Origin of the sequence: Lelliottia nimipressuralis (assembly GCF_041464075.1) — a bacterium.
GTDB classification, from domain to species: Bacteria; Pseudomonadota; Gammaproteobacteria; order Enterobacterales; family Enterobacteriaceae; genus Enterobacter; species Enterobacter nimipressuralis.
Map to the genome: position 1 here is coordinate 3,606,626 of NZ_CP167172.1, position 115,343 is coordinate 3,721,968.

Below are 115,343 nucleotides of genomic sequence, written 5' to 3' on the forward strand. Positions count from 1 at the left end.
CGGAAACGGCACTGGCCCAGCACGCCGGGGCAGAAACGGGGTGCGGAGTGAAGGTAGACAGCTATTTGCAAACCAGCCAGCCCGATATTTTCGCCCTGGGTGACTGTGCGGAAATCAATGGCCAGGTCCTGCCGTTCCTGCAGCCGATTCAGATAAGCGCAATGTATCTGGCAAAAAACCTGCTGGGGAGTAGCGCACCACTGAAACTGCCGGCGATGCTGGTGAAGGTCAAAACACCTGAACTGCCGCTGCACCTCGCGGGCGAAACGCAGCGACAGGATTTACACTGGCACATGGCCATTGAACCACAGGGAATGGTCGCAAAAGGCGTTGATGGCGACGGTGAACTGCGCGCCTTTGTGGTCAGCGAAGATCGGATGAAGGAGGCTTTCTCCCTGCTGAAGTCGTTACCCGTTTAACCCTCACACCTCTGCCACGCTTACTTAACCTTAGGATTTTATTATCCGCAGCCCCGATGTCCCGGGGCTTTTTTTTGCGCATTCTATTCACAAGGTAAATACATAATAGATAAATCATCGCCATCAATCCCTATTTCATTATTTATATGAATATATAAATCAGAGTAAATAGATATATTTGCGATAAATATCCATTCACCCTGAGATATATAATTATTTTATAATTGATAAATAAATCATCAGGCGTAATTTAATTTAAACAGAGATGAAAAAGCAATTTTTGCTTAGATTATTTTTTTAAATAATGCTCGGAACCGTCATAGCCCCCCAGCGCGTCATAGCCGCGCCAGCGGTAGTTCAGCATTGACAGACACCAACAGACAATAAACAAACCAATAACAATAAAACCGGCGTTACCGAGATTATTATTAACACTACCCACCAGGCTCCAGACGCCCCCACTTAATTCAAATTTATCCTTTATTAGCCCGAGGGCTTCCAGCCCGCCAATAAAGAGCGCGACGACAACCGACGTGCCGGTAATGGTCATATTGTAATAAAGTTTGCGCTGCGGTTTATTGAATGCCCAGCCGTACGCGCCGATCATCAATAAATTATCCAGCGTATCCACTAACGCCATACCGCTGGCAAACAGCGCCGGGAAAATCATGATCGACCACACCGACATTCCGTTCGAGGCGCTGGCGGCAGAAATGCCCAGCACGCCAATTTCAGTGGCGGTATCAAATCCCAGGCCAAACAGAAAACCGACCAGGTACATCTGCCAGCTTTTGCTCACCAGACGGAACGTGGCGCCAAACAGCCAGCTCATGATCCCGCCCGACACCGGCGCGTCCCCCTCGCCGCCCGTCGTATGACCGTTTTTCAGCGCCTGAAAGCTGCGCCAGACGCCGAGCAAAATCACCGTGTTGATCAGCGCCATCGCCAGTAAAAAGGTCGCGGAAACGGCGGTGCCAATGAGACTACCGGTCTCATGAAACCACGCCATGTTCTTTTGAAACGCCGTCGCCGTGGCGGCAATGGCGACGGAGGCCAGCACCACAATGGTCGAATGGCCCAGCGAAAACCACGCCCCCACGCCAGACGGGCGTTTGCCCTGCTGCATCAGCTTGCGGGTGACCGTATCGATCGCGGCGATATGATCCGCATCGACCGCATGCCGCAGGCCGTAGCACCACGCCAGCAGGCTGGCCGCCATCAGCGTGGTACTGCCGCTAAACGTGTGCCAGGCCCAGCCCCAGGCCAGACCATTCGCGGCCAGCAGGATCATCAGAAGCGGTTCGTTGCGAATCCGTCGTTGCATGTCAGTTCCTGTGAGAAAGGGTGCGGGCGGCAGCGACGACCGCCTGTCCGAATGAAATCGCCCCGTCGCCTGCAGGCAATTTTTCAGGGAACAGAAGCGTGAATTCAGAAAGATAAAACTGCAGGCGCGCCCTGAGCAGCCGATTGTGCAGCACGCCGCCGCTGAAGCAGAGCGTCGATATCGCCAGACGTCGGGCGTGTTGAGCCAACAGTGCCGCCAGCCCTTTCGCCAGCGCATCATGGAATGCCCATGCCCGTTCGGCGGGCGTCGCCTGCCAGTCGAGCCACTGCTGCCAGAAGGTGGACAGATCTCCCACATCCAGCGTGACCGGATGCTGCACACCTGAACAGGTCGCGGCCAGTGCTTCAAGCTGACAAGCCGCTTCGCCTTCGTGATGCTGCCTGTCGGGCACGATATCCAGCGCACAAGCCACGGCGTCAAACAGCCGCCCACAGGATGAGGCCAGCGGCGCGTTGATTCCCCGCGCCACCGCCGTCGCCAGCAGTGTCCAGTTGTGCGCCAGAACGGCGCGCATTTCCGCCCGCTTTTGCCAGTCAGGAATAAACGCCAGCCCATGTGCAAGTAAATTCCGCCACGGTTCGACCGCGGCCAGATCGCCGCCGGGCAGCGCCACGGCGGGCAACCCACCGAGGTGCTCGCACGCCTGATAGTTCACCCGCAGGCACTCGCCGCCCCACAGCGCGCCGTTTTCGCCCATCCCGATGCCGTCAAGCGTCAGCGCAATCACATCGCCTGCGTTCAGCGGCCAGCCATTTTCCGCCAGACACGCCGCCGCGTGGGCGTGGTGGTGGAGTACCGTCTGTTTCGGCAGCGCCAGCGCTTCGGCCCACCGGGCAGAGCGGTAGCCCGGATGGGCATCGTACACCACAAGTTCCGGACGGAAATCATACATTTGTTGAATGACCGCCAGCGCGCCACGCCACTGATGCTCCACGCCGTCGTCACTCAGATCGCCAAAATGCTGGCTGATAACCGCCTGCCCGCCGCGCACCAGACAGAAGGTATTTTTCATCTCCGCGCCGAGGCACAGCATCGGCGGGATATCCTTAAATCCTTCAGGCAGCGGAATGGCGTCCGGCACGTAACCCCGCGCGCGGCGCAGCATTGCGCCCTGCTCGTCCAGAACCGAATCATCCATGCGTTGCAAAATGTCGCGGTTATGCAGCAGAAAACCGTCGGCGATATCGCGCAGGTCATCCAGCGCCTGAACATTGCTCAGCGCGGGGGGTTTACCGCTGAGATTCCCGGAAGTCATCACCAGCGGGCGCGCGCAGTCGTCCATCAGCAGATGTTGCAGCGGGCTGGAGGCCAGCATCACGCCGATGCAATCCAGCCCCGGCGCAATGTTCTGCGGCAGTTCCGGTAGCAGGCGCTTTGCGCTCAACACGATGGGTGCGGCGGGCGATTGCAGACGCTCCCGAAGGGGCGCAGGCAACTCGTCAATACAGGGCAGCATCACCGCTAATGGTTTGGTCGGACGACGTTTTCGCGCGCGCAGCCGCGCCACCGCCTGCGCGTTTTGCGCGTCGCAGGCCAGATGAAAACCGCCCAGCCCTTTGATTGCCACGATCCCACCGTTTTTCAGCATCTCAACGGCTGCGGATAACGCGGCATCTCGTGTCAGATGGACGCCCTCTGCACGCCATTCCAGCTGCGGCCCACAGTCCGGGCATGCCACCGGCTGGGCGTGAAAGCGCCGATCCGCCGGATTGCGGTATTCGCTCTCACACGGGGCGCAGAGCGGGAAAGCGGCCATCGCCGTATCCGGTCGGTCATAGGGCATGGCGCGAATAATGGTGAAACGCGGGCCGCAGTGGGTGCAGTTGATAAACGGATAGCGGTAGCGGCGATCGCGCGGATCGCGCATCTCAGCCAGGCAGGCCGGACAGGTCGCCGCATCCGGCACGATTTGCGTCGCCATCGCCCCGCCCGCGCTGTGGCGGATGGTGAATTCCGTCGGCATTTCCGGCCAGGTCAACGGCTGAGTTTCAATGGTATCAATGCGCGCCAGCGGCGGGCACTGCGCTAACAAACGTGCCTGAAACGCAGTCGGATCATCAACCAGACGCACCAGCACGCCTTCGCCGTCATTACAAACGTCACCGCGAAGGCCAAGCTGATTCGCCAACTGCCAGACAAAGGGGCGGAAACCCACCCCCTGCACTTTTCCGCGCACCCGCAGCTGCGCGCCGTTACAGCTCATCGCGGCTTAAAACAGCATTGATGACGATGTATCGAACGCCGCGCGACGGCGCTTCTCGGCACTCATCTGTTCAAGCTTGTTACGATCGACGCAGACCAGAGCGTGCGTCGGGCAGGCTTCGATACACGCCGGGCCGCTTTCGCGATGGTTGCATAGGTCGCATTTGTTCGCTTCGGCTTTTTCGGCACGCACACTCAGACCCGCGCCGCTGTTGCGTACCACCGGGCGCACAACCACTTCCATCGCACCATACGGACAGGCCACCACGCAGGTTTTACAGCCGATGCAACGCTGCTGCATAACCTGCACAAAGCCGTTTTCGCGGTTGATGGCACCGTTAGGGCAGACATTGGCGCAGGGGGCGTCTTCACACTGGCGGCAGATGGCCGCCGTTGAGATATTCACGCCCTTAATGACATGAATACGTGGCAGGAAAGATTCTGGGGTCAGGGAGGCGCAATCCTGCTCCGCCTGATGGGACACAACACACGCCACCTCACAGGTGCGACAGCCAATACATTTACTGGCATCGGCCATAATAAAACGGTTCATCTGCTTCTCCAGCATTAAGTTATGCGGCGAAACATACATAAAACGTGCCACATTTTAATTAACTGATTTCACTGAATTTAATCAGTACCCCTCGGTGTCATCGACACGAATGACGATGACACCTGTCGACGTCAGACGCGAACGTTGGCGATGACGGAGTCGCGCAGGATCAGCTCACCGGGGAAGGCTTGCTGATAGCTGAACTCGCCGCCATCGAGCATAAAAATCAGGCGGCTGATGGTCTCTTTGATCATCTCCGTCACCGGAATACGCACGCTGGAGAGCGATGGCACGATGTAGGGCGCGATCGCAACATCATCAAATCCCACTACCGACACTTCGCCCGGCGTGGCGATCCCGCTGTCGTGAAGCTGCTTCAGCGCACCAATGGCCATATCGTCATTGCTGGCGACCAACGCGGTGAATTGCGCTTTGCGCGCCAGCAGCGTGGTGACTCCCGCCGCCCCGCTTTCCGGAGTCCATTTCCCCTCCACCAGCAATTCGTCGCGCAGCGGGATCTGATGCTGCGCCAGCGCCGCTCTGTACCCAGAAAGACGTTCGATACCGGTGGGAGAGTCGAGCGAGCCGGTGATAAACGCGATATCCCGATGGCCCATTTCAATCAGCTGCGAGACCGCATCCTGACAGGAGGCTTTATGATCCGACCAGACGCACTGGCTGCTGTTTTTACGCAGACGACGGTTGAGCACCATGATCGGCTGCTCCTGTTTTTCGATGATCTCATCCATCTCATCAACGCTTAGAAAGCGCGGATAGATGATGATTGCGTCGCAGCGCATATCGAGCAGATACTGGATCGCCTCGCGCTCTTCATCGGCGCTGTGCTTGCCGTCCGCGAGAATCAGCTGACGCCCTTTTTCTTCCGTCATGCGTGCCGCGTGGAACAGCAGCTCGCTGAAATACACGCCGTGGTAAAGGGTGTTCGTCACTACCAGCCCCAGGGTTTGGGTACGTTTGGTCGCAAGGTTTCGCGCCAGCAGATTGGGGCGGTAACCGCTCTCTTCAATCGCCTGAAAAACCCGGTCTTTTGTCTCCTGGCTCACGTAGCCATTGCCCGAAAGCACCCGAGAAACCGTTGCCTTCGACACCCCTGCCCGCTTCGCCACTTCAAGCATCGTGGTCATCTGATTATTCCCTTTAAACCTGATGCGCCGAAGTGTACTGCACTGCACGAAAATTGTCGCAGCGCGAATCTCACGCTTTTAAACACTCAAAGTGATCGTTATCACGAATGTAAAAAATGCACGGATCACCATCTTGTTTCATACGAAGAAACTCATCATGATTTTGTGGAACCGGTTTCCTACATGTTCTCACAACTACAACAGGATCACTTCCGATGGCCAAAAATTATGCCGCGCTGGCGAAAGACATTGTCAGCGCGCTCGGCGGGAAAGATAACATCGTCGCCGTCACCCACTGTATGACGCGCCTGCGCTTTGTGTTGCAGGACGAAAGCGCCATCGACAGCGCCACGCTCAAAAGCCTCTCCGGCGTGCTCGGCGTGGTGCGCAACGATAACCAGTGTCAGGTGATCATCGGCAATACCGTTTCTCAGGCCTACCGCGAGGTGGTGAACCTGCTGCCTGCCGGGATGCGTCCTGCTGAGCCGCAAGGCCCGCAAAAACTGACGCTTCGCCGCATCGGCGCTGGCGTGCTCGACGCGCTGATCGGCACCATGTCCCCGCTGATCCCGGCGATCATCGGCGGCTCGATGGTGAAACTGCTGGCAATGATCCTGGAGATGACCGGCGCGCTGCCGAAAGGTGCCCCTACGCTCACGATTCTGACGGTGATTGGTGACGGAGCCTTCTTCTTCCTGCCGCTGATGGTGGCCGCGTCTGCCGCCGTGAAATTCAAAACCAACATGTCGCTGGCGATTGCCATCGCAGGCGTGCTGGTGCATCCAAGCTTTATTGAGCTGATGGCGAAAGCCGCCCAGGGCGAGCACGTCGAGTTCGCGTTTATCCCGGTGACGGCGGTGAAATACACCTACACGGTGATCCCGGCGCTGGTCATGACCTGGTGCCTGTCGTACATCGAACGCTGGGTGGACAAGATCACGCCAGCGGTAACTAAAAACTTCCTGAAACCGATGCTGATCGTGCTGATTGCCGCCCCGCTGGCGATTGTGCTGATTGGGCCGCTGGGTATTTGGATTGGTAGCGCGATTTCGTCGCTGGTCTACACCATTCACGGCTATCTGGGCTGGCTGTCCGTGGCCATTATGGGCGCACTCTGGCCGCTGCTGGTAATGACCGGTATGCACCGCGTCTTTACGCCAACGATTATTCAGACTATCGCCGAAACCGGCAAAGAAGGGATGGTGATGCCGTCGGAAATCGGCGCGAACCTCTCTCTTGGCGGTTCTTCCCTGGCGGTAGCCTGGAAAACCAAAAACCCGGAACTGCGCCAGACGGCGCTCGCCGCAGCGGCGTCCGCCATCATGGCGGGAATTTCTGAACCGGCACTTTACGGCGTGGCGATTCGCCTGAAACGCCCGTTAATTGCGAGCCTGATCAGCGGCTTTATCTGCGGCGCGATCGCCGGTATGGCGGGGCTTGCCAGCCACTCAATGGCGGCACCGGGCCTGTTCACCAGCGTACAGTTCTTCGATCCGGCCAATCCGATGACCATCGTCTGGGTGTTTGGCGTGATGGCCCTGGCCGTGGTGCTTTCGTTTGTTCTGACGCTGATCCTCGGCTTTGAGGATATTCCAGTGGAAGACGAGGCCGAGAAAGCACGCGCCCTGCAAACCGCACCGGTTCCGGCACAAGAAGCACGAGCATAAATGAATAACGAGGTAAAAATGTCTGTTTTTCCAGAAGGATTTTTATGGGGCGGCGCACTGGCCGCCAACCAGAGTGAAGGTGCTTACCGTGAAGGCGGTAAAGGGCTGACCACCGTCGATATGATCCCCCACGGCGCAAACCGCATGGCGGTGAAAGTCGGTAAGGAAAAACGTTTCTCGCTGCGCGACGACGAGTTTTACCCGAGCCACGAGGCGATTGATTTTTACCATCGCTACAAAGAAGACATCGCACTGATGGCGGAGATGGGTTTTACGGTATTCCGCACCTCGATTGCCTGGAGCCGCCTCTACCCGAACGGTGACGAACCGCGGCCGAATCAGGCCGGTATCGCCTTTTACCGCGCGGTGTTTGAAGAGTGCAAAAAGTACAATATCGAGCCGCTGGTGACCCTGTGCCACTTCGATGTGCCAATGCATCTGGTCACCGAATACGGCTCCTGGCGCAACCGCAAAATGGTCGATTTCTTCGCCCGCTACGCGCGCACCTGCTTTGAAGAGTTCAATGGTCTGGTGAAATACTGGCTGACCTTCAACGAGATCAACATCATGCTGCACAGCCCGTTCTCGGGCGCGGGACTGGTCTTTGAAGAGGGTGAAAACGAAGATCAGGTGAAATACCAGGCCGCACATCACGAGCTGGTGGCAAGCGCACTGGCGACCAAAATCGCCCATGAAGTGAACCCGGAAAACCAGGTCGGCTGTATGCTGGCAGGCGGCAGTTTCTACCCGTACTCCTGCAAGCCAGAAGACGTGTGGACGGCACTGGAAAAAGATCGCGAAAACCTGTTCTTTATAGACGTTCAGGCGCGCGGCACCTATCCGGGTTACTCGGCGCGCGTGTTCCGCGATAAAGGGGTGACGATTGTTAAAGACCCGGCCGACGACCAGCTCCTTAAACATACCGTCGATTTTGTGTCGTTCAGTTATTACGCGTCACGCTGCGCCTCTGTGGAGATGAACGCCAATAACACCAGCGCGGCAAACATCGTCAAATCCCTGCGCAACCCGCACATTGAGGTGAGCGAATGGGGCTGGGGCATTGACCCGCTGGGTCTGCGCATCACCATGAACATGATGTATGACCGCTACCAGAAACCGCTGTTCCTGGTGGAAAACGGCCTCGGGGCGAAAGACGAGATCGACGCCAGCGGCGAGATTAACGACGACTACCGCATCAGCTATCTGCGCGAGCATATCCGCGCAATGGGCGATGCGATTGAAGACGGCGTGCCGCTAATGGGTTACACCACCTGGGGCTGTATCGATCTGGTGGCAGCTTCCACGGGCGAGATGAGCAAGCGCTACGGGTTTGTGTATGTCGATCGTGACGATGCAGGCAACGGCACGCTGGATCGTAAACGCAAGAAATCGTTCTGGTGGTATAAGAAGGTGATTGCGAGCAACGGGGCGGATTTGGCGTAACGGAGTTCTGCCCGGTGGTACGTCGCGCACCGGGCATTCACTTCTCAGAGTCGTGCAAAACCCCCGTCCCCTGCCCATCCTGCAAGCCGGGAATAGACCGTTTCTACCGCCGCTTTTATCGCGGGAGTCATCGGATAATAAAAGCCGACAATATCCGGCTGAATGCCCAAAAACAGCACCTCGCCCACGTCGTCTTTAATCTGATCGACCAGATAGTTGAGCGGCATATTGTGGGTGGTCATCATGAACATCTCAGCAATATCGTCCGGATCGATGAGGCGGATTTCGCCCGGGTTTAGCCCCATATCGGTGGCATCGACAATCAGCAGCCGGTCCGGGCGCAGCTCGCGAAGGGCAACCACGTCATTTTCCGGCGCGCTGCCGCCGTCGATCACCTGCCAGTTACCCTGCGGATTTGCGAAGCACATTTCCGCCAGCAGCGGGCCTGCGCCGTCGTCGCCCATCATGCTGTTGCCCACACACAGTAAAACGTCAGTCACGTAATCTCCTCACCATCAGGTAGATGGCGCTCTCCTGATGAATATCGTGCAGCATACTGAGCACCGTTTTGCTCCACGCCTGCTGCTCAGGGGTTTGCACTGCGAGCGCCGCATCGAAGGCATTCGCCAGCATGGCGATGTGATTGCTGTCGATGACGATCTCGCCATACTTCGGTACACCTTCCATTTTGCGTCGTGCGGTGCTGCCCGCCTCCAGCGTGCCGATCCACGCCAGATAGTCCTGCCACGGACAGCTCAGCGCCGCCTCTAAACAGTCGATCACCCCGAGATGGTGGCCAATCGCCAGGCTGTAATAGACCACCTGCTGGGCCGCATCCGGCGTCGCGTCGTTCTCATCGATAAATTTACGGCTCAGCTGACTGAACACCACCTTTTCACTCATCGGATACGCGCCTCATCCACCACCTGGTCCAGGTTTGCCACGATCTCGTTCAGACGCGGATCTTTCTCCGCCTCCAGCCAGCGCGCCACCTGATGCTCGCCCTGGCTCAACAGACGCAGATAGTCATCAGCAATCTGGCGGCCATAGCGATACCCGGCGAGGCGTCGCGCCGTGCGATCGACCTTCACGCGCAGAGGCTGCACCATATCCGGGTGCAAAATCTGCGCGGGCTGATTGTCGATCTCACCCGGGGCGCGGGCGTGAATTTTCTGCTCCAGCAGACCCAGCGCCATCGCAAAACCGTACAACGTCGCCGCGGGCGTCGGCGGGCAGCCAGGGATATACACATCCACCGGCACGATTTTGTCGGTGCCACCCCACACGCAGTAGAGATCGTGGAAGATCCCGCCGCTGTTGCCGCATGCGCCATAGGAGATACAAATTTTTGGATCCGGCGCCGATTGCCAGGCGCGCAGCGCCGGAGATCGCATCGCGCGCGTCACCGCGCCGGTAAACAGCAGAATGTCCGCATGGCGCGGGGATGGCACCACTTTGATACCAAAACGTTCGGCATCAAACAGCGGCGACAGGGTGGCGAAGATTTCGATTTCGCAGCCGTTGCAGCCGCCGCAGTCCACGCGGTAGACGTAGGCGGAACGTTTGATGTTTTTCAGCAGGGAGGCTTTCATGCTCGCGATGGATTCGTCCACCGTCATCGGCACCGGAATGCCGTTATCGTCGCGCGGGCCGAGTAAATTATTCATCAGCTGGCTTCTCTCATGTGGCGGGTGATATCAATGCGGTCGGACGGCAGCAGGCATTTCTGACGCTTGCATTCCGGGCAGGTTTCAAACCCTTCCCGGTGCATTTCGGCGCGCGCATCACCGTTGTGTTTCAGCAACGCAATGGCGTAGTCGATCTCTTTTTGCACGGCAAACGGATGGTGGCAAACGCGGCAGTGGCACAGGTCAAAACGCGACTGCTGGAGGAAATCCTCTTTTTTCCACACCGCCAGCTCGTACTCCTGCGACAGCTTAATCGCCGCCGTCGGGCAGACCTCTTCACAGCGGCCACAAAAAATGCAGCGTCCGAGGTTGAACTGCCAGGCCAGCTGATTCGTCGCCAGATCCGTCTCCACCGTCAGGGCATTCGACGGGCAGGCGTTAACGCACGCCGCGCAGCCGATGCACTGCTGCGGGTTGTGCTCTGGTTTGCCGCGAAAGTTTTTATCGACCGGCATCGGCTCAAGCGGATAACGGCTGGTGACCGTACCGGTTTTGATCACTTTTTTGATAAAGGTAAACATGACGGTTCCTTATTTCAGCGGCGAGTTCTTGCGCTCGATGCTGTAGCGTTCAAGCTCTTTGTACGGCACCACCTGGCTTTTCTTCTTGCGCACATCCACCACCGTCATGCGGTCGGTACAGGAGTAGCAAGGATCGAGGCTGCCGATGATCAGCGGCGCATCAGAGACCGTATTGCCGCGCAGCATGTAGCGCAGGGTCGGCCAGTTGGCGTAGGTCGCCGCACGGCAGCGCCAGCGGTAGAGCTTCTGGTTGTCGCCGGTCATGCTCCAGTGGATATCATCCCCGCGTGGCGCCTCGGCGAACCCGAGCGCAAAACGGTTCGGGATATAGGTAAAGCCTTCCACCGCCAGCGGACCGCCGGGCAGATTATCCAGACCAAAATCGATCATATTCAGGGCGGTAAAGACTTCGTTGATACGCACTTTCAGACGCGAGATAACGTCGCAGCCCTGCTCGCTGTGTACGGTCATCGGCAACAGACCGTAACCGACAAACGGGTGATCGGCGCGGGTATCGCGAGCGTGACCGCTGGCGCGCACCATTGGGCCGACGTTGCTGAAATCGCGGGCGATCTGCGGATCGAGACGGCCCACGCCGACGGTGCGCTGCTCGATATTCGGCGTGCTCAGAAGCATATCCACCAGATCCTGCACATCGCGGCGCATCTGCTGTGCCAGCAGGCGGGTCTGGATCATGTCGTCTTTCAGCAGATCGCGGCGAATCCCACCGATCAGGTTCAGACCGTAGGTTTTACGCGCCCCGGTGAGGATTTCCGCCATCTTCATCGACGCTTCACGCACGCGGAAGAACTGCATAAATCCGGAATCAAAGCCGACGAAGTGACAGGCGAGGCCGAGGTTCAGCAGGTGCGAGTGCAAGCGCTCGACCTCCAGCAGAATGGCGCGGATCATCTGCGCCCGCTCAGGCACCACAATGCCCATGCCGTTTTCCACCGAGGTGGTATAAGCGGTGCTGTGGGCAAAGCCGCAGATGCCACACACGCGATCCGACAGGAAGGTGACTTCGTTGTAACCCATACGGGTTTCCGCCAATTTTTCCATGCCGCGATGGACGTAGAACAGGCGGTAATCGGCGTCGATAATGTTTTCGCCATCGACAAACAGGCGGAAGTGGCCCGGTTCATCGGAGGTGACGTGCAGCGGGCCAATCGGCACCACGTTGTTCTTTTTGCTGCCGAGTTCGTTGATGAACTCGTAGGTTTCGCTGTCGGTCGTCGGCGCCGGACGCTGGCGATAATCCATGCTGTCTTTGCGCAGCGGATAGAGTTCATCCGGCCAGTCGTCGGGCAGCACCAGACGGCGCTCATCCGGCAGGCCAACCGCCACCAGGCCGTACATGTCGCGTACTTCGCGCTCGCCCCAGACGGCGGCAGGCACGCGCGGCGTGACGGACGGGTATTCCGGTTTATTCGGATCAACTTCGACGCGTACCGTGAGCCAGCACTTCACGCCCTGCTCCATCGACAGCACGTAGTAAACCGCGTAGTTGCCGCACAGCTGACGCTCATCGTTGCCGAACAGTACCGACAGCCAGCCGCCCTGCTGGTAATAGAGAAACTCCACCACTTCCGGCAGGTAGTTCACCTTGATGGTGACAGTGATCTGGTCTTTGGTCTGCCAGCTCTCCTCCAGCACCACGCCGGGAAACGCCTGATGCAGTGCGGCAAGATACTGTTGACCTACTTTTTCTTCAGACATGCTAAGACTCTCTGTAATCACGCCACCAGCAAGGAGACGAAGGCTAAAAATGCGAACCCAAAACCGGCCCAGGTGACGCGCGACGTGGCGTTGAAACGCAGTCGCGCCATGCTGTTTTCAAACAGCGCGATAATCAGCACCCCCGCCACCAGCTTGAGCACGGCGATAACCACTGCCAGCAGAAAACCCGCCGCCGAGAAGTGTGTCATCTGCCCCCACGGGAAGAAGACGCCGACAAACATTTGCAGGACCACCAGCTGTTTGAGGCTGATGCCCCACTTCAGCACCGCAAAGCCGTAGCCGCTGTACTCCGTGAGCGGTCCTTCCTGCAGCTCCTGCTCCGCTTCCGCGAGGTCAAAGGGCAGTTTTCCCATCTCAATAAAGGTGGCGAAGGCACAGGCGCAGAGCGCCAGCAGCAGCGGAACGGTGCGGGTAACCGGCCAGTGATAAACCGTGTCAGTGATAAAGCTGATATGGGTGGAACCCGCGACCTGCGCGGCTACCCACAGGCCCAGCAGCAGGATCGGTTCCACCAGCACGCCGAGCATCGCTTCACGGCTGGCGCCGATACCTGTAAACGGACTGCCCGTATCCAGCCCTGCAATCGCAAAGAAAAAGCGCGCGATAGCGAAGAGATAGATCAGGGTGATCAGATCGCCGAGCACCGGCAGCGGCGACGCGACGGTCACCACCGGCAGCGCGGTGGCGATGGTCAGCATCACGCCGACCATCACGAACGGCGTCAGGCGGAACACCCAGCCGGACGCATCCGGGGCGATGCTCTGACGACCCATCAGTTTGATGAGATCGCGGTACTCCTGAAGCACGCCTGGACCGCGACGATTGTGCATCCGGGCGCGGGCCACGCGGGTAATGCCCGAAAGCAGTGGCGCAACGGCGAATAACACCAGCGCCTGAAGTAATGCCAGTAACAGACTCATGTCAGGCTCCTCGTGAAATCACAATCACCACCAGCACCGCCAGCTCGATCACGGCGAGACGACGGAACAGCGTCGGTGCAGCCGCGCTTTGCCAGCCGGGGATCACCTTCACCGGGTTCAGCGCGTGGCGCAGTTTCAGGACAAAGGCGAAGTTCTCTTTCACCGGCATCGCAAAACCGTGGGCGGTGATAACCATCGATTGTTCGTGCTCGTACCCGCACGCCCATGCCGTACCGCGTGAGCGCGCAGGCAGACGGTCGCGTTTGAAGAACATCATCAGCACCAGCGGCAACAGCGGCGCAGCGATCAGCAGCAGGGCAATCATCGGCTGGGAAACGGCGGTGTGCGCGGTCGTGAGCGGTAGCGGAACCGCACTCCCCAGCAGCGGCAGCAGCCACGGCGCGGCAACCCCACCCGCGATGCAACACAGGGCCAGCAGAACCACGCTTGCGGTCATCAGCGCCGGTGCACTGCGGGCATTTTCTGCCTCCGGAGTGCGCGGTGCGCCAAGGAAGGTGACGCCGTAGACTTTCGCCATACACATCACCGCCAGCGCGCCGGTGATCGCGAGGCCGACCGCCAGCATTGGCCCGAGCAGACGGGCAATAAAGAGGTCGCTCTGACCCAGCGCAAAGAAGGACTGGTAGATCACCCACTCACCGGCAAAACCGTTGAGCGGCGGAAGTGCGGCCATCGCCATCAGCCCCACCAGCATCGGGAGCGAAATCAGCGGCATTTTTTTGCCGATACCGCCCAGCTTTTCGATATCGCGATGCCCGGTGCGGAACCAGACGCTGCCCGCCCCCAGGAATAGGGTGCTTTTAAACAGGCTATGGTTAACAAGATGGTACAGCCCGCCGATAAACCCGGCGGCGACCAGCGCCGGATGGTTCAGTGCCAGCCCCGTCACACCCGCGCCTAAGCCAAGCAGGATGATGCCGATGTTTTCCAGGGTGTGATACGCCAGCAGACGCTGGATGTTGTGCTCCATCAGGGCGTACAGCCCGCCGACAAAAGCGGTGATCATCCCGGCAATCAACAGCACCACGCCCCACCACAGCGGCGGTTGGCCACCGATAAGCGAAAGCGTGAGGATGCCAAACAGACCGACTTTCATCACCACCGTCGAGAACAGCGTCGCGGCAGGCGCTGAAGCAGTAGCATGCGCCTGCGGCACCCAGCCGTGCAGCGGAATAATTCCCGCCAGCAGACCAAAGCCGACCACGCCAGAAAGCCAGATATCGGCCCCAAACGGCAGCAACTGCGCGCGGGCGCTGAGCAGATCCAGGTCAAGCGTGCCGTAGCGCTGCCACACCAGCCAGCAGGTGAGCGCCAGCAAAAGGGTGCCGAGACGCCCCAGGAAAAACCACAGTTTGCCGGATGGGCTGCATCCCGTGAGGAACACCCCGCACAGCGCCATGATCTCCGCCATTACGACCAGCGCGGCCAGGTTGCTGGCCACCACGGTACAGACGGCGGCGGCGAGCAGCAGATTGACCAGCAGGCCGTTTGGTTTGGTCTGCGGGTGACGGTGCCAGTCAATATTAAACAGACTGACAAACAGCCCGCACAGGCCAAAGGTCACCAGCCAGATCGCATTCAGCGGCGTGAGCTGAAGAGTGTGGCGAATCAGCGGCATGACGCCTTCTGCATGGACACCCTGCGTCAACACCATGAATCCGGCTATCGCCGTGATGACACTCCCCGCTGCGCCGCCGATTCCGGCAATCCATCCGCTGAGGGTTTTGTGAAAAGAGAAGACCAGCGCCAGCACCGCCGTCGCAGCAAAGCAGGCTACGGCGCTGTTAATCAGATAGACAGCGTTCATTTCGCCCCCTCGTTTTGCGCCTGAAACAGCGACAGATCGCCAAAGTCGGTATTAATGGTCAGTTCGCGTTTGCGCTTACTGGTGCGAGCGATATCGTGGATATTGACCAGAATCAGCGCTTTGGTCGGGCAGGTGCGTACGCAGGCGGGGCCTTGTTCGTCAAAGCTGCACAGATCGCACTTCACCGCCACGGCGCGCACGCCCGGCACCCAGTCCAGCAGGGAACTGACGCGAGCCGGTGCGGGAGGCGCAGGCGGCGCTTTTGGCGAATTGGCATTCGCCGGAATATGCAGCGGGCGGCTGCCAGAAAATTCAATCGCGCCAAACGGGCAGGCGATGCCGCAAAGTTTGCAGCTTACGCACAGGCTTTCGTTCAACTGAACAGCGCCATCGATACGGTTGATGGCATTCACAGGACAGACGCCCGCACAGGGAGCATCCTCACATTGATGGCAGAGCTGCGGGGCAGACTCTTTTTCATTACGCATAACGCGCAGGCGCGGCATGGACTGCAGCCCGTGCAGGCGGTGTGTTTCGGAACACGCCGCTTCACAGGTGTGGCAGCCAATACAGACCGTCGAGTCAGCAATTACAAAACGGTTCACCGGGTAGTCCTCAGGACAGTGTCATTTTTGACGACGGACGTGCCATATCGACACATCTCGACACGCAAGCATCAGGCCGTGTGCGGTTCGCTGGTAAGCGACTGCAGATTCACCGGCAAATTGTGCTCGACCGCGGAATAGAGGCCGTTGTAAACCGGCGCGATTTTTTCCAGATAGTGTTCAAGCACCTGGTGGCGATCGCGGGTGCTAACGTGGCCGTCAACCATGCCGTCGATCATCAGCTGCGCCTGGGCAATCCGCTGTCTGTCGCCGTCTTTGGTCTCGACGTGATACTCAATGACGTGGCTGTTAAAGGCATCGGCCAGGGTGACGTAAATCGTAAAATGGCCGAACAGGATGAAGCACAAATCCTCTTGCGCCGCACAGCTCATCGCGTGGTGCAGATGGGCTTTTGACAGGGTGATGCCCTGAACCAGTGAGTTGCAGTAGAGGTGCCACTGCTCCTGTAATTGTTGATGGCGTTGCGCGATGTAATCCGCTTTTTCGCTAAGTTCCCAAATAGTCATCTCAGATATCCGGTTAATGGAGATAGCGGCTGTTAAGCAGATTTTGTGCCAGTTTTTATCTTGCTGATAATTAACGATTTAAAAATAAAACAGACTGTCAAAATGCGTGTGTCGACGTGTCATTTCGTCAGCGCCGTCATCGACACTCCCTTTCCTAAATCAGGCTGGCATCGTTATTGCATCACCGCCCCAAATCACCGAGGAGGCGTCATGCACGAAATCACCCTCTGCCAGCGAGCGCTGGAACTTATCGAACAGCAGGCGAAGCAGCACCACGCAAAACGCGTCACTGGCGTATGGCTCAAAGTCGGGGCGTTTTCCTGCGTCGAGCCAAGTGCCCTCACCTTTTGCTTTGAGCTGGTATGTCGCGACACGCTGGCAGAAGGCTGCGAGCTGCATCTCGAAGAGCAGCAGGCCGAATGCTGGTGCGAGACCTGCCAGCAGTACGTCACGTTGCTGTCATCGAAAGTGCGAAGCTGCCCGCAGTGTCAGAACATCGGGCTTCGCATCGTCGCGGACGACGGTTTGCAGATCCAGCGCCTCGAAATAGACCAGGAGTAAATCATGTGTAGTACCTGCGGTTGCGCCGAAGGCAACCTGTATATCGAAGGGGACGAGCATCGCCCCCACTCCGCGTTTCGCTCCGCGCCCTTCTCTCCCGCCCCGCGCAAAGTGGCGGCACTGACCGGCATCACTTTTGCCCCGAAGCAGTCTGACGCGGGCGATCTGCACTACGGCCACGGCGAAGCGGGCACGCATGCGCCGGGCATGAGCCAGCGCAAAATGCTGGAGGTCGAAATCAACGTGCTGGATAAGAACAACCAACTCGCCGCCTGCAACCGTGCGCGTTTCGCCGCTCGCCAGCAATTAGTGCTGAACCTGGTGTCCAGCCCCGGTTCCGGTAAAACCACGCTGCTGACGGAAACCCTGAAGCGTCTGAATCACCGCGTCTCCTGCGCGGTGATTGAAGGGGATCAGCAGACCGTTAATGACGCGGCGCGCATTCGTGAAACCGGCACCCCGGCCATTCAGGTGAATACGGGTAAAGGCTGTCATCTGGATGCGCAGATGATTGCCGACGCCGCGCCGCGTCTGCCTCTTGCCGATAACGGCATTCTGTTTATCGAAAACGTCGGCAATCTGGTCTGCCCGGCCAGTTTTGATCTCGGCGAACGGCATAAAGTGGCGGTGCTGTCGGTGACGGAGGGCGAGGACAAGCCGCTGAAATATCCGCATATGTTTGCCGCCGCCTCGCTGATGTTGCTTAACAAAGTCGACCTGCTGCCCTATCTCAATTTTGACGTAGAGAAGTGCCTGGCCTTTGCCCGGGAAGTAAACCCGGAGATTGAAATTTTGCCGGTTTCCGCCACCAAGGGCGACGGCATGGAGAGCTGGCTGGCCTGGCTGGAGAACGAACGATGTGCATAGGCGTTCCGGGACACATCCGCGATATCGACGGTAATCTGGCCAAAGTGGACGTCTGCGGCATATTGCGCGATGTCGATTTAACGCTGGTGGGCGCGGTTGACGAAAACGGTGCCTCGCGCCTCGGCCAGTGGGTTCTGGTGCACGTCGGTTTTGCCATGAGCGTGATTAACGAAGCCGAGGCCCGTGACACCCTGGCGGCGCTGCAAAATATGTTTGAAGTGGAGCCAGACGTCGGCGTCCTGCTGTTTGGCGAGGAGCGATAAATCATGCGCTACGTTGATGAATATCGCGCGCCGGAACAGGTGATGCAGCTTATCGCGCACCTTAAAACGCGCGCTGCCCGGCTGGATTACACCGCAGAGCGCCCGCTGCGCATCATGGAAGTGTGCGGCGGCCACACCCATGCGATCTTTAAATTCGGTCTCGATCAGCTCCTGCCCGATAACATCGAATTTATCCACGGCCCTGGCTGTCCGGTGTGCGTGCTGCCGATGGGCCGCATCGACAGCTGCATTGAGATTGCCCGCCAGCCGGACGTCATTTTTTGCACCTTTGGCGACGCGATGCGCGTACCGGGGAAAAACGGTTCGCTGATGCAGGCCCGCGCACACGGCGCGGATGTGCGTATCGTCTACTCGCCGATGGATGCACTTAAGCTGGCGGCAGAGAATCCGGCACGCAAAGTGGTCTTTTTCGGCCTGGGGTTTGAAACCACCATGCCCGCCACGGCCATCACCCTACAGCAAGCAAAAGCGCAGAAGCTGACCAACTTTTTCTTTTTCTGTCAGCATATTACGCTTATCCCAACCCTGCGCAGCCTGCTGGACGAACCCGACAACGGGATCGATGCGTTTCTGGCGCCGGGCCACGTCAGCATGGTGATAGGCACCGAGGCCTATGGGTTTATCGCCGCAGAGTATCATCGCCCATTAGTGGTGGCTGGATTCGAACCACTTGATCTACTACAAGGCGTGAACATGCTGGTTGAGCAGAAAATAGCAGCCCTGAGTTCGGTAGAAAATCAGTACCGCCGCGTGGTCCCCGATGCGGGCAACCGGCTGGCGCAGCAGGCCATCGCCGAAGTATTTAGCGTCGAAGGCGACAGCGAATGGCGCGGGCTGGGTTTGATCGCGCAGTCTGGCGTGCATCTGACCGCCGCGTATCAGGCATTCGACGCCGAAGCGCATTTCCGTCCGCAGCCGCAGCAGGTGTGCGACGATCCCCGAGCCCGCTGTGGGGCGGTGTTAACAGGCAAATGCAAACCGCATCAATGCCCGTTATTTGGCAACACCTGTAATCCGCAAACAGCGTTTGGCGCGCTGATGGTCTCGTCCGAAGGGGCCTGCGCCGCGTGGTATCAGTACCGCAATCAGGAGTGTGAAGCATGAAGACGGTGGAAATGGCCCACGGCAGCGGCGGCCAGGCAATGCAGCAGCTGATTGGCCAGCTGTTTATGGCGGCCTTCGATAACCCCTGGCTGGCTGAGCAGGAAGATCAGGCGCGTATCGCGCTCTCTTCCCTCACCGCGCAGGGTGACCGGCTGGCGTTTTCCACCGACAGCTACGTCATCGACCCGCTGTTTTTCCCCGGCGGTGATATCGGCAAGCTGGCGGTGTGCGGCACGGCGAATGATGTGGCGGTAAGCGGGGCAATTCCACGCTATCTCTCCTGCGGCTTTATCCTCGAAGAGGGTCTGCCGATGGAAACGTTAACCACCGTCGTCAACAGCATGGCGCAGACCGCACGCGACGCAGGTATTGCGATTGTCACCGGCGATACCAAAGTGGTGCAGCGCGGTGCGGCAGACAAACTGTTTATCAATACCGCAGGCATGGGCGCGATCCCGGCGGAGATCCACTGGGGCGCGCAGCAGCTTACCGTCGGTGATGTGCTGCTGGTGAGCGGCACGCTGGGCTGTCACGGCGCGACGATCCTGAATCTGCGTGAAGGGCTGGGGCTGGACGGCGAACTGCGCAGCGACTGCGCGGTGCTGACGCCGCTTATCCAGACTTTGCGCAACTGCGCAGGCGTAAAAGCCCTGCGCGATGCCACGCGCGGCGGCGTAAATGCAGTGGCCCACGAGTTCGCCGCCACCAGCGGCTGCGGCATTGAGCTGGTAGAAAGCCAACTGCCCGTCAAACCGGCGGTGCGCGGCCTGTGCGAACTGCTTGGCCTGGATCCGCTAAACTTTGCCAACGAAGGCAAATTGCTGATTGGCGTTGAACGCAGCGCAGCCGAAAACATACTGGCACAGCTGCGCAGCCATCCGCTGGGGCAGAACGCCGCGATCGTTGGGGAGGTGGTGGAGCGCAAAGGGGTGCGACTGACCGGCCTGTATGGCATCAAGCGCACACTGGATTTACCACACTCAGAACCGTTACCCCGAATTTGCTAGAACCGCGCGAACAGCGGTCAGCACTGTTTCTCTTTTTTTGCCAGTTTCTTTGGAAGCGATATGTCGTATACACCGATGAGCGATCTTGGACAGCAAGGGCTGTTTGATATTACGCGTACACTTTTACAGCAGCCCGACCTGGGTTCACTGAGCGATGCCCTCACACGGCTGGTCAGGCAGTCTGCCCTCGCAGACAGCGCCGCGATTGTGCTCTGGAACAGCACCAGTCATCGCGCCAGCTACTATGCTACGCGCGATAACGGCAAGCCTGTCGAATATGAAGATGAAACGGTGCTGGCGCACGGCCCGGTGCGTCGTATTCTGTCGCGCCCGGACGCCCTGCACTGCAATTTCGACGAGTTTCGCCAGGCCTGGCCACGGCTTGCCGAAAGCCCGCTGTATGCGCCGTTCGGTCATTACTGTCTGCTGCCACTGGCGGTGGATGGGCGTATCTTTGGCGGCTGTGAGTTTATCCGTAACGCCGATCAGCCGTGGAGCGAGGCGGAGTACGAGCGCCTGCATACCTTTACGCAAATTGTCAGCGTGGTGGCGGAGCAGATCCACAGCCGGGTCACGGATAATGTCGACTACGATCTGCTGAGCCGCGAGCGTGATAACTTCCGCATTCTGGTCGCGATTACCAACGCGGTGCTTTCCCGGCTGGACATGGACGAGCTGGTGAGCGAAGTCGCCAAAGAGATCCATCACTACTTCAAAATAGACGCCATCAGCATCGTACTGCGGGGTCATCGCAAGGGCAAACTGACGATTCATTCCACCCACTATCTGGATGAAACTAACCCGGCCCATGAGCAGAGCGAAGTTGACGAAGCCGGAACCTTGTCCGAACAGGTGTTTAAAAACAAAGAGATGCTGCTGCTCAATCTGAGCGAGCGCGACGAGCTGGCCCCCTACGAGCGAATGCTGTTTAACTCCTGGGGCAACCAGATCCAGACCCTGTGCCTGCTGCCGCTGATGTCCGGCAACACCATGCTCGGCGTACTGAAACTGGCTCAGTGTGAAGAGCACATCTTTACCACTACTAACTTAAAGCTGCTGCGCCAGATTGCCGAGCGCATCGCTATCGCCCTCGATAATGCGCTGGCGTATCAGGAGATTCACCGCCTGAAAGAGCGGCTGGTGGATGAGAACCTGGCCCTGACGGAACAGCTGAACAATGTCGACAGCGAATTCGGCGAGATCATTGGCCGCAGCGACGCGATGTTCAGTGTGCTCAAGCAGGTGGAGATGGTGGCCCAGAGCGACAGCACGGTGCTGATCCTCGGCGAAACCGGCACCGGTAAAGAGCTGATCGCCCGCGCGATCCACAATCTGAGCAACCGCAACAGCCGCCGGATGGTGAAAATGAACTGCGCGGCGATGCCGGCAGGACTGCTCGAGAGCGATCTGTTTGGTCACGAACGCGGGGCGTTTACGGGCGCCAGTACCCAGCGCATCGGTCGTTTTGAGCTGGCCGATAAAAGCTCGCTGTTCCTCGATGAAGTGGGCGATATGCCGCTGGAGTTGCAGCCGAAACTGCTGCGCGTGCTTCAGGAGCAGGAGTTTGAACGCCTCGGCAGCAACAAACTGATCCAGACCGACGTGCGCCTGATCGCCGCCACTAACCGCGATCTGAAAAAGATGGTTGCCGATCGCGAGTTCCGTAACGATCTCTACTATCGCCTGAACGTGTTCCCGATTTGCCTGCCTCCCCTGCGCGAACGCCCGGACGACATTCCGCTGCTAGTCAAAGCCTTTACCGCCAAAATCGCCCGCCGGATGGGGCGCAATATCGACAGTATTTCGGCGGAAACCCTGCGCACGCTCTCCGCGATGGAGTGGCCGGGCAACGTCCGTGAGCTGGAAAACGTTATTGAGCGTGCGGTGCTGTTAACGCGCGGCAACGTGCTTCAGCTCTCTCTGCCGGAGCTGATGGTTGCAGAAAATCCGCTGCCTGCGGCAGAACTTCCGCAGGAGGGTGAGGACGAATACCAGCTGATTGTCCGCATTCTTAAAGAGACCAACGGCGTAGTCGCCGGGCCGAAAGGTGCCGCGCAGCGCCTGGGGCTGAAGCGCACCACGCTGCTTTCACGCATGAAACGGCTGGGTATTGAGAAGGATATGCTGGTCTAGACGCGATATGCCGTGCCCGGCACGGCATCACGTCTTCGGACGATATTTTTCAGGCAGCTCTGGCACCGGACGGCGATCGTCAATCAGATGACGAATCGTCAAAATCGGGTGACGCCACAGCATTCGTGGCCCTGCCCAGCGCATAATCTGCTTCATCTCTTCGCGTTTTGCGGGCTGGTAACAGTGCACCGGGCACTGCTTGCAGGCGGGCTTCTCTTCACCAAACACGCATTTATCCAGACGTTTTTCCGCATAGGCTTTCAGCGCCTGATAATGCCCTGCCTCATGTGTGGCTGCCGGGCATTGCTGTTCATACAGCGCAATCATTTTCCCGATGGTCTCTTTTTCGCGGGAGAGGCGTTTTCCTGACATGTCACGTTACCGGTTAATAAAGTGCATTTATAATACATTTTTATATCCCCTGTTTCAGCCCGATTTCATCATTTGCATTTCATTTTCTGAAGGCCGCTTCCAGTTTTAAACCGACTCCCGGCGCATTTTACTGGTATTTTATACAGGCAAATCTAAAGCCATCCTGACCGCTGTTAAGGGAGTTTTTATGTCTGACATGATCATTGCTCAACCCCATCGTCATCTTAAAGTGGGCTACTACAGAAAGCGTCACGAAGATCGGAAGACCAAAATTCCGAAGCGCTACAGCGTACACCCCGCCCTCAGTCTGAAAGGCGACTGGCTGGAACAGGCAGGATTTAAAACAAATTCGCAGGTGCGGGTGAGGGTCGAACACGGGAAATTGCTCATTGAGCTGATGGATGAAGCGGCGGCGTAAACTCGCGACTTTTTACTGCGCCACGCCATTTTTTCATGCGACAATAGAGGGAATTAACGAGCTGTGGGTCGCTCAAAACGCAACAATTTCAAAGAAATGGATATCATAACTCCATGAGCACAATCGACAATTTAACCGCGCATACCCCGATGATGCAGCAGTACCTGAAACTGAAAGCTCAGCATCCGGAAATTCTGCTGTTTTATCGTATGGGCGACTTTTACGAGCTTTTCTATGACGATGCCAAACGGGCGTCGCAGCTTCTCGACATCTCTCTGACCAAACGTGGCGCGTCAGCAGGTGAACCGATCCCGATGGCCGGGATCCCGCATCATGCAGTGGAAAACTATCTGGCGAAGCTGGTGAATCAGGGTGAATCCGTTGCCATCTGTGAACAGATAGGCGATCCGGCGACCTCCAAAGGCCCCGTTGAGCGCAAGGTTGTGCGCATCGTTACGCCGGGTACCATCAGCGACGAAGCGCTGTTGCAGGAGCGTCAGGATAACCTGCTCGCCGCCATCTGGCAGGACAGCAAAGGCTACGGCTATGCCACGCTGGATATTAGCTCCGGGCGTTTTCGCCTGAGCGAACCCGCCGACCGTGAAACCATGGCGGCAGAGCTGCAGCGCACCAATCCGGCGGAACTGCTTTACGCCGAAGATTTCGCCGAGATGGCCCTGATTGAAGGGCGTCGTGGTCTGCGCCGTCGCCCACTGTGGGAGTTCGAAATTGACACGGCTCGCCAGCAGTTAAATCTACAGTTTGGCACCCGCGACCTGATTGGCTTTGGTGTAGAGAACGCCCCGCGCGGTCTCTGCGCTGCAGGCTGCCTGCTGCAGTATGTGAAAGACACGCAGCGCACCACCCTGCCGCACATTCGCTCAATTACCATGGAGCGTCAGCAGGACAGCATCATCATGGATGCCGCTACGCGCCGTAATCTGGAGATCACTCAGAATCTGGCCGGTGGGGTTGAAAACACGCTCGCGGCGGTGCTCGACAGTACCGTCACGCCGATGGGCAGCCGTATGCTTAAACGCTGGCTGCATATGCCGGTGCGCGATACGGCTGTGCTGAAAAGCCGCCAGCAGACCATTGGCGCGCTGCAGGATCGCTTTACAGAATTACAGCCCGTGCTGCGCCAGGTGGGCGATCTGGAACGTATTCTGGCCCGTCTCGCGCTGCGTACTGCGCGTCCGCGCGATCTGGCCCGTATGCGCCACGCCTTCCAGCAGTTGCCTGAACTGCGCGCGCAGCTAGCGGAAGTCGACAGCGCGCCGGTGCAAAAGCTGCGCGAAAGCATGGGTGAATTTACCGAGCTGCGCGAGCTGCTGGAGCGCGCGGTTGTGGAAGCGCCGCCGGTGCTGGTTCGCGACGGCGGTGTGATTGCCCCGGGTTACAACGAAGAGCTGGACGAATGGCGCGCCCTGGCAGACGGGGCCACTGATTATCTGGATAAGCTTGAGATCCGCGAGCGCGAACGTCTGGGCTTGGATACCCTGAAAGTCGGCTACAATGCGATTCACGGCTATTACATCCAAATCAGTCGTGGACAGAGTCACATGGCGCCGATTCACTACGTTCGTCGCCAGACGCTGAAGAACGCCGAACGCTACATCATTCCAGAGCTAAAAGAGTACGAAGACAAAGTCCTCACCTCCAAAGGCAAAGCCCTGGCATTGGAAAAGCAGCTTTATGAAGAGCTGTTCGATACCCTTCTTCCGCACCTGGCTGATATGCAGTTGAGCGCAAGCGCGCTCGCCGAGCTGGATGTGCTGGTGAACCTGGCGGAACGCGCTGATACGCTCAATTACACCTGTCCGACGTTCAGCGACAAACCGGGTATACGCATTGCCGAAGGGCGTCATCCGGTGGTTGAGCAGGTGCTCAACGAGCCGTTTATCGCCAACCCACTGAATCTCTCTGCCCAGCGTCGCATGCTGATCATCACCGGCCCGAACATGGGCGGTAAAAGTACCTATATGCGTCAGACTGCGCTTATCGCCCTGCTGGCTTATATCGGCAGCTATGTTCCGGCGCAGAGCGTGGAGATTGGTCCTATCGATCGCATCTTCACCCGCGTGGGGGCAGCGGACGATCTGGCCAGTGGCCGCTCGACCTTCATGGTCGAGATGACCGAAACCGCTAACATTCTGCACAATGCGACGGAAAACAGCCTGGTGCTGATGGATGAGATCGGCCGTGGTACCTCTACCTACGATGGTCTTTCCCTTGCATGGGCGTGCGCTGAGAGTCTGGCGAATAAGATCAAAGCCATGACCCTGTTTGCGACGCACTACTTTGAACTGACGCAACTGCCAGAAAAAATGGAGGGTGTCGCCAACGTTCATCTGGATGCGCTGGAGCACGGCGATACCATCGCTTTCATGCATACGGTGCAGGACGGAGCGGCCAGCAAGAGCTACGGCCTGGCGGTTGCCGCGCTGGCGGGCGTGCCAAAAGAGGTGATCAAACGCGCGCGTCAGAAACTCCGCGAGCTGGAAAGCCTGTCGCCGAATGCTGCTGCGACGCAGATTGACGGCTCACAGATGTCGTTGCTGACGCTGGCGGAAGAGACCTCACCGGCGCTCGAAGCGCTGGAGAATCTCGATCCAGATTCTCTGACGCCGCGTCAGGCGCTGGAGTGGATCTATCGCCTGAAGAATCTGGCGTAAATTACCTCAGGCAACATTAACCGGCTCGGGTGCGCAGATAGTCGATAAACACGCGCACCTTAGCCGAGACATGCTGCGCATCGGGATAGACCGCATAAATGCCCTGCTGCGCAAAGGTGTAGCCGGGTAAGACATGTATCAGCCGTCCCTTTTCCAGTGCATTTTTTACCAGCCATTCTGGCAGCAATGCCACGCCCGCTCCCGCGAGCGCAAAGGCCATCAGCGCCTGGGCGCTGTCGGCAAACAATCGCGCAGGACGCGTGATCTCTAACAGCGCTTTTTTTCCACAGGCATCCGTCACCTGCCAGCGTAATGGCGCAGGAAGGCGGTCATGGATCAGCCACTCGGCCTGCGCCAGTGCGTCCAGCGAATCTACCGGGTTTGTAGAGAGCCATTCAGGGGCGGCCACGGGCAAAATCGTGAAACGCGAAATCTGCGCGGCGTGATAGCGAGAGTCGGCCAGCGTTCCCAGCCGAATGGCGACGTCAAAACGCTCTGCAATCAAATCGGCATGATGCGACGACGCAACGTGGCGTATCCGTAAATCCGGATGAAGCCGACTGAACTCCGCCAGAACCGGGATAATCACCTGCGCACCGTACTCTGGCGTGGAGGTGATTCGCAGCTCACCGCTCAGCCCAACGTGGCTGGCCCTGACTTCATCCTGCAAATTCTCCGCCGCTTTTAACAGCTCGACGCCACGCTGATAAAAGAGCGCGCCCGCTTCCGTGAGGGTGATTCTACGCGTAGAGCGCAGAAGTAACGTTACGCCCAGCTCATTCTCCAGCTGGCGAATATTAAAACTGACAACGGCTTTGGTTTGCCCAAGCGTAGTGGCCGCCGCGGTAAAACTGCCGGTATCCACCACCGCCACGAAAATCATCATTCGTTGTAGATTGAGCATTGCTGAGCGCCATTACTGTCAAAATTATTTTGACAGTATATCGCCAGCGATGCCGTTTATCCCACGCTTTCTGGCAGATACATTACCGCTCCTTAACAGAGGGTAAATCATGACGTATCGCCATAAAGTCGCCATCGTTTTTCTGCTGGGCTTTTTTCTCGACCTCATCAATATGTTTATCGCCAGCGTCGCCTTCCCGGCGATGGCGGTGGAGCTAAACGCATCCGCCCCTGCGCTGGCATGGGTCAGTAATGGCTACATTGTGGGCATGACGCTGGTCATCCCTTTTAGCGCCCTTATCACGCGCAGGATCGGCGCAAAGCGCCTTTTTATTCTCTCTCTGACCCTGTTCTGTGCTGCGGCGTCCGCCGCCGGGCTGGCGGAGTCACTGAGCCATCTTATCTTCTGGCGGGTGCTTCAGGGAGCGGGCGGTGGTCTGCTGATCCCGGTTGGGCAGGCCCTGGCGTGGCAACAGTTTAAACCCCACGAGCGGGCCGGATTATCGACAGCGGTGATGCTGGTCGCCCTGCTCGCTCCCGCGAGTGCCCCGGCGCTGGGGGGAGTGCTTATTCAGTTCTTTAGCTGGCGATGGATCTTTTTTGCACCGCTGCCGCTTGCGGTCGTCACGCTGCTGCTCGCCTGCCTATGGCTCAAAAACGACACCACCCCATCAGGGCCTGCTCGTTTACTGCATTTGCCGCAGCTGTCCGACCCGCTGCTGCGCTTCGCGATGCTGATCTATTTATGCGTACCGGGGATTTTCATTGGCGTGAACGTGGTCGGCCTGTTTTATCTGCAGAGTGTGGTGAAGATGACCCCAGCGGCAACGGGTGCGCTGATGCTCCCCTGGTCGCTCGCCTCGTTTATCGCCATATCCACCACCGGCAAATATTTCAACCGTCTTGGCCCACGCCCGTTGATAATCACCGGCTGTCTGCTGCAGGCGGCGGGAATCGCGGGTTTATCAGTGGTATCAGCGACAACCCCTGAATACATCATCATCGCCCTCTTCGTACTGATGGGAGCTGGTGGCAGTCTGTGCAGCAGCACCGCACAAAGCACCGCTTTTCTTAACGTGGCCTTTGACGAGATGCCGGACGCCAGCGCGCTGTGGAATATCAATCGCCAGCTGAGTTTCCTTCTGGGGACTACGCTGCTGGCCGTGATGTTGAGCGCTCTGCAACAGATTTTCACCCCCCTTCAGGCCTGGCACGGGACATTCATTCTTGCAGGCCTCATCACGCTTGTACCGCTGTTTAGCGCGATCCGCCTGAACAACCAGCAGGTACTTATTCACCTTCATAAGGAACCATCATGAATCTGTTTAAAGATGAAATCATCAATGCGCACATTGCCATCGAAAACTGGCTCGGCAAAGGCGAAGGCGATCACGACGCGCTAATGGCGCATTTCTGCGAGGGATTTACCATGGTAACACCGACCGGGGCATGTCTGGATTATCCTGCCCTGAGCGCGTTCTTTCTGGCACAGCGCGGCAGCCGTCCGGGGCTTTCCATTTTAGTCGACAATGTGGACGTGCTGGAGGAGTGGCCGCATGGCGCAGTGCTACGTTATCGCGAAGTACAACGTCAGCCTTCAGCGCCAACGACCCTGCGATGGTCAACCGTGGTATTACGTCAACAAGGGGATAGCATGCTCTGGCGCCATCTTCACGAAACAGTCGAACGTTAGAAAAGAAAAAGGCCCGTCTCTCGACGGGCCTTTTTTGATGAAAAGGTGCTTATTCGCGGAACAGCGCTTCGATATTCAGCCCTTGTCCCTGCAGGATTTCACGCAGGCGACGCAAACCTTCTACCTGAATCTGACGAACACGTTCACGAGTCAGGCCAATCTCACGGCCAACATCTTCCAGTGTCGCAGCTTCATACCCCAGCAGACCGAAACGACGTGCCAGCACTTCACGCTGTTTGGCGTTCAGTTCGAACAGCCATTTGACGATGCTCTGTTTCATATCATCGTCTTGCGTGGTGTCTTCCGGGCCGTTGTCTTTTTCATCGGCCAGGATGTCCAGCAGCGCTTTTTCGGAATCGCCACCCAGCGGGGTGTCGACGGAGGTAATGCGCTCGTTAAGACGCAGCATACGGCTTACGTCATCAACCGGTTTATCGAGCTGCTCGGCAATCTCTTCCGCACTTGGCTCGTGGTCCAGTTTATGGGACAACTCACGTGCAGTACGCAGATAGACGTTCAACTCTTTGACGATGTGAATCGGCAGGCGGATCGTACGGGTTTGGTTCATAATCGCCCGTTCGATAGTCTGACGAATCCACCAGGTCGCGTACGTAGAGAAACGGAACCCACGTTCTGGGTCAAACTTCTCAACGGCGCGGATCAGGCCCAGGTTGCCCTCTTCAATCAGATCCAGCAGTGCCAGACCACGATTGCTGTAACGACGAGCAATTTTCACCACCAGACGCAAGTTACTTTCGATCATGCGGCGGCGTGAGGCTACATCTCCACGCAATGCGCGACGCGCGAAATAGACTTCTTCTTCGGCCGTTAACAGTGGGGAATAACCAATCTCCCCAAGGTAAAGCTGAGTCGCGTCAAGCACACGCTGTGTGGCGCCCTGCGATAACAGCTCTTCTTCAGCTAAATCGTTATCACTGGGTTCCTCTTCAACCAAGGCTTTCTCATCAAAAGACTCGGCTCCGTTCTCATCAAATTCCGCATCTTCATTTAAATCATGAACTTTCAGCGTATTCTGACTCATAAGGTGGCTCCTACCCGTGATCCCTGAACGAGACACCCTGAAGTGGTATGTCCCGTCAAATTATCGCTGCGGTAAATATTGCAGCGGGTTTACGGATTTCCCCTTGTAACGAATTTCAAAATGCAAGCGTGTAGAACTGGTGCCGGTGCTACCCATGGTAGCGATTTTTTGCCCCGCCTTGATTTCTTGTTGTTCCCGGACCAGCATTGTATCGTTATGGGCGTAGGCACTCAGGTAATCATCGTTATGTTTGATGATAATAAGATTACCGTAACCGCGCAGAGCGTTACCGGCATATACAACGCGTCCATCTGCGGTCGCGATGATTGCCTGTCCCTTACTTCCTGCGATATCGATCCCTTTGTTTCCCCCCTCGGAGGAAGAGAAGTTCTCGATAACCTTGCCATCAGTCGGCCAACGCCAGGTTGAAATTGGCGCACTGGCGGTTTGACTGCTGGCAGTCGGTACGGAAGAGCTAACCACAGGTGCCGTAACCGGTGCTGTGACGACAGTCGCAGACGGCTTATTATTCGGCAACATTTTGTTAGCACTCTGTTCACCTGAGTCTTCAGAATACGTAATTGTTGGTTGTGAAGCAACCACCGCGCTGGTATTTTGCGCAGGTTTCACACTATTGTTTTGCGCGGTGACATCCGCGGCTGAAACAGAGTTGCCTGGGGTCAGCGGCGTACCGGTCGCATTACCGACCTGCAGCGTCTGGCCGACTTCCAGGCCATACGGGGCTTGTACGTTGTTTCGCTGGGCGAGGTCACGGAAATCGTTCCCGGTGATCCACGCGATATAGAACAGCGTGTCGCCACGTTTTACGGTGTAGGTGCTGCCGCCCGTATAACTTCCTTTCGGAATGTTCCCATACTTGCGGTTATAGACTATGCGGCCATTCTCGGTCTGCACAGGTTGTTGCACTGGCTGAATCTGAGTTGGCTGCGTGATCGGCGTTTGAACAGGCTGGATCTGCGGAGTTTGCTGCGGTGCCGCAGTGCCCATTTTAGGCGGAGGCGTAATCAGCATTCCACCGGAAGTATTCCCCGAATTGCTGCTCCCGCCGACTGAGCTCACTGGCGCAGGGGGGTTATTAGAACTCGTGCAACCTGCCAGCCAAAGCGAAACCAATGACAATGCCGCGACACGGCTGATGGTGAATTTCGGGCTTCCCGCGCTCATTTATCCCCCAGGAATGTGTTAACTACCAGTGACTTAAAATTAACCGTGATGGCTCGAACCTTTTGCGCCACACCATACGCTGAATTTTTCCGAATAACCCTGGAAAATTCCGAGTATCAGGCAAGCTCTCCCTTAACAAGAGGCACAAAACGCACGGCTTCAACGGTATCGATAATAAACTCGCCGCCCCGTCGACAAACACGCTTCAGAAGCTGTTGTTCATCGCCCACCGGCAAAACGAGAATACCGCCATCATCCAGCTGCGCCAGAAGCGCGGCCGGGATCTCAAGCGGTGCTGCCGTCACGATAATGGCATCAAATGGCGCGCGGGCCTGCCAGCCCTGCCAGCCATCGCCGTGACGGGTGGAAACGTTATGTAAATCAAGCTGTTTAAGGCGACGGCGGGCGTGCCACTGCAAGCCTTTGATCCGCTCGACGGAGCAGACGTGATGGACGAGATGGGCCAGAATTGCCGTCTGATACCCTGAACCGGTGCCGATTTCCAGCACCCGGGATTCCGGCGTCAGCTCCAGCAGCTCCGTCATGCGCGCAACCATATACGGCTGTGAAATCGTCTGCCCTTGCCCGATCGGCAAAGCGACGTTTTCCCACGCTTTGTGTTCAAACGCCTCATCCACAAATTTCTCACGCGGAACCTGTGAGATTGCCTCAAGCACACGCTCGTCGGTGATGCCCTGAGTGCGTAATTGAGTCAGAAGAGCTTGTACACGTTTACTTACCATTGTGTGTTCACCCCGGCACGTTCCAGCCAGCCTGAGACCACATCTTGCGCGTTATAGGCGGTTAAATCTACGTGCAGCGGCGTAACGGACACATAGCCTGCATCCACCGCCGCAAAGTCCGTATCTGGCCCGGCGTCGCACTGCTCGCCAGGAGGACCAATCCAGTAAAGCGTATTTCCGCGCGGATCTTGCTGAGGGATCACCTGATCGGCTGGATGGCGACTGCCACAGCGCGTCACGCGAATACCTTTGATCTCGGCAAGAGGCAGATCCGGCACGTTGATATTCAGAATGCGACCGGTGCGCAGCGGCTCACGGCTGAGGGCGCGCAGGATCGAACAGGTGACGGCAGCAGCCGTATCGTAATGGGTGTAACCATTGAGCGAGACCGCCAGCGCCGGGAACCCAAGATGACGCCCCTCCATCGCTGCCGCAACCGTTCCAGAGTAGATCACGTCGTCGCCCAGATTTGGGCCAGCGTTGATACCTGAGACCACCACGTCCGGGCGCGGGCGCATCAGGGCGTTCACGCCGAGGAAAACGCAGTCCGTTGGCGTCCCCATCTGCACCGCGATATCGCCGTTTTCATAGGTAAAAGTGCGAAGGGACGACTCCAGCGTTAATGAGTTGGAGGCACCGCTGCGGTTACGATCGGGAGCAACAACCTGCACCTCGGCAAACTCGCGAAGGTGTTTAGCCAGCGTCTGAATTCCAGGCGCATGGATCCCATCATCGTTACTCAGCAATATTCGCATAGTCACCCGACGTATTGATTAGTTCCCTGACAACACTGGTGGCAAAGCTCCCTGCCGGCAGCCAGAAACGTAACTCTACGGTTACGTCATCCCACCAGTTCCAGCTTAGCTGCTGCGGATAGAGCAGCATCGCGCGGCGTGCCGCTTCAACTTTCTCCCGCACCAGCAATGATTGTAATTCTGTCGCCTCTGCAACCGCCGCCTGCTCCGCGACCAGCGCATCGCCCTGCGTTCCCCACTCTCCCGAGCCAGGCAGCGCGGCGGTAATCAGCAGCGTTTTATTGTCGACGCGTGCCTGCAGATCGGCCATTTCATCGCTTGTGGCGACGAACCAACTGCCGCGTCCCGCTAATTGTAGCGCATCGCCGACAACAACTTGATTCGCGTCCATTTTTTTCAGTCGTTCGCTCACAATCTGATTAAACAACGCACTGCGGGCTGCCGACAACCAAAAACTGCGTTTATTCCTGTCGCGAACCGGGGCATTGCTCTGCGCCCAGCGCAGCGCACCCTGCAAATTGCTGCCGCCAATCCCGAAACGCTGGGTACCGAAATAGTTCGGCACGCCCTGCTCGTTAATGGCCGTCAGACGTTTTTCGACGTCATCACGGTCTGTGACTTCACGCAGCACAAGAGTAAACGTATTGCCCTGAAGCGCCCCCAGGCGCAGCTTGCGCTTGTGGCGGGCGTACTCCAGCACTTTACAGCCTTCAAGCTCAAATTTGCTTAAATCAGGCATCGCATTGCCCGGCACGCGCGCGCACAGCCACTGTTCCGTGACCGCATGTTTGTCTTTTTGCCCCGCAAAGCTCACTTCACGGGCATGAATCTTGAGGAATTTTGCCAGCGCATCGGCCACAAAACGGGTGTTGCAGCCGTTTTTCAGAATACGCACCAGAATATGCTCGCCTTCGCCGTCCGGCTCAAAGCCGAGATCTTCCACGACCACGAAATCTTCTGGGCTGGCTTTCAGCAGGCCATTTCCCTGTGGTTTGCCGTGCAAATACGTCAGGTTAGCAAAGTCGATCATTTGGCCGCCTTCACCAGCAGCGCCACAGCCTCACAGGCGATGCCTTCGCCGCGACCGGTAAAGCCGAGCTTCTCGGTGGTGGTCGCTTTGACGTTAACGTCATCCATATGGCAGCCGAGATCTTCCGCGATAAAAACGCGCATCTGCGGAATGTGCGGCAGCATTTTTGGCGCCTGAGCGATGATCGTCACATCGACATTACCGAGGGTATAGCCCTTCGCCTGAATCCGACGCCAGGCTTCACGCAGCAGCTCGCGGCTGTCCGCGCCTTTAAACGCCGGATCGGTGTCCGGGAACAGTTTACCGATATCGCCCAGCGCCGCCGCGCCGAGCAAAGCATCGGTTAAGGCATGCAGCGCAACATCGCCATCAGAGTGTGCGAGTAAGCCCTTCTCGAAGGGAATGCGTACGCCGCCAATGATAATCGGGCCAACGCCGCCAAAGGCGTGTACGTCAAAACCGTGTCCAATTCGCATTATGCCTTCTCCTGAGGGATCGTACGGGTAAGATAAAATTCCGCGAGCTGTAAGTCTTCCGGGCGCGTCACTTTTATATTATCAGCGCGCCCCTCAATCAGCTCAGGGTGAAAACCGCAATACTCCAGCGCCGACGCTTCGTCGGTGATGGTGGCGCCTTCATCGAGCGCGCGGGTTAAACAGCTTTTGAGCAGTTCGCGGGGGAAAAACTGGGGGGTCAGCGCGTGCCATAAATCGACGCGCTCAACGGTATGGGCGATAGTTTGCACGCCAGGCTCTGCGCGCTTCATGGTGTCGCGCACGGGCGAGGCCAGAATGCCACCTGTGGCGCTGGTTTCGCTGAGCTTAAGCAGACGGGCCAGATCGTCCTGATGCAGGCAGGGGCGTGCAGCGTCGTGCACCAGCACCCACTCGGCATCACCCGCTGCGCAAAGGCCTGCAAGAACGGAGTCGGCGCGCTCTGTGCCACCATCAACGACGGTAATCTGTGGGTGATTTGCCAGCGGTAGATCGGCAAAACGGGCATCGCCCGGACTGATGGCGATCACGACGCGCGTCACCCGTGGGTGCGCCAGCAGCGCCGCGACGGAGTGTTCAAGGATCGTTTTATCGCCAATGGAAAGGTACTGCTTAGGACACTCTGTTTGCATGCGCCGACCGAAACCTGCTGCCGGTACCACAGCGCATACATCCGAAAAAGTCACTGCCATGTCGTAATCCTGGGCCTGATTATCGATTGTTTTGTGCTGAGCCCTGACTGCGTTTAGACGCATCCGGCACCAGACGATAAAAAGTTTCGCCCGGCTTAGTCATACTGAGTTCGTTGCGTGCGCGTTCCTCAATCGCCTCTTGCCCGCCATTGAGGTCGTCAATTTCGGCAAAGAGTTGATCGTTTCGCGCTTTGAGTTTTGCGTTTGTTGCCTGCTGTGCCGTGACGTCATCATTGACGCGACTGTAGTCGTGAAGACCGTTCTTACCGAACCACAGCGAATACTGTAGCCAGACCAGCAAAGCCAGCAACAGCAGTGTTAATTTACCCATCCAGCCCCCTGAAAAACGGCATCATCATCCCATAACTTTCCGTTCGACTCTACTCTGGGGTTTTAATTATGTCGCAAGTTAGCCCATCAGCCATAAAAACAGCAGGCCGAAAATGATGACCACGGTGGCAATGGTGATGATGGTGCTGTAGAACAGGCGTCCATTCAGCAGCGAGTGCAGCGCAATGCCAACCACAACCGCGACGGGCATCAGCGCGAGAAAGAAAGGCCAGGTGTAGAGGAAGAAAAACAGCGTATTGCGGCCATAGATCAGAAACGGGATGCCGAGCGCCAGCAACCACGAGACGAAGCCGACCACGGCCCCAGGAAGTGACCAGGTCGTGTCGTCATCAGTCGATACGGTGTCCGACGTGGTGATAATGTAATTCTCACTGTTACGCATAGCAGATCCTGTGACCATGACACATCTTACGGGCAGCGAGCTATCCGTTCGATACCGTCTCAGGATCTGATAATATCGCCCTGTCTGAGCAGGTCTAATAATTGGCCTACTAAATTTGTTACCAATTGTTGACCTTCCAGGTGAATCTCTGGTGATTCAGGGGCTTCGTAAACCGAGTCAATGCCGGTGAAATTACGCAGCTCACCCGCACGGGCCTTTTTATAAAGCCCTTTCGGATCGCGCGCTTCGCACACCGCAAGCGGCGTATCGACAAACACTTCGATAAACCGCTCGTGACCCACGCGCTCGCGCACCATCTGTCGCTCGGCGCGATGTGGCGAGATAAAGGCGGTTAATACCACCAGCCCTGCATCAGCCATCAGGCTCGCCACTTCCCCTACGCGGCGAATGTTCTCTTTACGATCGTCATCGCTAAATCCCAAATCGCTGCACAGGCCGTGGCGCACGTTGTCGCCATCGAGCAGATAGGTACTGACGCCCTGCTGATGCAGCGCCTCTTCCAGCGCCCCGGCCACGGTGGATTTACCGGAGCCAGACAGCCCGGTAAACCACAGCACAACCCCACGATGACCGTGGAGTTGTTCGCGCGCGGCAACGGTTACCGGATGAGGATGCCAGACGACGTTCTCATCGTGCTGCGCCATTATTTTCCTCCCAGCAAATCGCGTGCGCCCCAGTGCGGGAAGTGTTTGCGGACCAGCGCGTTCAGCTCCAGCTCAAAGGCGCTGAATTCAGAAGGCGCTGCGGTTGCCTGCTCGTGCGGCTCGCGCACCATACCGGCACCCACGGTGACGTTAGTCAGTCTGTCGATAAAGATCAGGCCGCCCGTTACCGGGTTTTGCTGATATTTGTCGAGCACCAGTGGCTCATCAAAAGTGAGATCCACCAGACCAATGCCATTCAGCGGCAATTCTGAAACCTGGTGCTGCGCCAGATTGTTGATGTCCACCTGATAGTGAATGCTATCGACGCGCGCACGGGTTTTCTTGCCCGCGATTTTGATATCATAGCTTTGGCCCGCCGTCAGCGGTTGCTCTGCCATCCACACCACGTCCAGGGACGCGCTTTGCACGGCCGGCACGCTCTCCTGCGCATCCAGCAGCAAATCACCGCGGCTAATATCAATCTCGTCCTTCAGTACCAGAGTCACCGCTTCGCCCGCACCCGCTTCCGGCAAATCGCCGTCGAAGGTGACGATACGGGCAATGGTCGATTCCACACCGGACGGCAGCGCTTTCACGCGCTGACCAACCTTCACCACGCCGGAAGCAATCGTCCCGGAGAAGCCACGGAAATCGAGGTTTGGACGGTTGACATATTGCACCGGGAAGCGCATCGGCTGGCTTTCCACGGGGCGTTGAATTTCAACGGTTTCCAGCACTTCCAGCAGCGTCGGGCCGCTGTACCACGGCATGTTAACGCTCTGGGAGGCCACGTTATCGCCCTCCAGTGCGGAGAGCGGCACAAAGCGAATATCCAGATTGCCCGGCAGCTGCGCGGCGAAAGTCAGATAGCTCTGGCGGATTTCCTCGAATTTCTCTTCGCTGAAATTCACCAGATCCATTTTGTTGACTGCCACCACCAGGTGTTTGATGCCGAGCAGCGTGGAGATAAAGCTGTGGCGACGGGTCTGATCGAGCACGCCTTTGCGCGCGTCCATCAGCAGGATCGCCAGCTCACAGGTCGAGGCGCCCGTGGCCATGTTACGGGTGTACTGCTCATGCCCTGGGGTGTCGGCGATGATGAATTTGCGCTTCTCGGTAGAGAAATAGCGGTACGCCACGTCGATGGTAATTCCCTGCTCACGTTCTGCCTGCAGGCCATCCACCAGCAGCGCCAGATCGAGTTTTTCGCCCTGGGTGCCGTGACGTTTGCTGTCATTGTGCAGGGAGGAGAGCTGGTCTTCGTAAATCTGACGCGTGTCATGCAGCAGTCGGCCAATCAGGGTGCTTTTCCCGTCATCGACGCTGCCGCAGGTCAGAAAGCGCAGCAGGCTTTTGTGCTGCTGGGCGTGCAGGTAAGCTTCCACGCCGCCTTCATCAGCAATTTGTTGTGCAATAGTGGTGTTCATGGCGGCTCCTTAGAAATAACCCTGACGTTTCTTCAGCTCCATTGAGCCTGCCTGGTCGCGGTCAATCATGCGCCCCTGTCGCTCACTGGTGGTGGAGACCAGCATCTCTTCGATGATCTCCGGCAGCGTCTGCGCGTTTGATTCCACAGCGCCCGTCAACGGCCAGCAGCCCAGCGTACGGAAGCGGACCATCTGTTTTTTGATCACTTCGCCCGGCTGCAAATCGATACGATCGTCGTCGATCATCATCAGCATCCCGTCGCGTTCAAGCACCGGACGCTCTGCCGCCAGATACAGCGGAACGATTTCGATATTTTCCAGATAGATATACTGCCAGATATCCAGCTCGGTCCAGTTGGAGAGCGGGAAGACGCGGATGCTTTCGCCTTTATTAATCTGGCCGTTGTAGTTGTGCCACAGCTCCGGGCGCTGGTTTTTCGGGTCCCAGCGGTGGAAGCGGTCGCGGAAAGAATAGATTCGCTCTTTGGCGCGGGATTTCTCTTCGTCACGGCGCGCGCCGCCGAAGGCCGCATCAAAACCGTATTTGTTCAGAGCCTGCTTCAGCCCTTCGGTTTTCATGATATCCGTGTGTTTCGCGCTGCCGTGGACGAACGGATTGATGCCCATCGCCACCCCTTCCGGGTTTTTGTGCACCAGCAGTTCGCAGCCGTAGGCTTTGGCGGTACGGTCGCGGAACTCGTACATTTCGCGGAATTTCCAGCCGGTATCCACGTGCAGTAGCGGGAACGGCAAAGTGCCCGGATAAAACGCTTTACGCGCCAGATGCAGCATGACGCTGGAATCCTTCCCGATCGAGTACATCATCACCGGGTTCGAAAATTCGGCAGCCACCTCGCGGATAATATGGATGCTTTCCGCTTCAAGTTGCCGCAGGTGGGTAAGTCGTTTTTGGTCCATAACCATTCCTTAAGCCAGATTCACCACAGAAGAGTTGAATCCCTCCTGCTGTTGGTTGTGTTGAAACCAGGCGAGCGTCTGATGCAGCTCCACCACCTCTCCCACCACAATCAGGGCGGGCATGGGGGCATTTTTCGCCAGGTTTGCAAGTTGTTGTAAGGTTCCGGTCGCGACGTGCTGGTCGACGCGTGTCCCGCGTGAAATCACTGCCACCGGCGTTGCTTTATCGCGCCCATGACGAATCAACTGTTCGCTGATGTCAGCGGCTTTCAGAGTGCCCATATAGATCGCCAGCGTCTGACGGCTTTGCGCCAGCTGGGCCCAGTCAAACGGCGCGCTGTCTGCTTTGTAGTGTCCGGTAACGAAGGTGACGCTCTGGGCATAGTCGCGGTGAGTGAGCGGGATACCGGCGTAGGCGGTGACCGCCGATGCCGCCGTGATACCCGGGACCACCTGAAACGGCACGCCCGCCTGCGCGGCTGCCTGCAACTCTTCGCCGCCGCGCCCGAAAATAAACGGGTCTCCGCCTTTGAGGCGTACCACGGATTTCCCGGCTTTCGCGGCATCAATCAGCATCTGATTGGTCTCATGCTGCGCCAGTGAGTGTTCGCCCGCGCGTTTGCCAACGCAGATCTGCTCGGCATCGCGACGGATAAGCTCACGCACCTCGTCGCTTACCAGATGATCGTAAAAGACCACGTCGGCCTGCTGAATAACCTGCAGACCGCGCAGCGTCAGCAGCCCGGCGTCACCCGGCCCGGCACCGACTAAAATAATTTCGCCCTGCTGCTGATGTGAAGCGTGAAGGGAGTCCTCCAGTTCGCGTTTGGCGGCCTGTTCGTTTCCCGCCGCCATCAGGCTGGCAAAACGCCCGCGAAAGGCTTTCTCCCAAAAACGACGGCGATCGGCGGTGGTGGTACGGTACGCTTTCAGTCGTTCACGAAAGCCCCCCGCCACTTCAGCCATACGCCCGAGGCTTACAGGTAATAACGCTTCCAGCTTTTCACGCAGCATGCGCGCCAGCACGGGCGCGTTGCCGCCGGATGAGATTGCAATCAGCAGCGGGGAACGGTCGACAATCGACGGGAAGATAAACGAGCACAAGGGCTGATCATCCACCACGTTCACCAGCCGATGACGGGCATTGGCCGCCTCAAACACCCGACGATTCAGCGCCGGATCGTCCGTCGCCGCGATGGCCAGTACCACCTGATCAAGCTGTGACTCATCGAATTCTGACCCCGTAACAATCTGCACCTGCGCGCCGGCCCGCTGTAAAAAAGCGATTTTGCGATCGGCGATTTCGCCCGTCCCGACAATCAGCACCGGACGGTCTTTCAATAAAGCAAACAGCGGCAGATAGTCCACGATGCGGTAACTCGTCTCAACAACAGGAATAGTGGGACTATAGGGGGCGGCTTAGAGTGAATGAAATTACGAATTGGAATGAGTAGTTACTCAATGGAATAACGAGTTGAGAAAGCTAATATCAAAAAGTGCTTAACCTGCGAAATAACGGGCATTTAAGAGCAAATGAAATTGTGTAAGCGCCGTCACAGTTTCATACTAGGCAGGTTAAAATTTTGTTCGATTTTTTAAGGACTCACTATGTTTTGCGCAATGCGCCACCGTATCGCTGCCCTGGCGATCGGCGTTTGCTGTATCCTCCCGGCTCAGGCAACCACTCAACCTTTGGGTGAAATCGCATCCACTCAGGCGCGCCATATTGCCACGGTATTTCCAGGACGAATGACAGGCACGCCTGCAGAGATGCTGTCGGCAGACTATCTGCGCCAGCAGTTTGCACAGATGGGCTACCAGAACGACATTCGGGCCTTCCACAGCCGCTACATTTTTACGTCGCGCAATAACAGCAAAAACTGGCACAACGTGACCGGCAGTACGGTTATCGCGGCCCACGAAGGCAAATCGGCGCAGCAAATTATTATTATGGCGCATCTCGATACCTTCGCCCCCCAGAGCGATGCGGACATTGATAATAATCTCGGCGGCCTGACCCTTCAGGGTATCGACGATAATGCGGCAGGCCTTGGCGTGATGCTGGAGCTGGCCGAACGCATGAAAGATGTTCCGACCCAGTACGGGATCCGCTTTGTCGCCACCAGCGGCGAAGAGGAAGGCAAACTCGGGGCGGAGAACCTGCTCAACCGCATGAGCGCGGCGGAAAAGAAAAATACCCTGCTGGTGATCAATCTCGATAATCTGATCGTCGGCGATAAGCTCTATTTCAACAGCGGCAAAAGCACCCCCAACTCTGTACGCAAACTGACGCGCGACCGCGCGCTGGCCATTGCCCGCAGCCACGGTATTCTGGCGGCAGTCAATCCCGGGCGCAATCCGGCTTACCCAAAAGGCACCGGCTGCTGTAGCGACGGCGAAGTATTTGATAAAGCAGGCATTCCCGTGCTGTACGTCGAGGCGACGAACTGGAACTTAGGGGACAAAAACGGCTATCAGCAGCGCGCTAAATCGAAAGCCTTCCCGGATGGCACCAGTTGGCACGATGTGAGACTGGATAACCAGCAGCACATTGATAAAGTGCTGCCTCAGCGCATTGAGCACCGCAGCCGTGACGTGGTGAAAGTGATGCTGCCGCTGGTGAAAGAGTTGACGAAAGCGGGTAAAGCGTAAACGGAAAGCGAAAGAATGGGGGCAAGTGGTCATATACTGCCCCCAAAAAAGCTGGACGGAATAGTCGAGGCATTGAAGAAAGAGTCCATGTGATGTACGGGCTTTTTGTTTCCTGCCTATCTAAAAAATCAATTCTGCAACCGTATCTTCGATTCACCTGGTTGCTGACTTTTGTGCCTCAGCAATAACTTTGATGGATTAACAGCCTTCATACACTCTCCCGAGGATGTTATGTGTGAAAAGAGTCATTTACCGCTGCTGGACGATCACAAGCCGTTACGATGAAGAGAAAGAGTTGCTGGCGCTCGAAGCACGAAAACCGCCCCTACTTAAGCCATTAAACGTGTCGAATGTTTCAGGACGTGCAGCGGACGTTTTGGGTAGATTGGTACAATAAATAGTGGGAGATTTTTTAGTATTAATGCCAAATATTATCTGTAGTGAACGGGTATATTTGAAAGCAGTATAAATAGCAGTATCACTTTATTAAGCCCATTAATGTTAAATCAGAAGTCTGTAGTATCTTAAAAGCCCTGGCTGCAATGGTCAGGGCTTTTAAGATGACTGCCCCGTTGAATTGTAAATTTCCCCAACAGATTGCTGACAAAAATAATCTTGCTTATCAAGTCATATCAGACCACTATGCGTCATCGGTTTGGCATACAGACCTTATGAAAGCAGTTTTAGTAAAGCAGTCCTCATTTCAAGCGTGTTCCTTAGATACTCTTCTGCATGAGCCTCCTCCTAAGTGCCCAATAAGTCCTCATCTGCAAGCAGGCCATGTTTGCCACCATGTGTGGCTCAAGAAAATTTAAGGAAGTAAATATGTCTAATAAAATGACTGGTTTAGTAAAATGGTTTAACTCTGAAAAAGGCTTCGGCTTCATTTCGCCAGAAGATGGTAGCAAAGATGTCTTCGTACATTTTTCTGCTATCCAGAGCAACGATTACAAAACACTAGATGAAGGGCAGAAGGTTGAGTTCTCAATTGAGAATGGTGCCAAAGGTCCTGCAGCTGCCAACGTTATCACGCTGTAATAGCTGATAATGACACGAATACTTACGACAGCGATGACGGCATCAGCCTGAGCAGATAAGTTAACGTGATAAAAAAACCCGCCTTGAGCGGGTTTTTTTATGTTTCAGGCATAAGGGGGGCGGCGGTAAAAGTGGGCTATGAGAGTGCGTCCCCGTTTAGCCGCGAGTACAGCAGGGAGTTTGGCGAGGCACCGCAACGTGATATCAGACGTCTGCGTGGAGAAATAAGTCAGTAACAATCCCCCTCAGCACCTATTTATAAGGATTCTGACGTCTCCTCTGCACGCAGTCATCCTTTACGGAATGCGTCTCGCAATAAAAAAAGCCCCTGCTCGTGACAAGCAGAGGCATATGACAGCGGACCGGTGAATCAGCCTTCGTGCAACCCGCACTCACGCTTAAGCCCAAAGAATCGCGTCTCTTCTTCCGCCATTCCTGGCTCCCATTTGCGGGTGGTGTGGGTGTCGCCCACCGACAGGTAGCCCTGATCCCACAGGGGATGGTATTTCAGCCCGTGCTGCTGCAGATACTGATAAACGGTGCGGTTATCCCAGTCGATAATCGGCAGGACTTTAAATACGCCGCGCTGGATCCCAAGTACCGGCAGACTGGCCCGGCTGCCGGACTGCTCGCGGCGCAGGCCGGCAAACCAGGTTTTCGCATTCAGCTCACTGAGCGCCCGGTTCATCGGCTCGACTTTGTTGATCTCATTGTATTTCTCAATGCCCTCAACACCTTGCTCCCACAGTTTGCCGTAGCGCGCTTCCTGCCACGCTGCGCTCTGCTCCGCGCGATAGACCTTAAGATTCAGCTGGAGTTTATCCGTCAGCTCATCAATAAACTGATAGGTTTCCGGAAACAGATAGCCGGTATCGGTGAGGATCACCGGAATGTCCGGGCGGATCTGATTCACCAGATGCAAACTCACCGCCGCCTGAATGCCAAAGCTCGACGAGAGCACATAGTCGCCCGGCAAATTTTCCAGCGCCCACGCGACACGGCCCTGCGCATCGCGTTTTTCAAGCATGGCGTTCGTTTCCGCCAGCGCCAGGATACGTTCCACTTTGGGCAGATCGTTAAGGGCGTTTAGATCGAGTCTGGACATAAGTTCCTCACTGTTTGCCTTGCCTCATGGCGCTTCGCTTATCAGGCGCGCGCCACCGGGCGATCAGGATTACTCCCAGAAATCTCGCGCTGGATCGAGCACCGGGCGAATAATGCCCGCGCGTACGGTAAAGTCGCCGAAGCCTTCACCCGCTTCGCGCTCTTTCGCCCAGCGTCCGACCAGTTCATCGATGGAATCGAGAATTTCCGGCTCGGTAATGTTTTCGCGATACATACGGGGAATGCGCGTCCCGCTGCGATTCCCGCCAAGATGGACGTTGTAGCGGCCCGGCGCTTTACCCACCAGCCCCAGCTCCGCCAGCATCGCGCGGCCACAGCCGTTCGGGCAGCCCGTCACTCGCATCACAATGTGTTCGTCGCCGATGCCGTGTTTCTCCAGCACCGCTTCCACTTTGTCGGTGAAAGAGGGCAGGAAGCGTTCGGCCTCAGCCATCGCCAGCGGACAGGTCGGGAAGGAGACGCAGGCCATAGAGTTTTCACGCTGCGGTTTAACCGCATCCATCAGCGTATGCTCGCGCGCCAGCTTCTCGATCTTCGCTTTCTGACTTTCCGGCACGCCGGCAATGATCAGGTTCTGGTTCGCGGTGATGCGGAACTCGCCTTTATGGATCTTAGCAATTTCCAGCAAACCGGTTTTCAGCGGACGGCCTGGATAATCCAGAATACGGCCATTCTCGATAAACAGCGTCAGGTGCCATTTATTGTCGATGCCTTTTACCCAGCCGATGCGATCGCCGCGACCGGTGAACTCATACGGGCGGATTGGCTCAAATTTGATCCCTGCGCGACGCTCCACTTCCGCTTTAAACGTCTCAACGCCGACGCGCTCAAGGGTGTATTTGGTCTTCGCGTTTTTACGATCCGTACGGTTGCCCCAGTCGCGCTGGGTCGTGACTACCGCTTCCGCCACCGCCAGGGTGTGCTCCAGCGGCAGATAACCAAACTCGCTCGCCGTGCGGGCGTAGGTTTTCTTGTTGCCGTGCTCAATCGACAGACCACCGCCCACCAGCAGGTTAAAGCCCACCAGTTTTCCGTTCTCGGCAATCGCCACGAAGTTCATGTCGTTGGCGTGAAGATCGATATCGTTCTGCGGCGGGATCACCACGGTCGTTTTGAATTTACGTGGCAGATAGGTCTGGCCGAGGATCGGCTCCTCGTCAGTGGTCGCGACCTTTTCCTGATCGAGCCAGATCTCTGCATAGGCACGGGTGCGCGGCAGCAGATGCTCTGAGATCTTTTTCGCCCATTCGTAAGCTTCCGCATGCAGCTCAGACTCGAACGGGTTCGAGGTGCAAAGCACGTTACGGTTCATGTCGTTGGCGGTCGCCAGCGCGTCCAGGCCCACGGAGTGCAGCATCTGGTGAACCGGCTTCACATTCTTCTTCAGAATGCCGTGGAACTGGAAGGTCTGACGGTTGGTCAGACGAATGCTGCCGTAGATCGTGTTGTCATGAGCAAATTTATCAATCGCCTGCCACTGTTGGGTGGTGATCACCCCACCCGGCAGACGACAGCGCAGCAGCATCGCGTGACGCGGCTCCAGCTTTTGCTCAGCACGTTCGGCGCGAATATCGCGGTCGTCCTGCTGGTACATGCCGTGGAAGCGGATCAGCAGGAAGTTGTCGCCGTTGAAACCGCCGGTCAGACCGTCATTTAAATCTTCGGCAATGGTGCCGCGCAGGTAGTTGCTCTCTACCTTCATGCGCTCGGCGTCCGTCAGTTTGCCTTCGACCACCAGTGGGCCAGGGTGTTTTTCGCTCATTAGTAGACATCTCGCTGATAACGGCGCTCTACGCGCAGCTCACTTAAAAATTCGTCCGCCGTTTCGGCATCCATACCACCGAATTCGGCAATCACTTCCAGCAAAGCCTGCTCGACGTCTTTCGCCATGCGATTTGCGTCGCCACAGACATAAAGGTGGGCACCGTCATTGATCCAGCGCCACAGCTCTGCGCCCTGTTCGCGCAGTTTGTCTTGTACGTATATTTTTTGTTGCTGGTCACGGGACCAGGCCAGATCGATACGGTTCAGCACGCCCTCTTTGACGTAGCGTTGCCACTCAACCTGGTAAAGGAAATCTTCGGTAAAGTGCGGATTGCCGAAGAACAGCCAGTTTTTGCCTGGGGCTTCATCTGCCGCGCGCTGCTGAAGGAAGGCGCGGAACGGGGCGATGCCGGTGCCAGGACCAATCATGATCACCGGCGTTTCCGGGTTGGCCGGGAGGCGGAAGTTGTCGTTGTGCTCGATGAACACACGCACTTCGCCCTCTTCTTCCACGCGATCGGCGAGGAAACTGGATGCCCCACCCGCGCGGGCGCGGCCTTCGATTTCATAACGTACCGCGCCGACGGTGATGTGCACTTCGCTTTCCACTTCGGCCTGTGACGAGGCGATCGAGTAGAGGCGCGGCGTCAGCGGACGCAGCAGGCCGATGAGCGCCTCTGCATCCAGCTGCGCGGGCGCGAAACGTACCATATCCACAATCGGCGTGGTCGCGGCGTACTGCTGCAGTTTGGCTTTATCGCCCACTAATGGCAGCAGGGTTTCGCTGCGCGTCAGCGTGGCGTAGTTCTCAACGATATTGGCGGTATTGACCGTCAGTTCAAAGTGCCACTGCAGCGCCTCGGAGAGCGGCAGGGATTTGCCGTCCACGGTGACAGTTTCAGTGCCTTTCAGCCACAGCAGCTCCACCAGCTCTTTGACCAGCAGCGGATCGTTCTGATACCAGACGCCGAGCGCATCGCCGGGCTGGTAGCGTAAACCGGAATCACCCAGATCGATTTCGATGTGGCGCACATCTTTTTCGGAGTCGCGGCCGGTGATTTTCTGGTTAACAGACAGGCTCGCCGTCAGCGGTTCTTCTTTGGTATAAGGGCTGGTCAGTACCTGGTTAACCGCACCCGATGCCGTTGCAACGGCCTGCGCCGGGGAGTCTTTCGGCACGCGAGCTTTCAGCACTTCCACAATGCGTGCGCGCCATTCAGCGGCGGCAGGCTGGTATTCAACGTCAGCGTCGACGCGATCCAGCAGGCGCTCAGCGCCCAGTTCCGCGAGCTTATTGTCAAAATCTTTGCCGGACTGGCAGAAGAACTCATACGAGGTATCGCCAAGGCCAAAGACGGCGAATGCGGTGCCATCGAGTTTTGGCGCTTTTTTCGAGAACAGGAATTTATGCAACGCGACCGCTTCTTCGGCCGGTTCGCCTTCGCCCTGCGTGGAGGCAACCACAACCAACAGTTTTTCTGACGCGATTTGTTTGAATTTATAATCCCCGGCGTTGACCAGGTTCACGTTCAGTTGGGCGGCCAGCAGATCGTCGCGCAGTGCTTCCGCCACGCGCCGGGCGTTGCCGGTCTGCGAGGCAGAGATAAGTGTAATCGCCGGGATTTCAACGGCGGCAGGCGCTGCGGTGACAACAGCCCCAGGTTGTTGATTGAGCATCCCCCAGAAATAGCCGGAGACCCAGGCAAGCTGAACAGGTGAAAAATCGGTGGTGGCCGCCTGGAGGCGCGCCAGTTGCTCCGGGTTCAGGGGAAGCAAATTCGAAGGTGGGGCCTGTGTTGTCATGCGTTGTTATGTTCCAGTAGCAAAGCGGAATTTATGCAAAAAGACCAAACTAGAGATAAGGTTAACGGCGGGGATAATAACAATTAAAGAAGGGATGGAAATAATAAATAACCAAAAGAACTAACCGCTTTTAGTCATGGTTCTTAACATTAAAACCGATAAAGCAAGCCACTGAATTTCTTAAATTTAATGTGCATAAGCGATGAGAAAATCTCTCATCCGGGACAAGGGCCGTTTTAGTTAATGCTAAAAAAGGGTCTTTCCGGTACTATGCGGCGGTTTTTTCCGCATTCGTATTACTGAGAGCACATGATGTCCACCACACTGTTTAAAGATTTCATCTTCGAAGCCGCCCATCGCCTGCCGCACGTTCCTGAGGGACATAAATGCGGTCGTCTGCACGGACACTCGTTCATGGTGCGTCTTGAAATTACCGGTGAAGTCGATCCGCATACTGGCTGGATCATGGACTTTTCCGAGCTGAAAGCCGCCTTCAAGCCGACCTACGATCGTCTGGATCACTACTACCTGAACGATATTCCGGGGCTTGAAAATCCAACCAGCGAAGTGCTGGCGAAATGGATCTGGGATCAGATGAAGCCGCTGGTCCCCCTGCTAAGCTCGGTGATGATCAAAGAGACCTGTACAGCGGGCTGCGTTTATCGCGGCGAATAAGACAAAAAAGCCCGGATATCCGGGCTTTTTTATATCAGGCAATATTCAGATACTTATGCGTTTGCATCGACAAACGCCAGTTGCGCGCGATACAGGTTTCGATGCATAGCCGGGTGGCGTCCTCTTTCTGACTGATTGGCTGCAGGGCGATAATGCGCTGCTTTTCATCCGTCAACGTCGCCAGCAGTTCATCCAGCGCTTCAATGTCACGCACGCGCCCTACCGGGTGTTTAATCTCATCCGCGCGCTCAAGCGCCTGAGAGAGCACGTCATATCCACCGCGCATATTCACTTTGGGCGATACGGTCACCCAGGTCGAGTGCGAGCATCTGACTTCATGGGTACCGCTGGTTTCGATCTGGCAGCTGTAGCCGTTCTTCTCCAGCAGCTCCGTGAGCGGCATTAAATCGTGGATGCAGGGTTCACCACCGGTAATCACGATGTGGCGCGCGGTCCAACCCTGACGGCCAATGATCGCCAGCAGATCTTCGGCACTCCCGGCACCCCATTTATCGCTCTCTTTGGTTTTTGCCAGAATACTAAACAGCGACACTTCCCGATCTGCGAGTTTATCCCACGTATGTTTGGTATCACACCAGGCACAGCCGACCGGGCATCCCTGTAAACGAATAAAAATAGCAGGAACGCCGGTGAAGTAACCCTCGCCTTGCAGGGTCTGGAACATCTCGTTAATCGGGTACTGCATAGTCATCTCAGTTAAGGGGATAAACGTTAAGTATCGCAGATCCCCGCCTAAGTATCATGCCCGATCGGTGCTTTACGCCTCAATCGCCGCCACAAAGCGCGCCGTAATCTGCTGAGGACGGGTGATTGCACCACCTACCACCACGGTATGCGCGCCCAGGGCCAGGCATCGTGCGGCCCGTTCTGGCGTGTCGACATTCCCTTCGGCCACCACCGGCACCGTCACTGCCGCAAGGACGTCGCGTAAAAAGGCGCAGTCATTATCCGGCAGAGACTGACCTGCCGTCTGCGCCGTGTAGCCGTGAAGGGTGGTGCCCACGCAGTCGAAGCCCAAATCCTGCGCCGTTTTGGCCTCGGCAACGGTGGCGATATCCGCCATCAGCAGCAGAGAGGGATAACGCGCACGAATCTGTGCGACGAGATCGGCCAGCGTCTCTCCGTTCGGACGCGGGCGCGCGGTGGCGTCGAGGGCGATAATTTCCGGTGTCACCGTCATCAGTTCGTCGATCTCTTTCATGGTGGCGGTGATAAACACCTCACTGTCCGGATAATCACGCTTAATGATGCCTATCACCGGTAAAGAGACACTCGCCTGAATTGCCGCGATATCCACCACGCTGTTGGCACGAATAGCGACCGCCCCACCCTGCGCCGCCGCCAGCGCCATGCGAGACATGATAAACGGGCTGTGCAGCGGTTCATTTTCCAGTGCCTGACAGGAGACGATCAATTTGCCTTTCAATACATCCAGTATCGTTTTCATTACGCTAAACTCTCTTCGACTTCGTTTTTAATGATGGTGACGTGCGGACCGTAAATCACCTGAACGCCGTTTCCGCGTACAATCACCCCGCGCGCGCCGGTCGCTTTTAGCGCCGCTTCGTTGACCTTACCGCCGTCCTTCACGGTGACGCGCAGACGTGTGGCGCAGCAGTCCACCTCTTCCAGATTTTCCCGACCGCCTAATCCTGCAATCACCGCCGCTGCGCGTTCGCTTTGTGGAAGCTCACTCTCAACCACGGCCTCTTTCTCACGGCCAGGCGTGGCGAACCGGAAACGGTTTATCAGGTAACGGAAGGTGAAGTAGTAAAGGAAGAACCACGGAACGCCGACCAGCGGGACGTACATCCAGTGGGTTTTGGCTTCGCCCTGCAGAACGCCAAACAGGATGAAATCGATAAAACCGCCCGAGAAGGTCTGCCCAATGGTGATGTGCAGAATATGGGCGATCATAAACGCCAGCCCATCAAAGAAGGCATGGATGACGTATAACACCGGCGCGACAAACAGGAATGAGAACTCAATCGGCTCGGTGATCCCGGTCAGGAAGGAGGTCAACGCCGCCGAGAGCAGCAGCCCGGCCACGCGCTTTTTGTTCTCCGGTTTAGCCGTGTGGTACATCGCCAGACAGGCACCCAGCAGGCCGAACATCATGGTAATAAAGCGCCCGGACATGAAGCGCGAGGTGCCGATATAAAACTGCTGGGTATTCGGATCGGCGAGCTGCGCAAAGAAGATGCGCTGCGTGCCTTCCACCAGTTGGCCATTGACGATTTCGCTCCCGCCCAGTGCGGTTGTCCAGAACGGCAGATAGAAGATATGGTGCAGACCAAACGGGCCGAGCATGCGCAGGATAAAACCGTACAAAAACGTGCCGAGATAACCCGTCGCGTCCACCAACCCGCCCAGACCAAATATCATTTTCTGGAAATGAGGCCACACAACCGTCATCAGCGCACCGACCACAATCGCCGCCAGCGAACTAATAATCGGCACAAAGCGAGAGCCGCCGAAGAAGCCGAGGAACTGCGGCAGAGCGATTTTATTAAAGCGATGGTGTAGCGTGCAGGTCACCAGGCCAATCACCACGCCGCCAAAGACGCCGGTTTCCAGCGTCTGGATCCCGAGCGTCATCCCCTGCCCCACCGCGCCGGGATTTTCATGGGCCAGCGTGCCGGTGAGGATCAGCAGCGCATTGATGGTGGCATTCATCACCAGGAATGCGAGCAGCGCCGCAAGCCCGGCGGTGCCTTTATCCGTTTTCGCCAGCCCGACCGCAACACCCACCGCAAACAGCACCGAGAGGTTGGCAAAGACAATCGATCCGGCGCTACTCATGATGGTAAAGATGGCCTGAAGCCAGCCGACATCCAGGAACGGATATGCCGTCAGCGTATTGGGGTTGGACAACGCCCCGCCAATTCCCAGCAGCAAGCCCGCCGCGGGCAATACCGCTATCGGCAGCATGAACGATTTACCGAACCGCTGCGCCTTTTCAAACCACGCCCCTGAAGAGGCACCACTAAACATCTGCATCATATTTTCACTTCCCCCGAGTAATGATGAAAATTTTTACCACATAAATTATATAAACCGAAAATTATCACCAAAGATCGGGAAGCGGATCATACTTTTTTAAAATGACTGGCATCTCTCCCCCGCTTTCCGCCACACTAGCCCCAGAGAAACGCATTAAGGATCTTGCATGTCAGAAAATGAAAATCTGCTGCTGAGGCTGCGCCAGAGCGTCTCGGGATACAGCCCCACTCAGCAAAAACTGGGAGAGTTCGTCTTAAACGATCCCGCGAAAGTGCTTTATCTGACGATCACCGAACTGGCGCGCGAAAGTGAAACCAGTGAGGCGAGCGTGACGCGCTTATGCCGCGCGCTGGGCTGTAAGGGATATACGGAATTCAAAATGGCGCTGGCGCTGGATGTACAGCGGATCCAGGCACCTGCCAGAAAAGGCGATGAGATCGATGAGGTGGTGGAAGAGTCGGTGCAGGCGCTGCGCGATACCGCCCAGTTGCTCGACAGAGAGGTACTGCTGAAGGCGGCGCAGGCGCTGCATCAGTCGCGTTCAGTCTACATTTATGGCGTCGCGGCCAGCGCCATTATCGGAGATTATCTGCACTACAAATTATTGCGGCTGGGGAAACCGGTGCAACTGTTCAGCGATATGCATCGGGCGTCAATGAACGCGACGACGCTCACTCAGGACGATCTGGTGGTGGCGATTTCAAGTTCTGGTTCGACGCGTGACTTACTGCATGTGGTAAAGCTGGCGCGTAAGCGTGGAGCTAAAGTGCTGGCGCTAAGCAACACGCCGCGCAGCCCGCTGGCATCGATAAGCGAAATGCTGCTGGTGGCAGCGAAACCGGAAGGGCCGCTGAGTGCCGGGGCGTTAAATGCCAAAGTGGGTGTGATGCTGCTGGTGGAACTGCTGGCAACCAGTCTGATTACCCTTGACGATCACTATGGCGATGTCAGTCAGCAGACGGCCAGTGCCACCCTCCCCTTACTGCTGTAAATCAGACATAAAAAAACCCGCCGAAGCGGGTTTTTTCTTAAGAGTGAAAGCTCAGTAGATTACTGACCTTTGATCTCTTTACGACCGTTGTACGGAGCTTTTTCGCCCAGTGCTTCTTCGATACGAATCAGCTGGTTGTATTTAGCTACGCGATCAGAACGGCTCATAGAACCTGTTTTGATCTGGCCTGCAGCGGTACCAACAGCCAGGTCAGCGATGGTAGCGTCTTCAGTTTCGCCTGAACGGTGAGAGATAACGGCAGTGTAGCCAGCGTCTTTCGCCATTTTGATCGCAGCCAGAGTTTCGGTCAGAGAACCGATCTGGTTGAATTTGATCAGGATGGAGTTAACGATGCCTTTGTCGATACCTTCTTTCAGGATCTTGGTGTTGGTTACGAACAGATCGTCACCAACCAGCTGGATTTTGTCGCCCAGAACTTTAGTCTGGTATGCGAAACCATCCCAGTCAGATTCGTCCAGACCGTCTTCGATAGAGACGATTGGGTACTGTTTGGTCAGGTCTTCCAGGAAGTGAGTGAACTCTTCGGAGGAGAATGCTTTGTTGCCTTCGCCAGCCAGAACGTATTTACCGTCTTTGTAGAATTCAGATGCTGCACAGTCCATCGCCAGGGTGATGTCGGTGCCCAGCTCGTAGCCCGCTGCTTTTACTGCTTCAGCGATAACAGCCAGAGCTTCTGCGTTAGAACCCAGGTTAGGCGCGTAGCCACCTTCGTCACCAACAGCAGTGTTCATACCTTTAGCTTTCAGAACTTTAGCCAGGTTATGGAACACTTCAGAACCCATACGAACCGCTTCTTTCAGGGATTTCGCGCCAACTGGCTGAATCATGAATTCCTGAATATCAACGTTGTTGTCCGCGTGCTCACCACCGTTGATGATGTTCATCATCGGAACTGGCATGGAGTATTTGCCTGGGGTGCCGTTCAGTTCAGCGATGTGCTCATACAGCGGCTGACCTTTAGACGCTGCAGCCGCTTTGGCGTTAGCCAGAGACACAGCCAGGATTGCGTTCGCACCGAAGTTAGATTTGTTTTCAGTACCGTCCAGGTCGATCATGATTTTATCGATGCCAGCCTGGTCTTTGGCGTCTTTGCCAAGGATTGCCTGAGCGATAGGACCGTTAACCGCGCCAACAGCTTTGGTTACGCCTTTACCCAGGAAACGGGATTTGTCGCCATCGCGCAGTTCCAGCGCTTCGCGGGAACCAGTAGAAGCACCTGACGGAGCAGCTGCCATACCGACGAAACCACCTTCCAGGTGAACTTCGGCTTCAACGGTCGGGTTACCACGGGAGTCGATGATTTCACGACCGATGACTTTAACGATTTTGGACATTAGATTTTCCTCAGTACAAGTTAAACTAAAACTCCAGACAAACAACGCGTACCGATGGTACGCGTTGCCGTTCTAACTTTTTTTACTTCGCCTGACGCTTCTGGTATTCGCTCGCGGCTTTCACAAAGCCTGCAAACAGCGGATGTCCGTCACGCGGCGTTGAAGTAAATTCCGGGTGGAATTGACAGGCGACGAACCACGGATGGTTTGGCACCTCAATGATCTCGACTAACTGATCATCCCCGGAGCGGCCCGCGATACGCAGACCCGCAGCTTCGATTTGTTTCAACAGCATATTGTTGACTTCGTAGCGGTGACGATGGCGTTCAGTGATGGTTGGCGCACCATACATTTTGCGAACCAGACTATCGTCAGACACCTGGCAAGCCTGAGCGCCAAGACGCATCGTGCCACCCAGATCGCTCTTCTCAGTACGGACTTCGACGTTGCCGTCTTCATCACGCCATTCTGTAATAAGCGCCACAACAGGGTACTTACAGTCTGGCACAAATTCCGTAGAGTTCGCGTTTTCCATCCCGACTACGTTACGAGCGAACTCGATCAACGCAACCTGCATACCCAGGCAAATGCCGAGGTAAGGAATATTGTTTTCACGCGCAAAGCGTGCGGTAGCGATCTTGCCTTCAACACCGCGGTAGCCGAAGCCGCCAGGGATCAGAATAGCATCCAGATCTTTCAGAATTTCGACACCGCGGGTTTCAACATCCTGCGAATCAATCAGCTTGATGTTAACGGTTACGCGGTTCTTCAGACCACCGTGTTTCAGCGCTTCAATCACTGACTTATAGGCATCCGGCAGTTCAATATACTTGCCGACCATACCGATAGTCACTTCGCCTGCCGGATTAGCTTCTTCGTAGATAACCTGTTCCCATTCTGACAGATTAGCTTCCGGACAGTTCAAGCTGAATCGTTTACAAATATAATCGTCCAGACCCTGTGATTTCAACAGGCCCGGGATTTTATAAATGGAATCGACGTCTTTCAGAGAAATCACAGCCTTTTCAGCGACGTTACAGAACAATGCAATTTTCGCGCGCTCGTTGGCCGGAACGGCACGATCGGAGCGGCAGATCAGGATATCAGGCTGGATACCGATAGAGAGCAATTCTTTCACGGAGTGCTGCGTCGGTTTGGTTTTCACTTCACCGGCTGCCGCCATGTATGGCACCAGCGTCAGGTGCATGAACAGCGCGTGTTCACGACCAATATCAACCGCCAGCTGACGAATCGCTTCCAGGAATGGCAGGGATTCGATATCACCCACGGTACCGCCAATTTCAACCAGCACAACGTCGTGACCTTCGCCACCTGCGATGATGCGCTCTTTGATAGCGTTGGTGATATGCGGGATAACCTGAACGGTTGCGCCTAAGTAATCGCCACGGCGTTCTTTACGCAGAACGTCAGAGTAGATACGACCCGTGGTGAAGTTGTTGCGGCGACTCATTTTAGTACGGATGAAGCGCTCGTAGTGACCTAAGTCCAAATCGGTTTCAGCGCCGTCTTCGGTAACGAACACTTCGCCGTGCTGGATTGGGCTCATGGTGCCTGGATCGACGTTGATGTACGGATCCAGTTTCATCATAGTCACATTGAGGCCACGGGCTTCAAGAATGGCCGCGAGAGAGGCTGCGGCAATGCCTTTACCCAGAGAGGATACAACCCCGCCGGTCACAAAAATATAGTTCGTTGTCATGCTGAACCTGAGAAGTTAGGTTGGAACGATGGAATAACCAAGACGGGAAAGTAGTATACCCGAACACGGCGAGCGCCACAAACTTTCATTCTCCGTCTCCTGTCTCAGGCTTTGACAAACATAGGGAGTGAGAAAATAGCCCCTTTTGGGTAAATGTTTTTGACGCAAATCAAGCGCTTGTCATTTAAAAAATCACACAAATTGCGCTTGATCGCAAAAATCCGTTAGAGATCATGTTCCTGGCGTTTTACTTCCTGCCACACCTCTTCCATCAAATCGAGGTCCACGCCGGTCATTTCCAGGCCTCGTGCCGCAACAATCCGCTCGACTTCGCGGAAGCGACGTTCGAATTTGAGGTTGGCTTTTTGCAGCGCCGTTTCGGCTTTGACGCCCAAATGGCGCGAGAGGTTGACCGTGGCAAACAGCAGATCGCCCATCTCCTCTTCAAGGCGGGCTTCATCCACCACCGCCTGCTTAGCTTCATCCATCACTTCGTCGATCTCTTCGTACACTTTGTCGAGCACCGGGCCAAGAGAGGTCCAGTCAAAGCCCACGGCGGAACAACGCTTCTGAATTTTATGCGCACGCATCAGGGACGGCAGACTTAATGGGATATCGTCCAGCGCGGAGTGTTGTGCTTTTTCAGCGCGTTCAGCGCTTTTGATCTGCTCCCAACGGACCAGCACTTCTTCGCTGTTACCAGCGGTGGCGTTGCCAAAAATATGCGGGTGGCGACGTTCGAGTTTGTCGCTAATGGCGGCACAGATATCATTAAAATCAAAGCGCCCCTCTTCCTGCGCCATCTGCGCATAAAACACCACCTGGAAAAGGAGATCACCCAGTTCACCGCGCAGATCGTCAAAATCTTCGCGCGAGATAGCGTCCAGCACTTCATAGGTTTCTTCGAGGGTGTAAGGGGCGATGGTGGCGAAGGTCTGCTCTTTGTCCCACGGACAGCCGTTTTCCGGGTCACGCAGACGTTTCATAATGCCGAGCAGGCGGTCGAGTTGGTTCATTTTTACATCCATGATAAGTAAAGATAGCCGGTTAACAGCAAAGCGTTACCCGGCCAACAAAGAGTAAATTTACCCGCCGTGCAGACGTCGAGCGTCAATCACATCCGGCACCTGATTCAGCTTGCCAAGCACGCGCCCCAGCACCTGCAGGTTGTAGATTTCGATAGTCATATCGATAGTCGCAAGCTGCTCACGGGTATCGCTGCGGCTGGCGACGCCAAGGACATTAACCTTTTCGTTGGCGAGGATGGTAGTGATATCGCGCAGCAAACCGCTGCGATCGTTGGCGGTGACACGCACCACCAGCGAGTAACCCGCGGAATAGCTTTCGCCCCACACCGCATCCACAATACGTTCTGGTGCGTGAGATTGCAGTTCTGCCAGCTGTTCGCAGTCGGAGCGGTGAATGGAGATCCCGCGCCCCTGAGTGATAAAGCCCACGATATCATCGCCAGGTATTGGCTGGCAGCAGCGAGCGATGTGGTGCATCAGATTACCGACGCCCTCCACTACCACGCGGCCATTGTCTTTGCTGCGATGCTGCGGAGTATAGGTTTTCTGCTGAAGCTGCTTCAGTGCCGCCGCATCCTGCTCTTCCGCGCTCGGTTTGTTAAACTGAGACTGCAGGAAGTTCACCATCTGGTTGAGGCGAATATCGCCCCCGCCAATGGCTGCCAGCAGCTCATCAAGCTCATTGAAGTTGTAGCGCGGCAGCAGGTGTTTTTCCGCCTCTTTGATGCTAATGCCTAAATGCTCAAGCTCATCATCGAGGATCTGGCGACCCGCCAGGATATTCTTGTCGCGATCCTGTTTACGGAACCACGCGTGAATTTTGGAGCGTCCACGGCTGGTGGTGACATACCCCAGGTTCGGGTTCAGCCAGTCGCGGCTCGGGTTTGGCTGTTTCTGGGTGATGATTTCAATCTGATCGCCCATCTGCAGCTGATAGGTAAAGGGCACGATGCGCCCGCCGATCTTCGCGCCGATGCAGCGATGCCCCACGTCGCTGTGGATGTGGTAGGCAAAATCGAGGGGAGTAGACCCGGCAGGCAGATCGACAACGTCGCCTTTTGGCGTAAAGACGTAGACCCGATCGTCGAAGACCTGGCTGCGCACTTCGTCGAGCATTTCGCCGGAGTCGGCCATCTCTTCCTGCCACGCAATCAGCTTACGCAGCCATGCAATGCGGTCTTCATGGCCAGTGCGCGTTCCGCTGGATGGGCCTTCTTTGTATTTCCAGTGCGCCGCGACGCCCAGCTCGGCGTCTTCATGCATCTGTTTGGTACGAATCTGAATCTCGACCGTTTTACCGCCCGGCCCGAGCACTACCGTATGAATCGACTGGTAACCGTTCGGTTTCGGGTTCGCCACGTAGTCGTCGAATTCATCCGGCAGATGGCGGAAGTGAGTATGCACTATCCCCAGCGCGGCGTAGCAGTCCTGCAGGCGATCGGCAACGATGCGCACTGCGCGCACGTCGAACAACTCGTCAAAAGCGAGATGTTTTTTCTGCATTTTGCGCCAGATGCTGTAGATGTGCTTCGGACGACCATAGACCTCCGCCCGCACATTCTCTTCTTTCATCGACTGGCGCAATCCGCCCACGAACTCGTCGATATAGTGTTCACGATCGATACGGCGTTCGTGCAGCAGTTTGGCAATGCGTTTGTATTCTGCCGGGTGCAGATAACGGAAGCAGTAATCTTCAAGCTCCCATTTCAGCTGGCCGATACCTAAGCGGTTCGCGAGGGGCGCGTAGATATTGGTACACTCTTTCGCTGCCAGCACGCGTTCATCTTCCGGCGCGTCTTTCACTTCACGCAGGTGTGCGATGCGCTCGGCAAGCTTAATCACCACGCAGCGGAAATCATCCACCATCGCGAGCAGCATGCGACGAACGTTATCTACCTGTTCCGAGGAGACGGAATCTGTCTGAGCGGCTTTCAGCTGACGGATGGCGGCCATATCGCGCACGCCGTGAATAAGCGCCACAACCGGTTTACCGACGCTGTCACGCAGCACGTCTTCGCTCACCACTTCGGCATCTGCCAGCGGGAAGAGCAGCGCGGCCTGCAGCGTTTCGAGATCCATGTTGAGCATGGAGAGGATTTCGACCATCTCAATGCCGCGCCACAACAGCAGTTCGGCATCGGCATGTCCCTGCGTTGTGCGCAGACAATAGGCCCAGGTTTCGGTTAAGCGTTCACACGACTGCTGGCTGGAAATCCCCAGACTTGCGATCCATTTTTGTGGGTCAAACTCACCAGCTTTATTGAGATGTGCACTTCTTACCGCAACCATCGTCCTCTCCTTTAGGGACAAGGGCCTGTCGAATTCGACAAGCCGAAATTCGTTAGTTCTGCTCGAACAACACCATTGATTCCAGATGCCCAGTGTGCGGGAACATGTCCAGCATTGCCAGACGCTGAATCTGGTAACCCGCGCCCAATAAAGCCTCGCTGTCGCGGGCGAGCGTGGCCGGGTTACAGGAAACATAGACCACCCGTTTTGGCGCGAGTTTAATTATATGCTGCATTACGCCAGGCGCACCGGCGCGAGCCGGATCGAGCAGGATTTTATCGAAACCGTGCTTTGCCCACGGCTGCCGGGTGACATCTTCTTCCAGATTTTCATGAAAAAATGTCACATTGTGCAACGCGTTGCGCTGCGCATTTTCCTGCCCTTTTGCCACCAGCGCCTCGACGCCTTCTACACCGACAACGCTGGCCGCCCGTTTTGCCAGCGGAAGGGTGAAATTCCCCATCCCGCAAAACAGATCCAGTACCCGGTCACCGGGCTGAACATCCAGCCACGCGATTGCGGTGGCGACCATCTGCTGATTTACGCCGTCGTTTACCTGAATGAAGTCGCGCGGACTGAACGTTAAGCGTAGCCCGTCCGACAGATACCAGGGAGCTTCACCTGTAACCTGCTCAAGTATCTCGCTTTGTGGCGCAAGAAAAAGCGCCAGCTCGTGAGAATGCGAAAAGCGTTCCAGTTTTTCGCGGTCTTTGGCAGAAAGTGGCGCAGTGTGACGCAGCACCATCAGCGGGCCGTTATCGGCCAGTACCAGTTCCACATGCCCCAGCGAACGCACGCCCTGTAGATCAGACAGGCAGTTGCGCAGGTCCGGAAGCAATGCTTCAAGACGGGGCACCAAAACGGGGCACTGATTTACGTCGACAATGTCACTGGCGCTGCTCTTGCGAAAACCCATCTCCAGCTTTTGCGTTTTCGGTTGATAGTTTAGGCTCAGACGAGCGCGACGGCGGTAGCCCCACGGCTCGCCGGCGATGATGTCGTTCACGTCATGCTTGATAAGGCGTGCCAGCGCGATGCTTTTGCTGCGCTGTTGCAGGGCAACGCTGGCATGCTGCTGCTGACAGCCGCCGCACACGCCAAAATGCGGGCAGCGGGGCACAGTGCGTTCCGCGCTATCATTAAGGCGACGCTTCACTTTGCCGCGAGCAAACTTGTTCTTGTCTTCCGTCAGGGTGACTTCGGCACGCTCAGTGGGTAATAATCCGGGGATAAACACCGTCTTACCATTATGACGCGCAACGCCCTGGCCGAAGGGGTCAAGGTCGGTGACATCAACAGTTATGATCTGACGCGTCGTCACGCGTCGCTTTGCAGAGTAGAATTGCGCCATTGCCGAGAATTTTCTCAAATAAACATAATGACTCTAATTGTCCCATAACGGAACTCCATGACCAACTACAGCCTGCGCGCGCGCATGATGATTTTGATCCTCGCCCCGACCGTTTTAATCGGTTTGCTGCTGAGCATCTTCTTCGTTGTGCACCGTTACAATGACTTGCAGCGTCAATTGGAAGATGCGGGAGCCAGCATCATCGAACCGTTGGCCGTCTCCAGCGAATACGTCATGAACCTGCAAAACCGTGATTCCCTCGGCCAGTTAATCAGCGTTTTGCATCGGCGGCATTCAGAAATCGTGCGCGCCATTTCGGTCTATGACGAGAATAACCGGCTGTTTGTCACGTCGAATTTTCATCTCGATCCCGGCGAGCTTAAAATCCCCGACGGTACGCCTTTCCCGCGCCATCTGAGCGTGGTGCGACGCGGCGACATTATGATCCTGCGTACGCCCATTATCTCGGAAAGCTATTCACCTGATGAATCGGCCATATCAGATGCCAAGGCCAGTAATAATATACTGGGATATGTGGCGCTGGAGTTGGATCTCAAGTCAGTGCGCCTGCAACAGTACAAAGAAATTTTCATCTCCAGCGTCATGATGCTGTTCTGTATCGGCATTGCGCTGATTTTCGGCTGGCGATTGATGCGTGACGTCACCAGCCCGATTCGCAATATGGTGAACACCGTCGACCGTATCCGTCGCGGGCAGCTCGATAGCCGCGTCGAAGGGTTTATGCTCGGCGAGCTGGATATGCTGAAAAACGGCATTAACTCAATGGCAATGTCGCTGGCGGCCTATCACGAAGAGATGCAGCACAATGTCGACCAGGCGACCTCCGATCTGCGCGAAACCTTAGAGCAGATGGAGATCCAGAACGTCGAGCTGGATCTGGCGAAGAAACGCGCCCAGGAAGCGGCGCGTATCAAATCGGAGTTCCTGGCGAATATGTCCCACGAGCTGCGTACGCCGCTGAACGGGGTGATTGGCTTCACCCGCCTGACGCTCAAATCGGAGCTTAATCCGACTCAGCGCGATCACCTGCACACCATCGAGCGTTCCGCCAATAACCTGCTGGCGATCATCAACGATGTTCTCGACTTCTCCAAGCTGGAGGCGGGCAAACTCATCCTCGAAAGTATCCCCTTCCCGCTGCGCAGCACGCTGGATGAGGTGGTCACTCTGTTGGCCCACTCCTCCCACGACAAAGGGCTTGAGCTAACGCTGAACATCAAAAACGACGTGCCGGATAACGTCATCGGCGATCCTCTGCGCCTGCAGCAGGTGATCACTAACCTGGTGGGCAACGCGATCAAGTTTACCGAGAGCGGCAACATCGATGTGCTGGTTGAGCGCCGGGCGATAAGCAATAACAAAGTGCAGATCGAGGTGCAGATACGCGATACGGGCATTGGTATTCCCGAGCGCGATCAGTCGCGACTGTTCCAGGCGTTCCGGCAGGCTGATGCCAGCATCTCTCGTCGCCACGGCGGGACAGGTCTGGGGCTGGTGATCACCCAGAAACTGGTGAAAGAAATGGGAGGCGATATCTCCTTCCACAGCCAGCCGAATCGCGGCTCGACCTTCTGGTTCCATATTAATCTCGATCTGAACCCGAACGTGGTGACGGACGGACCAATGACGGATTGCCTGCGCGGTAAGCGTCTGGCCTATATCGAACCCAACGCCGCAGCCGCGCAGAGCACGTTGGATGTGCTCAGCACCACGCCGCTGGAGGTGATTTACAGCCCGACGTTCTCGGCGCTGGCAGTCGACCATTACGATATTCTGCTGATGGGCATTCCCGTGACGTTCACCGGTGAGCTGACCATGCAGCAGGAGCGGCTGGCGAAGGCCGCATCGATGACCGATTACCTGCTCCTGGCTTTGCCGTGCCACGCGCAGCTTAACGCGGAAGAGCTGAAAAATGACGGTGCCGCCGCCTGTCTGTTAAAGCCCCTTACCGCCACGCGCCTGCTGCCTGCGCTGACGGAATATTGCCGCATTAATCATCAGGCGATCCCTGTCTCGAGTGACGATCACAAGCTGCCCATGAGCGTGATGGCGGTGGATGACAATCCGGCTAACCTGAAACTCATCGGCGTATTGCTGGAGGATCAGGTGCATCACGTTGAGCTTTGCACCAGCGGCCCGCAGGCGGTTGAACAGGCCAAACAGATGCAGTTCGATCTGATCCTGATGGATATTCAGATGCCGGGCATGGACGGCATCCGCGCCTGTGAGCTGATTCGCCAGTTGCCGCATCAGCAGCAGACGCCGGTGATCGCGGTAACCGCGCACGCCATGGCCGGGCAAAAAGAGAAACTGCTCAGCGCCGGAATGAATGATTATCTGGCTAAACCGATCGATGAAGAGAAGCTGCACAGCCTGCTGCTGCGCTATAAACCGGGCTTCGCGACCGGAGTGTCTTTAGCGACGCCAGAACCGGCAGAGTTCAGCGTAAACCCGAACGCCACCCTCGACTGGCAGCTGGCGCTGCGTCAGGCGGCCGGGAAACCCGATCTGGCACGCGAAATGCTGCAAATGCTGGTCGCGTTCCTGCCTGAAATCCGTAACAAAGTGGAAGAACAGCTGGTCGGGGAACACCCGGACGATCTCCTCGAAGCGATCCATAAACTGCACGGTAGCTGTAGCTACAGCGGGGTTCCGCGTCTGAAAAGCCTTTGTCATTTGCTGGAACAGCAGCTGCGCTCGGGCACAACGGAATCTGAGCTGGAGCCGGAGTTTCTCGAGTTGCTGGATGAGATGGATAATGTGACGCGGGAAGCGAGGAAAGTATTAGGGGGGTAGTTTTCTTATTTAGCCCCTTCTGCCCGGCCCTCTCCGTGTGAGAGAGGGCCAGGAAAAACTACGCGCTCATGCCCATTTTCAACACTGCAGCAATATTCCGCGCTGCCATCCGCACATTCTCTTCTGCATTTTTCAGCGCCTCTTCCAGCGTACAGACGGTGTAAATTACGCTGAATACCGCGTCGATACCGTGCTCATGTACCACGCCGACATCCGCCGTCAGGCTGCCCGCAATTCCAATTACCGGCTTGTTGTAACGTTTGGCGACTTTCGCCACGCCGACGGGAACTTTGCCATGGATCGTCTGGCTGTCGATGCGTCCTTCGCCGGTGATCACCAGGTCAGCATCGGCGACGTGGTTATCCAGATGCAGCGCATCGGTGACAATCTCAATGCCCTGACGCAACTCTGCGCCGCAAAACGCATAAAGCGCTGCGCCCATCCCGCCAGCCGCCCCGCCACCTTCCAGATTGAGGACGTCGATGTCCAGGTCGCGGGCGATAATTTTCGCGTAATGGGCCAGAGAATCATCGAGCCGGGCGATCATCTCCGGCGTCGCCCCTTTTTGCGGGCCAAACACCGCCGATGCCCCTTCTTTGCCCGTCAGCGGATTGGTTACGTCGCAGGCCACTTCAATGCGACAGTTAGCCAGGCGGGTATCCAGCTCGCTGATATCAATCCGCGCCAGCTTCTCAAGCTCGCCGCCGCCCATGCCAATAGGATTATCTTCGGCATCCAGTAGCTTCGCACCGAGTGCCTGCACCATTCCGGCTCCGCCGTCGTTGGTGGCGCTGCCGCCGATACCGATGATGATGTGTTTAACGCCTGCATCGAGGGCGTGGCGAATCAGTTCGCCTGTCCCCCATGAAGTGGTTTTTAACGGATTGCGTAAGGAAGGTGCCACCATCTCCAGGCCGCTCGCTGCCGCCATTTCAATGAATGCGCTCTGCTCGTCGCCGGATAACCCGTAGAACCCTTCCACGTTTTCGCCTAAGGGGCCCGTGACCCGCACCTTGATAATACCGCCCTGTGTGGCTGCGACCATCGCCTCCACCGTCCCTTCGCCGCCGTCGGCAACGGGCAGTTTGACGTAGTGCGCGTCGGGGAAAATCTCGCGAAACCCCTGCTCGATTGCCGTCGCCACCTCAAGAGCACTCAAACTCTCCTTGTACGAGTCCGGTGCGATTACTATTTTCATAAGCCATCCTTACGCCTGTTGACTGGATTGAGCATACACCCGCGCTGAAAACAAAAATGCCGACTCCCGCAGGAACCGGCATTCACACTTAGCGCACCATGCACGGTCGCTTGTTGTTAAACGTCCAGTCCGGGATGAGATACTGCATCGCCATCGCGTCGTCGCGCGCGCCCAGGCCATGCTTTTGATACAGTTCGTGCGCTTTCATCAGTTGATCCATATCCAGCTCTACGCCCAGACCCGGCGTGGTCGGCACTTGCACCATTCCGCCTTTGATTTCGAACGGCTGTTTGGTCAGGCGCTGATTGCCCTCCTGCCAGATCCAGTGAGTATCAATCGCCGTAATGTTGCCTGGCGCGGCGGCGGCCACATGGGTGAACATCGCCAGTGAAATATCAAAGTGGTTGTTGGAGTGCGAGCCCCAGGTCAGCCCAAACTCATGGCACATCTGCGCCACGCGCACGGAGCCTTGCATTGTCCAGAAGTGCGGGTCCGCCAGTGGAATATCAACCGACTGCAGCGACAGCGTATGGCCCATCTGACGCCAGTCGGTGGCGATCATATTGGTCGCCGTCGGCAGCCCAGTCGCGCGACGGAACTCGGCCATCACCTCACGTCCGGAGAAGCCCTGCTCCGCACCGCATGGATCTTCTGCATACGCCAGTACGCCTTTCAGTTGTTTGCCGATGCCGATCGCTTCATTAAGCGACCAGGCCCCGTTCGGATCCAGCGTTACGCGCGCCTGCGGGAATCGTTTCGCCAGCGCGACAATCGACTCGGCCTCTTCTTCGCCCGCCAGCACGCCGCCTTTCAGTTTGAAATCGTTAAAACCGTATTTTTCGTAAGCGGCTTCCGCCAGGTGTACCACCGCCTCCGGCGTCATGGCTTCATCGTGACGAAGGCGATACCAGTCGCATTTTTCGTCCGGCTGGCTCTGGTACGCCAAAGGCGTGAGTTTGCGATCGCCGACGAAGAACAGATAGCCGAGCATTTCGACTTCACTGCGCTGCTGGCCTTCCCCCAGCAGCGACGCCACGTTAACCCCAAGATGCTGCCCCAGCAGATCCAGCATCGCGGCTTCGATCCCCGTCACCACGTGAATGGTAGTACGCAGATCGAAGGTTTGCAGCCCACGGCCTCCCGCATCGCGGTCAGCAAAAGTAGCGCGCACGGCGTTTAAGACATTTTTGTACTCGCCCAGGGTTTTGCCTACTACCAGCGGGATCGCCTCTTCCAGGGTTTTGCGGATCTTCTCGCCGCCAGGAATTTCGCCCACGCCCGTGTGGCCAGAGTTATCTTTGATAATCACAATGTTGCGGGTAAAGAACGGAGCATGGGCGCCGCTCAGGTTCATCAGCATGCTGTCGTGGCCCGCGACGGGAACAATCTGCATGGCAGTGACGACAGGAGTAGAGAAAGTGGTCATGGTGCAATCCTTTTAATTAGTGACGACCAAACGCCGGGCGTTTGCGGTCAAATTTCCAGCCGGGAACGAGATACTGCATTGGGCCTGCGTCGTTGCGCGCGCCACCTTGCAGTGTCTTGTACAGCGCGTGGGCCTTGTGGATCTGATCCCAGTCCAGCTCCACGCCCAGCCCCGGCGCATCCGGGACGGCAATCTTGCCGTCTTTTATCTCCAGCGGATTTTTGGTCAGGCGCGCGTCGCCCTCCTGCCAGATCCAGTGCGTATCGATAGCCGTGGGTGTGCCGGGAGCAGCAGCCCCCACATGCGTAAACATCGCCAGTGAGATATCGAAATGGTTGTTCGAGTGACAGCCCCAGGTCAGGCCCCAGTCGTCGCACAGCTGCGCGACGCGCACCGCGCCGGAGAGCGTCCAGAAGTGCGGGTCTGCCAGCGGAATGTCCACGGAATTGAGCATCACCGCGTGGCCCATTTCGCGCCAGTTCGTGGCGATCATATTGGTTGCCACCGGCAGCCCTGTCGCGCGGCGAAATTCCGCCATCACTTCGCGACCGGAGAAACCCTGCTCGGCCCCGCACGGATCTTCCGCGTAAGTGAGCACGTCGTTAAGCCCTTTGCAGAGCGAAATCGCCTCGTCCAGTCGCCAGGCACCGTTAGGATCAACGGTAATTCGCGCATCCGGGAAACGTTTTTTCAGGGCACGGGCGCTGTCGATCTCCTGCTCGCCAGGCAGGACGCCGCCCTTGAGTTTGAAATCCTTAAAGCCGTAGCGATCCTGTGCCGCCTCGGCTAAGCGAACCACCGCCTCGCTGGTGAGCGCTTCCTGATGACGCAGGTGATACCAGTCATAATTGCCAGGCGTGCTGGAGAGATAGGGCAGATCGGTTTTCTTGCGATCGCCCACGTAGAACAGATACCCGAGCACAGTGACGGCATCGCGCTGTTTGCCCGGCCCCAGCAGTTCGCACACCGGCACGTTCAGCGCTTTACCGAGCAGATCGAGTAGCGCCGCTTCGAGCGCAGCCACCGCATTCACCCGTAGCTCGAACGTCCAGGCCCCTTTGCCGAAGGTATCAAAATCGGCGGCCTGATTGCCTTTGTGTACTTGCTGCACCACCTTGTTCAGTCGCGCGACCTGCTGGCCGACAACCATCGGAACGGCGTCCAGCAACGTCTGGAGAATCACCTCACCGCCAGGCGCTTCACCGACGCCGGTATTCCCGGCGTTATCCGTGAGCACCACAATATTGCGCGTAAAGTACGCGTTATGGGCACCCCCGATGTTGAGCAGCATGCTGTCGTAACCGGCCACCGGAATGACCTGCATGTCGGTAATGACTGGACTTGACTGTGTATTCATCATGCACGCCCCGCGACCGGTTTCAGCTCAACGCGTTTAATATCGCCCACCAGCACCAGATAGCTGAGAACCGCCACCAGCGCGTGGACGCCTACGTAAATCAGTGCGCCATTGAAGGAGCCGGTGGTTCCGACGATATAGCCGATGGCGATCGGGGTAACGATGCCGGAAATGTTACCGAACATGTTGAACAGACCGCCACTCAGGCCGCTGATCTCCTTCGGCGCGGTATCTGCCATCACCGCCCAGCCCAGCGCACCAATTCCTTTGCCAAAGAAGGCCATCGCCATAAAGCCAATAATCATCCATTCGGCACTCACATAGTTGCAGAACACCATCGTCATGGAGAGCAGCATGCCCAGTACAATCGGGGTTTTACGCGCGATATTCAGCGAACCGGTACGGCGCATCAGCCAGTCGGAAATCACCCCGCCCAGCACGCCACCGATAAAGCCGCACACCGCCGGAACCGAGGCCACAAAGCCCGCTTTCAGAATCGACATTCCGCGCGCCTGCACCAGATAGACCGGGAACCAGGTGATGAAAAAGTAGGTTAAGGCGTTAATGCAGTATTGCCCAAGGTAGATGCCTATCATCATCCGCGAGCCAATCAGCTGTTTGATCTGGCCCCACTTATGGCTGAACGGCACTTTGGCCTTGTCGTTTTTCTGATCCATGTTGATCAGCGCACCGCCCTCAGCGATGTACTCCAGCTCTTTCTTGTTCACGCCCGGATGTTGATTCGGTTCGTGGATCACTTTTAGCCAGACAAAGCTGATGATGATCCCCAGTCCGCCCATAAAGAAGAAGACGTGTGACCAGCCCACTTCGTGGGTCAGCCAGCCCATAATCGGTGCGAAGATGACCGTCGCGAAATACTGGGCGGAGTTAAAAATCGCCACCGCCGTGCCCCTCTCCTGCGCCGGGAACCAGGCCGCGACGATGCGGCTGTTGCCAGGGAAGGAGGGCGCTTCTGCCAGCCCGACCAGGAAACGTAAGGTAAAGAGGGCAACGATAATGCCGAAGCCGCTGAAGATATCGACGAAGCCCTGCAGCAGCGTAAACATCGACCAGATAAAGATGGACCAGAAGTAAACGCGTTTGGAACCGAAGCGGTCAAGGAGCCAGCCGCCGGGGATCTGGCCAATTACATAGGCCCAAGAAAATGCGGAGAAGACATATCCCATGCCGACCGGATCAAGCCCGATGTCTTTTGCCATTTCAGAACCGGCAATCGACAGCGTGGCGCGGTCGCCATAGTTGAAGGACGTGACGATAAACAGCATCACCACTATCCAGTAGCGAGCATTGGTGCGCTTCTCAGCGCTGCTCGCCGCTTGGCTTAATGTACTCATTGTTGCACTCCTGAATCTTGGCTTGCGCCAGGTTCATTCTGTACGACATAACCTGTAGGGTAATCAGAATGAGAGGTTAGTGTTTTGCAGTTTTGGTACGGCATTTCTGGTACGGATAAGAGCCGTTTTATGGTTTCTAACTGCTTTTTTTGGTAACTGACGGGAAAAGTATATGTAAGAGGAGGCAGCAGCCTCACCGTGCATCAACACAACATTGGCGCACGAGTTGGAGGTTGTTTGTGGCAAAAGCCCAGGGGAGTGGAAGATGGTTCACGAAAATGGGGAAGAATGTGAGCCAGATTACCTGGCGGCGCTGCGCTTGCGCAGGCCTACATTGTAGGCCGAGGGTTTGAGGCCGGGTAAGGCATAACAGCCCCCCGGCGAAGGGTTATTTGAGCAACGCGCCCCACTGCTCAACCCATGGATTAGATTCGCTTTCTGGCTCCGGGTGTTCACCGGCGTCGATCAGCAGCATCTCACCCACGCGCTGCGCGCTTTGCTCCTGTAGCAGGGCGTCAAACTGCTTGCCGCCCCCGCAGAAATGGGTGTAGCTGCTGTCACCAAGGGCGATAATGCCGTAGCGCGTATCGGGCTGATAGCCCAGCGTGTCTTTGATTGCCTGGAAGAGCGGCACAATGCTGTCTGGCAGATCGCCCTGCCCGGTTGTTGATGTCACCACCAGCACGTACTGATCTTTATATTTTTCCCAGTCGGAAAGAGTCGGATCTTCATAGACCGTCGCTTTGTGACCCTGACTTAACAGAATCGCCTCGGCCTCTTCGGCCACCAGCAGCGAGTTACCGTACATTGTGCCGACAAAAATGCCTACTTCAGCCATGCTTCACTCCCTTCATTATCGCTATTGCTGTTCATCCTGAACGTTGCTCGCCACAAACTCAACCCTTTCATTTTCGGGGAGTTGTCCCATCCAGCCAAACTGTGACAGCGCCTGCATCCAGACGTCATCCAGCCCCGCACGGATCACCAGCGGTTCGCCGGTGAAGGGGTGGGTCAGGCTGAGCTGGCTGGCGTGCAGCATCAGGCGGTTGCAGCCAAAATGCTCGGCGGCGCTGCGGTTCTGGCGCAAATCGCCGTGCTTGCTGTCGCCAATGATCGGATGACGCAGATGGGAGAGATGGCGACGCAGCTGATGCTTGCGCCCGGTATGAGGCTCAAGCTCCACCAGCCCGTAGCGCGTGGTCGGGAATTTACCCGTGGCAACGGGCATTTCGACCGTCGCCAGACCGCGATAATCGGTCACTGCAGGCTGCGGCTCTTTATCGTCACGGGCAAATTTATCGGCGATTTTATCCAGCTCTTCGACCAGCGGATAATCAAGCGTCGCTTCGTCCATCAGCCAGCCGCGCACGATGGCGTGATAACGTTTTTGAATCTGATGCTGTTCGAACTGCTGCGACAAAAGGCGTCCGGCTTCGCTGGAAAGCCCCATCAACAGGACGCCTGAGGTAGGCCTATCAAGACGGTGGACGGTAAACACGTGCTGGCCAATCTGGTCACGCACGGTTTGCATCACCACGACTTTCTCGTCGCGATCCAGCCAACTACGGTGAACTAGCCAGCCAGACGGTTTATTGACCGCGACCAGCCACTCGTCCTGGTAGAGGATCTCAATGGTCATGCCTGGCCGCCGGAAAACAGCGTGTCCAGGCGTTGTAGTTCAATCAGCACGACATCGCGCGCCGGGTGCTGCGCATCAAGCGCCATTTCATAATAGGGGCAGATGGCAAAATCGTGGGGCAGCGGATGGCCGCCATCCAGCAGCGCGTGCAGGCGCGGGATGAGCACCCACTGCAGCCATTCAAACGGCTCAAGGGTGTCCAGACAGAATGGCTGGGTACTGGCGAAGGCCTCTTGCTGCGGCGCCGTTTCCTGCCACAGCTGATGGAGGCGCATCAGAGCTTCGATAGCGTGCAACTGCGCACGAACGCTGTCGTTATGCGTCATAAAAACCTCAACTGAAAAACTGAACGGCGCGCAGCATAGCATTCCGGGGCGCAGAAATAAAAAAAGGGAGCACTGTATAAACAGTGCTCCCGGTTCGTTTCGCAGCATTCCAGCTACAATTTGTGCTCCCTGCTCGTCCGTGACAACTTTTCCAGTGGCCGTGAGGCCTGATCGTCCGTAACCGCGCATCCTGCTCACATCATCCTGATGTGAATGTTTCATCCTGAAACGTCCTGGCCTTCCTGACCCACCGGGCATCATGTCCGGTTCTCATTCTCCGTCCTGGAGGTGTCCCTTACGCATCCTGCGTGATCCTTTTGCTTCAGTCCTGAAGCCTTCCTGCCGCGCCATCCTGACGTGTCCTGTGTGAGTAACGTCATCATCCTGATGTTCGTTTCTCGTGTCGTCATCCTGTCGACGGGATATAGAATCCCCTATTACGCTTCGTCTTACAACCCACCTAATCAGGCTTACCGTTATCACGGTTGCGATGACAACGAGGCATTTACAACCTAAATATATGAAATAAATCGTTATTAAATGAATAACTGATTACGTCATGCGGTTATATGACGGCGATCTCTCACAAGCCTTGTAAGAGATCTCTCACAAAATCTGTAGCATAACGGATTACAAAACGGGGTCGAGCTGATTAAGGAATTCCGCAAGTGAGGGGGCGAGAACATCGCGTTTGCGGGTGCCGAGCGTCTCTTTGATCACTTCGCCATTCAGGTTAGCAACAGCGATCACATCCAGTTCGCTGTCGAGCGTCGCGATAAACAGCGTCGGTGCAAGCTTCAGGCGTTTTTGCGTCACCAGATGTCCAATCAAGTTCTCCTGAACTCGCTGGAAATCCTCTTCACTCCAGGTCTGTAGCAGCGTCATCGTTTCATTGCCGAAACGGGCGCGCATATCCCCGGCAAACTGTGTGGTGTAAAACGCATGAACGGCTGGTTGTACCACAATGTCCATGGCGCGCTCAACCGCATTTACATTCTGCTGTTCCGTGAAGGGCTGTGGCTGCCAGATGATTTTATCGCCGAGCGTCGTAATAATGCACGGTGACGGCACGCCGTATAACTCTTCACTTTGCGGCCATGTGTCATGCTGTTGATGCCATGCATCGCAGTAGCGCGTCGTGAACGCCGTCAGGGCATTTGCAGTCTCAATATCCACCGATTTCTCTCTTCACGTAAGACAGGATAAACTTGTGCCTATAGTTTACCTGCAAAGTGACAATGAAACATGTCTTACGAAAATCATCAGGCGTTATCAGGCTTAACGCTGGGCAAAACCACTGATTACCGCGATACCTATGACGCCACCCTGCTACAGGGCGTTCCACGCAGTCTGAACCGCGATCCGCTTGGCCTGTCCGCGGATGCACTGCCGTTTGTCGGCGGTGATATCTGGACGCTTTACGAACTCTCCTGGCTCAACGCGCGCGGTTTGCCGCAGGTCGCCGTGGGCCACGTTGAGCTGAATTACGCCAGCGTGAATCTGGTGGAGTCCAAAAGCTTTAAGCTCTATCTCAACAGCTTTAACCAGACACGTTTTGACTCCTGGGAAGAGGTGCAGCGCACGCTGGCGCGCGATCTGAGTGCCTGCGCGCAGGGTGACGTGACCGTGGCGCTGTATCGTCTGAATGAGCTGGAAGGTCAGCCGGTGGCGCATTTCCACGGCACCTGCATCGACGATCAGGAGATCGAGATTGAGAGCTACGAATTCAGCACCCATTATCTGCAAAACGCGGCGGGCGAAAAAGTCGTTGAAGAGACGCTGGTCAGCCACCTGCTGAAATCCAACTGTCTAATCACCCACCAGCCTGACTGGGGCTCAGTGCAAATTCAGTATCGCGGCCCGAAAATTGACCGTGAAAAACTGCTGCGTTATCTGGTGTCGTTCCGCCATCACAACGAGTTTCACGAGCAGTGCGTCGAGCGCATCTTCAATGATATCCAGCGCTTCTGCCAGCCGGAGAAACTGAGCGTGTACGCCCGTTACACCCGTCGCGGCGGGCTGGACATTAACCCGTGGCGCACCAATACCGACTTTGTTCCGGCCACCGGACGCCTGGTTCGTCAGTAAATTTGTGAAATATGCGGGCTGTATTCCGCGTCTAAGGTTGTGAAACGTCATAAGCCAGGGCTATTGTAATCAACAGGGAAAGAAGATCTTTATCCCGTAAGGAGCTCACTTGATTACACATATTAGCCCGCTTGGCTCAATGGATATGTTGTCGCAGCTGGAAGTGGACATGCTTAAACGCACGGCCAGCAGTGACCTGTATCAACTGTTTCGCAACTGTTCACTTGCCGTTCTGAACTCCGGAAGTCTGACAGATAATAGTAAAGAGTTGCTGTCTCGCTTTGAAAGCTTTGATATCAACGTGTTGCGCCGCGAGCGTGGCGTGAAGCTTGAAGTGATAAATCCGCCGGAAGAGGCCTTTGTCGATGGGCGGATCATTCGCTCTCTGCAGGCCAACCTTTTCGCCGTGTTGCGCGACATCCTGTTTGTTAACGGACAAATTCACAATGCCGGGCGCTTCCAGCACCTTAATCTGGAAAGCTCGGCACACATGACTAACCTGGTCTTTTCCATTCTGCGTAATGCTCGCGCTCTGCACGTTGGCGAGGCACCTAACATGGTTGTCTGCTGGGGCGGCCACTCTATTAACGAAACAGAATATCTCTACGCACGCCGCGTAGGCACCCAGCTCGGCCTGCGCGAACTGAATATCTGCACCGGTTGTGGTCCTGGTGCGATGGAAGCGCCAATGAAAGGCGCGGCGGTCGGCCACGCGCAGCAGCGCTATAAAGAAGGCCGTTTCATTGGTATGACGGAACCTTCAATAATCGCGGCTGAGCCACCGAACCCGCTGGTGAATGAGCTGATCATCATGCCGGATATCGAGAAACGTCTCGAAGCCTTCGTGCGTATCGCACACGGGATCATTATCTTCCCGGGCGGCGTCGGAACGGCGGAAGAGCTGCTTTATCTGCTGGGTATACTGATGAATCCGGCGAATAAAAATCAGGTCTTGCCGCTAATCCTCACCGGGCCAAAAGAGAGCGCCGATTACTTCCGCGTGCTGGATGAGTTTATCGTGCACACCCTGGGCGAAGCGGCGCGTAGCCACTACCGCATTATCATTGACGATGCGGCAGAAGTGGCGCGTCAGATGAAAAAGGCGATGCCGCTGGTCAAAGAGAACCGCCGTGATACGGGCGATGCGTACAGCTTTAACTGGTCGATCCGCATCGCGCCAGACCTTCAGAAGCCGTTCGAACCGTCCCACGAGAATATGGCAAACCTGAAACTGTATCCGGATCAGCCCGTTGAAGTGCTGGCCGCGGATCTACGTCGTGCGTTCTCCGGCATCGTGGCCGGTAACGTAAAAGAGGTAGGCATTCGCGCCATCGAAGAGTACGGTCCGTACAAAATCCACGGCGACAGCCAGATGATGCGCCGCATGGACGATCTGCTGCAGGGCTTTGTCGCCCAGCACCGTATGAAGCTGCCCGGCTCGGCCTATATCCCCTGTTATGAGATTTGCGCCTGAGGGTCAGTTGCTTTCACTCAATTTAAGCCGGGCACTGCCCGGCTTTTTCATTTCTTCTGATAAAACATAGGCATTACTTATCTTATTTACATTTCTGACTCGGACGCAAACGATTACCTTGATTTTCAAACCGTGATTTATCAGCCTTAATCCAAATTACCTGCAAGAAAAAACTAAAAATCGCCATCTTTACAGCGGAAGCCACGTATCTCGCTGTCCGATCTTTCACGCCGTATGTCGTTAATGGTAGCCTTCGCGCCCGTAAATCCGCTTTGACGTTTTATTAACAGTTTTTTGGTCTAAATATGCCCACTTCAAAAGTGGATTATTGCATTTGGGATCAGGATCACTGATACATTCATTACTTAAATGTATCTTTCCGCCCGCCAATAGTTACGGGCAAAAATTATAAAAAAACCGTCATTGAACGAATTTCATATTACCGTCGGGCCCTTTTTCATCGGAATTGACTAAAAAGCCTGACTAATTGCTTCCTCCAGGAGAAATAGATGGAAACCACTCAAACCAGCACCATTGCTTCGACAGAATCCCGAAGTGGATGGCGCAAAACGGACACCATGTGGATGCTGGGCCTGTACGGTACAGCAATCGGCGCAGGTGTTCTGTTCCTGCCGATCAACGCAGGCGTTGGCGGTCTGATTCCGCTGATCATCATGGCTATCATTGCCTTCCCGATGACTTACTTTGCACACCGCGGCCTGACCCGTTTCGTGCTGTCCGGTAAAAACCCAGGCGAAGACATCACTGAAGTTGTTGAAGAGCACTTCGGCGTTGGCGCAGGTAAACTGATTACCCTGCTCTACTTCTTCGCGATTTACCCGATTCTGCTGGTTTACAGCGTGGCGATTACCAACACCGTTGAAAGCTTCATGACGCACCAGCTGCACATGACGCCGCCACCGCGCGCTATTCTGTCTCTGATCCTGATCGTGGGTATGATGACCATCGTTCGTTTCGGCGAGCAGATGATCGTTAAAGCGATGAGCGTTCTGGTGTTCCCGTTCGTGATTGCCCTGATGGTGCTGGCTTTCTACCTGGTTCCACAGTGGAACGGTGCAGCGCTGGAAACCCTCTCCCTGAGCAGCGCATCGGCAACCGGTAACGGCCTGTTGATGACTCTGTGGCTGGCGATTCCGGTGATGGTCTTCTCCTTCAACCACTCCCCGATCATCTCCTCTTTCGCTGTGGCGAAACGTGAAGAGTACGGTCAGGGCGCAGAGAAGAAGTGCTCCAGCATCCTGGCTCGCGCTCACATCATGATGGTTATTACCGTAATGTTCTTCGTGTTCAGCTGCGTACTGAGCCTCTCCCCGGCGGATCTGGCAGCAGCGAAAGCACAGAACATCTCGATTCTGTCTTACCTGGCTAACCACTTTAACGCACCGCTGATTGCCTGGATGGCGCCAATCATCGCGATTATCGCTATCACCAAATCCTTCCTCGGCCACTACCTTGGCGCACGTGAAGGCTTTAACGGTATGGTGATCAAATCCCTGCGCGGTAAAGGCAAAAGCATTGAAGTTAACAAACTGAACAAAATCACTGCACTGTTCATGCTGTTGACGACCTGGGCTGTGGCGACCATGAACCCGAGCATCCTCGGCATGATCGAAACCCTGGGCGGTCCAATCATCGCGATGATTCTGTTCCTGATGCCGATGTACGCGATTCAGAAAGTCCCGGCAATGCGTAAATACAGCGGCCACATCAGCAACGTCTTCGTTGTGATTATGGGTCTGATTGCCATCTCCGCGATTTTCTTCTCTCTGTTCAGCTAATACCTCCTGCGCCGTCTTCGGACGGCGCACTCCTCCTCTGACTGATAGCAAGGGACGCATCATGATTAGCGTATTCGATATCTTCAAAATCGGTATTGGACCTTCCAGCTCTCATACTGTCGGGCCAATGAAAGCCGGTAAACAATTCACGGATGACTTGATTTCACGCGGCATTCTGCACGACGTCACACGCGTGGTTGTCGATGTTTACGGCTCCCTGTCTCTGACGGGTAAAGGCCACCATACTGACATCGCCATTATTATGGGCCTGGCGGGGAATCTGCCGGATACCGTTGATATTGACGCAATTCCTGGATTCATTCAGGACGTGAATACTCATGGCCGCCTGCTGCTGGCAAACGGTGACCATGAAGTCGAGTTCCCGGTTGATAAGTGCATGAACTTCCATGCCGACAACCTCTCCCTGCACGAGAACGGTATGCGTATTACCGCGCTGGCAGGCGAAAAGGCGATTTACAGCCAAACCTATTACTCCATCGGCGGCGGTTTTATCGTCGACGAAGACCACTTTGGTCAGGCCAGCAACTCTTCCGTTGAGGTACCTTACCCGTACAAAAATGCGGCGGATTTACAGCGTCATTGTCAGGAAAGCGGCTTGTCACTTTCTGGCCTGATGATGAAAAATGAGCTGGCGTTGCACAGCAAAGAAGAGCTGGAACAGCACTTCAAAAACGTCTGGGATGTGATGCGCGGCGGTATCGAGCGCGGCATCACCACCGAAGGCGTGCTGCCGGGCAAACTGCGCGTACCGCGTCGTGCTGCGGCGTTGCGTCGTATGTTAGTGAGCACTGATAAAACCACCACCGACCCGATGGCGGTCGTTGACTGGATCAACATGTTCGCGCTGGCTGTTAACGAAGAAAACGCCGCAGGCGGGCGTGTGGTTACCGCACCGACTAACGGCGCGTGCGGCATCGTTCCGGCAGTGCTGGCGTACTACGATAAGTTTATCCGTGAAGTGAATGCTAACTCGCTGGCGCGCTATCTGCTCGTCACCAGCGCGATTGGCTCACTGTATAAGATGAATGCCTCGATCTCTGGCGCTGAAGTGGGCTGCCAGGGCGAAGTCGGCGTGGCCTGTTCCATGGCGGCAGCGGGTCTGACGGAACTGCTGGGCGGTAGCCCAACGCAGGTCTGTATCGCGGCGGAAATCGGCATGGAGCACAACCTCGGACTGACCTGTGACCCGGTTGCTGGTCAGGTGCAGGTACCGTGCATCGAGCGTAACGCGATTGCCTCCGTTAAAGCGGTGAACGCCGCGCGTATGGCCCTGCGCCGTACCAGCGAGCCGCGCGTCTGCCTCGATAAGGTTATCGAAACCATGTACGAGACCGGCAAAGATATGAATGCCAAATACCGCGAAACCTCTCGCGGCGGGTTGGCCATGAAAATCGTGACCTGCGATTAAACCTGTGCGCCTCGCTTTTGCGAGGCGCCTTCCCAATTCCCACGCCTCTCGTAGTTTCATCCTGCTGACAGTGTTACCCTTTATTCATTAACAGAAGGGAGATTATCTGTGGCTGTTCATTTGCTTATTGTCGACGCGCTCAACCTGATTCGCCGTATTCATGCGGTGCAAGGCACACCCTGCAAGGACACTTGCCTGCATGCGCTGGAGCAGCTTATTCGCCACAGCCAGCCCACTCACGCAGTGGCCGTTTTCGACGACGAAGCGCGTAACACAGGCTGGCGGCACCAGCGTTTACCGGATTACAAAGCCGGACGCGCACCGATGCCCGACGATCTCCACGCCGAAATGCCCGCCATTCGCGCCGCCTTTGAAACCCGCGGCGTGCCGTGCTGGGGCGCGCATGGCAACGAAGCCGACGATTTGGCCGCGACGCTGGCAATAAAAGTTGCGGGCGCCGGGCATCAGGCCACCATCGTCTCCACCGACAAGGGCTACTGCCAGCTACTCTCACCGACCATTCGTATTCGCGATTACTTTCAAAAGCGCTGGCTCGACGCCCCTTTTATCGCCAGTGAATTTGGCGTCTCGCCGCAACAGCTGCCTGACTACTGGGGGCTTGCCGGGATCAGCAGCTCAAAAGTGCCGGGCGTGGCCGGGATTGGCCCTAAAAGTGCAGCACAGCTGTTAACGGATTTTCAGGATCTGGAAGGGATTTATGCCCATCTGGAGAATGTTCCCGAGAAGTGGCGCAAGAAGCTGGAAGCGCATAAAGAGATGGCGTTTATCTGCCGGGATGTGGCGCGGTTACAGACGGATTTGCAGTTAGACGGGAATTTGCAGCAGTTGCGGCTGGAGCGGTAGGTTCAGGGCAGAAAGTTGCCGGGGGCCTTGAGTGTGCCCGGTAGGCATGGCGCTACCGGGCACATAGACAGGCGTTATCGCTCGTCGCGACGTCCACCCACGGCAGCCCACCAGCGACGGACGTGTACCGTCACTTCTTCACGGTCGTGATAAAGCTGACGCGCCTGGATTTCAGCATTGATCCCCTGGGCATTCAGCTGTTCCTGGATATACGCCAGATTCTGGGAGACCTCTTCATAGCGCTTTTTCATCGGCAGCTTAAGGTTGAAGATCGTCTCGCGACACCAGCCGTTCACCAGCCAGGTTGCCATCAGCGCGGCCACTTTCGCCGGTTTCTCCACCATATCGCACACCATCCAGGTGATGTTGTTACGGGTCGGGCGATAGCGGAAACCATCTTCACGCAGCCAGGTCACCTGCCCGGTATCCATCAGGCTTTGCGCCATAGGGCCGTTATCGATAGACGAAACCCACATGTTGCGTTTGACCAGCTGATAGGTCCAGCCGCCAGGGCAAGCTCCCAGATCCACGGCATACATCCCGTTCGCCAGGCGCTCATCCCACTCATCGGCAGGAATAAAGACGTGGAACGCCTCTTCCAGTTTGAGCGTAGAACGGCTTGGCGCATCGGACGGGAATTTAAGACGCGGGATACCCATATAAAACGGCGAGTTGTTCGTCGTGTAGGAGTAACCGGTATAACAACAGCCCGGCGCAATAAAGAAGACATGCACCACCGGACGTTTTGGCGTCTCGTAGTTTGTCAGCACGCCCACCTCACGCAGCGCAGCGCGCAGCGGAACGGTGAACTTGCGGCAAAACTTCATCAGCTCTTTGCTTTCGTTGGTGTCAGCCACTTCAACACGCAGATCGCCGCCCTTCTCCACCACGCCCTGCAGCATGCCGGAGATAGGGGAAATACGATCTTCTGGCGGCAAATCGGTCAGCAGTTCGCCCGCGGCAAACATCTGACGGGCAAAAATCAACGAGCTGAACGGTAACTTGCTAACGATCTTATCCGCATCGTCAGGCTGATAGCATTCGAACACCACATAGCCCGAGTGCTCTTTGACGCGGGCAAAGCCGAAGACTTCCAGACGTGACGCTTTGTCAGTAATTTCCGCGGCGCACTCTTTCTCAAACCCCGGGCGACAATATAAAACAACCTTACTCATGAACAACGCCCCTGCGTTTCAGACGGATAGCTCCGATAAACATCAATACCCACCCGGCGAGGAAACTGACGCCGCCGACGGGTGTAACAAACGCCCAAAGGCGCAAATGTGAAAGTGCGAGGCAGTACAAACTGCCGCTGAACAGAACGGTCCCCAGTGCCAGGAAAACGCTGCTCCAGTAGAACCAAATGCTAATGCGACGCTGCATTGCCACCGCCAGCCCAAAAATAGCCAGCGTGTGAAATGCCTGATACTCAAGGCCGGTTTGAATCCAGCCCATTTCGACGACCCCTAAGGTCTTGCTCAACACATGCGCGCCGAACGCGCCCAGTGCGACAAAAATAAAGCCACTCACCGCGGCAAAAATCAGCATGAAACGGCTGGTCATGTTTCTGTCCTAAAGTTATGCGTGCCCGGCACACAAAAGAGATGATTACTCATAACGAAAGCGGAATTTTTCTTGTTCATGTGCCGCCTTCGCCAGTATCCACTGCCGGAAGGCGGCTATTTTACCCAGTTCTGCCTGACTGTCATGACAAACCAGATAAAACGCATTCTTGCTGACCAGAACATCATTAAACGGACAGACCAGGCGGCCTGCCTCAATTTCGGACTGGGCCATCACGTTGTTTGCCAACGCCACGCCCTGTCCGTGAATGGCAGCCTGTAACACCATCGCGCTGTGGCTAAAGATGGGGCCATGCTGCACATTAATATGATTAAGACCCAACTGGCGGGTATAAGTTTGCCAGTCGCGGCGAGAAGCATCATGTAAAAGTGTATGTTGCGCCAGATCGGCAGGCGTTTTCAACGCTTTGTCGCCCGTCAGCAGCAGCGGCGAGCACACCGGCAGGAGATATTCTGCGTATAATTTTTCAACACGCAAGCCCGGCCAGTTGCCGCGACCGTAAAAAATAGCGACGTCGACATCGTCCGCCAGTTTGTCTTCCTGACGGTCCACCGCCTGGATCCTGACGTCGATTCCCGGATAAGCTGAGTTAAAGCTAGAGAGTCGTGGCACCAGCCAATGAATGGCAAAACTGGGCAATAAACTGACTGTCAGCGCACCTTTAGCGCTTCGCGCCTGCAGTTTGCGCGTCGCCTCAGTGAGCTGGGAAAAAATGTCTTTGATATCCTGAAAATAGCTCTGCCCTTCTTCCGTCAGAAGCAGGGAGCGGTTGCGGCGGCGAAACAGCTTAAGCCCCAGGAAATCCTCCAGAGACTTGATTTGATGACTTACTGCGGCCTGTGTCACAAAAAGCTCATCGGCCGCGCGCGTGAAGCTCAGATGGCGTGCTGCAGCATCAAAAACGCGTAATGCATTTAGGGGTGGTAATCGCTTCGACATGGGTATTAGGCTTAGATGTTAAAGGTATTTAACACATAGGAAACAACGTTTAACCTATTAGTTTTTTTTATCTGAGCCATTATAATTTGTCCGTTGAGGAACTACCAGCAAATACCTATAGTGGCGGCACTTCCTGAGCCGGAACGAAAAGCTTTTTTTGGAATGCGTGTTCTGAAGGGCTTTTGGCTTACGGTTGTGATGTTGTGTTGTTGTGTTTGCAATTGGTCTGCAATTCAGATCACGGTAGCGAAGCTACCCTTTTTTCACTTCCTGTACATTTACCCTGTCTGTCCATAGTGATTAATGTAGCACCGCCTATTTGCGGTGCTTTTTTTTGGTCTAAAATCTGTTACTTATCCAGTTCAACCATCTCTTTCACGTCAGTGCGGTTGATCTGCTGCTTGTTCCCGTTCGCATCTTTATACGAGATCATCCCGGTCTCATTATCGGTTTTTGGCTTCCCGTCAGAGACGATAGTTCGGCCATCATTGGTATGCATCACGTAGTTGTTACCAGAACAGGCGCTCAGGGCAAAAGTAAATACACAGGCAGAAATGATTGCGGCAGTCTTGTTCATAATTTTCTCCTTTAGCAATTAATGCTATTCAATCCTAGTTTTAAAACAGGCTAAAACATTCACCTAACACTATTCAGCATAACCTGCTTCTCAAGACCTGCCAGGACAAACAGACAATTCCGATAGCGATCAACAACCTTGCCCTGCCGCCGAAATTGCGCGACGATCTCCATATTGATATGAGGAATTCCATGAACGCTTTCAGTCCTGCGCATTTTCGCGCACAGTTTCCGGCGCTGGCCGATGCCGGTGTTTATCTCGACAGTGCCGCCACAGCGCTTAAGCCGCAGGCTGTGATCGACGCGACAAATCAGTTCTACAGCCTGAGCGCCGGGAATGTGCATCGCAGCCAGTTTGCCGAAGCGCAGCGTTTGACCGCGCGCTACGAGGCCGCCCGCGATCAGGTCGCGCGACTGCTCAACGCCGAAAGCGGTAAAAATATCGTCTGGACGCGTGGCACCACCGAGGCAATCAATATGGTCGCCCAGTGCTATGCTCGCCCGCTCCTGCAACCGGGAGACGAGATTATCGTGAGCGAGGCTGAGCACCATGCCAATTTAGTGCCGTGGCTGATGGTCGCGGAACAAACGGGCGCCCGGATCGTAAAACTGCCGTTGGGCGCGGATTTACTGCCCGACGTCGGGCGTTTACCCGAACTCATCACCCCGCGCAGCCGAATTCTGGCTCTCGGGCAAATGTCGAATGTCACCGGCGGTTGCCCGGATCTGGCCCGTGCCATTGAAATGGCACACCGCCACGGCATGGTTGTGATGGTCGACGGTGCGCAAGGCGTTGTGCATTTCCCGGCTGATGTCCGCAAACTGGATATCGACTTTTACGCTTTTTCCGGTCACAAGCTTTATGGCCCAACCGGGATCGGCGCGCTGTATGGCAAACCGGAACTGCTGGCACAAATGACCCCGTGGCTGGGCGGCGGAAAGATGATCACCGAAGTGACCTTTGACGGTTTCAAAACCCAGGAGATCCCTTACCGCCTCGAAGCCGGTACGCCAAACGTGGCGGGCGTGATAGGGCTGAGCGCCGCACTGGAGTGGCTTGCGGAGACGGACGTCGAGCAAGCCGAAAGCTGGAGCCGTGGACTGGCCACACTTGCAGAAGAAGAGTTAAAAAAACGTCCCGGATTCCGCTCGTTCCGCGTTCAGGATTCCAGCCTGCTGGCGTTTGATTTTACCGGTGTTCACCACAGCGATATGGTCACTCTGCTGGCCGGATACGGTATCGCCCTGCGCGCCGGGCAGCACTGTGCACAGCCGCTGCTTGCGGCACTCGGCGTCAGTGGCACGCTGCGCGCCTCGTTTGCCCCCTACAACACGCAAAGCGACGTTCATGCCCTGGTGGCGGCCGTCGATCGCGCCCTTGAACTCCTGGTGGATTAATGACGAGCTCATCCTTAGCCGGACACCCTTTTGGCAGCGTGATCACAGAAGAGACGCTGAGACAAACGTTTCTCCCGCTCACCCAGTGGGAAGATAAATACCGACAGCTGATTTTACTGGGCAAGCAACTCCCCACACTTTCTGATGCGTTAAAAGCGCAGGCGAAAGAAATTCCAGGCTGCGAAAATCGCGTCTGGCTGGGTGTGACGACATCCGGGGAGACGCTGCATTTCTTTGGCGACAGCGAAGGGCGGATCGTGCGCGGTTTACTGGCAGTCCTGCTCACCGCCGTGGAAGGCAAAAGCGCCCGGCAATTGCTGGATGGCGATCCGTTGGCGCTGTTTGACGAGCTGGGGCTGCGCGGACAACTTAGCGCCTCACGCAGCCAGGGCCTGTCCGCACTGAGCGAAGCGGTGCTGAACGCCGCCCGTCAGGTTCAGGCCTGACGGTTGGCTTTGGCCATCATTTTCTTTAGGGCGTGAGAGACAGCGACAAAACCAAAGGTTGCGGTGACCATTGTCGCCGCGCCAAAGCCCGAGGCGCAGTCCATTCGTTTCGGCCCTTCCGCGGTGCTTTTCATGGCACAGACGGAGCCATCTGCCTGCGGATAGACCAGCGCTTCAGTTGAGAACACGCAGTCTACGCCCAGCTTACCTTTACTGTTTTTCACCACGTTAAAATCGTTTTTCAGCCTTTCACGCAGTTTTGCCGCCAGCGGATCCTGAATGGTTTTCGCCAGATCCGTCACCTGGATCTGCGTCGGATCGATTTGACCGCCCGCTCCGCCCGTGGTCACTAATGGGATCTTGTAGCGTCGGCAATAGGCAATCAGGGCCGCTTTCGGACGCACGCTGTCGATTGCGTCAATCACGTAGCTAAAGCCGGTGCCCAGGTATTGCGCCACATTATCGGCGGTGACGAAATCATCAATCACCGTGACGCGACATTCCGGGTTAATCAGGCGGATGCGATCTGCCATCACTTCTGCTTTCGCCAGGCCAACGTTATCGCGCAGGGCGTGGATCTGACGGTTGGTATTCGTGACGCAAACATCATCCATATCAATAAGGGTAATCGCGCCAATACCGGTACGCGCCAGCGCCTCGGCTGCCCAGGAGCCGACTCCGCCAATACCGACTACGCAGACGTGCGCATCCGCAAACAGTTGCAGGGCTTTTTCACCATATAAACGCGCCGTACCGCCAAAACGTTGACGCCAGGCATCGCTGATTAACGCAGACATAAGACCTCAGGATGTAAAAAGGGTGAGGTTTTATCCTCACCCTGCCCTTCTCCATCACAGGAGAAGGCGGTAAATATTACGCGCTAGATTACCACAATCAGCCGCTGAAAACGTTGCCAGCACTTGCTGCGGGTTTGAGAACCCATACGCGTCCATAATGGTTATACCAGCCCGCACGATGGCCCGCATCCGCACCAATGCCCTGATAAATATCGAAGTGCTGGCCTTTAATGGCCCCACCGACATCCAGCGCCACCATCAGGCGTAATTCATACTGACCGCTGAATTTGCCGTTGTTGTCCAGGGTCGGCACTTCTGCCAGCAGCGTGGTGCCCGGCGGAATAATAGAACGATCGGAAGCCACGGATGCACGTCCAATCAGCGGAACCGCGCTGGCCCCTTTCACCGGTGCGTAATTTTGCGGTTTAAAGAAGACGAAGGACGGGTTCTGCTCCAGCAGCTCACGCACTTCCGCTTCGCTGTGCTTTTCGCCCCACTCGCGAATAGCCTGCATCGACATATCTTCTTTCTTTACTTCCCCGCGATCGATCAGCACTTTGCCGATACTGCGGTAGGCGTGGCCATTTTTACCGGAATAGCTAAAGAAGTTAAGAGGTGAACCATCACCGAAATCTATATACCCGCTGCCCTGCACATCCATGATGAAGTTATCCATCAGCGAGTTACTGTAGGCCAGCACATACGTTTCGTTCAGCGCACCGGAATAGATCTCTGCGCGAGACGGCAGGCGGCCACGTTTTGGCGGCATGCGGTAAATAGGATACTGGAACTCGCCCTGACGGGTGTGTCGCGCCTGAACCACCGGCGTGTAGTAACCGGTGAACTGGACGTTACCGTAGTTATCGGCCCCTTCCATCTGCCAGGCATCAATGCCGTACTGGCGCATGGTGCGCGTATCCCCGCCTGCACGCAGCCAGTCCTGTACGGCGTTGTAGACGCTGTTCTGCGAGCCATACAGACGCGGTGACGCGGTGCGGATCTGGCTGACCTGCTCAGCGAAGTCACCCGCGTTGATCGGCGCACCCACGGCATCCGGCTGGTTAACTAAAGAGAAAGGCTGGGTGAATTTCCCGTCTTTATATTGCTGACCGCGATCGGTCGGTTTAGAGGAGCAGGCCGCAAGAATCGCTACCATTGCGCCCGTCATCAGATACTTCGCCCATCGTCCTTTCATTATATCTCGTCTTAAAGTTGCCCTGAGTCTCTATAAAGAAGATAACAAACCCCTCAGGCTATTGAAATCTGATAGCGCATCCTGAGGCAGGATTTGCGCATTAATCGTCCGAACAGGGCGATGTCGTTCATTTTACATACTAATTTTGGTATTTATGAGAAAAAGGGTTGCATCAAAAACCTATCCGAGTATAGTGCGCATCCACGGACGCGGGGTGGAGCAGCCTGGTAGCTCGTCGGGCTCATAACCCGAAGGTCGTCAGTTCAAATCTGGCCCCCGCAACCAATTAAAATTTGAGGCAGTAAATTTCTACAATGTTTTTGCTCAGTAGAAAGACGGACGCGGGGTGGAGCAGCCTGGTAGCTCGTCGGGCTCATAACCCGAAGGTCGTCGGTTCAAATCCGGCCCCCGCAACCAATCAAGTTTTAAGCAGTAGTACGTAAAATAGAAGAAAGACGGACGCGGGGTGGAGCAGCCCGGTAGCTCGTCGGGCTCATAACCCGAAGGTCGTCAGTTCAAATCTGGCCCCCGCAACCAATTCTTCGAAAAACATTAGACACCCTCAAGGGTGTTTTTTTGTATCTGCAGTTTGTGGATTTGCCGGGCGTGAACCCGGCTCATGCCATCTACCCTCTTCTGGCCAGCGTCGCGCCATCCGAGAAATACGCCTTAATCCCCGCCAGAATCGACTCTGCCACTTCCTGCTGGAATTTCGCGGTCTTGAGCTTACGCTCCTCTTCGACGTTACTGATAAACGCCGTTTCGACCAGAATCGACGGGATATCCGGCGCCTTCAGCACCGCAAAGCCCGCCTGCTCAACGCTGTTTTTATGCAGCTTGTTCACATTCCCGAGTTTACTTAGCACCGCTTTACCAAATTTCAGGCTGTCGGTAATGGTGAGCGACTGCACCATGTCGAACATCGTGTGATCGACATAGCGATCGCCACTCTTGCTCACCCCACCAATAAGGTCAGAGGCGTTCTGGGAATCCGCCAGCAGCCGCGCCGCGGTACTGGTCGCCCCTTTGGTCGACAGGGCAAAGACCGACGAACCGCTCGGCTGCCTGCTGGTAAAGGCATCGGCGTGAATGGAAACAAACAGGTCAGCGCGCTGTTTCTGCGCTTTCGCCACGCGCACTTTCAGCGGAATGAACACGTCTTCATTGCGCGTCATGTACGCCCGCATGTTGCCCTCTTTATCGATCAACGCCTTCAGACGGCGGCCAATCTGCAATACCACGTCTTTTTCACGCGTTCGATATTTCCCGACCGCTCCGGAGTCTTCTCCGCCGTGGCCAGGATCGAGCATGATCACAATCGGGCGATCGCGGCCCGCTTTGCCCGGCTGCGGGCCACTCTGCGCAGGAGGAACCTGCCTCTCAAGATCGCCTTTGTTGTAATCTTCCAGCAAGGCGAGGAGTGGATCCTGAATGTCCGTCGCATTAGCCGGATAGAGATCCATCACCAGACGCTCTTTAAAACCGGCCACCGGTGCCAGGGCAAACAGCTGCGGTTTAACGTTCTGCTTCAGCTCGAACACCATGCGCACGGTTTGCGGATCAAACTGGCCGACGCGGGCAGATTTAATGTAAGGATCATCGCCACGGATCTGCGCCCCCATGCCTTTCAGCACCGAGTTCAGATTCACGCCCTCGATATCTACCACCACACGCTCAGGATTGCTCAACGCAAACTGTTTGTATTTCAGTACCTGATTAGACTCTACCGTCACGCGCGTATAGGTCGAAGACGGCCAGACACGCACCGCCACCACCTGACTGACGGCGGCGAATGCAACCTGGCTGACGCTCAGCAACCACATCGCCCCGGCCCCTTGTAACAAGCGGCGGCGGCTTATTGTTGATTTGGATCCCGACATGCTTCTCCCGAGCAAGAAAACGAATTTATCTACAAAACGTCCAAATTGACCGAAAACTTTAGCGAATGATGCATAACCTGTCATCTATAAAAGGGTAAACAATCATGCAGTAAGGCACGCATCACTTAATTTTTTCTCTGGTTTGCACTGAATTTAGGGTTGCGCGCGCGGCAATAATCGAATAAAAATACAGAAAATACGAATAAACATTCACTGAGGGGGTTGTGCCGTGGTAAAGGAACGTAGAACCGAACTGGTCCAGGGATTCCGCCATTCTGTTCCCTACATCAATACCCATCGGGGAAAAACGTTTGTCATCATGCTGGGTGGCGAAGCCATTGAGCATGAGAACTTTTCCAGTATTGTCAATGACATCGGTCTGCTGCACAGCCTCGGTATTCGCCTGGTGGTCGTCTACGGCGCGCGTCCCCAGATCGACGCCAATCTGGCCGCCCACCACCACGAGCCGATTTATCACAAGCACACCCGCGTGACTGACGCCAAAACCCTGGAGCTGGTTAAGCAAGCAGCCGGGCTTTTGCAGCTCGATATCACTGCGCGTCTGTCGATGAGCCTCAACAATACACCGCTTCAGGGCGCGCATATCAACGTGGTCAGCGGCAATTTTATTATTTCCCAGCCGTTGGGCGTGGATGATGGCGTGGATTATTGCCACAGCGGGCGTATCCGTCGTATCGACGAAGAGGCGATTCATCGCCAGCTCGATAACGGCGCGATTGTGCTGATGGGGCCGGTTGCCGTCTCCGTGACGGGCGAAAGTTTTAACCTCACCTCCGAAGAGGTGGCAACGCAGCTGGCGATCAAACTCAAAGCCGAGAAGATGATCGGTTTCTGCTCCTCGCAGGGCGTGTTTAACGAACAAGGGGATATCGTTTCGGAGCTTTTCCCAAACGAAGCCCAGGCGCGCGTCGAAGCGCTGGAAGCAGAAGGCGATTACCACTCCGGCACCGTGCGTTTCCTGCGCGGGGCGGTCAAAGCCTGTCGCAGCGGCGTGCGTCGCAGCCACCTGATCAGCTATCAGGAAGACGGTGCCCTGTTGCAGGAACTGTTCTCTCGCGACGGTATTGGTACGCAGATTGTAATGGAGAGTGCGGAACAGATTCGTCGCGCCACGATCAACGATATTGGCGGGATTCTGGAGCTTATTCGGCCGTTGGAGCAGCAAGGGATTCTGGTCCGTCGCTCCCGCGAGCAGCTGGAGATGGAGATCGACAAGTTCACCATCATCCAGCGCGACAACCTGACTATCGCCTGCGCGGCGCTTTATCCCTTCCCGGAAGAGAAAATCGGTGAGATGGCCTGCGTGGCAGTGCATCCAGACTATCGCAGTTCTTCGCGCGGCGAAGTGCTGCTTGAGCGGGTCGCTGCCCAGGCACGTCAGATTGGCCTGAATAAATTATTTGTCCTGACGACCCGCAGCATTCACTGGTTCCAGGAACGCGGCTTTACACCGGTCGATATTGATTTGCTGCCGGAGAGTAAAAAAGAGATGTACAACTATCAGCGACGTTCGAAAGTGCTGATGGCGGACTTGAGTTAACCCCACAGGCCATACGCTTCCCTCTCCTAAACAGAGAGGGAGCCAAACACTCAGGCAGATTCAAACACCGCGCTTAACCCGCTTCGCCGCTCGGTACGCGTCGTCACTGCCTGCGCCAGCACACGCTCGTCGGCATACAGCGACAGCCTTTTCCGCGCGCGGGTGATGGCGGTATACACCAGCTCGCGCGTCACTACCGGCGACATTTGCGCGGGCAGAATCAGCACCGCGTGATCAAATTCCGAACCCTGCGATTTGTGCACCGTCATCGCCCACGCCGTTTCGTGTTCTGGCAGACGGCTTGGCTGCACCGATTTCACGCTGCCATCGGGCATCTGGAACCAGACGCGCAGCCCCTGGCCGCGATCGAGTGCAATGCCGATATCACCGTTAAACAGCCCAAGAGCGCTGTCGTTACGGGAGATCATCACCGGGCGCCCCTCATACCAGCGGGAGTGCAGCTGGCGGAAGATTTTCCGCTTCTGCGCTAACGCCAGCTCCAGCCGTTCATTCAGCCCGGTGACGCCAAACGGCCCTTCGCGCAGCGCGCACAAAAGCTGATACTCACCGAAGGCCGCAATCACGGCTTCGGGTGCATCCTGTTGCTGCACGCTCAGAAGGAAACGCTGATAACCCTGCAATGCATCCTCGAGCATGGCGAGATACTCTTCGCCCGTCTGGAGTGGCTTTTTCTCAATGTCGTCAAATGTGCCGTCAAATACTGTCCTGATGGCCGCACGATCGCCGCGGTTAACGGCGGCGGCGAGCTGGCCGATACCGGAATCGCTGCCAAAACGGTAGCTTTTTTGCAACAGGCACAGGCTGTCGCGCAAGGCCCCCGCCCGTTCTTCTGTGTGCCCTTCAATCGGGCAGCCGGTCAGGTGCGATAATTCCTGCGCGCGCGCGAGGGTATAGCCTGCGCTGGCATAATTGCAGATATCCCCCAGCACGGCCCCCGCCTCAACCGAGGCCAGCTGATCGCGATCGCCGAGAAAAATCACGCGGGCGTGCGGCGGTAGCGCGTCGATCAGGCGCGACATCATCGTCAAGTCGATCATCGAGGCTTCGTCGACCACCAGCACATCCAGGTGCAGCGGATTCCCTGCATGATAGCGCAGACGCTGGCTGCCAGGCTGGGCGCCAAGCAGGCGGTGCAGCGTGCTGGCCTCATTCGGGAACAGCTTGCGCTGGGCATCATTCAGCGGCAGTTTTTGCAGCGTGCCGCCCAGTGATTCCGTCAATCTTGCCGCCGCTTTGCCCGTGGGAGCAGCCAGCCGGATACGGCATTTCTGCTCGCCCGCCATCTGAATCAGCGCCGCCAGCAGTTTTGCGACAGTGGTGGTTTTCCCCGTCCCTGGCCCGCCAGAAATCACCGAAATGCGCCGCGTCAGGGCTACCGCCGCCGCCACTTTTTGCCAGTTCACCGTTTCTGAATCACCGAACAGGTCATTCAGGGTTTGAATCAGTGCAGTATCGTCATAGGGCAGCGGCTGATTGGAATCATTAAAGAAATGCGCAATCGCCAGCTCGTTGCGCCACATGCGATTGAGATAGAGTCGGTCGTGACAAAGAATTAAGGGCGTCGGGATATCACCGTGACTGACGGCGTCAGAGCGCAGTAGCACGTCTTGCCAGTCCATCGTTTCGCCGAGGAGGGCGAAACAGGCCTGCAGCGGAGCGGGCATTTTCTCATCCGGTACCAGGCGTGACAGGGGCAAGCACACATGGCCTTCACCGGCATCTTTGCTGAGGATTGCGGCGGCCAGCATAACCGCAGCATCGTTATCCGCCACCATCATGGCAAACTGCGCGTCCAGAGGGCGCAGCGCACGCTGCTCTACCGCCTCAAGTAACCGATCTTTCATAGTCATTGGGCCACCTCTTCCGTGCTCGCGGCAAACAGTCTGTCCATTTTATCAATCAACAACGGATCCGGGCGCGTGGTAAAGATCCCCGACTGCGGATCCCGGGCGTCAACGCCACGTAAAAACAGATAAATCACACCGCCGAAATGGTCTTCATAGTTGTAATCCGCGATGCGGTGGCGCAGGTAGCGGTGCAACGCCAGGGTATAAAGTTGATACTGCAAATCATAGCGGTGCGACTGCATTGCGGCGGCCATTGCCTGGCGGGTATAGGCCTCGCTGTTTTCGCCCAGCCAGTTGGATTTGTAATCCAGCAGGTAGTAGCGCCCCTCATGGCGGAACACCAAATCGATAAAGCCTTTCAGCATCCCGCTCACCTGGCGGAAATTGAGCGCCGGGCTGTTCTTCGACAACGGATCGTGCTCGCGAATAATTGTATCCAGTGCGTTCGCTGTCAGCGGCCCGGCAATCGGGAGATAGAACTCCATCTCAACCTGTTTTTCTTTTGCCGTAAGCTGGCTTAGGGAGATCCCCGAATCATTAAGCGGCGCCTCTAAAATCGCCGTGATCCACGCGGTAAGTACCGGCTGCCACTGGGCGTCGTACCCGCCTTTTTGCAGCATCTCCAGCACCCACTCCGGCGACACCGGCTGCGTAAAATCGAGCGTTTCAAACAGGCTATGCAAAAATGTCCCTGGCGACGCACCGCGCGGGAACTGATGCGGTGTCAACTCGGGTTCTGCCACTACCTCACCTACGCCCGACGCATCTACGTCGAGTTTGGGCATCAGATCCTGCGCAATGTTTTGTCCGTGCTGCTGGAGACCGGAATAGCTGGTGACTCGCCAGTCGTCCACCAGCGCACGCGTAATCTGCCGCGCGCCTAAATCGGGCACCGATGGCTCTGGCATCTGCCAGCAGGAAAGATCGGGCTGGCCGGGGATCTGCAGGGCAATATTTTCATCACATAACGCATCGAGACACTGGCGCAGCCCGGCGGCATCTTTGGGCTCACCTTTTTGAATCAGCCTCCCAAGCGCACTTTGATGGAAATCGCTCTCCCCCGCCTTCTCGCCGCGACGGCGGAACAGCGGCGCAACACCCAGGCTGCAATGCCAGACGGAGCGCGTCAGGGCGACATACAGCAGGCGTAAATCTTCCGCCAGACGCTCCGCCTCGGCAAGCTCAATACTAGAATCGGCTTTGCTGAGATCGAGCACCGGCTCAAACGACACGCGATCGTGATAGAACGCCTGATCCTGCGCACGATAGTTGGCGATAAACGGAAGACAAACCAGCGGATATTCCAGCCCTTTTGATTTGTGGATCGTCACGATTTTCACCAGATGCTTGTCGCTTTCGAGACGCATCTGCTGACTGGCCGCATTGCTGTTAGGATCGGCGATATGCTGCGACAGCCAACGCACCAGCGCATGTTCGCTCTCAAGCTGCGATCCCGCTTCCTGTAAAAGCTCGCTGATGTGCAAAATGTCGGTCAGGCGGCGTTCACCGCCTGCGGTCGCCAGCATATTTTCAGCGACATGACGCTGAGCCATCAGTTCGCGCAGCATCGCCATGACGCCGCGTTTTTGCCAGCGCTCACGATAATGCGCAAACTCCTCAACCACCGCATCCCATGCGCTTTCGTCGTTATTCAGCGCATCAATATCACGCGCGTTAAGACCGAGCATTGAGCTTGCCAGTGCACTGCGCAACGTACTCTCCCGCTCAGGCGTCAGCACGGCCTGCAACAGCCATAGCATCTCCTGCGCTTCGAGCGTTTCAAACACGCTGTCGCGATTAGAGAGGTAAACAGAAGGGATCGCGAGCAGCGTGAGGGCATCGCGCACTAGGGATGCCTCCTGACGACTGCGCACCAGCACGGTAATGTCCGAGGCGCTGACCGCTTTAGCGGTGTTACCTTTCCACAGTAGCGCTTCGCCCTGCGCACCGGCGCTGAGCCAGTCGCGGATCTGCGCCGCGCACTGCTGTGCCATCACGTTCTGATAATCACTGACACCACAGCCTTCGCCGTCCATCAGCCAAAAGTTCATTGCTGGCTGAACGTTGCCACGGAGCTCAAAGCGCAGTGCGCTGTTTTTCTCAGCCGACTTAACGGGCGAAAACGGAATTTCCTTGAACATGAAAGCCGCTTCCATACGCTCAAAAAGCGTATTTACACTCGCCACCATTCCAGGCGCGGAACGCCAGTTAGTGTCCAGCGTATAGTGCGCTTCGACCTCTCCGCGGGCTTTCATGTAGGTGAAGATATCCGCGCCGCGAAAGGCGTAGATGGCCTGTTTAGGATCGCCAATCAGTAACAGCGCCGTTTCGGGCTGTCTGCGCCAGATACGGCGGAAAATACGGTATTGCTGCGGGTCGGTATCCTGGAATTCATCGATCATTGCTACCGGGAAGCGGGCACGGATCGCCGCTGCCAGCGCGTCGCCTTTTTCACTGCCGAGTGCCGCATCCAGGCGGCTTAGCATATCGTCGAAACCCAGCTCGCCACGACGACGTTTTTCGCGCGCAATGGTTTCGCGGATCTCGGCCATCGCACGGGTGATCATCAGATCGTTAAGGGTCAGCGGCTGCGCCAGCAGCGTTTCTATCGCGACAAACAACGGATGTTCAGGGACGATACCGTCAGCTTTGGTGCGCTCCACCAGGAAGCGTTGAGAAAATTTCTCCAGCGCATCGGGCAGCTGATAGCTGCGCGTCTCTTCCTGCGCCCAGGCGCTGATTTTTTCGATCCATTTCGCCTGATTACCACGGTTAAATTTGCGGCGGTCAATGCCGGAATTTTCAAGAATAGCGTCAATATCGGCGACCGACTCGCACCATTTTTGCTTCAGGGCGGCTATCAGCGAAATAATTTTCTCGTGCCGTGCAGCCAGCGTTTCATCCGCAGGCGGCGGGGATTTTATCGCCGGCGCTTCGCCTTGCAGGTAGCGTTCGATGGCGCGTAAAAGTTCTTCCGGCCCTTTCCATAAGGCATGCACCGCTTCGGCGATATCACGCGGGAGCGGATAACAATGACGACGCCAGAAGTCCGCGCACGCCCGATGACGCAGTTCGGATTCATCCTCAATGAGTTGCTGTTCAAAAAGCATGCCCGATTCAAACGCATTCAGGCTCAGCATGCGCTGGCAAAAACCGTGAATGGTAAAGACGGCGGCTTCGTCCATTTGACGCTCGGCCAGAAGCAGCCATTGAGCGGCCTGCTGCTTATCAGCGATCTCTTCAAGAAGACGAGCGTAAAGTGGGTTATCTGTGGTCTGGCGCAGGCAGGCGATGCGCAGTTCGTGTATGTTCGCACGAATACGTCCGCGCAGCTCGGCGGTCGCCGCTTCGGTGAAGGTCACCACCAGCAGTTGTTCCACGCTGAGCGGGCGCCCAAACGCAGCATTGCCGCCCAGTCCTAACAGAAGGCGCAGGTAGAGGGCGGCAATGGTGAAGGTTTTTCCCGTTCCCGCTGAGGCTTCAATCAATCGTTCGCCCTGAAGCGGCAAACGTAAGGGATCAAGGGACTCAGCGGTATCGGTCATTCTTTCTTACTCCAGGGCATCGATTTCTGCAGTGCGCTGACGCTCTCCCAGACTTTCCAGCCCTGCGGATTCACATAATCCACTTTCCCGTTCTGGCTGCCGGAAACCTGAGACAAGCATGCCATGCCTTGCGGCTTCACCACCGCCTGGTGGAAGAAGTCAGCAACCTTTTGGGGCGTCAGCAGTTTTATCTCGGCCACTACTTTATCACGTGAATCAAAGGTCATATTACCCTGATCGAAATCTTTGCTCAGCTGCGACGCCTCTTCGCCCAAGGTTTGCGGAGCCTGCTGCACCTGCGCGATTACGGCCTGCTGAATTTGAGCAAACTCTTCCGGCGTCATTTTGCGCAGTTTCTCTTCAGCCTGCGGGAAGAAGGCCTGATAACGCTGCCAAAGATAAGCGGGCTGTTTATCGCTGCTCTGCAACAAGAAGCCCAGTCCCCACTGGCGACCCACGTTCATCGAGAACGCAAACACCGCGTAGCCAAGCTGCTCTTCGGTACGCAACTGATTGTAGAACCACGGCTGGATGATCTGCCCCAGCACCGCGCTGTAGGCGGAGCTGGCATACTCATCGTAGCCGGTCGGCACAAATACTGCGGCCAGCGCAGAGTCCGTGCTGCTCCCCGCCTTTTCAAAGATCACATTCTGCTGTTTTTCCACCAGCACATTCTGGTTACGGCACCACTCATTGCCGTTGGCACCCAGCTGTTTGCGAACATTCTGCGCGAGAGTTTTAGCCTGATCTTCACTCATGTTGCCGACAACCAGAAACTCGGGGCGCGAATGGGTTTTCAGGGCCGTCCGGTAATCCATCACCTCTTTCAGGGTGATTGACGGCAGCAACGCGCGGCGCGTTTCACGCTGGAAGTACGGAATTTGTGACAGCATCTGCACAGGCATAATCGCCTGATCAAAAGCTTTGCCTTTTTCCGCCGAATCCATCATCTGCGCATACCAGGATTTGGCCTGCTCCAGCTGTTCTTCGGTCGCCGTGTAGCTGAAATACCCCTCCAGCAGCGCCTGGAAAAGCTGCGGTAAACGCTGGGTGTAACCGTTAGCATTGACCATCAGCCCATTGTTGGCGTTGGTGGAGAAACTGATCCCACCGACAGCCGCCTGATTACTGAGCTGATCCAGGGCGATCCCCGCCAGATAGTCATTGAGCGCAAACATCACCTGGTTTTTAGCGCTGTCCATGGCCTGCGGATTGCGCAGTACCACGCTGACATCGGCTTTCGGCTCACTGGCAAAATAGCGGCTTGGGGTGTAAACCACACGTAGCGTCGGTTCGTTAACGATCAGTTCCGGATGCGGGTATTCCTTTGCAGGCTTGATAAGCGTGAAATCGTCAGGAATGTAGGGATTGAGTTCAGGCAATTTCAACGCAATCTGGCCGGACTCTTTCTGCCAGTCAGCGAAGGTTTGCGCGCTGATTTTATTCACCTGATACGGCGCATCGACAAAGTACGCGGTTTTGTTATGCGGCTCTTTCGGGCTGATATACCAGATGCGGGCGTTCTGCGGGGTCATCATCGCCAGGCGCGCTTTGATGGCATCAGCGTCATAGCGATCGGCGATGTTCACCGCATCCAGCGTATTTTCCACCGGAACGCGAATCATGGTGTCAGCCAGCCATTCAACATAGTCCATATCGCGGGTGATCGACGGGTAGCGGAAATCGAGATCCAGCACGTGAGCCAGTTCGTCAAAGTAACTTTTATCCACACCGTTATCGCGCAGCAACGACAGATAGCTGAAGATCGCCGCAACCACTTGATCGCGGTGCGCAAGGCCTTTGTCGGTCAGGGTTGCCGAGATCGCGAGAACACCGCTGTTGCCGTTGACGACAGGATCGGAATCAGCGCGGATCCCCTCTACCAGCCCCTGCTTCTGCAGCCAGTCAGAGAGCGTGCCCGGGCTGCGATTACCGATCAGATAGGTGAGGAGCTCATCCGTTTTGCTGCGAAACTGTGCGGTATTGTTATCAATACGGAACTCGACACGCAGCACTTTACGCGGCATTGCAGGCACATAGTGAATGATGATCCCTTTTTGCTCATCAGTGACCACTGGCGTGGTGATCTCCGGCTTTTCAATATTTTTATTCGGCACGCGACCATAGGTTTGTGCCGCAAGACGCGCCAGCTCCGGCAGCGGTTTGTTGCTGTAGACCACCGCTTTCATCAGATTGGCGGAATAGTATTTATCACGAAAGGCGTGTAAGGCATCGAGAACCGGGCTGCCGGGTTTATCGCTCAGGGTTTCCAGGTTACCCCCTGAAAAACGCGAGCCTGGGTGCGCCGGGTTAATTGTTTCGGCACTGACCTGCGCCATACGCATACCGTCTCGCGTGCGCGCCATGGTCAGTTCGGCATTGACGGCGTTACGCTCGCGATCGGCATACTTTTTATCCAGTAAAGGCGACGCGATGGCATCGGCGAGACGGTCAACCGCCCCTTCCAGCGCATCGTTTTCGACTTCAAGATAGAACGCAGTGCGATACGGTGCCGTGCTGGCATTGTGGCTGCCACCGTGCATTTTGAGGAATTCAGAGAGGCTATCCGGCTGCGGATATTTTTTGGAGCCCATCAGCGTCATGTGTTCAAGGTAATGGGCAAGACCAGGATGCGAATCAGGGTCTTCCAGCGAGCCGACGGGGACGACCAGCGCAGAGAGCGATTTAATCGCCTGCGGATCGGAGACCAGCAGCACAGTCATCCCGTTATCAAGACGAATAGCCTGATACTGGCGGGTGTCCTTTTCGCTCTTATGGATTTTTTCCTGAACGGGCTGCCAACCGGTATCTGCCTGAGTGAGGGGTGCCCAGAGGGCGACAAACAAAACAAACGCTTTTAACAAGGTGCTGCCTGGCATTCACTACCTCTTCATCACGGCTACATCATTAACAATTTGCGTGCTGGGCACGCCAGCATCTCTTTATGTTGGTACATCAGTCCGTGACAAGATGGGCATAATAAATGAACGCTTTCTACTGCGCAATTTTTATACAATCATCAGGACTGATTAAATTTAAACAAAGGTAACAGATAGCGTTGAGCCTCTTGCGTAATGGCGTCGAAGTACTCCGGCTCAAGGGTTCGCCATAATCGCTGATACCAGACATCATCACCCTCTCCGCGCACCATCATATTTCCTTCATACGCCTGTAAAAACTTGCTGCGCGCTTTTTGCAGCGAGGCGTCATCCGTTAACATGGCATCATTCTGCGCGTCGTAACAGGCTTTTATCCACGCCCCCCCACTTTCTGGCAGCAACAGCAGCGGCTTATTTATCCCCTGGCGATAGCCCTCGATATAGGGTTCGAGACAGGCCAGAGCCTGATCGGACGCCATTGGAGGGAAGCGCCATTCGCCGTCTTTACGGACGAATAAACGGCTTTCACCTTCGTTACCGCCCGCACAGTAGACAAGATGTTCGAGCCAGAGTTGCAAACCTTGTGACACACTGAGCATGGCAGGACGCCAGCGCAGTAGCCCGTCCGGCTGCACCTGCTGTAGCCAGCCCGTGAGCTGAATACCGTTGCAGGTCAGATCGATTTCAAGGCTTTTTCCCGGCTGACGGAATTCAATAACGCGGTCGGCCAGAGCCTGCATCTCCTGACACTGCATATCCCAGGCGATCTCTCCAAATGCACCATACGGGAGCTGGCCTGCGGCCCGATAGCGACGAAACAGCGTCTGTGCATTTTCCTCTTCAACCAGCGCATTAAGCAGCTGTTGATTCAGCTGATAGCGGCTTAATCCATTGAGGGTGAAAGGTTCTGCATCAGGGATCTCGCTCTCTTCGGAGCGGAAATTCACCTGCAACCGCTGCTGGAAAAACGCGCGTACCGGGTGCGCCCAAAACCGTTGCAACTGCTCAAAGGTGAGTGTCTCAAGCAAACGAGGCTCAAGTTCCTGAATGAAATCCGTATGGGCTTGCCCCTCTTTCCTCGCAGCGGGCAGCCATTCGCGGGCGTAGCTTTGCTGTTCGTTATCGACGTAGTTAGCCGGATCGAACGGCATGCGGGTGTGTAGACAGGTGATATGAGCTTTTACCCGCTGTTCGCTTTCGTCGCAGTTACGCGCCTCATCACCCGGCAGATAGTGGCTTTGCCCAATGTAATCGACCAGTTCCTGCACCAGCACTGACGGGAAGCGCTCGCTGTTATCCTGAATGGAATGCCCGATATAGCTGATATAGAGCTTTTGCTGGGCCGAAATCAACGCCTCGAGGAAGAGGTAACGGTCGTCGTCACGTCGGCTACGGTCACCGCGCTTCGGCTGCTGGCTCATCAGATCAAAGCCCAGCGGTGCCAGCGCGCGCGGATAGATACCATCGTTCATTCCGAGCAGGCAAACGACTTTGAACGGAATCGAACGCATTGGCATCAGGGTACAAATATTGACGGGACCGGCAAGGAAACGCTGGCTAATACGTTCCTGATCCAGGCGCTGCGTCAGTTCATCGCGAAGCAAGGAGAGCGGAATAGCCTCGCCATAATGAGATGAAATACCTTCGTCGATAATGGCCTGCCACTGCTGTTCGATAAGCGCCATCGCCGCTTCGGTATCCGTGTCGGGCAGGAAGAAATCATTCAACATTTCCCGGCACAGTGGCCGCCATTCCTCAAGCGTGCGGGACTGCATCAGCTCGCGACGCCAGCGATTTAGCTGCATTAACAGTGAAGCCAGATGGCCGACCAGTTCGGCAATCAGCCCTGAGGATTCATCGTAAGGCAGAACCTCATTCCACTCCCCCTGATGGCTCTCCATCGCATAGCCCAGCAGCATACGCGTCAGGCCGAACTGCCAGGTGTGCTGCCCCGTCGGCGGGAGTTCGAACTCCTGGACGTTATCATCGTCAATCCCCCAGCGAACGCCTGATTCATTGACCCACTGGCGCAGATAGCGCAGCCCCTCTTCGTCGATGTCGAAGCGAGCAGCCAGCACCGGAACATCCAGCAGCGCCAGTACGTCTTCCGAAATAAAGCGGCTATCGGGCAGAGCAAGCAGGCTAATAAACGCCTGCAAAGCCGGATGCGACTGGCGCGCCCGTCGGTCGGACACGGCATAAGGTAGATATCGCTCGCCGGTGGCGCTACCAAACACCGCCTGAATAAACGGGCTGTAGCTGTCGATATCCGCCACCATGACCACAATATCGCGCGGCGTCAGTTCAGGATCGTCCTGCAACATCGCCAGCAGCTTGTCATGAAGCACTTCAACTTCGCGCTGCGGGCTGTGGCACACATGTACGGTAACGCTGCGATCTTCTGGATCCAGTTTTCGCTTCTTATCGCTGCGGGCAAACTCTTCGGCAGTGATCCCCGCGATGGCGCGATTCTCAAGATCGAGAATATCCAGTTGCACGTTATGCAGCAGGCTGTCAGGAGTGATCTCCGCAAAGGCATCCACATCGCCTTCGCCGGACGAGGTGATATCGGACAGCATGTGAATGTAGTCACGCCCCAGTTTTCCCCAGGAGGCCAGCAGCGGATTCGGTAAGTTTTGAATGCCTTCTTCATCAAAGAGCTGCGCGGCATTGTCGTTGTCTTTGAAGAGCGGAATCGCGCGCTCTTCAAAGATCCGCCGCCGTTGGCGAGCAACGAGACGGGCGAGCCATTTAGGGTCCTGAATATCCCCCCAGTAATGGCGACACGGGTTGGTGAACAGAATGTGGATATCGACATGCTTGCCCAGGGCTTTTAGCGCGCTCAGGTAAACAGGTGGCAGAGCGGAAATCCCGCATATAAAGACACGCGACGGCAACCCGGCAGGCGGTTCAGAGGCCTTTTCGAGGGTTGAGATAAACCGCTCGTAAAGGTTGGCACGGTGCCACTGCGGCTGACCCAGTTTTTCGGTGTGTTCCACCAGCGCTTTCCACAGCGGGGCCTGCCAGATTTGCGCCTCAGGCAGGCCGTCAATCAGCGCACCTTTTTCCCAGGACGTCAGCCATTCCGGGCGATAGACCAGATACTGGTCATACAGATCCGCCGTCCGCGAGGCCAGCTGGAACAGTTTACGTTTGTCGGTATCATCGCTCAGGTAGTGGCGCAGCATGGCGAACGCATCGCTCGCCAGCATATCCGGCAGCAGCGACATTAGCTTCCAGCTCATGCTTTGCTTATTAAATTCGCTTTTTTTGGGGATGTCCGGCAGAACGCGGACAAACATCTCCCAGATAAAACTCGCCGGAAGCGGGAACTCGATATTTGCCGCAATACCGAATTTTTGCGCCAGGGACATTTGCAGCCACTGAGCCATACCGGTGCTTTGCACCAGCACCATTTCTGGCTCAAAGGGATCGGCAGGATGTTCACGCTCGACGATAAACTCCATCAATGCTTCCAGTACATCCAGACGATTTGAGTGGTAGACCCGTAACATAGACGCTCCCGACTACTGACTAAGCGGGCAATGCAGGCGTGTCATCTGACCCTGCCGCCCCAAAGGCGAAATTATAGTGACCGAGATGCTGACACATCCAGCCTGCATTGTCTGCCCCCTGTTTATCCGCCAGCCATCCGGTAACGTCCCCTGTGACAGCTGGGTCTGGCTCCAGGCAGAGTGCCAGAGCTGGCGATACTGATTGAATACCGTAAATCGCGCTGCCAGCGCCCGATGATAGCCAGACAGCGCAGTAATGACGATAACCAGTAGCATCATCGCTAACAAAACTTCCACCATACTAAATCCCTTTTGCCGGGCTAAGGTAGCTGACACAGTGCGCTCTCCTTCAGTGGACAAAAATCGCTCCAGCCATGGCGGGAGAACACCACTCGCCCGTCCTGGATTATCCCGCCGCGCCACAGCAGCAGCTCACCACTCCCCGCAATAAGCAGGACGCGATTGTCTTCAGTAACGCGCAGACAGACTCGCCCTTGCAGCCCTTTTTTGCACTGAATACCTGGCCCCACCGGCCAGAGCTGGCTTTTGCCCCACTCCAGCGCCGACTGGACGTTGGCCTGCTGTAAAATCAGCTGCCGCTCACGGCTCACCATCCGCGTAAAAGCATCGAGCTGCAGATTAAGGCCGGTCAGGGTCAGGCTGCCGATCACAAGGAGCAACAGGACCAGCGCAAGCGATGACATCCCCCGCTGACGTTTCACAGATTAAATCCTGTGACACGATGTGTGACCTGTATTGGCTCGGCGTGTGGACGTGCAGTGGAAACTGCCAGCTCGATACTTAACTCAGGCGCAAAGCCAGTGTGCTCAATTTTGCTCACCAGGAAGTGAGTCACTAACACACGTTCAGGTTCGGTCAGCTTCTCCCAGCCTTTTCCTTCGCAGCTTGTGGCTCCCCGCTGGGTTTCAAGTGCGCCAGCTTCCAGGCGAAACCCTGTTTGCTCCGCCTCTGTCGAGGGGGTATTCTCCCAGCGCCCATTGCTGTTGGCATCCCATTGCACAATGACACAGCGCCCTGCTCTACCCATTGTCAATGCGGGCCCCTGACAAGAGCCGTTGCAGTATCCGGCCCTTTGCAGCTGCTTGCCGATAGCCGTGGCTCTGAGCCAGACCTCTTCTTCTAGCTCCTGCTGTTGCTCTTGCTTGAGAATGGCTCGCTGTAACGCCGGCATAAAACGCGCGGTACTCAGCAGCAAAATACTGCTAATTGCCATCGCGATGAGTACCTCGGTCAGCGAGAAGCCGCGCTGGTTTTTTAACATGTTCCCTTCCCTGTGCTGTTGCACATCCTGATACGCCCGGTGTTCGACACGATAATCAGCCATTCTCCTGCGGGGCTTTTGATGCGTATCCTCCCGGGCCAGGCGGTATCCCGTAATCCATAAAACGCCAGGGATTTCGTCAGTTCAGCAATCGTGACTTCCGGCCATGGAAAATTGAGAACCAGCCCGCTCTGAGTCTGGCAGTCCGCACTTTTCGTCGTCGCAAGACACGCCTTTTCGCCGTCCTTATTCACCACGATGAGATGATCCCGGTTATAACCGTTCGCATCGTTGCGAAGCTGTACCAGGTAGTCACGTACCTGATGGGCGGTTTGCCACAGGCGTTGCTGTTGCTGCCAACTCTGCCAGCCCGACAGCCCTGTGCCGCTGAGAATGACGACAAGGGAAATTGCCACCATGGTTTCGATAAGCGTAAAGCCGCGTTGTTTTTTCATGCCCGCAGTGTGGCGGGAAGCGCCCAGAAAAACGACAGCAGAAAGTGAAGATTACGAGGCGCTTTCCTGTGAAAATCATCCGTTGCATTACGTTGCAAAAACGCTGGAAAGCAGCTCGTAAACGTGAAATCTGGGCAAAAAAAACCGGCGCTAAAGAGCACCGGTTGTGTCAGGATTTGATCTATCAGATAGCGACAGGGGCTTTGATACCAGGGTGGGGATCGTAGCCTTCAATCTCGAAATCGTCGAAGCGATAGTCAAAGATGGATTCCGGCTTACGCTTGATAACCAGCTTCGGCAGTGCGCGCGGTTCGCGAGTCAGCTGCAGGTGCGTTTGTTCCATGTGATTGCTGTACAGGTGCGTATCGCCACCGGTCCAGACAAAATCACCGACTTCAAGGTCGCACTGCTGCGCCATCATATGAACCAGTAATGCATAGCTGGCGATGTTGAACGGCAGACCGAGGAACACGTCGCAAGAGCGCTGATAGAGCTGGCAGGACAGTTTGCCGTCAGCGACATAGAACTGGAAGAAGGCGTGGCAAGGCGCCAGCGCCATTTTGTCCAGTTCGCCGACGTTCCAGGCTGAGACGATAATGCGACGTGAATCGGGATCGTTTTTCAGCTGGTTCAGCACGGTCGTAATTTGGTCAATGTGGCGACCATCTGGCGTTGGCCATGCGCGCCACTGTTTGCCGTAGACCGGGCCAAGGTTGCCGTTCTCATCTGCCCATTCGTCCCAAATCGAGACGTTGTTTTCGTGCAGATAGGCCACGTTGGTATCGCCTTGCAGGAACCAGAGCAGTTCATGAATGATCGAGCGCAAATGGCAGCGCTTGGTCGTCACCAGCGGAAAACCTTCCTGCAGGTTAAAGCGCATCTGGTGGCCAAAAATAGAGAGCGTTCCGGTGCCGGTGCGATCGTTTTTTGGCGTGCCCTCGTCGAGCACTTTTTTCATCAATTCAAGATACTGTTTCATGGTTCCTCAGGAAAGCTGTTGCTGTGGACGACGACGATACGCCCAAATCATCATTATGATACCCGCGACAATCATCGGGATGGAGAGAATCTGCCCCATGCTGATGTACTGTACCCATTCACCGGTGAATTGCTGATCCGGCTGGCGGAAGAATTCAACGATGATTCGGAACGCACCATAACCAATCAGGAACAGCCCGGAGACAGAACCCATTGGACGCGGTTTGCGGATAAAGAGATTCAGAATGATAAACAGCACCACACCCTCAAGCGCCAGCTCATACAGCTGCGACATGTGGCGCGGCAGTGAGCCGTAGGTGTCGAAGATAGACTGCCACTCTGGGTGGGAAGGCAGCAGCGCAAGGTCTTCCGCACGTGAGTTCGGGAACAGCATCGTAAAGGAGACACTCGGATCGACACGACCCCACAGTTCCCCGTTAATGAAGTTGCCGAGACGACCCGCGCCCAGACCAAACGGGATCAGTGGGGCAATAAAATCAGCCACCTGGAAGAAGTTGCGTTTGGTGCGTTTGGCGAAGATGACCATCACCAGAATCACACCTATCAGACCGCCGTGGAAGGACATGCCTCCGTCCCAGACGCGGAACAGGTAAAGCGGATCGTTCAGGAAAATCGGGAAGTTGTAGAACAGCACATAGCCGATACGCCCACCGAGGAATACCCCGAGGAACCCGGCATAGAGCAGGTTTTCAACTTCGTTTTTCGTCCATCCGCTGCCCGGACGACTGGCGCGACGACCCGCAAGCCACATGGCAAAGATGAAGCCGACCAGGTACATAAGACCGTACCAGTGAAGCGCAACGGGACCGATTGAGAAAATGACCGGATCAAATTCCGGAAAATGCAGATAACCACTGTTCATCTGTCACCACAAGATGTTGTTATTCCGCTGAAAGTGGACAGCGAAAAATAAGCGCGCGCAGGGTTAACCCACGCTCCAAAGTTGCGAATCATAGCACAAGGCAGGCGCGGAGGATGCGCCTGAGATGTAAAAGATGTGTATAGAGAATGGAGCAGAGTGTCGCTCCATTCGTATAGGGAATGGGAAAGTTTAGCGGCCACCGCGGATCAAACCGCCCATGCCGCGACGCTCCATAAAGGCCGCGACCTGGTGACGGACTTCCGTCGCCAGCTGTGCCTCAAGGCTGCGTTTTGCCAGCTCCTGAGCATCTTCGATTTCGATGTGGCGCAGCAGATATTTCACACGCGCCACCGAGCGACCGTTCATCGACAAATGACGGAAGCCAAGACCGATCAGGATCGCCACACACATGGAATCCCCTGCCATTTCACCGCACAGGCGCAGGTCGATTCCGTACAATTCGGCGTCACGCGCAATCATCGCCAGCGCACGCAGCATCGCCGGGTGCAGGCTGTCGTAAATGCTCGCGACGCGCGTATTGTTACGATCCACCGCCAGAATGTACTGGGTCAGATCGTTCGTACCGACCGAGATGAAATCTACGCGATTGGCCAGCTGTGGGAGCATAAAGACCATCGATGGGACTTCAAGCATCACGCCGAGGCGCGGTTTGGGAATCGCATAACCGATCATCTCTTCCACTTCGCGCCCAGCACGTTCGATCAAGCGACGCGCTTCGTCGACTTCATCCAGACTGGTCACCATCGGCAGAAGAATGCTGAGATTACCGGTGGCTGCGTTAGCACGCAGCATGGCGCGCACCTGCACCAGGAAAATCTCCGGCTGATCGAGCGTAATGCGGATCCCACGCCAGCCAAGGCACGGGTTTTCTTCACTGATGGGCATGTACGGCAGCTGTTTATCGGCGCCAACATCCAGCGTTCGCAGGGTGACGGGCTTGTCGTTAAACATCTGCAACATTCCCTGATATTGCGCCACCTGCTCCTCTTCGGAAGGGAAGCCGCTTTGCAACATGAACGGAATTTCAGTGCGGTACAGGCCAATGCCGTCGATGCGGCTGCCGAGCTTCTCCTCGTGCGCCGGGCTAAGGCCCGCGTTGAGCATCACCTTAACCCGCTCGCCGCTTTTCAACTGCGCGGGCAGATCGACGTCATCTTCCGCCAGGCGGCTTAATTCGTTTTCTTCACTGATTAATCGCTGATATTCCTGCAGCAGTACCGGCTCAGGATCAACCAGCAGCTCACCGCGATAACCGTCAACCACCAGGGTACGGCGTTGCAGCACCGAAGGCTGAATATCCGCGCCCATGACGGTGGGAATACCCAGCGCGCGCACCATAATGGCCGCATGGGAGTTGGCCGCGCCATCGCGCACCACGACGCCTGCCAGTCGGTCATGCGGCAGTTCGGCGAGAGTGGTAGCCGACAGTTCATCGGCGACCAGCACAAAGCGTTTTGGCCAGGCATTTTCGCCCTGAATGGTGTCGTCGAGATGGAACAGCAGACGCTGGCCCAGACTTCGCAGATCGCCCGCACGCTCTTTCAGATAACCGTCTGTCAGGGAGGCAAACTGCTCGGCGAACCGTTCGATGACCTTTTTCACCGCCCATTCCGCCACCGATCCTTTGTCTACTTCGGCGAAGAGTTCGCGGCGCAGGCGCGCATCGGACAGCAGGTGGGAATAAAGATCAAAAATCGCTGCCGTCTCTTTCTGCGCACCCGCGGCAAAACGCTTACTGTAGCGTCGGAATTCGTTGGAGGCCTCTTCCAGCGCGCCGGTCAGACGTTCGCGTTCAAGGGCAGCGTCCAGCGTGGAGGCTTCGTACACCTGCTCCATGAGCGGCAGCGTGGCGTCCATCCACCCTTCGGCGATGGCCACGCCCGGCGATGCGGGCAGCGCACGGATACGCGTCTGGCGATACTGGCCAAATAGCGCAGCTAACTGAGACTGGGAGAGGATTGCGGCCATTTGCGTGGCCAGCGTCACGAGGAATGACTCCTCGCTTTCGTCAAACTGGCGAAGCTCGCGCTGCTGCACCACCAGTATTCCAAGAAGCTGGCGGCGCTGAATGATAGGGACACCTAAAAACGCGCGAAAACGCTCTTCCTTGACGGAAGGGATATATTTAAAACTGGGGTGTTTTTGCGCATCGGCGAGGTTGATGGGTTCCGCCAGCCGTCCAACGAGGCCAACAATCCCTTCATCAAAGGCGAGCGCAACGGTGCGACCACGCGGTTTTTTCAACCCACGTGTCGCCATCAGGTAATAACAGCGTCGATCATGGTCGGCCAGATACACCGAACAGACTTCGGTTTCCATCGCAAGACAGATGTCGGTCACCAGAATGTCCAGCGCCTCGTTGAGGCGCGGAGCACTGGCAACCTTTTCGACTATTTCTCGCAAGCGGGTGAGCATGATGTGCGTTGCTTAACCTCTTTTACGTCGCCAGGCAGGTGGGCTTTGCGGTTTAGGAGGGGCCTCCTGAAACGCAATCACCACACTTGCAAACTCTTTCATCACCCTGCGGTAAACGTCGCGCTTAAAGGACACGACCTGACGAACGGGATACCAGTAGCTTACCCAACGCCAGCCATCGAACTCTGGCGTACTGCTGGTTTGCATATTGATTTCCGAGTCGTTGCTCACCAATTGCAGAAGAAACCACTTTTGTTTCTGGCCGATACAAACCGGCTTTGTGTCCCAACGCACCAAACGTTTCGGTAACTTGTAACGCAACCAGTTGCGGGTCGAAGCCAGGATGCGAACATCTTTTCGGCTTAAGCCGACTTCTTCGAACAGCTCCCGATACATCGCTTGTTCTGGGGACTCTCCTGGATTGATCCCGCCTTGCGGGAATTGCCAGGAGTGCTGACCATACCGTCTTGCCCACATAACCTGGCCCTGACGATTACAAATTACGATACCTACATTCGGGCGGTAGCCATCGTCATCAATCACCGGACTACCTCAAACTAAACCTTATATATGATCGATTGTTTCATACTCCTGAGAGGCGGTAAACCACTCTCTTACAGGGCTGCGAACGAATAACATTTGAATAACTCACAATTTTCACTCAAGTTATAAACAGATGACGGACGCAAAGGGCCATTTTATTCACTTTTTCTGTGGATATAGTTGTGAAGAAGTATGGAATTACCGCTGGACAACATTGCGGGAAGGAAATCACCCCGCAATCTCATCGAGAAATAAATATCTATATTTCATTACCTTAACGGGTAACATCTGTGAATAATACGCCATAACGTGACGATCGTCACATGAGAGATCCGCGTGCTGATGAAAGATCGAACAGCGTCGGTTTTATCCACAGATTGTGCCAATAACTTAGACACTATTTGTGTGAAAATTCGATTTTCGTCGCACGTCAAGGCTGTAAATTGAAACAGTAGTGAGGGTTATTCCCACTTATCCCACTTTTCTGTGGATAACATGGTGTAAGATCCTGTTCATTGTCAGTGACCAGTTTTGAACAACCCGATTTTACCCTTTTTATCCGGCAGTGGATTTGCCTTAAAAATGCTGATAAATCATAAGCCTGCCATATCGCCAAAGAAATAGTTAAACTCTATCCACAAGGTCTGCTTTTACGGTTCATTTTTTAATCAAAGGTTTAACGTTATGCTTCCGCTCCTTCCACTCACCTCCCCTCCGGCTACAGAAGCGCAGTTGTTGCAGCAGGCGCAACGCGTCGCGGGCTACTCGCTCGGCGAGCTGGCGGCCATGGCGGGCTTGCCGATTCCTGCGGATCTGAAACGGGATAAAGGCTGGATCGGTGTGTTGCTTGAGCGCTGGCTTGGGGCGAGCGCCGGCAGTAAACCCGAGCAGGATTTTGCCGCTCTCGGGGTGGAGCTTAAAACCATCCCCATTGATCGCCAGGGAAAACCACTGGAAACCACCTTTGTCTGCGTTGCGCCGCTCACCGGGAATACGGGTGTGACCTGGGAAATGAGCCACGTGCGCCATAAGCTCAAGCGCGTACTGTGGGTGCCCATCGAAGGCGACAGAGCTATTCCCCTTGCAGATCGCCGCGTGGGTGCGCCACTGCTGTGGAGCCCAAACGAAGAGGAAGAGCGGCAGCTTTCGCAGGACTGGGAGGAGCTAATGGATATGATCGTGCTGGGCCAGGTCGAGCGAATTACCGCGCGTCATGGCGAGGTGATGCAGTTACGCCCGAAAGCCGCTAACAGCAAGGCGTTGACCGAGGCGATTGGCGCTCAGGGAGAACCGATCCTGACGCTGCCGCGCGGCTTTTATTTAAAGAAGAACTTCACCGGTGCTCTGCTGGCTCGTCACTTTTTCGCTTAAACGCGGTTTTTAGCCGAAGTTTGAACTGAATCAAACACATTCACCTGATGTTTAAGATTTTACTGCTTCCTCCTGACGCTTTCTCAGGTTATTACTACACTATGATGTGATACGAGCCAGGTGAGGATGATAACGATGAAAAAATGGGCAGTGATAATCTCAGCGGTGGGTTTAGCGTTTGCGGTTTCAGGTTGTAGTAGTGATTATGTTATGGCGACAAAAGACGGTCGAATGATACTGACTGACGGCAAACCTGAAGTCGACGACGATACCGGCCTTGTAAGCTACAACGATCAGCAGGGCAATAAGATGCAGATCAATCGCGACGAAGTTTCGCAAATCATCGAAAGATAAACAGTTAAAGGTCAGTTGCTTACTGGCCTTTTTGATTTTTTTCTTCCCCTTTTGCTCCCCCTCTGCCATGTTTATAGTCCTTCGTCGGGGAGATTCCTGACGCCGTCAATTTACACAGTATAGGAAGCCGGCTATGCATTATCACCGTATCCCCCACAGCACTCTGGAGATCAGCCAACTGGGGTTGGGCACGATGACATTCGGTGAACAAAACAGCGAAGCCGATGCCCATGCGCAACTCGATTACGCCGTCAGCCAGGGGATCAACCTGATTGATGTGGCCGAAATGTACCCGGTGCCTCCGCGCCCGGAAACCCAGGGATTGACCGAAACCTACGTTGGCAACTGGCTGGCGAAAAACGGCAATCGCGAAAAGCTGGTGCTGGCGTCGAAAGTCAGCGGCCCGTCGCGCAATAACGACGCAGGTATTCGTCCGAATCAGATTCTGGATCGCAAAAATATCCGCGCCGCGCTGGATGCCAGCCTGAAGCGTCTGCAGACCGACTATCTCGATTTATATCAGGTTCACTGGCCTCAGCGCCCGACCAACTGCTTCGGCAAGCTGGGCTATACCTGGAGCGACAGCGCGCCGGTGGTGACCCTGCTCGAAACCCTGGAAGCTCTGACCGAGTGTCAGCGCGCCGGTAAGATCCGCTATATTGGCGTCTCGAACGAAACGGCGTTCGGGGTGATGCGCTATCTGCATCTGGCCGATAAGCACGATTTGCCGCGCATTGTGACCATTCAGAACCCTTACAGCCTGGTTAACCGCAGTTATGAAGTGGGTCTGTCGGAAGTGACACAGTATGAAGGCGTTGAGCTGCTGGCTTATTCCTGCCTCGGCTTCGGGACGTTGACCGGGAAATACCTCAACGGCGCAAAACCTGCCGGGGCACGTAATACCCTGTTCAGCCGTTTTACCCGCTACAGCGGTGAGCAAACGCAGAAAGCCGTTGCGGCGTATGTTGATATCGCGAAACGTCACGGTCTGGACCCTGCACAGATGGCATTAGCCTTTGTGCGTCGTCAGCCGTTCGTGGCCAGTACCCTGCTGGGTGCCACCACAATGGAGCAATTGAAAACGAACATCGACAGTTTCCATCTGGAGCTGAGCGAAGAGGTGCTGGCGGAGATTGAGGCGGTGCATCAGGTTTACACCTATCCGGCACCGTAACGCGTTTTGATCTGGGATGCCGGGTAAGGCGAAGTCGCCGCCCGGCAATCCGTTACCGACGACGCTGCCAGAGCCACAGCCCCGCAATCGCCAGTGCAAACAACCCGCCGAACCCGATGCCGATGCCCACGACCGGTAATCCCACTTTAACCGCCAGGGAATACAGCCCCAGCATCAGCAGCATCGCGGTGTTTTCACCGAGATTTTGCACCGCAATCGCGTTACCCGCCCCGACGGTCTGTTTACCACGTTCCTGCAGGAGTGCGTTCAGCGGTACCACAAAGAAACCACCGAGCATACCAATCAGGATCAGCAGCACGTAAGCCGGCAGCAGCGCATGTTGCAGGGAGAAAAACAGCACGCCGACACCAATCAAAATCCCCGCAGGCATACAGCGCGATACGGTTTCCAGGGTGACCAGCTTCGCTGCCACACCGGCCCCGACCACAATCCCCACCGCCACCATCGCGTTGAGATAAGTGGGCGTGGCGTTATCGGTGATACCGAGCGCCGTCGGGACCCACAATACCAGCAGGAAGCGCAGCGTCACGCCCGCGCCCCAGAACATGCTGGTGCCCAGCAGGGAGAAGCGCGTTTCGCCGTTACGCCACAGTACGCGGCAGGCATTGAAGAAACTGGCCGTCATCGGCGTAAAGCGCCAGGATTGCCCCGGACGCGCCACGGGCAGCGTCGGGATAAACAGGTTCGCCACTACTGCGCCCGCATACACCAGCGCACACACGCCCAGCGCGGCCAGCACATGCCAGTCCGCCAGCACGCCGCCGGCGACGGAGCCGAGCAAAATGGCGGCAATCGTCGAGGACTCCATCAGGCCGTTGGCTTTAACCAGTTTGTCGCCGGTGGTCAGCTCCCCCAGAATCCCGTATTTCGCCGGTGAATACGCCGCAGCGCCAATCCCCACCAGCGTGTAGCCGATAAAGGGGTTAAAGCCGAAGCAGATACTCGCCGCGCCCAGCAGTTTGAGACTGTTGGCGAACATCATCACGCGCCCTTTAGGGAAGCTGTCAGCCACCTGCCCGACAAACGGCGCAAAAATGATGTAAGCACCCACAAACACCATCTGCAGAATGGGCTGGCTCCAGTCCGGATAAAACTCGGCTTTCAACAGCGCCAGCGTGGCAAACAGCAGCGCATTGTCGCCAAAGGCAGAAAGGAACTGTGCGCTGGTCACCGCCATCATGCCCTTCGACCACAGGGAGGTGTTAGTGTGTACTGACTCACGCATTATGCTGTTCCGCCTCATCAACCATGCCTTTCAGCGCGACAAAATCGGGTTTACCGCTGCCGAGCACCGGTAACTGTTTCAGATAACGAATATCGCGCGGCACGGCCAGCTCAGGCACGCCATGCTCGCGGGCGTAGTGCAGAAGCTGCTCGCGTTTCAGCTCGCTGTCGGTGGTAAAGAGCACCAGCGCTTCGCCTTTGCTGGCGTCGCTCTTAATCGCCGTGGCATGCATTTTGTCGGCAGAGACCGCCGTCGCCAGCTGTTCTACCATCTCAAGCGAAACCATCTCCCCGGCAATTTTGGCAAAGCGTTTGGCGCGGCCTTTGATTTGCACGAAGCCCTGCTCATCAAAGCGCACAATATCGCCCGTGTCATACCAGCCGGTTTCGACCTCGCCCTGCGCGTTTTCCGCCGTCGGCGCTTCAAGCACGCCTGGGTTTTCCACGCGCAGATAGCCATTCATCACGTTTGGCCCTTTCAGCTGCAGGCGACCGCCATCTTCAATGCCCGGCACCGCTAACAGACGTGCGTCCATGCCCGGCAGAATGCGCCCGACCGTGCCAGGCTTCGCCGCCATCGGCACGTTGATCGAGACCACCGGGGCACACTCTGTCACGCCGTAACCCTCAAGAATGCGCAGACCAAACTTGTCCTGCCAGATTTGACGGGTGCTGTCCTGCAGTTTCTCTGCTCCCGCCACCACGTAGCGCACGCGGAAGAAATCATACGGATTGGCGAAACGCGCATAGTTGCCAAGAAACGTTGAGGTGCCAAACAGCACCGTACAGTTACGGTCATACACCAGTTCCGGTACAACACGGTAATGCAGCGGGCTGGGATAAAGGAACACTTCGGCGCCCGTGAACAGCGGCGTAAACAGCCCGACCGTCAGGCCAAAGGAGTGGAAAAGCGGCAGCGCCGACATAAAACGATCGTTCGCGGTGAAGTCGGCAATGGTTTTGATCTGCTCGACGTTCGCCAGAATGCTTTTATGCGAGTGAACTACCCCCTTCGGGTTGCCTTCAGAACCGGAGGTAAACAGAATAATGGCCGCATCTTCCGGCTGCTGTTTAACCTGCGCCAGACGTGGCGCCAGCAGATGAGCAAAGATCCACAGCTTATCGGTAAGGGTAACGTCAGCTTTTAAATCTTCGAGGAACACCCAGCGCACCTGCTTGAGCTGCTCCGGCAGATGCCAGAGTTTGCCTTTGTCGAGGAACTGGCGCGAAGTGAAAACGGTTTTGATCTCCGCAGCCGTTATCGCGCTGGTCAGCCCTTTCACGCCCGCCGTGTAGTTCATCATCGCCGGAATGCGTCCGCGTGACACCGCACCGAAAATCACCGCCGCGCTGATCCCGGCGTTAGGCAGCATAAGACCAATTTTTTCCCCGTGCTGGCTGTATTTTTCCAGAATACGGCCCACAAACAGGGTTTTGGTCAGCAGCTTGCGATAGGTATCGGGCGTGAAATTGATATCTTCAACGCAGTTTTTCTTCGCGCCAAAACGGTCCTGCGCGGAGAGAAGCGATTCATATAAGGTTTCGCGCGGGCGCACGGCCATGCGCGCTTCCATCATAATTTGATGGAGCATTTCGCCTGCGATCTTGCGGCGATCCCGTGCGCGCGGTGCTTCAGGCATCGGCAGCGTGGTCGGAGGCAAAATGTGGAGGGTGATTTGCGGGAACAGGCGCTGCTTCACCAGCCCTTTCAGACGACTGAAATAGGTCAGCTCTGCCCCTTCGATGCGCAGCGGCACCACGGTGGCTTTGGATTTCGCCGCGACAAACCCCGCGCCGTCGTAGATTTTCATCAGCGAGCCGGTCACGGTAAGACGCCCTTCCGGGAAAATTACCACCGGACGGCCCTGCTCGATCAGGCGCACCAGATGTTTAATCATCATCGGTTTGGTCGGATCGAGGGGAACAAAATCAATCAGCGGCGCCAGCCAGCGCATAAACCACTTCTGGCTGATGGAGCTGTAGACCGCGAAGACCGGACGGCCAGGCAGGAAAAGTGCCAGCAAAACGCCGTCGATAAAGGAGGCGTGGTTTGGGGTGATGAGCACGCGCTCGCCGCGCAATGACTGAGTGTCCCCCGTCAGGCGGACGCGAAAGAGGATACGAAACAAGGTACGGAAGAACCCAAATAGCATTTCAACTCCCTTTGCCTGTTAAATTTTAGGGTTACGCTAAATTGTGGCAGATTACACGAGAAGTGCAGGCGGGAGGAGAGGTAGCGTATTTCAGGCGAAAAAAAACCTGCGCATCCGCGCAGGCTGGTGCAAGAGATGAGTACGAAACCGTACCAAGAATTCTCACCAATCAATACCTCTGGGATCTTGATTGTGGCTGCTGGCAATCCGCTTCGCCAGCGCGAAAACGCAAGGGAATGAGCCTAAGTGCAACCAGGTGTGAAAAATATCGATTGCTGTTACATGTTGAAGTTACAGACAAAAAAAACCTGCGTATGGACGCAGGTCGGTGTAATTCGTGTTAATCAACCGGAGTCGATTTCACCTATCAATACCTCTGGGATCTCGACTTTAGCAATCTGTTCACATTCTCCACCAGCAGACAATCGCAACAGCCTGCCGCAAAGTGTAAGCAAAGGTTCGCTTTGACATTATTCTGACACGCTTCCCCGTGTAACGATTACACTGTTTTCCCATGTTCTGCGTCACGTTTGCGAGGTGCATTGCGGGCCAGCCCTTGAATGCACCTCGGTTTTCCGCAACACTATTGAGTGTGTAAACGCTTACCCCCTAAAGAAGGTATTTAATGGCGACAATTAAGGATGTGGCTCGTCTGTCGGGTGTTTCTGTGGCGACCGTTTCTCGCGTCATCAACAATTCACCGAAAGCCAGCGATGCGTCCCGTCAGGCCGTGCAAAGCGCCATGGAAACCCTGAACTATCATCCCAACGCCAACGCGCGCGCCCTTGCGCAGCAGTCGACGGAAACCGTGGGTCTGGTGGTCGGCGACGTGTCGGATCCCTTTTTCGGCGCGATGGTCAAAGCGGTTGAACAGGTGGCGTACCAGACCGGCAATTTCCTGCTGATCGGCAACGGCTACCATAACGAACAAAAAGAGCGCCAGGCCATTGAGCAGCTGATACGCCATCGCTGCGCCGCCCTGGTGGTTCACGCCAAAGTCCTCCCCGACGCCGAACTGCTGCATCTGATGAAGCAGATCCCCGGCATGGTTCTGATTAACCGCATTATCCCCGGCTATGAGAAACGCTGCGTGGCGCTGGACGATCGCTACGGCGCCTGGCTTGCCACACGCCATCTGATCCAGCAGGGTCATACGCGCATTGGTTATCTCTGTTCAAACCACCAGATTTCAGATGCCGAAGATCGTCTGCGGGGCTATTACGATGCCCTGCGCGAAAGCGGCCTTCCGTGCAACGATCGTCTGGTCACCTATGGAGAACCCGACGAGAGCGGCGGCGAGCAGGCGATGACGGAGCTGTTAGGCCGTGGGCGGAATTTCACCGCCGTGGCCTGCTATAACGACTCGATGGCCGCGGGTGCGATGGGTGTGCTGAACGATAACGGTATCGACGTACCGGCAGAAATTTCGCTGATTGGTTTCGATGATGTGCTGGTCGCGCGCTATGTGCGCCCGCGCTTAACCACCGTGCGCTATCCGATTGTGACCATGGCAACGCAGGCCGCTGAACTGGCGCTGGCGCTGGCCGAAAAACGCCCGCCGCCAGATATCACTCACCTGTTCAGCCCGACGCTGGTTCGCCGTCACTCCGTGGTTGCCCCCGCAGATCCGGTCAGCGAATAGCGATAGAGATGGACGGTTTTATTCGGGTATTCCAGCGCATCGCCGATGTACTGCCAGCCCTTTCCCGCGCGCGGCGTCATCAACGTACAGCGCCGCCAGCCACGGAAAGAGATCCTGGCGCGTCATCAAATCACAGCGCCATAATCCGACGGTGCCCAGCAGTGTTTCGCCCTCGACCGCCACAAACGTGAGCGGCAGTGCGCCCGGCGTCTGGCTGTGTTCGATGATGCTGGCAAAGAATTCACGCGGTAAACCGTCACCAAACGCCTGCCATAGCCAGTCGGTTACGCGCTGTGCATGGTGCGCAGCGGCATAAAGGGGAATGATCTTCACACCAGTTTTCCCTGGAAAAGCGGGACAGATTCAAAAAGATAGCCGTCAAAATCCGGCGCGTCTTCATCCGACAGCTCCAGCAGGCTTTTTTTGACGTTTTCCAGGTGCTGGAACATAGCCTGCCACGCCCCCATCACGTCGCGACGACGCAGGGCCGCGAGAATGGTCTGGCGATCGCCTAGCCACTTCAGGCGATATGCGCGGCTGGCGATGTGAACGTTGAACTGCTGCCACAGCGGGCTGCTGTCCATGTGGTGCCAGACGCTCTCGACAGTCGCCAGCAGCATCTGGTTTTGCGTTGCGCCCGCCAGCACCAGGTGGAACATCTTGTTGTTATCCTGGCTGTGATCGTCGGCGGCAATGGCGCGCTGCTCCTGCTCGATGATGCGACGCAGATTATCAATATCCGCGCGGGTCGCCATTTTCGCGGCAAAGGCGGCAATATTGCTTTCGAGCAGCTGGCGCGCCTGCAAAATCTCAAACGGACCGACGTCGCTATTTAAAAAGCGCTCTTCCTCGTTTTCGTGCTCTTCGGGGATGCGCATCACGTAAACGCCGGAACCCTGACGGATATCGACGGTACCCTGCAACTCCAGCATGAGTAAGGCTTCGCGCACGATGGTGCGGCTAACGCCGTACGTCTCGGCGATATTGCGCTCAGGCGGCAGACGGGACCCCACAGGATAGTGACCGTCGATGATTTGCGTGCGCAGATCATCGCCAATCTCCTGGTACTGTTTTTTTTCTGGCGGAACGACGGCCTTCTCCACGATTTCACCTGTACTGACAGTTGAGTTGACGCTCGGGCCGGGCATCCTCCCGGCCAGTTGGCGGCTATTTTACCAGAACCTGCGTCGTGATTAGCCTATTTCCATTCATCATCGACAGTCAGCGTCAGCGTGCGTTCATCGCGCAGCTTTCGGAACCACGCCGCCGACTTTTTCGCCCGGCGGGCGCGGTTATCGGCCAGATCGATTTCAATCAGGCCATAGCGGTTTTTGAACGCGTTCATCGGCGAGACGTTATCGGTGAACGCCCACAGCATGTAGCCGTGGCAGTTTGCCCCCTCTTCGCGCGCCAGCAGCGTGTAATAGAGGTGCTCGCTGATAAACGCGATACGATAATCGTCGGCAATAACCCCGTCGCTGCCCCGGAACTGCCCTTCGTTTTCCACCCCCATTCCGCTTTCCGCCACAAACCACGGGATGTTGCGATAGTCGTTTTTGATACGCATCGCCATGTCGTAGATGATTCGTGGATAAATTTCCCAGCCGCGCGAGGCGTTCATTTTGCGCCCCGGCAGCTCGAACGGTTCGTAGTAGTAGGCCGGATGGAAGGGCGTTTCCGGATGCCAGGCCCGTGACGGGGCTTTGACCCGGTGCGGATAATAAAGGTTGATCCCCAGCTCATCGACGGTGTT

100 protein-coding genes, 3 tRNA genes and 3 pseudogenes (2 of these 106 running past the window's edge) are annotated in these 115,343 nt (G+C 56.1%); 35 read left to right on the top strand and 71 right to left on the bottom strand.

Translation table 11 applies throughout. The features are described from left to right. A protein-coding gene (norW, locus tag ACB496_RS17325) for an NADH:flavorubredoxin reductase NorW (protein ID WP_371973138.1) crosses the window boundary here: on the top strand, window positions 1-419 show its 3' portion. The gene continues 715 nt to the left of window position 1, outside the view; the window shows 419 of its 1,134 coding nt (coding positions 716-1,134); the start codon falls outside the window, past its left edge; the stop codon is at window positions 417-419. 289 nt (window positions 420-708) lie between these two features. Here norW and ACB496_RS17330 read toward each other — a convergent pair whose 3' ends face one another. From ACB496_RS17330 to ACB496_RS17345, 4 genes are all read right to left on the bottom strand, one after another. Further along, on the bottom strand, window positions 709-1,743 hold the full coding sequence (locus tag ACB496_RS17330) for a HoxN/HupN/NixA family nickel/cobalt transporter (protein WP_371973139.1): 1,035 nt from the start codon (window positions 1,741-1,743) through the stop codon (window positions 709-711). A gap of 1 nt (window position 1,744) precedes the next feature. Next, on the bottom strand, window positions 1,745-3,967 hold the full coding sequence (gene hypF, locus ACB496_RS17335; RefSeq protein WP_371973140.1) for a carbamoyltransferase HypF: 2,223 nt from the start codon (window positions 3,965-3,967) through the stop codon (window positions 1,745-1,747). 6 nt (window positions 3,968-3,973) lie between these two features. Beyond that, entirely contained in the window at window positions 3,974-4,519 is a 546-nt protein-coding gene (hydN, locus tag ACB496_RS17340; RefSeq protein ID WP_129035038.1) for an electron transport protein HydN, read from the bottom strand. Window positions 4,520-4,650: 131 nt separating this feature from the next. Further along, window positions 4,651-5,664, bottom strand: a complete 1,014-nt coding sequence (locus ACB496_RS17345; RefSeq protein ID WP_102105427.1) for a LacI family DNA-binding transcriptional regulator — start codon at window positions 5,662-5,664, stop codon at window positions 4,651-4,653. Between the two features lie 215 nt (window positions 5,665-5,879). Here ACB496_RS17345 and ascF point away from each other — a divergent pair, with 215 nt between their 5' ends. Together ascF and ACB496_RS17355 are read left to right on the top strand one after the other, a co-directional pair. Continuing rightward, on the top strand, window positions 5,880-7,331 hold the full coding sequence (gene ascF, locus ACB496_RS17350) for a PTS cellobiose/arbutin/salicin transporter subunit IIBC (protein ID WP_102105428.1): 1,452 nt from the start codon (window positions 5,880-5,882) through the stop codon (window positions 7,329-7,331). A gap of 18 nt (window positions 7,332-7,349) precedes the next feature. Further along, complete coding sequence (locus tag ACB496_RS17355) at window positions 7,350-8,774, top strand: 6-phospho-beta-glucosidase (RefSeq protein WP_371973141.1); 1,425 nt, start codon at window positions 7,350-7,352, stop codon at window positions 8,772-8,774. Window positions 8,775-8,818: 44 nt separating this feature from the next. On the opposite strand, the gene hycI is transcribed toward ACB496_RS17355, so the two are convergent. The 9 genes from hycI to hycA all read right to left on the bottom strand — a co-directional run bounded on the left by hycI (window position 8,819) and on the right by hycA (window position 16,603). Further along, the gene (gene hycI, locus ACB496_RS17360; RefSeq protein ID WP_123428712.1) at window positions 8,819-9,274 is read right to left on the bottom strand and encodes a hydrogenase maturation peptidase HycI; all 456 of its coding nucleotides are present in this window, start codon (window positions 9,272-9,274) and stop codon (window positions 8,819-8,821) included. Continuing rightward, entirely contained in the window at window positions 9,267-9,677 is a 411-nt protein-coding gene (locus tag ACB496_RS17365) for a formate hydrogenlyase maturation HycH family protein (RefSeq protein WP_100779160.1), read from the bottom strand. Before ACB496_RS17365 ends, hycI begins: the two co-directional genes overlap by 8 nt. Continuing rightward, complete coding sequence (locus ACB496_RS17370; RefSeq protein ID WP_371973142.1) at window positions 9,674-10,441, bottom strand: NADH-quinone oxidoreductase subunit B family protein; 768 nt, start codon at window positions 10,439-10,441, stop codon at window positions 9,674-9,676. Before ACB496_RS17370 ends, ACB496_RS17365 begins: the two co-directional genes overlap by 4 nt. Then, entirely contained in the window at window positions 10,441-10,983 is a 543-nt protein-coding gene (locus ACB496_RS17375; protein ID WP_181826764.1) for a formate hydrogenlyase complex iron-sulfur subunit, read from the bottom strand. The genes ACB496_RS17370 and ACB496_RS17375 overlap by 1 nt, the downstream gene beginning before the upstream one ends. 9 nt (window positions 10,984-10,992) lie before the next feature. Then, on the bottom strand, window positions 10,993-12,702 hold the full coding sequence (locus ACB496_RS17380) for an NADH-quinone oxidoreductase subunit C (RefSeq protein ID WP_102105431.1): 1,710 nt from the start codon (window positions 12,700-12,702) through the stop codon (window positions 10,993-10,995). A gap of 17 nt (window positions 12,703-12,719) precedes the next feature. Further along, window positions 12,720-13,643, bottom strand: coding sequence for a respiratory chain complex I subunit 1 family protein (locus ACB496_RS17385; protein WP_319417869.1), 924 nt, complete (start codon window positions 13,641-13,643; stop codon window positions 12,720-12,722). Window position 13,644: 1 nt separating this feature from the next. Beyond that, window positions 13,645-15,471 carry a formate hydrogenlyase subunit 3 gene (gene hycC, locus ACB496_RS17390; RefSeq protein WP_371973143.1) on the bottom strand — a complete coding sequence of 609 codons (1,827 nt, stop codon included), beginning with the start codon at window positions 15,469-15,471 and terminating at the stop codon, window positions 13,645-13,647. After that, window positions 15,468-16,076, bottom strand: coding sequence for a 4Fe-4S dicluster domain-containing protein (locus ACB496_RS17395; protein WP_371973144.1), 609 nt, complete (start codon window positions 16,074-16,076; stop codon window positions 15,468-15,470). The genes hycC and ACB496_RS17395 overlap by 4 nt, the downstream gene beginning before the upstream one ends. Window positions 16,077-16,147: 71 nt before the next feature. Further along, window positions 16,148-16,603 carry a formate hydrogenlyase regulator HycA gene (gene hycA / locus ACB496_RS17400; RefSeq protein ID WP_100779153.1) on the bottom strand — a complete coding sequence of 152 codons (456 nt, stop codon included), beginning with the start codon at window positions 16,601-16,603 and terminating at the stop codon, window positions 16,148-16,150. A gap of 210 nt (window positions 16,604-16,813) precedes the next feature. Between hycA and hypA the strand changes: the two genes are divergently transcribed. From hypA to flhA, 6 genes are read left to right on the top strand one after another with little or no spacing between them, the layout of a single operon-like run. Further along, the gene (gene hypA, locus ACB496_RS17405) at window positions 16,814-17,164 is read left to right on the top strand and encodes a hydrogenase maturation nickel metallochaperone HypA (RefSeq protein ID WP_371973145.1); all 351 of its coding nucleotides are present in this window, start codon (window positions 16,814-16,816) and stop codon (window positions 17,162-17,164) included. Window positions 17,165-17,167: 3 nt separating this feature from the next. Further along, window positions 17,168-18,031, top strand: coding sequence for a hydrogenase nickel incorporation protein HypB (gene hypB / locus ACB496_RS17410; RefSeq protein WP_371973146.1), 864 nt, complete (start codon window positions 17,168-17,170; stop codon window positions 18,029-18,031). After that, window positions 18,022-18,294: a HypC/HybG/HupF family hydrogenase formation chaperone gene (locus ACB496_RS17415; protein ID WP_371973147.1), complete on the top strand. Its 273-nt coding sequence runs from the start codon at window positions 18,022-18,024 to the stop codon at window positions 18,292-18,294. Before hypB ends, ACB496_RS17415 begins: the two co-directional genes overlap by 10 nt. A gap of 3 nt (window positions 18,295-18,297) precedes the next feature. Next, window positions 18,298-19,419, top strand: a complete 1,122-nt coding sequence (hypD, locus tag ACB496_RS17420) for a hydrogenase formation protein HypD (RefSeq protein WP_371973148.1) — start codon at window positions 18,298-18,300, stop codon at window positions 19,417-19,419. Continuing rightward, on the top strand, window positions 19,416-20,426 hold the full coding sequence (gene hypE / locus ACB496_RS17425) for a hydrogenase expression/formation protein HypE (RefSeq protein WP_371973149.1): 1,011 nt from the start codon (window positions 19,416-19,418) through the stop codon (window positions 20,424-20,426). Before hypD ends, hypE begins: the two co-directional genes overlap by 4 nt. Before the next feature lie 60 nt (window positions 20,427-20,486). Continuing rightward, a complete protein-coding gene (gene flhA / locus ACB496_RS17430) occupies window positions 20,487-22,559 on the top strand; it encodes a formate hydrogenlyase transcriptional activator FlhA (protein ID WP_371973150.1) in 2,073 nt (690 codons plus the stop codon). Between the two features lie 27 nt (window positions 22,560-22,586). On the opposite strand, the gene ACB496_RS17435 is transcribed toward flhA, so the two are convergent. Beyond that, on the bottom strand, window positions 22,587-22,931 hold the full coding sequence (locus tag ACB496_RS17435) for a nitrous oxide-stimulated promoter family protein (RefSeq protein ID WP_100779146.1): 345 nt from the start codon (window positions 22,929-22,931) through the stop codon (window positions 22,587-22,589). 187 nt (window positions 22,932-23,118) lie between these two features. On the opposite strand from ACB496_RS17435, the gene ACB496_RS17440 reads away from it, so the two are divergent. Together ACB496_RS17440 and mutS are read left to right on the top strand one after the other, a co-directional pair. Continuing rightward, window positions 23,119-23,349, top strand: a complete 231-nt coding sequence (locus ACB496_RS17440; protein WP_100779145.1) for a SymE family type I addiction module toxin — start codon at window positions 23,119-23,121, stop codon at window positions 23,347-23,349. Window positions 23,350-23,462: 113 nt separating this feature from the next. Next, on the top strand, window positions 23,463-26,024 hold the full coding sequence (gene mutS / locus ACB496_RS17445) for a DNA mismatch repair protein MutS (protein WP_371973151.1): 2,562 nt from the start codon (window positions 23,463-23,465) through the stop codon (window positions 26,022-26,024). Between the two features lie 16 nt (window positions 26,025-26,040). On the opposite strand, the gene ACB496_RS17450 is transcribed toward mutS, so the two are convergent. Continuing rightward, the gene (locus ACB496_RS17450) at window positions 26,041-26,928 is read right to left on the bottom strand and encodes a LysR substrate-binding domain-containing protein (RefSeq protein WP_371973152.1); all 888 of its coding nucleotides are present in this window, start codon (window positions 26,926-26,928) and stop codon (window positions 26,041-26,043) included. Window positions 26,929-27,037: 109 nt separating this feature from the next. Between ACB496_RS17450 and ACB496_RS17455 the strand changes: the two genes are divergently transcribed. Together ACB496_RS17455 and ACB496_RS17460 are read left to right on the top strand one after the other, a co-directional pair. After that, on the top strand, window positions 27,038-28,246 hold the full coding sequence (locus tag ACB496_RS17455) for an MFS transporter (protein WP_371973153.1): 1,209 nt from the start codon (window positions 27,038-27,040) through the stop codon (window positions 28,244-28,246). Continuing rightward, window positions 28,243-28,620 (top strand): DUF4440 domain-containing protein, encoded by a 378-nt coding sequence (locus ACB496_RS17460; RefSeq protein WP_371973154.1) that lies wholly within the window; start codon window positions 28,243-28,245, stop codon window positions 28,618-28,620. The genes ACB496_RS17455 and ACB496_RS17460 overlap by 4 nt, the downstream gene beginning before the upstream one ends. Before the next feature lie 49 nt (window positions 28,621-28,669). On the opposite strand, the gene rpoS is transcribed toward ACB496_RS17460, so the two are convergent. From rpoS to cysG, 13 genes are all read right to left on the bottom strand, one after another. Then, entirely contained in the window at window positions 28,670-29,662 is a 993-nt protein-coding gene (gene rpoS, locus ACB496_RS17465; protein WP_095283101.1) for an RNA polymerase sigma factor RpoS, read from the bottom strand. 60 nt (window positions 29,663-29,722) lie between these two features. Continuing rightward, on the bottom strand, window positions 29,723-30,847 hold the full coding sequence (gene nlpD / locus ACB496_RS17470; RefSeq protein WP_100779140.1) for a murein hydrolase activator NlpD: 1,125 nt from the start codon (window positions 30,845-30,847) through the stop codon (window positions 29,723-29,725). A gap of 116 nt (window positions 30,848-30,963) precedes the next feature. Next, the gene (locus ACB496_RS17475; protein ID WP_100779139.1) at window positions 30,964-31,590 is read right to left on the bottom strand and encodes a protein-L-isoaspartate(D-aspartate) O-methyltransferase; all 627 of its coding nucleotides are present in this window, start codon (window positions 31,588-31,590) and stop codon (window positions 30,964-30,966) included. Continuing rightward, complete coding sequence (gene surE / locus ACB496_RS17480; RefSeq protein WP_100779138.1) at window positions 31,584-32,345, bottom strand: 5'/3'-nucleotidase SurE; 762 nt, start codon at window positions 32,343-32,345, stop codon at window positions 31,584-31,586. The genes ACB496_RS17475 and surE overlap by 7 nt, the downstream gene beginning before the upstream one ends. Next, the gene (gene truD / locus ACB496_RS17485; protein ID WP_371973155.1) at window positions 32,326-33,375 is read right to left on the bottom strand and encodes a tRNA pseudouridine(13) synthase TruD; all 1,050 of its coding nucleotides are present in this window, start codon (window positions 33,373-33,375) and stop codon (window positions 32,326-32,328) included. The genes surE and truD overlap by 20 nt, the downstream gene beginning before the upstream one ends. Then, window positions 33,372-33,851: a 2-C-methyl-D-erythritol 2,4-cyclodiphosphate synthase gene (ispF, locus tag ACB496_RS17490; protein WP_017457714.1), complete on the bottom strand. Its 480-nt coding sequence runs from the start codon at window positions 33,849-33,851 to the stop codon at window positions 33,372-33,374. The genes truD and ispF overlap by 4 nt, the downstream gene beginning before the upstream one ends. Next, window positions 33,851-34,561: a 2-C-methyl-D-erythritol 4-phosphate cytidylyltransferase gene (gene ispD, locus ACB496_RS17495; protein ID WP_312070198.1), complete on the bottom strand. Its 711-nt coding sequence runs from the start codon at window positions 34,559-34,561 to the stop codon at window positions 33,851-33,853. Before ispD ends, ispF begins: the two co-directional genes overlap by 1 nt. A gap of 19 nt (window positions 34,562-34,580) precedes the next feature. After that, window positions 34,581-34,892: a cell division protein FtsB gene (gene ftsB, locus ACB496_RS17500; RefSeq protein ID WP_100779135.1), complete on the bottom strand. Its 312-nt coding sequence runs from the start codon at window positions 34,890-34,892 to the stop codon at window positions 34,581-34,583. A gap of 78 nt (window positions 34,893-34,970) precedes the next feature. Then, window positions 34,971-35,294 carry a DUF3561 family protein gene (locus tag ACB496_RS17505; RefSeq protein ID WP_100779134.1) on the bottom strand — a complete coding sequence of 108 codons (324 nt, stop codon included), beginning with the start codon at window positions 35,292-35,294 and terminating at the stop codon, window positions 34,971-34,973. Window positions 35,295-35,353: 59 nt separating this feature from the next. Further along, entirely contained in the window at window positions 35,354-35,959 is a 606-nt protein-coding gene (cysC, locus tag ACB496_RS17510; protein ID WP_100779133.1) for an adenylyl-sulfate kinase, read from the bottom strand. Further along, window positions 35,959-37,386, bottom strand: a complete 1,428-nt coding sequence (gene cysN / locus ACB496_RS17515) for a sulfate adenylyltransferase subunit CysN (RefSeq protein WP_100779132.1) — start codon at window positions 37,384-37,386, stop codon at window positions 35,959-35,961. Before cysN ends, cysC begins: the two co-directional genes overlap by 1 nt. Before the next feature lie 9 nt (window positions 37,387-37,395). Continuing rightward, window positions 37,396-38,304 carry a sulfate adenylyltransferase subunit CysD gene (gene cysD / locus ACB496_RS17520; RefSeq protein ID WP_095283121.1) on the bottom strand — a complete coding sequence of 303 codons (909 nt, stop codon included), beginning with the start codon at window positions 38,302-38,304 and terminating at the stop codon, window positions 37,396-37,398. Between the two features lie 9 nt (window positions 38,305-38,313). Continuing rightward, window positions 38,314-39,672, bottom strand: coding sequence for a siroheme synthase CysG (cysG, locus tag ACB496_RS17525; protein ID WP_371973156.1), 1,359 nt, complete (start codon window positions 39,670-39,672; stop codon window positions 38,314-38,316). Between the two features lie 240 nt (window positions 39,673-39,912). Between cysG and ACB496_RS17530 the strand changes: the two genes are divergently transcribed. The 3 genes and pseudogenes from ACB496_RS17530 to ACB496_RS17540 all read left to right on the top strand — a co-directional run. After that, on the top strand, window positions 39,913-40,956 hold the full coding sequence (locus ACB496_RS17530) for an aminopeptidase (RefSeq protein ID WP_100779130.1): 1,044 nt from the start codon (window positions 39,913-39,915) through the stop codon (window positions 40,954-40,956). 825 nt (window positions 40,957-41,781) lie between these two features. After that, window positions 41,782-41,994, top strand: coding sequence for a cold shock protein CspG (gene cspG / locus ACB496_RS17535; protein ID WP_100779129.1), 213 nt, complete (start codon window positions 41,782-41,784; stop codon window positions 41,992-41,994). 119 nt (window positions 41,995-42,113) lie between these two features. Further along, window positions 42,114-42,230, top strand: a pseudogene (locus ACB496_RS17540) (AraC family transcriptional regulator); the annotation flags it as partial. A 134-nt stretch (window positions 42,231-42,364) separates the two neighbouring features. Here ACB496_RS17540 and cysH read toward each other — a convergent pair. The 3 genes from cysH to cysJ all read right to left on the bottom strand — a co-directional run bounded on the left by cysH (window position 42,365) and on the right by cysJ (window position 46,686). Continuing rightward, window positions 42,365-43,099, bottom strand: coding sequence for a phosphoadenosine phosphosulfate reductase (gene cysH / locus ACB496_RS17545; protein WP_100779128.1), 735 nt, complete (start codon window positions 43,097-43,099; stop codon window positions 42,365-42,367). Between the two features lie 69 nt (window positions 43,100-43,168). After that, complete coding sequence (cysI, locus tag ACB496_RS17550; protein WP_123428672.1) at window positions 43,169-44,881, bottom strand: assimilatory sulfite reductase (NADPH) hemoprotein subunit; 1,713 nt, start codon at window positions 44,879-44,881, stop codon at window positions 43,169-43,171. Continuing rightward, window positions 44,881-46,686 carry an NADPH-dependent assimilatory sulfite reductase flavoprotein subunit gene (gene cysJ, locus ACB496_RS17555; protein WP_194512079.1) on the bottom strand — a complete coding sequence of 602 codons (1,806 nt, stop codon included), beginning with the start codon at window positions 46,684-46,686 and terminating at the stop codon, window positions 44,881-44,883. Before cysJ ends, cysI begins: the two co-directional genes overlap by 1 nt. Window positions 46,687-46,995: 309 nt before the next feature. Between cysJ and queD the strand changes: the two genes are divergently transcribed. Beyond that, a complete protein-coding gene (gene queD / locus ACB496_RS17560; protein ID WP_181826777.1) occupies window positions 46,996-47,361 on the top strand; it encodes a 6-carboxytetrahydropterin synthase QueD in 366 nt (121 codons plus the stop codon). Window positions 47,362-47,395: 34 nt separating this feature from the next. Here queD and queE read toward each other — a convergent pair whose 3' ends face one another. The 3 genes from queE to ACB496_RS17575 all read right to left on the bottom strand — a co-directional run bounded on the left by queE (window position 47,396) and on the right by ACB496_RS17575 (window position 50,385). Continuing rightward, complete coding sequence (queE, locus tag ACB496_RS17565; RefSeq protein ID WP_102105451.1) at window positions 47,396-48,067, bottom strand: 7-carboxy-7-deazaguanine synthase QueE; 672 nt, start codon at window positions 48,065-48,067, stop codon at window positions 47,396-47,398. 72 nt (window positions 48,068-48,139) lie between these two features. Further along, window positions 48,140-48,829, bottom strand: coding sequence for an N-acetylmannosamine-6-phosphate 2-epimerase (locus tag ACB496_RS17570; protein ID WP_102105452.1), 690 nt, complete (start codon window positions 48,827-48,829; stop codon window positions 48,140-48,142). Then, the gene (locus tag ACB496_RS17575; protein ID WP_371973157.1) at window positions 48,829-50,385 is read right to left on the bottom strand and encodes a PTS transporter subunit EIIC; all 1,557 of its coding nucleotides are present in this window, start codon (window positions 50,383-50,385) and stop codon (window positions 48,829-48,831) included. The genes ACB496_RS17570 and ACB496_RS17575 overlap by 1 nt, the downstream gene beginning before the upstream one ends. 166 nt (window positions 50,386-50,551) lie before the next feature. On the opposite strand from ACB496_RS17575, the gene ACB496_RS17580 reads away from it, so the two are divergent. Beyond that, window positions 50,552-51,376, top strand: coding sequence for a MurR/RpiR family transcriptional regulator (locus ACB496_RS17580; protein ID WP_107702933.1), 825 nt, complete (start codon window positions 50,552-50,554; stop codon window positions 51,374-51,376). Window positions 51,377-51,435: 59 nt separating this feature from the next. Here ACB496_RS17580 and eno read toward each other — a convergent pair whose 3' ends face one another. The 5 genes from eno to rlmD form a co-directional block, all read right to left on the bottom strand. Then, entirely contained in the window at window positions 51,436-52,731 is a 1,296-nt protein-coding gene (gene eno / locus ACB496_RS17585) for a phosphopyruvate hydratase (RefSeq protein ID WP_100779120.1), read from the bottom strand. An 82-nt stretch (window positions 52,732-52,813) separates the two neighbouring features. Then, window positions 52,814-54,451 (bottom strand): glutamine hydrolyzing CTP synthase, encoded by a 1,638-nt coding sequence (gene pyrG, locus ACB496_RS17590; RefSeq protein ID WP_095283160.1) that lies wholly within the window; start codon window positions 54,449-54,451, stop codon window positions 52,814-52,816. 224 nt (window positions 54,452-54,675) lie between these two features. Then, entirely contained in the window at window positions 54,676-55,467 is a 792-nt protein-coding gene (gene mazG / locus ACB496_RS17595; protein ID WP_371973158.1) for a nucleoside triphosphate pyrophosphohydrolase, read from the bottom strand. Window positions 55,468-55,536: 69 nt separating this feature from the next. Next, a complete protein-coding gene (gene relA, locus ACB496_RS17600; protein WP_102104651.1) occupies window positions 55,537-57,768 on the bottom strand; it encodes a GTP diphosphokinase in 2,232 nt (743 codons plus the stop codon). 52 nt (window positions 57,769-57,820) lie between these two features. Next, on the bottom strand, window positions 57,821-59,119 hold the full coding sequence (rlmD, locus tag ACB496_RS17605) for a 23S rRNA (uracil(1939)-C(5))-methyltransferase RlmD (protein WP_371973159.1): 1,299 nt from the start codon (window positions 59,117-59,119) through the stop codon (window positions 57,821-57,823). A 57-nt stretch (window positions 59,120-59,176) separates the two neighbouring features. On the opposite strand from rlmD, the gene barA reads away from it, so the two are divergent. Further along, window positions 59,177-61,936: a two-component sensor histidine kinase BarA gene (gene barA, locus ACB496_RS17610; protein ID WP_371973160.1), complete on the top strand. Its 2,760-nt coding sequence runs from the start codon at window positions 59,177-59,179 to the stop codon at window positions 61,934-61,936. A gap of 58 nt (window positions 61,937-61,994) precedes the next feature. Here the strand turns inward: barA and ACB496_RS17615 are convergent, their stop codons facing one another. The 8 genes from ACB496_RS17615 to syd all read right to left on the bottom strand — a co-directional run bounded on the left by ACB496_RS17615 (window position 61,995) and on the right by syd (window position 70,413). Further along, a complete protein-coding gene (locus tag ACB496_RS17615) occupies window positions 61,995-63,134 on the bottom strand; it encodes a glycerate kinase (RefSeq protein ID WP_371973161.1) in 1,140 nt (379 codons plus the stop codon). Window positions 63,135-63,222: 88 nt separating this feature from the next. Continuing rightward, on the bottom strand, window positions 63,223-64,560 hold the full coding sequence (gene gudD, locus ACB496_RS17620) for a glucarate dehydratase (protein ID WP_371973162.1): 1,338 nt from the start codon (window positions 64,558-64,560) through the stop codon (window positions 63,223-63,225). A 16-nt stretch (window positions 64,561-64,576) separates the two neighbouring features. After that, the gene (locus ACB496_RS17625) at window positions 64,577-65,917 is read right to left on the bottom strand and encodes an enolase C-terminal domain-like protein (RefSeq protein WP_371975255.1); all 1,341 of its coding nucleotides are present in this window, start codon (window positions 65,915-65,917) and stop codon (window positions 64,577-64,579) included. Beyond that, window positions 65,917-67,272, bottom strand: a complete 1,356-nt coding sequence (gene gudP / locus ACB496_RS17630) for a galactarate/glucarate/glycerate transporter GudP (RefSeq protein ID WP_371973163.1) — start codon at window positions 67,270-67,272, stop codon at window positions 65,917-65,919. Before gudP ends, ACB496_RS17625 begins: the two co-directional genes overlap by 1 nt. 388 nt (window positions 67,273-67,660) lie before the next feature. Then, on the bottom strand, window positions 67,661-68,110 hold the full coding sequence (locus tag ACB496_RS17635; RefSeq protein WP_100779111.1) for a flavodoxin: 450 nt from the start codon (window positions 68,108-68,110) through the stop codon (window positions 67,661-67,663). 21 nt (window positions 68,111-68,131) lie between these two features. Beyond that, complete coding sequence (truC, locus tag ACB496_RS17640; RefSeq protein ID WP_231275102.1) at window positions 68,132-68,911, bottom strand: tRNA pseudouridine(65) synthase TruC; 780 nt, start codon at window positions 68,909-68,911, stop codon at window positions 68,132-68,134. Next, on the bottom strand, window positions 68,908-69,237 hold the full coding sequence (locus ACB496_RS17645) for a YqcC family protein (protein WP_102104849.1): 330 nt from the start codon (window positions 69,235-69,237) through the stop codon (window positions 68,908-68,910). The genes truC and ACB496_RS17645 overlap by 4 nt, the downstream gene beginning before the upstream one ends. Before the next feature lie 630 nt (window positions 69,238-69,867). After that, entirely contained in the window at window positions 69,868-70,413 is a 546-nt protein-coding gene (syd, locus tag ACB496_RS17650; RefSeq protein WP_371973164.1) for a SecY-interacting protein, read from the bottom strand. A 69-nt stretch (window positions 70,414-70,482) separates the two neighbouring features. On the opposite strand from syd, the gene queF reads away from it, so the two are divergent. The 5 genes from queF to xni all read left to right on the top strand — a co-directional run bounded on the left by queF (window position 70,483) and on the right by xni (window position 76,891). Continuing rightward, window positions 70,483-71,325 carry an NADPH-dependent 7-cyano-7-deazaguanine reductase QueF gene (queF, locus tag ACB496_RS17655; RefSeq protein ID WP_371973165.1) on the top strand — a complete coding sequence of 281 codons (843 nt, stop codon included), beginning with the start codon at window positions 70,483-70,485 and terminating at the stop codon, window positions 71,323-71,325. Window positions 71,326-71,434: 109 nt separating this feature from the next. Next, the gene (ppnN, locus tag ACB496_RS17660; protein WP_100779107.1) at window positions 71,435-72,799 is read left to right on the top strand and encodes a nucleotide 5'-monophosphate nucleosidase PpnN; all 1,365 of its coding nucleotides are present in this window, start codon (window positions 71,435-71,437) and stop codon (window positions 72,797-72,799) included. 509 nt (window positions 72,800-73,308) lie between these two features. Beyond that, window positions 73,309-74,598, top strand: a complete 1,290-nt coding sequence (locus tag ACB496_RS17665; protein ID WP_100779106.1) for an HAAAP family serine/threonine permease — start codon at window positions 73,309-73,311, stop codon at window positions 74,596-74,598. Window positions 74,599-74,659: 61 nt separating this feature from the next. Then, entirely contained in the window at window positions 74,660-76,027 is a 1,368-nt protein-coding gene (locus ACB496_RS17670; RefSeq protein WP_102104661.1) for an L-serine ammonia-lyase, read from the top strand. 108 nt (window positions 76,028-76,135) lie between these two features. Then, a complete protein-coding gene (gene xni, locus ACB496_RS17675) occupies window positions 76,136-76,891 on the top strand; it encodes a flap endonuclease Xni (RefSeq protein WP_102104662.1) in 756 nt (251 codons plus the stop codon). 74 nt (window positions 76,892-76,965) lie between these two features. On the opposite strand, the gene rlmM is transcribed toward xni, so the two are convergent. The 4 genes from rlmM to ACB496_RS17695 form a co-directional block, all read right to left on the bottom strand. Further along, window positions 76,966-78,066, bottom strand: a complete 1,101-nt coding sequence (rlmM, locus tag ACB496_RS17680) for a 23S rRNA (cytidine(2498)-2'-O)-methyltransferase RlmM (RefSeq protein WP_371973166.1) — start codon at window positions 78,064-78,066, stop codon at window positions 76,966-76,968. Further along, window positions 78,059-78,454: a DUF423 domain-containing protein gene (locus ACB496_RS17685; RefSeq protein ID WP_100779102.1), complete on the bottom strand. Its 396-nt coding sequence runs from the start codon at window positions 78,452-78,454 to the stop codon at window positions 78,059-78,061. Before ACB496_RS17685 ends, rlmM begins: the two co-directional genes overlap by 8 nt. Before the next feature lie 45 nt (window positions 78,455-78,499). Continuing rightward, window positions 78,500-79,414: a glycine cleavage system transcriptional regulator GcvA gene (gene gcvA / locus ACB496_RS17690; protein WP_095283191.1), complete on the bottom strand. Its 915-nt coding sequence runs from the start codon at window positions 79,412-79,414 to the stop codon at window positions 78,500-78,502. Between the two features lie 349 nt (window positions 79,415-79,763). Next, window positions 79,764-79,991: a YgdI/YgdR family lipoprotein gene (locus tag ACB496_RS17695; protein WP_100779101.1), complete on the bottom strand. Its 228-nt coding sequence runs from the start codon at window positions 79,989-79,991 to the stop codon at window positions 79,764-79,766. 191 nt (window positions 79,992-80,182) lie between these two features. Here ACB496_RS17695 and csdA point away from each other — a divergent pair, with 191 nt between their 5' ends. Continuing rightward, complete coding sequence (gene csdA / locus ACB496_RS17700) at window positions 80,183-81,388, top strand: cysteine desulfurase CsdA (RefSeq protein WP_371973167.1); 1,206 nt, start codon at window positions 80,183-80,185, stop codon at window positions 81,386-81,388. Beyond that, window positions 81,388-81,834, top strand: coding sequence for a cysteine desulfurase sulfur acceptor subunit CsdE (csdE, locus tag ACB496_RS17705; protein ID WP_123428644.1), 447 nt, complete (start codon window positions 81,388-81,390; stop codon window positions 81,832-81,834). The genes csdA and csdE overlap by 1 nt, the downstream gene beginning before the upstream one ends. Here the strand turns inward: csdE and tcdA are convergent. Continuing rightward, window positions 81,825-82,631 (bottom strand): tRNA cyclic N6-threonylcarbamoyladenosine(37) synthase TcdA, encoded by an 807-nt coding sequence (gene tcdA, locus ACB496_RS17710; RefSeq protein WP_123428642.1) that lies wholly within the window; start codon window positions 82,629-82,631, stop codon window positions 81,825-81,827. The two genes, csdE and tcdA, sit on opposite strands and share 10 nt — an antisense overlap. Before the next feature lie 97 nt (window positions 82,632-82,728). After that, on the bottom strand, window positions 82,729-83,826 hold the full coding sequence (mltA, locus tag ACB496_RS17715) for a murein transglycosylase A (RefSeq protein WP_100779097.1): 1,098 nt from the start codon (window positions 83,824-83,826) through the stop codon (window positions 82,729-82,731). 208 nt (window positions 83,827-84,034) lie between these two features. Between mltA and ACB496_RS17720 the strand changes: the two genes are divergently transcribed. From ACB496_RS17720 to ACB496_RS17730, 3 genes are all read left to right on the top strand, one after another. Next, window positions 84,035-84,111 (top strand) — tRNA-Met (locus ACB496_RS17720). 55 nt (window positions 84,112-84,166) lie between these two features. Continuing rightward, window positions 84,167-84,243: transfer RNA gene (locus tag ACB496_RS17725), tRNA-Met, on the top strand. 43 nt (window positions 84,244-84,286) lie between these two features. Further along, a tRNA-Met gene (locus ACB496_RS17730) sits at window positions 84,287-84,363 on the top strand. Between the two features lie 89 nt (window positions 84,364-84,452). Here ACB496_RS17730 and amiC read toward each other — a convergent pair. Next, complete coding sequence (amiC, locus tag ACB496_RS17735; protein ID WP_100779096.1) at window positions 84,453-85,706, bottom strand: N-acetylmuramoyl-L-alanine amidase AmiC; 1,254 nt, start codon at window positions 85,704-85,706, stop codon at window positions 84,453-84,455. 229 nt (window positions 85,707-85,935) lie between these two features. Between amiC and argA the strand changes: the two genes are divergently transcribed. Continuing rightward, window positions 85,936-87,267, top strand: a complete 1,332-nt coding sequence (argA, locus tag ACB496_RS17740) for an amino-acid N-acetyltransferase (protein WP_100779095.1) — start codon at window positions 85,936-85,938, stop codon at window positions 87,265-87,267. 50 nt (window positions 87,268-87,317) lie between these two features. Here argA and recD read toward each other — a convergent pair whose 3' ends face one another. The 12 genes from recD to rppH all read right to left on the bottom strand — a co-directional run bounded on the left by recD (window position 87,318) and on the right by rppH (window position 105,651). After that, window positions 87,318-89,138 (bottom strand): exodeoxyribonuclease V subunit alpha, encoded by a 1,821-nt coding sequence (gene recD / locus ACB496_RS17745; protein WP_371973168.1) that lies wholly within the window; start codon window positions 89,136-89,138, stop codon window positions 87,318-87,320. Then, a complete protein-coding gene (recB, locus tag ACB496_RS17750) occupies window positions 89,135-92,680 on the bottom strand; it encodes an exodeoxyribonuclease V subunit beta (RefSeq protein WP_371973169.1) in 3,546 nt (1,181 codons plus the stop codon). The genes recD and recB overlap by 4 nt, the downstream gene beginning before the upstream one ends. Further along, complete coding sequence (ptrA, locus tag ACB496_RS17755) at window positions 92,677-95,559, bottom strand: pitrilysin (protein ID WP_248859093.1); 2,883 nt, start codon at window positions 95,557-95,559, stop codon at window positions 92,677-92,679. Before ptrA ends, recB begins: the two co-directional genes overlap by 4 nt. Window positions 95,560-95,699: 140 nt before the next feature. Further along, entirely contained in the window at window positions 95,700-99,074 is a 3,375-nt protein-coding gene (gene recC, locus ACB496_RS17760; RefSeq protein ID WP_371973170.1) for an exodeoxyribonuclease V subunit gamma, read from the bottom strand. Window positions 99,075-99,086: 12 nt separating this feature from the next. Further along, the gene (locus ACB496_RS17765) at window positions 99,087-99,410 is read right to left on the bottom strand and encodes a prepilin-type N-terminal cleavage/methylation domain-containing protein (protein ID WP_248859095.1); all 324 of its coding nucleotides are present in this window, start codon (window positions 99,408-99,410) and stop codon (window positions 99,087-99,089) included. Beyond that, a complete protein-coding gene (locus ACB496_RS17770) occupies window positions 99,395-99,796 on the bottom strand; it encodes a DUF2509 family protein (RefSeq protein WP_102104670.1) in 402 nt (133 codons plus the stop codon). Before ACB496_RS17770 ends, ACB496_RS17765 begins: the two co-directional genes overlap by 16 nt. Continuing rightward, entirely contained in the window at window positions 99,793-100,356 is a 564-nt protein-coding gene (locus ACB496_RS17775) for a prepilin peptidase-dependent protein (protein WP_129035077.1), read from the bottom strand. The genes ACB496_RS17770 and ACB496_RS17775 overlap by 4 nt, the downstream gene beginning before the upstream one ends. Next, on the bottom strand, window positions 100,350-100,811 hold the full coding sequence (locus ACB496_RS17780) for a prepilin peptidase-dependent protein (RefSeq protein WP_371973171.1): 462 nt from the start codon (window positions 100,809-100,811) through the stop codon (window positions 100,350-100,352). The genes ACB496_RS17775 and ACB496_RS17780 overlap by 7 nt, the downstream gene beginning before the upstream one ends. 184 nt (window positions 100,812-100,995) lie before the next feature. Next, complete coding sequence (gene thyA / locus ACB496_RS17785) at window positions 100,996-101,790, bottom strand: thymidylate synthase (protein ID WP_095283207.1); 795 nt, start codon at window positions 101,788-101,790, stop codon at window positions 100,996-100,998. Between the two features lie 6 nt (window positions 101,791-101,796). Beyond that, on the bottom strand, window positions 101,797-102,672 hold the full coding sequence (gene lgt, locus ACB496_RS17790; protein ID WP_100779085.1) for a prolipoprotein diacylglyceryl transferase: 876 nt from the start codon (window positions 102,670-102,672) through the stop codon (window positions 101,797-101,799). 189 nt (window positions 102,673-102,861) lie between these two features. Further along, on the bottom strand, window positions 102,862-105,108 hold the full coding sequence (gene ptsP, locus ACB496_RS17795; protein ID WP_100779084.1) for a phosphoenolpyruvate--protein phosphotransferase: 2,247 nt from the start codon (window positions 105,106-105,108) through the stop codon (window positions 102,862-102,864). Between the two features lie 12 nt (window positions 105,109-105,120). Then, complete coding sequence (gene rppH / locus ACB496_RS17800) at window positions 105,121-105,651, bottom strand: RNA pyrophosphohydrolase (RefSeq protein ID WP_100779083.1); 531 nt, start codon at window positions 105,649-105,651, stop codon at window positions 105,121-105,123. 454 nt (window positions 105,652-106,105) lie between these two features. Here rppH and ACB496_RS17805 point away from each other — a divergent pair. From ACB496_RS17805 to ACB496_RS17820, 4 genes and pseudogenes are all read left to right on the top strand, one after another. Then, window positions 106,106-106,183: pseudogene (locus tag ACB496_RS17805) on the top strand (hypothetical protein); the annotation flags it as partial. A 152-nt stretch (window positions 106,184-106,335) separates the two neighbouring features. Beyond that, window positions 106,336-107,022: a DNA mismatch repair endonuclease MutH gene (gene mutH, locus ACB496_RS17810; RefSeq protein ID WP_100779082.1), complete on the top strand. Its 687-nt coding sequence runs from the start codon at window positions 106,336-106,338 to the stop codon at window positions 107,020-107,022. A 135-nt stretch (window positions 107,023-107,157) separates the two neighbouring features. Next, window positions 107,158-107,376 carry a YgdI/YgdR family lipoprotein gene (locus tag ACB496_RS17815; RefSeq protein WP_100779081.1) on the top strand — a complete coding sequence of 73 codons (219 nt, stop codon included), beginning with the start codon at window positions 107,158-107,160 and terminating at the stop codon, window positions 107,374-107,376. 133 nt (window positions 107,377-107,509) lie between these two features. Further along, window positions 107,510-108,550, top strand: a complete 1,041-nt coding sequence (locus ACB496_RS17820) for an NADP(H)-dependent aldo-keto reductase (RefSeq protein WP_129035080.1) — start codon at window positions 107,510-107,512, stop codon at window positions 108,548-108,550. A 52-nt stretch (window positions 108,551-108,602) separates the two neighbouring features. On the opposite strand, the gene lplT is transcribed toward ACB496_RS17820, so the two are convergent. Both lplT and aas read right to left on the bottom strand, forming a co-directional pair. After that, complete coding sequence (gene lplT, locus ACB496_RS17825) at window positions 108,603-109,796, bottom strand: lysophospholipid transporter LplT (protein ID WP_100779079.1); 1,194 nt, start codon at window positions 109,794-109,796, stop codon at window positions 108,603-108,605. Continuing rightward, window positions 109,789-111,948 carry a bifunctional acyl-ACP--phospholipid O-acyltransferase/long-chain-fatty-acid--ACP ligase gene (gene aas / locus ACB496_RS17830; protein WP_371973172.1) on the bottom strand — a complete coding sequence of 720 codons (2,160 nt, stop codon included), beginning with the start codon at window positions 111,946-111,948 and terminating at the stop codon, window positions 109,789-109,791. The genes lplT and aas overlap by 8 nt, the downstream gene beginning before the upstream one ends. Window positions 111,949-112,573: 625 nt before the next feature. Between aas and galR the strand changes: the two genes are divergently transcribed. Next, window positions 112,574-113,590, top strand: a complete 1,017-nt coding sequence (gene galR, locus ACB496_RS17835) for an HTH-type transcriptional regulator GalR (RefSeq protein ID WP_100779077.1) — start codon at window positions 112,574-112,576, stop codon at window positions 113,588-113,590. Here galR and ACB496_RS17840 read toward each other — a convergent pair. The 3 genes and pseudogenes from ACB496_RS17840 to ACB496_RS17850 all read right to left on the bottom strand — a co-directional run. Next, window positions 113,551-113,923 (bottom strand): annotated as a pseudogene (locus ACB496_RS17840) (GNAT family N-acetyltransferase). The gene galR and the pseudogene ACB496_RS17840 overlap by 40 nt on opposite strands. Continuing rightward, window positions 113,920-114,693: a GntR family transcriptional regulator gene (locus ACB496_RS17845; RefSeq protein ID WP_100779075.1), complete on the bottom strand. Its 774-nt coding sequence runs from the start codon at window positions 114,691-114,693 to the stop codon at window positions 113,920-113,922. Before ACB496_RS17845 ends, ACB496_RS17840 begins: the two are co-directional and overlap by 4 nt. 95 nt (window positions 114,694-114,788) lie before the next feature. Next, a protein-coding gene (locus ACB496_RS17850; protein ID WP_248859103.1) for a glycoside hydrolase family 1 protein crosses the window boundary here: on the bottom strand, window positions 114,789-115,343 show its 3' end. The gene runs 873 nt beyond the window's last position; only the last 555 of its 1,428 coding nucleotides appear in the window; its start codon lies off the right edge, out of view; the stop codon is at window positions 114,789-114,791.

Bases quoted from the DNA above. Each gene is read 5' to 3' on its own strand.
- ACB496_RS17330 (WP_371973139.1), bottom strand. From the start codon at position 1,743: ATGCAACGACGGATTCGCAACGAACCGCTTCTGATGATCCTGCTGGCC.
- hypF (WP_371973140.1), bottom strand. From the start codon at position 3,967: ATGAGCTGTAACGGCGCGCAGCTGCGGGTGCGCGGAAAAGTGCAGGGG.
- hydN (WP_129035038.1), bottom strand. From the start codon at position 4,519: ATGAACCGTTTTATTATGGCCGATGCCAGTAAATGTATTGGCTGTCGC.
- ACB496_RS17345 (WP_102105427.1), bottom strand. From the start codon at position 5,664: ATGACCACGATGCTTGAAGTGGCGAAGCGGGCAGGGGTGTCGAAGGCA.
- ascF (WP_102105428.1), top strand. From the start codon at position 5,880: ATGGCCAAAAATTATGCCGCGCTGGCGAAAGACATTGTCAGCGCGCTC.
- ACB496_RS17355 (WP_371973141.1), top strand. From the start codon at position 7,350: ATGTCTGTTTTTCCAGAAGGATTTTTATGGGGCGGCGCACTGGCCGCC.
- ACB496_RS17365 (WP_100779160.1), bottom strand. From the start codon at position 9,677: ATGAGTGAAAAGGTGGTGTTCAGTCAGCTGAGCCGTAAATTTATCGAT.
- ACB496_RS17370 (WP_371973142.1), bottom strand. From the start codon at position 10,441: ATGAATAATTTACTCGGCCCGCGCGACGATAACGGCATTCCGGTGCCG.
- ACB496_RS17375 (WP_181826764.1), bottom strand. From the start codon at position 10,983: ATGTTTACCTTTATCAAAAAAGTGATCAAAACCGGTACGGTCACCAGC.
- ACB496_RS17380 (WP_102105431.1), bottom strand. From the start codon at position 12,702: ATGTCTGAAGAAAAAGTAGGTCAACAGTATCTTGCCGCACTGCATCAG.
- ACB496_RS17385 (WP_319417869.1), bottom strand. From the start codon at position 13,643: ATGAGTCTGTTACTGGCATTACTTCAGGCGCTGGTGTTATTCGCCGTT.
- hycC (WP_371973143.1), bottom strand. From the start codon at position 15,471: ATGAACGCTGTCTATCTGATTAACAGCGCCGTAGCCTGCTTTGCTGCG.
- hycA (WP_100779153.1), bottom strand. From the start codon at position 16,603: ATGACTATTTGGGAACTTAGCGAAAAAGCGGATTACATCGCGCAACGC.
- hypA (WP_371973145.1), top strand. From the start codon at position 16,814: ATGCACGAAATCACCCTCTGCCAGCGAGCGCTGGAACTTATCGAACAG.
- hypB (WP_371973146.1), top strand. From the start codon at position 17,168: ATGTGTAGTACCTGCGGTTGCGCCGAAGGCAACCTGTATATCGAAGGG.
- ACB496_RS17415 (WP_371973147.1), top strand. From the start codon at position 18,022: ATGTGCATAGGCGTTCCGGGACACATCCGCGATATCGACGGTAATCTG.
- hypD (WP_371973148.1), top strand. From the start codon at position 18,298: ATGCGCTACGTTGATGAATATCGCGCGCCGGAACAGGTGATGCAGCTT.
- hypE (WP_371973149.1), top strand. From the start codon at position 19,416: ATGAAGACGGTGGAAATGGCCCACGGCAGCGGCGGCCAGGCAATGCAG.
- flhA (WP_371973150.1), top strand. From the start codon at position 20,487: ATGTCGTATACACCGATGAGCGATCTTGGACAGCAAGGGCTGTTTGAT.
- ACB496_RS17435 (WP_100779146.1), bottom strand. From the start codon at position 22,931: ATGTCAGGAAAACGCCTCTCCCGCGAAAAAGAGACCATCGGGAAAATG.
- ACB496_RS17440 (WP_100779145.1), top strand. From the start codon at position 23,119: ATGTCTGACATGATCATTGCTCAACCCCATCGTCATCTTAAAGTGGGC.
- mutS (WP_371973151.1), top strand. From the start codon at position 23,463: ATGAGCACAATCGACAATTTAACCGCGCATACCCCGATGATGCAGCAG.
- ACB496_RS17450 (WP_371973152.1), bottom strand. From the start codon at position 26,928: ATGCTCAATCTACAACGAATGATGATTTTCGTGGCGGTGGTGGATACC.
- ACB496_RS17455 (WP_371973153.1), top strand. From the start codon at position 27,038: ATGACGTATCGCCATAAAGTCGCCATCGTTTTTCTGCTGGGCTTTTTT.
- ACB496_RS17460 (WP_371973154.1), top strand. From the start codon at position 28,243: ATGAATCTGTTTAAAGATGAAATCATCAATGCGCACATTGCCATCGAA.
- rpoS (WP_095283101.1), bottom strand. From the start codon at position 29,662: ATGAGTCAGAATACGCTGAAAGTTCATGATTTAAATGAAGATGCGGAA.
- nlpD (WP_100779140.1), bottom strand. From the start codon at position 30,847: ATGAGCGCGGGAAGCCCGAAATTCACCATCAGCCGTGTCGCGGCATTG.
- ACB496_RS17475 (WP_100779139.1), bottom strand. From the start codon at position 31,590: ATGGTAAGTAAACGTGTACAAGCTCTTCTGACTCAATTACGCACTCAG.
- surE (WP_100779138.1), bottom strand. From the start codon at position 32,345: ATGCGAATATTGCTGAGTAACGATGATGGGATCCATGCGCCTGGAATT.
- truD (WP_371973155.1), bottom strand. From the start codon at position 33,375: ATGATCGACTTTGCTAACCTGACGTATTTGCACGGCAAACCACAGGGA.
- ispF (WP_017457714.1), bottom strand. From the start codon at position 33,851: ATGCGAATTGGACACGGTTTTGACGTACACGCCTTTGGCGGCGTTGGC.
- ispD (WP_312070198.1), bottom strand. From the start codon at position 34,561: ATGGCAGTGACTTTTTCGGATGTATGCGCTGTGGTACCGGCAGCAGGT.
- ftsB (WP_100779135.1), bottom strand. From the start codon at position 34,892: ATGGGTAAATTAACACTGCTGTTGCTGGCTTTGCTGGTCTGGCTACAG.
- ACB496_RS17505 (WP_100779134.1), bottom strand. From the start codon at position 35,294: ATGCGTAACAGTGAGAATTACATTATCACCACGTCGGACACCGTATCG.
- cysC (WP_100779133.1), bottom strand. From the start codon at position 35,959: ATGGCGCAGCACGATGAGAACGTCGTCTGGCATCCTCATCCGGTAACC.
- cysN (WP_100779132.1), bottom strand. From the start codon at position 37,386: ATGAACACCACTATTGCACAACAAATTGCTGATGAAGGCGGCGTGGAA.
- cysD (WP_095283121.1), bottom strand. From the start codon at position 38,304: ATGGACCAAAAACGACTTACCCACCTGCGGCAACTTGAAGCGGAAAGC.
- ACB496_RS17530 (WP_100779130.1), top strand. From the start codon at position 39,913: ATGTTTTGCGCAATGCGCCACCGTATCGCTGCCCTGGCGATCGGCGTT.
- cspG (WP_100779129.1), top strand. From the start codon at position 41,782: ATGTCTAATAAAATGACTGGTTTAGTAAAATGGTTTAACTCTGAAAAA.
- cysH (WP_100779128.1), bottom strand. From the start codon at position 43,099: ATGTCCAGACTCGATCTAAACGCCCTTAACGATCTGCCCAAAGTGGAA.
- cysI (WP_123428672.1), bottom strand. From the start codon at position 44,881: ATGAGCGAAAAACACCCTGGCCCACTGGTGGTCGAAGGCAAACTGACG.
- cysJ (WP_194512079.1), bottom strand. From the start codon at position 46,686: ATGACAACACAGGCCCCACCTTCGAATTTGCTTCCCCTGAACCCGGAG.
- queD (WP_181826777.1), top strand. From the start codon at position 46,996: ATGATGTCCACCACACTGTTTAAAGATTTCATCTTCGAAGCCGCCCAT.
- queE (WP_102105451.1), bottom strand. From the start codon at position 48,067: ATGCAGTACCCGATTAACGAGATGTTCCAGACCCTGCAAGGCGAGGGT.
- ACB496_RS17570 (WP_102105452.1), bottom strand. From the start codon at position 48,829: ATGAAAACGATACTGGATGTATTGAAAGGCAAATTGATCGTCTCCTGT.
- ACB496_RS17575 (WP_371973157.1), bottom strand. From the start codon at position 50,385: ATGATGCAGATGTTTAGTGGTGCCTCTTCAGGGGCGTGGTTTGAAAAG.
- ACB496_RS17580 (WP_107702933.1), top strand. From the start codon at position 50,552: ATGTCAGAAAATGAAAATCTGCTGCTGAGGCTGCGCCAGAGCGTCTCG.
- eno (WP_100779120.1), bottom strand. From the start codon at position 52,731: ATGTCCAAAATCGTTAAAGTCATCGGTCGTGAAATCATCGACTCCCGT.
- pyrG (WP_095283160.1), bottom strand. From the start codon at position 54,451: ATGACAACGAACTATATTTTTGTGACCGGCGGGGTTGTATCCTCTCTG.
- mazG (WP_371973158.1), bottom strand. From the start codon at position 55,467: ATGAACCAACTCGACCGCCTGCTCGGCATTATGAAACGTCTGCGTGAC.
- relA (WP_102104651.1), bottom strand. From the start codon at position 57,768: ATGGTTGCGGTAAGAAGTGCACATCTCAATAAAGCTGGTGAGTTTGAC.
- rlmD (WP_371973159.1), bottom strand. From the start codon at position 59,119: ATGGCGCAATTCTACTCTGCAAAGCGACGCGTGACGACGCGTCAGATC.
- barA (WP_371973160.1), top strand. From the start codon at position 59,177: ATGACCAACTACAGCCTGCGCGCGCGCATGATGATTTTGATCCTCGCC.
- ACB496_RS17615 (WP_371973161.1), bottom strand. From the start codon at position 63,134: ATGAAAATAGTAATCGCACCGGACTCGTACAAGGAGAGTTTGAGTGCT.
- gudD (WP_371973162.1), bottom strand. From the start codon at position 64,560: ATGACCACTTTCTCTACTCCTGTCGTCACTGCCATGCAGATTGTTCCC.
- ACB496_RS17625 (WP_371975255.1), bottom strand. From the start codon at position 65,917: ATGAATACACAGTCAAGTCCAGTCATTACCGACATGCAGGTCATTCCG.
- gudP (WP_371973163.1), bottom strand. From the start codon at position 67,272: ATGAGTACATTAAGCCAAGCGGCGAGCAGCGCTGAGAAGCGCACCAAT.
- ACB496_RS17635 (WP_100779111.1), bottom strand. From the start codon at position 68,110: ATGGCTGAAGTAGGCATTTTTGTCGGCACAATGTACGGTAACTCGCTG.
- truC (WP_231275102.1), bottom strand. From the start codon at position 68,911: ATGACCATTGAGATCCTCTACCAGGACGAGTGGCTGGTCGCGGTCAAT.
- ACB496_RS17645 (WP_102104849.1), bottom strand. From the start codon at position 69,237: ATGACGCATAACGACAGCGTTCGTGCGCAGTTGCACGCTATCGAAGCT.
- queF (WP_371973165.1), top strand. From the start codon at position 70,483: ATGTCTTACGAAAATCATCAGGCGTTATCAGGCTTAACGCTGGGCAAA.
- ACB496_RS17665 (WP_100779106.1), top strand. From the start codon at position 73,309: ATGGAAACCACTCAAACCAGCACCATTGCTTCGACAGAATCCCGAAGT.
- ACB496_RS17670 (WP_102104661.1), top strand. From the start codon at position 74,660: ATGATTAGCGTATTCGATATCTTCAAAATCGGTATTGGACCTTCCAGC.
- rlmM (WP_371973166.1), bottom strand. From the start codon at position 78,066: ATGAGTAAGGTTGTTTTATATTGTCGCCCGGGGTTTGAGAAAGAGTGC.
- ACB496_RS17685 (WP_100779102.1), bottom strand. From the start codon at position 78,454: ATGACCAGCCGTTTCATGCTGATTTTTGCCGCGGTGAGTGGCTTTATT.
- gcvA (WP_095283191.1), bottom strand. From the start codon at position 79,414: ATGTCGAAGCGATTACCACCCCTAAATGCATTACGCGTTTTTGATGCT.
- ACB496_RS17695 (WP_100779101.1), bottom strand. From the start codon at position 79,991: ATGAACAAGACTGCCGCAATCATTTCTGCCTGTGTATTTACTTTTGCC.
- csdA (WP_371973167.1), top strand. From the start codon at position 80,183: ATGAACGCTTTCAGTCCTGCGCATTTTCGCGCACAGTTTCCGGCGCTG.
- csdE (WP_123428644.1), top strand. From the start codon at position 81,388: ATGACGAGCTCATCCTTAGCCGGACACCCTTTTGGCAGCGTGATCACA.
- tcdA (WP_123428642.1), bottom strand. From the start codon at position 82,631: ATGTCTGCGTTAATCAGCGATGCCTGGCGTCAACGTTTTGGCGGTACG.
- mltA (WP_100779097.1), bottom strand. From the start codon at position 83,826: ATGAAAGGACGATGGGCGAAGTATCTGATGACGGGCGCAATGGTAGCG.
- amiC (WP_100779096.1), bottom strand. From the start codon at position 85,706: ATGTCGGGATCCAAATCAACAATAAGCCGCCGCCGCTTGTTACAAGGG.
- recD (WP_371973168.1), bottom strand. From the start codon at position 89,138: ATGACTATGAAAGATCGGTTACTTGAGGCGGTAGAGCAGCGTGCGCTG.
- recB (WP_371973169.1), bottom strand. From the start codon at position 92,680: ATGACCGATACCGCTGAGTCCCTTGATCCCTTACGTTTGCCGCTTCAG.
- ptrA (WP_248859093.1), bottom strand. From the start codon at position 95,559: ATGCCAGGCAGCACCTTGTTAAAAGCGTTTGTTTTGTTTGTCGCCCTC.
- recC (WP_371973170.1), bottom strand. From the start codon at position 99,074: ATGTTACGGGTCTACCACTCAAATCGTCTGGATGTACTGGAAGCATTG.
- ACB496_RS17775 (WP_129035077.1), bottom strand. From the start codon at position 100,356: ATGTTAAAAAACCAGCGCGGCTTCTCGCTGACCGAGGTACTCATCGCG.
- ACB496_RS17780 (WP_371973171.1), bottom strand. From the start codon at position 100,811: ATGAAAAAACAACGCGGCTTTACGCTTATCGAAACCATGGTGGCAATT.
- thyA (WP_095283207.1), bottom strand. From the start codon at position 101,790: ATGAAACAGTATCTTGAATTGATGAAAAAAGTGCTCGACGAGGGCACG.
- lgt (WP_100779085.1), bottom strand. From the start codon at position 102,672: ATGAACAGTGGTTATCTGCATTTTCCGGAATTTGATCCGGTCATTTTC.
- ptsP (WP_100779084.1), bottom strand. From the start codon at position 105,108: ATGCTCACCCGCTTGCGAGAAATAGTCGAAAAGGTTGCCAGTGCTCCG.
- mutH (WP_100779082.1), top strand. From the start codon at position 106,336: ATGCTTCCGCTCCTTCCACTCACCTCCCCTCCGGCTACAGAAGCGCAG.
- ACB496_RS17815 (WP_100779081.1), top strand. From the start codon at position 107,158: ATGAAAAAATGGGCAGTGATAATCTCAGCGGTGGGTTTAGCGTTTGCG.
- ACB496_RS17820 (WP_129035080.1), top strand. From the start codon at position 107,510: ATGCATTATCACCGTATCCCCCACAGCACTCTGGAGATCAGCCAACTG.
- lplT (WP_100779079.1), bottom strand. From the start codon at position 109,796: ATGCGTGAGTCAGTACACACTAACACCTCCCTGTGGTCGAAGGGCATG.
- aas (WP_371973172.1), bottom strand. From the start codon at position 111,948: ATGCTATTTGGGTTCTTCCGTACCTTGTTTCGTATCCTCTTTCGCGTC.
- galR (WP_100779077.1), top strand. From the start codon at position 112,574: ATGGCGACAATTAAGGATGTGGCTCGTCTGTCGGGTGTTTCTGTGGCG.